This window comes from Leisingera sp. JC1 (assembly GCF_001679925.1).
In the GTDB taxonomy this organism is placed as follows: Bacteria; Pseudomonadota; Alphaproteobacteria; order Rhodobacterales; family Rhodobacteraceae; genus Leisingera.
In genome coordinates, this window is the sequence record NZ_LYUZ01000081.1 from 112,118 (window position 1) to 224,715 (window position 112,598).

At 60.5% G+C, this 112,598-nt stretch carries 109 protein-coding genes and 3 tRNA genes (1 of these 112 cut by a window edge); 50 read left to right on the plus strand and 62 right to left on the minus strand.

Going from position 1 to position 112,598, the window contains the following annotated elements; all coding sequences use genetic code 11:
* On the minus strand, positions 1-537 hold the 5' portion of the coding sequence (gene rplU / locus A9D60_RS08575) for a 50S ribosomal protein L21 (protein ID WP_065267190.1). Its footprint begins 27 nt before the window's first position; only the first 537 of its 564 coding nucleotides appear in the window; its start codon is at positions 535-537; the stop codon falls past the left edge of the window.
* A gap of 201 nt (positions 538-738) precedes the next feature.
* Entirely contained in the window at positions 739-1,590 is an 852-nt protein-coding gene (locus A9D60_RS08580) for a DUF2059 domain-containing protein (protein WP_065267191.1), read from the minus strand.
* 123 nt (positions 1,591-1,713) lie between these two features.
* On the opposite strand from A9D60_RS08580, the gene A9D60_RS08585 reads away from it, so the two are divergent.
* Positions 1,714-1,803 (plus strand) — tRNA-Ser (locus A9D60_RS08585).
* Between the two features lie 182 nt (positions 1,804-1,985).
* On the opposite strand, the gene A9D60_RS08590 is transcribed toward A9D60_RS08585, so the two are convergent.
* From A9D60_RS08590 to A9D60_RS08600, 3 genes are read right to left on the minus strand one after another with little or no spacing between them, the layout of a single operon-like run.
* Positions 1,986-3,047, minus strand: a complete 1,062-nt coding sequence (locus A9D60_RS08590) for a methyltetrahydrofolate cobalamin methyltransferase (RefSeq protein WP_065267192.1) — start codon at positions 3,045-3,047, stop codon at positions 1,986-1,988.
* Positions 3,048-3,056: 9 nt separating this feature from the next.
* Positions 3,057-3,983, minus strand: coding sequence for a 5,10-methylenetetrahydrofolate reductase (locus A9D60_RS08595; RefSeq protein ID WP_065267193.1), 927 nt, complete (start codon positions 3,981-3,983; stop codon positions 3,057-3,059).
* A 24-nt stretch (positions 3,984-4,007) separates the two neighbouring features.
* Positions 4,008-4,304 (minus strand): virulence factor, encoded by a 297-nt coding sequence (locus A9D60_RS08600; RefSeq protein WP_065267194.1) that lies wholly within the window; start codon positions 4,302-4,304, stop codon positions 4,008-4,010.
* Between the two features lie 285 nt (positions 4,305-4,589).
* On the opposite strand from A9D60_RS08600, the gene A9D60_RS08605 reads away from it, so the two are divergent.
* Both A9D60_RS08605 and A9D60_RS08610 read left to right on the plus strand, forming a co-directional pair.
* The gene (locus A9D60_RS08605; protein WP_039182982.1) at positions 4,590-5,702 is read left to right on the plus strand and encodes a Ppx/GppA phosphatase family protein; all 1,113 of its coding nucleotides are present in this window, start codon (positions 4,590-4,592) and stop codon (positions 5,700-5,702) included.
* Between the two features lie 76 nt (positions 5,703-5,778).
* On the plus strand, positions 5,779-6,495 hold the full coding sequence (locus A9D60_RS08610; protein WP_065267361.1) for an RlmE family RNA methyltransferase: 717 nt from the start codon (positions 5,779-5,781) through the stop codon (positions 6,493-6,495).
* 6 nt (positions 6,496-6,501) lie between these two features.
* Here A9D60_RS08610 and A9D60_RS08615 read toward each other — a convergent pair whose 3' ends face one another.
* Positions 6,502-6,690 carry a hypothetical protein gene (locus tag A9D60_RS08615; protein ID WP_065267195.1) on the minus strand — a complete coding sequence of 63 codons (189 nt, stop codon included), beginning with the start codon at positions 6,688-6,690 and terminating at the stop codon, positions 6,502-6,504.
* 129 nt (positions 6,691-6,819) lie between these two features.
* Positions 6,820-7,686: a YihY/virulence factor BrkB family protein gene (locus A9D60_RS08620; RefSeq protein WP_065267196.1), complete on the minus strand. Its 867-nt coding sequence runs from the start codon at positions 7,684-7,686 to the stop codon at positions 6,820-6,822.
* Between the two features lie 134 nt (positions 7,687-7,820).
* Here A9D60_RS08620 and cls point away from each other — a divergent pair, with 134 nt between their 5' ends.
* Entirely contained in the window at positions 7,821-9,236 is a 1,416-nt protein-coding gene (gene cls / locus A9D60_RS08625; protein ID WP_065267197.1) for a cardiolipin synthase, read from the plus strand.
* Here cls and A9D60_RS08630 read toward each other — a convergent pair.
* Entirely contained in the window at positions 9,233-9,682 is a 450-nt protein-coding gene (locus A9D60_RS08630) for a potassium channel family protein (protein WP_065267198.1), read from the minus strand. The genes cls and A9D60_RS08630 overlap by 4 nt on opposite strands.
* 194 nt (positions 9,683-9,876) lie before the next feature.
* Between A9D60_RS08630 and A9D60_RS08635 the strand changes: the two genes are divergently transcribed.
* Genes A9D60_RS08635 through A9D60_RS08645 form a run of 3 tightly spaced genes read left to right on the plus strand, consistent with a single transcriptional unit; the run spans position 9,877 to position 13,986 of the window.
* Positions 9,877-10,533: an ABC transporter ATP-binding protein gene (locus A9D60_RS08635; RefSeq protein ID WP_065267199.1), complete on the plus strand. Its 657-nt coding sequence runs from the start codon at positions 9,877-9,879 to the stop codon at positions 10,531-10,533.
* Complete coding sequence (locus A9D60_RS08640; protein ID WP_065267200.1) at positions 10,530-12,947, plus strand: FtsX-like permease family protein; 2,418 nt, start codon at positions 10,530-10,532, stop codon at positions 12,945-12,947. The genes A9D60_RS08635 and A9D60_RS08640 overlap by 4 nt, the downstream gene beginning before the upstream one ends.
* A complete protein-coding gene (locus tag A9D60_RS08645; protein WP_065267201.1) occupies positions 12,937-13,986 on the plus strand; it encodes a lipocalin-like domain-containing protein in 1,050 nt (349 codons plus the stop codon). The genes A9D60_RS08640 and A9D60_RS08645 overlap by 11 nt, the downstream gene beginning before the upstream one ends.
* Positions 13,987-14,013: 27 nt before the next feature.
* Here A9D60_RS08645 and A9D60_RS08650 read toward each other — a convergent pair whose 3' ends face one another.
* From A9D60_RS08650 to A9D60_RS08670, 5 genes are all read right to left on the minus strand, one after another.
* Positions 14,014-14,445: a universal stress protein gene (locus A9D60_RS08650; RefSeq protein ID WP_065267202.1), complete on the minus strand. Its 432-nt coding sequence runs from the start codon at positions 14,443-14,445 to the stop codon at positions 14,014-14,016.
* Positions 14,442-17,051 carry a TRAP transporter permease gene (locus A9D60_RS08655; protein WP_065267203.1) on the minus strand — a complete coding sequence of 870 codons (2,610 nt, stop codon included), beginning with the start codon at positions 17,049-17,051 and terminating at the stop codon, positions 14,442-14,444. Before A9D60_RS08655 ends, A9D60_RS08650 begins: the two co-directional genes overlap by 4 nt.
* A gap of 113 nt (positions 17,052-17,164) precedes the next feature.
* Positions 17,165-18,130 (minus strand): TAXI family TRAP transporter solute-binding subunit, encoded by a 966-nt coding sequence (locus tag A9D60_RS08660; protein ID WP_065267204.1) that lies wholly within the window; start codon positions 18,128-18,130, stop codon positions 17,165-17,167.
* A gap of 800 nt (positions 18,131-18,930) precedes the next feature.
* The gene (locus tag A9D60_RS08665) at positions 18,931-22,056 is read right to left on the minus strand and encodes an efflux RND transporter permease subunit (RefSeq protein WP_065267205.1); all 3,126 of its coding nucleotides are present in this window, start codon (positions 22,054-22,056) and stop codon (positions 18,931-18,933) included.
* A 3-nt stretch (positions 22,057-22,059) separates the two neighbouring features.
* Positions 22,060-23,211: an efflux RND transporter periplasmic adaptor subunit gene (locus A9D60_RS08670; protein ID WP_065267206.1), complete on the minus strand. Its 1,152-nt coding sequence runs from the start codon at positions 23,209-23,211 to the stop codon at positions 22,060-22,062.
* A gap of 306 nt (positions 23,212-23,517) precedes the next feature.
* On the opposite strand from A9D60_RS08670, the gene ypfJ reads away from it, so the two are divergent.
* The 4 genes from ypfJ (at position 23,518) to A9D60_RS08690 (ending at position 27,364) form a co-directional block, all read left to right on the plus strand.
* Entirely contained in the window at positions 23,518-24,363 is an 846-nt protein-coding gene (gene ypfJ / locus A9D60_RS08675; protein ID WP_065267207.1) for a KPN_02809 family neutral zinc metallopeptidase, read from the plus strand.
* A 137-nt stretch (positions 24,364-24,500) separates the two neighbouring features.
* On the plus strand, positions 24,501-25,607 hold the full coding sequence (mtnA, locus tag A9D60_RS08680) for an S-methyl-5-thioribose-1-phosphate isomerase (RefSeq protein ID WP_065267362.1): 1,107 nt from the start codon (positions 24,501-24,503) through the stop codon (positions 25,605-25,607).
* 16 nt (positions 25,608-25,623) lie between these two features.
* Positions 25,624-26,289: a class II aldolase/adducin family protein gene (locus tag A9D60_RS08685; protein WP_065267208.1), complete on the plus strand. Its 666-nt coding sequence runs from the start codon at positions 25,624-25,626 to the stop codon at positions 26,287-26,289.
* Between the two features lie 28 nt (positions 26,290-26,317).
* On the plus strand, positions 26,318-27,364 hold the full coding sequence (locus A9D60_RS08690; protein WP_065267209.1) for a dipeptidase: 1,047 nt from the start codon (positions 26,318-26,320) through the stop codon (positions 27,362-27,364).
* A 145-nt stretch (positions 27,365-27,509) separates the two neighbouring features.
* On the opposite strand, the gene A9D60_RS08695 is transcribed toward A9D60_RS08690, so the two are convergent.
* Positions 27,510-27,595: transfer RNA gene (locus A9D60_RS08695), tRNA-Leu, on the minus strand.
* A gap of 163 nt (positions 27,596-27,758) precedes the next feature.
* On the opposite strand from A9D60_RS08695, the gene A9D60_RS08700 reads away from it, so the two are divergent.
* Together A9D60_RS08700 and A9D60_RS08705 are read left to right on the plus strand one after the other, a co-directional pair.
* Positions 27,759-28,337 carry a YqaA family protein gene (locus A9D60_RS08700; RefSeq protein ID WP_065267210.1) on the plus strand — a complete coding sequence of 193 codons (579 nt, stop codon included), beginning with the start codon at positions 27,759-27,761 and terminating at the stop codon, positions 28,335-28,337.
* A gap of 2 nt (positions 28,338-28,339) precedes the next feature.
* Complete coding sequence (locus tag A9D60_RS08705; protein ID WP_065267211.1) at positions 28,340-28,807, plus strand: disulfide bond formation protein B; 468 nt, start codon at positions 28,340-28,342, stop codon at positions 28,805-28,807.
* Positions 28,808-28,865: 58 nt separating this feature from the next.
* Here A9D60_RS08705 and A9D60_RS08710 read toward each other — a convergent pair whose 3' ends face one another.
* Positions 28,866-29,291: an Lrp/AsnC family transcriptional regulator gene (locus A9D60_RS08710; RefSeq protein ID WP_065267363.1), complete on the minus strand. Its 426-nt coding sequence runs from the start codon at positions 29,289-29,291 to the stop codon at positions 28,866-28,868.
* Between the two features lie 112 nt (positions 29,292-29,403).
* On the opposite strand from A9D60_RS08710, the gene rocF reads away from it, so the two are divergent.
* From rocF to A9D60_RS08755, 9 genes are all read left to right on the plus strand, one after another.
* Entirely contained in the window at positions 29,404-30,330 is a 927-nt protein-coding gene (gene rocF, locus A9D60_RS08715; protein WP_065267212.1) for an arginase, read from the plus strand.
* Entirely contained in the window at positions 30,327-31,256 is a 930-nt protein-coding gene (gene ctlX / locus A9D60_RS08720; RefSeq protein WP_065267213.1) for a citrulline utilization hydrolase CtlX, read from the plus strand. Before rocF ends, ctlX begins: the two co-directional genes overlap by 4 nt.
* Positions 31,253-32,299 (plus strand): ornithine cyclodeaminase, encoded by a 1,047-nt coding sequence (locus tag A9D60_RS08725; protein WP_065267214.1) that lies wholly within the window; start codon positions 31,253-31,255, stop codon positions 32,297-32,299. The genes ctlX and A9D60_RS08725 overlap by 4 nt, the downstream gene beginning before the upstream one ends.
* 303 nt (positions 32,300-32,602) lie before the next feature.
* A complete protein-coding gene (locus A9D60_RS08730) occupies positions 32,603-32,881 on the plus strand; it encodes a hypothetical protein (protein WP_065267215.1) in 279 nt (92 codons plus the stop codon).
* Between the two features lie 176 nt (positions 32,882-33,057).
* The gene (locus tag A9D60_RS08735) at positions 33,058-33,243 is read left to right on the plus strand and encodes a PLDc N-terminal domain-containing protein (protein ID WP_039183038.1); all 186 of its coding nucleotides are present in this window, start codon (positions 33,058-33,060) and stop codon (positions 33,241-33,243) included.
* A gap of 123 nt (positions 33,244-33,366) precedes the next feature.
* Entirely contained in the window at positions 33,367-33,819 is a 453-nt protein-coding gene (locus A9D60_RS08740; RefSeq protein ID WP_065267216.1) for a hypothetical protein, read from the plus strand.
* Positions 33,806-34,207, plus strand: a complete 402-nt coding sequence (locus A9D60_RS08745) for a phage holin family protein (protein ID WP_065267217.1) — start codon at positions 33,806-33,808, stop codon at positions 34,205-34,207. Before A9D60_RS08740 ends, A9D60_RS08745 begins: the two co-directional genes overlap by 14 nt.
* Positions 34,194-34,955: a hypothetical protein gene (locus tag A9D60_RS08750; protein ID WP_065267218.1), complete on the plus strand. Its 762-nt coding sequence runs from the start codon at positions 34,194-34,196 to the stop codon at positions 34,953-34,955. Before A9D60_RS08745 ends, A9D60_RS08750 begins: the two co-directional genes overlap by 14 nt.
* Positions 34,956-35,008: 53 nt before the next feature.
* A complete protein-coding gene (locus A9D60_RS08755) occupies positions 35,009-35,992 on the plus strand; it encodes an AI-2E family transporter (RefSeq protein ID WP_254656652.1) in 984 nt (327 codons plus the stop codon).
* A 39-nt stretch (positions 35,993-36,031) separates the two neighbouring features.
* Here the strand turns inward: A9D60_RS08755 and A9D60_RS08760 are convergent, their stop codons facing one another.
* On the minus strand, positions 36,032-37,378 hold the full coding sequence (locus A9D60_RS08760) for a mechanosensitive ion channel domain-containing protein (RefSeq protein WP_065267219.1): 1,347 nt from the start codon (positions 37,376-37,378) through the stop codon (positions 36,032-36,034).
* A gap of 554 nt (positions 37,379-37,932) precedes the next feature.
* Here A9D60_RS08760 and A9D60_RS08765 point away from each other — a divergent pair.
* A complete protein-coding gene (locus A9D60_RS08765; protein WP_065267220.1) occupies positions 37,933-38,298 on the plus strand; it encodes a hypothetical protein in 366 nt (121 codons plus the stop codon).
* A 133-nt stretch (positions 38,299-38,431) separates the two neighbouring features.
* Here A9D60_RS08765 and A9D60_RS08770 read toward each other — a convergent pair whose 3' ends face one another.
* The gene (locus A9D60_RS08770; RefSeq protein WP_039183049.1) at positions 38,432-39,016 is read right to left on the minus strand and encodes an HNH endonuclease; all 585 of its coding nucleotides are present in this window, start codon (positions 39,014-39,016) and stop codon (positions 38,432-38,434) included.
* A 230-nt stretch (positions 39,017-39,246) separates the two neighbouring features.
* On the opposite strand from A9D60_RS08770, the gene A9D60_RS08775 reads away from it, so the two are divergent.
* A complete protein-coding gene (locus A9D60_RS08775; RefSeq protein WP_065267365.1) occupies positions 39,247-39,900 on the plus strand; it encodes a pseudouridine synthase in 654 nt (217 codons plus the stop codon).
* 12 nt (positions 39,901-39,912) lie between these two features.
* Positions 39,913-40,335 (plus strand): VOC family protein, encoded by a 423-nt coding sequence (locus A9D60_RS08780; protein WP_065267221.1) that lies wholly within the window; start codon positions 39,913-39,915, stop codon positions 40,333-40,335.
* Positions 40,336-40,373: 38 nt separating this feature from the next.
* Here the strand turns inward: A9D60_RS08780 and A9D60_RS08785 are convergent, their stop codons facing one another.
* Complete coding sequence (locus tag A9D60_RS08785; RefSeq protein WP_065267222.1) at positions 40,374-41,039, minus strand: alpha/beta hydrolase; 666 nt, start codon at positions 41,037-41,039, stop codon at positions 40,374-40,376.
* Positions 41,036-41,782 carry a DNA-3-methyladenine glycosylase family protein gene (locus tag A9D60_RS08790; protein WP_254656653.1) on the minus strand — a complete coding sequence of 249 codons (747 nt, stop codon included), beginning with the start codon at positions 41,780-41,782 and terminating at the stop codon, positions 41,036-41,038. The genes A9D60_RS08785 and A9D60_RS08790 overlap by 4 nt, the downstream gene beginning before the upstream one ends.
* Here A9D60_RS08790 and A9D60_RS08795 point away from each other — a divergent pair, their 5' ends adjacent.
* Positions 41,783-43,000 (plus strand): MFS transporter, encoded by a 1,218-nt coding sequence (locus A9D60_RS08795; RefSeq protein ID WP_065267223.1) that lies wholly within the window; start codon positions 41,783-41,785, stop codon positions 42,998-43,000.
* A 73-nt stretch (positions 43,001-43,073) separates the two neighbouring features.
* Here the strand turns inward: A9D60_RS08795 and A9D60_RS08800 are convergent, their stop codons facing one another.
* The 5 genes from A9D60_RS08800 to A9D60_RS08820 form a co-directional block, all read right to left on the minus strand.
* Positions 43,074-43,850: a squalene/phytoene synthase family protein gene (locus tag A9D60_RS08800; RefSeq protein ID WP_065267224.1), complete on the minus strand. Its 777-nt coding sequence runs from the start codon at positions 43,848-43,850 to the stop codon at positions 43,074-43,076.
* A complete protein-coding gene (gene cimA / locus A9D60_RS08805) occupies positions 43,840-45,474 on the minus strand; it encodes a citramalate synthase (protein WP_065267225.1) in 1,635 nt (544 codons plus the stop codon). The genes A9D60_RS08800 and cimA overlap by 11 nt, the downstream gene beginning before the upstream one ends.
* Positions 45,474-46,856 (minus strand): cysteine--tRNA ligase, encoded by a 1,383-nt coding sequence (gene cysS, locus A9D60_RS08810; RefSeq protein ID WP_065267226.1) that lies wholly within the window; start codon positions 46,854-46,856, stop codon positions 45,474-45,476. The genes cimA and cysS overlap by 1 nt, the downstream gene beginning before the upstream one ends.
* A 302-nt stretch (positions 46,857-47,158) precedes the next feature.
* Complete coding sequence (locus A9D60_RS08815) at positions 47,159-47,737, minus strand: outer membrane protein (protein ID WP_065267227.1); 579 nt, start codon at positions 47,735-47,737, stop codon at positions 47,159-47,161.
* Positions 47,738-47,974: 237 nt separating this feature from the next.
* A complete protein-coding gene (locus A9D60_RS08820) occupies positions 47,975-48,475 on the minus strand; it encodes a hypothetical protein (RefSeq protein ID WP_254656654.1) in 501 nt (166 codons plus the stop codon).
* A gap of 442 nt (positions 48,476-48,917) precedes the next feature.
* Here A9D60_RS08820 and A9D60_RS08825 point away from each other — a divergent pair, with 442 nt between their 5' ends.
* The gene (locus A9D60_RS08825) at positions 48,918-50,468 is read left to right on the plus strand and encodes a trimethylamine methyltransferase family protein (RefSeq protein WP_065267229.1); all 1,551 of its coding nucleotides are present in this window, start codon (positions 48,918-48,920) and stop codon (positions 50,466-50,468) included.
* Positions 50,469-51,095: 627 nt separating this feature from the next.
* On the opposite strand, the gene A9D60_RS08830 is transcribed toward A9D60_RS08825, so the two are convergent.
* A complete protein-coding gene (locus A9D60_RS08830) occupies positions 51,096-52,316 on the minus strand; it encodes an acyl-CoA dehydrogenase (RefSeq protein WP_065267230.1) in 1,221 nt (406 codons plus the stop codon).
* A gap of 99 nt (positions 52,317-52,415) precedes the next feature.
* Here A9D60_RS08830 and A9D60_RS08835 point away from each other — a divergent pair, with 99 nt between their 5' ends.
* Complete coding sequence (locus A9D60_RS08835) at positions 52,416-53,327, plus strand: LysR family transcriptional regulator (RefSeq protein WP_065267231.1); 912 nt, start codon at positions 52,416-52,418, stop codon at positions 53,325-53,327.
* A gap of 75 nt (positions 53,328-53,402) precedes the next feature.
* Here the strand turns inward: A9D60_RS08835 and phoB are convergent, their stop codons facing one another.
* From phoB to A9D60_RS08885, 10 genes are all read right to left on the minus strand, one after another.
* Complete coding sequence (gene phoB, locus A9D60_RS08840) at positions 53,403-54,092, minus strand: phosphate regulon transcriptional regulator PhoB (protein ID WP_039183088.1); 690 nt, start codon at positions 54,090-54,092, stop codon at positions 53,403-53,405.
* A gap of 3 nt (positions 54,093-54,095) precedes the next feature.
* A complete protein-coding gene (gene phoU, locus A9D60_RS08845) occupies positions 54,096-54,806 on the minus strand; it encodes a phosphate signaling complex protein PhoU (protein ID WP_065267232.1) in 711 nt (236 codons plus the stop codon).
* Positions 54,807-54,822: 16 nt separating this feature from the next.
* Positions 54,823-55,620 (minus strand): phosphate ABC transporter ATP-binding protein PstB, encoded by a 798-nt coding sequence (gene pstB / locus A9D60_RS08850; protein ID WP_065267233.1) that lies wholly within the window; start codon positions 55,618-55,620, stop codon positions 54,823-54,825.
* A 15-nt stretch (positions 55,621-55,635) separates the two neighbouring features.
* Positions 55,636-56,994: a phosphate ABC transporter permease PstA gene (gene pstA, locus A9D60_RS08855; RefSeq protein ID WP_065267234.1), complete on the minus strand. Its 1,359-nt coding sequence runs from the start codon at positions 56,992-56,994 to the stop codon at positions 55,636-55,638.
* Positions 56,994-58,466 (minus strand): phosphate ABC transporter permease subunit PstC, encoded by a 1,473-nt coding sequence (gene pstC / locus A9D60_RS08860; protein WP_065267235.1) that lies wholly within the window; start codon positions 58,464-58,466, stop codon positions 56,994-56,996. Before pstC ends, pstA begins: the two co-directional genes overlap by 1 nt.
* Before the next feature lie 111 nt (positions 58,467-58,577).
* Positions 58,578-59,633, minus strand: coding sequence for a substrate-binding domain-containing protein (locus A9D60_RS08865; RefSeq protein WP_065267236.1), 1,056 nt, complete (start codon positions 59,631-59,633; stop codon positions 58,578-58,580).
* Positions 59,634-59,839: 206 nt separating this feature from the next.
* Positions 59,840-60,880 (minus strand): sensor histidine kinase, encoded by a 1,041-nt coding sequence (locus A9D60_RS08870; RefSeq protein ID WP_065267237.1) that lies wholly within the window; start codon positions 60,878-60,880, stop codon positions 59,840-59,842.
* A gap of 101 nt (positions 60,881-60,981) precedes the next feature.
* Positions 60,982-61,503: a gamma carbonic anhydrase family protein gene (locus A9D60_RS08875; RefSeq protein ID WP_065267238.1), complete on the minus strand. Its 522-nt coding sequence runs from the start codon at positions 61,501-61,503 to the stop codon at positions 60,982-60,984.
* The gene (gene gmk / locus A9D60_RS08880; protein ID WP_019296313.1) at positions 61,500-62,141 is read right to left on the minus strand and encodes a guanylate kinase; all 642 of its coding nucleotides are present in this window, start codon (positions 62,139-62,141) and stop codon (positions 61,500-61,502) included. The genes A9D60_RS08875 and gmk overlap by 4 nt, the downstream gene beginning before the upstream one ends.
* Before the next feature lie 16 nt (positions 62,142-62,157).
* Positions 62,158-63,054: a YicC/YloC family endoribonuclease gene (locus A9D60_RS08885; RefSeq protein WP_065267239.1), complete on the minus strand. Its 897-nt coding sequence runs from the start codon at positions 63,052-63,054 to the stop codon at positions 62,158-62,160.
* A 237-nt stretch (positions 63,055-63,291) separates the two neighbouring features.
* Here A9D60_RS08885 and A9D60_RS08890 point away from each other — a divergent pair, with 237 nt between their 5' ends.
* Positions 63,292-64,107 (plus strand): PAS domain-containing protein, encoded by an 816-nt coding sequence (locus A9D60_RS08890; RefSeq protein WP_065267240.1) that lies wholly within the window; start codon positions 63,292-63,294, stop codon positions 64,105-64,107.
* Between the two features lie 124 nt (positions 64,108-64,231).
* Here A9D60_RS08890 and A9D60_RS08895 read toward each other — a convergent pair whose 3' ends face one another.
* A complete protein-coding gene (locus A9D60_RS08895; RefSeq protein WP_065267241.1) occupies positions 64,232-65,602 on the minus strand; it encodes a class II 3-deoxy-7-phosphoheptulonate synthase in 1,371 nt (456 codons plus the stop codon).
* Positions 65,603-65,783: 181 nt separating this feature from the next.
* On the opposite strand from A9D60_RS08895, the gene A9D60_RS08900 reads away from it, so the two are divergent.
* Positions 65,784-66,788 (plus strand): GlxA family transcriptional regulator, encoded by a 1,005-nt coding sequence (locus A9D60_RS08900; RefSeq protein ID WP_065267242.1) that lies wholly within the window; start codon positions 65,784-65,786, stop codon positions 66,786-66,788.
* Between the two features lie 20 nt (positions 66,789-66,808).
* Here A9D60_RS08900 and A9D60_RS08905 read toward each other — a convergent pair whose 3' ends face one another.
* A complete protein-coding gene (locus tag A9D60_RS08905) occupies positions 66,809-67,912 on the minus strand; it encodes a PQQ-dependent sugar dehydrogenase (RefSeq protein WP_065267243.1) in 1,104 nt (367 codons plus the stop codon).
* Between the two features lie 186 nt (positions 67,913-68,098).
* Between A9D60_RS08905 and A9D60_RS08910 the strand changes: the two genes are divergently transcribed.
* The 6 genes from A9D60_RS08910 (at position 68,099) to A9D60_RS08935 (ending at position 73,786) form a co-directional block, all read left to right on the plus strand.
* A complete protein-coding gene (locus A9D60_RS08910; protein WP_065267244.1) occupies positions 68,099-69,292 on the plus strand; it encodes an ABC transporter substrate-binding protein in 1,194 nt (397 codons plus the stop codon).
* 99 nt (positions 69,293-69,391) lie between these two features.
* Complete coding sequence (locus tag A9D60_RS08915; protein WP_065267245.1) at positions 69,392-70,180, plus strand: ABC transporter ATP-binding protein; 789 nt, start codon at positions 69,392-69,394, stop codon at positions 70,178-70,180.
* On the plus strand, positions 70,177-71,007 hold the full coding sequence (locus A9D60_RS08920; protein ID WP_083194134.1) for an ABC transporter ATP-binding protein: 831 nt from the start codon (positions 70,177-70,179) through the stop codon (positions 71,005-71,007). Before A9D60_RS08915 ends, A9D60_RS08920 begins: the two co-directional genes overlap by 4 nt.
* A 3-nt stretch (positions 71,008-71,010) precedes the next feature.
* Positions 71,011-72,021, plus strand: a complete 1,011-nt coding sequence (locus tag A9D60_RS08925) for a branched-chain amino acid ABC transporter permease (protein ID WP_065267246.1) — start codon at positions 71,011-71,013, stop codon at positions 72,019-72,021.
* Positions 72,018-73,340, plus strand: a complete 1,323-nt coding sequence (locus tag A9D60_RS08930) for a branched-chain amino acid ABC transporter permease (protein WP_065267247.1) — start codon at positions 72,018-72,020, stop codon at positions 73,338-73,340. The genes A9D60_RS08925 and A9D60_RS08930 overlap by 4 nt, the downstream gene beginning before the upstream one ends.
* A gap of 182 nt (positions 73,341-73,522) precedes the next feature.
* Positions 73,523-73,786, plus strand: coding sequence for a hypothetical protein (locus A9D60_RS08935; protein WP_083194135.1), 264 nt, complete (start codon positions 73,523-73,525; stop codon positions 73,784-73,786).
* Between the two features lie 30 nt (positions 73,787-73,816).
* Here the strand turns inward: A9D60_RS08935 and A9D60_RS08940 are convergent, their stop codons facing one another.
* Positions 73,817-75,361 (minus strand): helicase HerA-like domain-containing protein, encoded by a 1,545-nt coding sequence (locus tag A9D60_RS08940; RefSeq protein WP_065267248.1) that lies wholly within the window; start codon positions 75,359-75,361, stop codon positions 73,817-73,819.
* Between the two features lie 496 nt (positions 75,362-75,857).
* Between A9D60_RS08940 and A9D60_RS08945 the strand changes: the two genes are divergently transcribed.
* Complete coding sequence (locus tag A9D60_RS08945) at positions 75,858-76,514, plus strand: invasion associated locus B family protein (protein WP_065267249.1); 657 nt, start codon at positions 75,858-75,860, stop codon at positions 76,512-76,514.
* Positions 76,515-76,585: 71 nt separating this feature from the next.
* Here the strand turns inward: A9D60_RS08945 and A9D60_RS08950 are convergent, their stop codons facing one another.
* Genes A9D60_RS08950 through A9D60_RS08965 form a run of 4 tightly spaced genes read right to left on the minus strand, consistent with a single transcriptional unit; the run spans position 76,586 to position 80,847 of the window.
* Positions 76,586-77,794 carry a beta-ketoacyl-[acyl-carrier-protein] synthase family protein gene (locus tag A9D60_RS08950; RefSeq protein ID WP_065267250.1) on the minus strand — a complete coding sequence of 403 codons (1,209 nt, stop codon included), beginning with the start codon at positions 77,792-77,794 and terminating at the stop codon, positions 76,586-76,588.
* 6 nt (positions 77,795-77,800) lie between these two features.
* Positions 77,801-78,058 (minus strand): acyl carrier protein, encoded by a 258-nt coding sequence (locus A9D60_RS08955; protein ID WP_065267251.1) that lies wholly within the window; start codon positions 78,056-78,058, stop codon positions 77,801-77,803.
* Between the two features lie 48 nt (positions 78,059-78,106).
* On the minus strand, positions 78,107-79,180 hold the full coding sequence (lpxD, locus tag A9D60_RS08960) for a UDP-3-O-(3-hydroxymyristoyl)glucosamine N-acyltransferase (RefSeq protein ID WP_065267252.1): 1,074 nt from the start codon (positions 79,178-79,180) through the stop codon (positions 78,107-78,109).
* Between the two features lie 38 nt (positions 79,181-79,218).
* Complete coding sequence (locus A9D60_RS08965; protein ID WP_065267253.1) at positions 79,219-80,847, minus strand: L,D-transpeptidase family protein; 1,629 nt, start codon at positions 80,845-80,847, stop codon at positions 79,219-79,221.
* Positions 80,848-81,194: 347 nt separating this feature from the next.
* Here A9D60_RS08965 and A9D60_RS08970 point away from each other — a divergent pair, with 347 nt between their 5' ends.
* The 3 genes from A9D60_RS08970 to A9D60_RS08980 all read left to right on the plus strand — a co-directional run bounded on the left by A9D60_RS08970 (position 81,195) and on the right by A9D60_RS08980 (position 82,448).
* Entirely contained in the window at positions 81,195-81,764 is a 570-nt protein-coding gene (locus tag A9D60_RS08970; RefSeq protein WP_065267254.1) for a YcbK family protein, read from the plus strand.
* 168 nt (positions 81,765-81,932) lie between these two features.
* Positions 81,933-82,009 (plus strand) — tRNA-Arg (locus A9D60_RS08975).
* Positions 82,010-82,112: 103 nt separating this feature from the next.
* Positions 82,113-82,448 carry a PilZ domain-containing protein gene (locus tag A9D60_RS08980; RefSeq protein WP_083194136.1) on the plus strand — a complete coding sequence of 112 codons (336 nt, stop codon included), beginning with the start codon at positions 82,113-82,115 and terminating at the stop codon, positions 82,446-82,448.
* Positions 82,449-82,462: 14 nt separating this feature from the next.
* Here A9D60_RS08980 and A9D60_RS08985 read toward each other — a convergent pair whose 3' ends face one another.
* A complete protein-coding gene (locus A9D60_RS08985) occupies positions 82,463-83,341 on the minus strand; it encodes a LysR family transcriptional regulator (RefSeq protein ID WP_065267256.1) in 879 nt (292 codons plus the stop codon).
* A gap of 99 nt (positions 83,342-83,440) precedes the next feature.
* Between A9D60_RS08985 and tmpA the strand changes: the two genes are divergently transcribed.
* From tmpA to A9D60_RS09000, 3 genes are read left to right on the plus strand one after another with little or no spacing between them, the layout of a single operon-like run.
* Positions 83,441-84,574 (plus strand): 2-trimethylaminoethylphosphonate dioxygenase, encoded by a 1,134-nt coding sequence (tmpA, locus tag A9D60_RS08990; protein ID WP_065267257.1) that lies wholly within the window; start codon positions 83,441-83,443, stop codon positions 84,572-84,574.
* A gap of 3 nt (positions 84,575-84,577) precedes the next feature.
* Entirely contained in the window at positions 84,578-85,183 is a 606-nt protein-coding gene (gene tmpB / locus A9D60_RS08995) for a (R)-1-hydroxy-2-trimethylaminoethylphosphonate oxygenase (RefSeq protein WP_065267258.1), read from the plus strand.
* The gene (locus tag A9D60_RS09000) at positions 85,180-85,845 is read left to right on the plus strand and encodes an ureidoglycolate lyase (RefSeq protein WP_065267259.1); all 666 of its coding nucleotides are present in this window, start codon (positions 85,180-85,182) and stop codon (positions 85,843-85,845) included. The genes tmpB and A9D60_RS09000 overlap by 4 nt, the downstream gene beginning before the upstream one ends.
* A 65-nt stretch (positions 85,846-85,910) precedes the next feature.
* Here A9D60_RS09000 and A9D60_RS09005 read toward each other — a convergent pair whose 3' ends face one another.
* The 11 genes from A9D60_RS09005 to A9D60_RS09055 all read right to left on the minus strand — a co-directional run bounded on the left by A9D60_RS09005 (position 85,911) and on the right by A9D60_RS09055 (position 94,864).
* A complete protein-coding gene (locus tag A9D60_RS09005) occupies positions 85,911-87,131 on the minus strand; it encodes a cysteine desulfurase (protein WP_065267260.1) in 1,221 nt (406 codons plus the stop codon).
* Complete coding sequence (locus tag A9D60_RS09010; protein WP_065267261.1) at positions 87,124-87,708, minus strand: YIP1 family protein; 585 nt, start codon at positions 87,706-87,708, stop codon at positions 87,124-87,126. The genes A9D60_RS09005 and A9D60_RS09010 overlap by 8 nt, the downstream gene beginning before the upstream one ends.
* Positions 87,705-88,190 (minus strand): YIP1 family protein, encoded by a 486-nt coding sequence (locus A9D60_RS09015; protein ID WP_065267262.1) that lies wholly within the window; start codon positions 88,188-88,190, stop codon positions 87,705-87,707. The genes A9D60_RS09010 and A9D60_RS09015 overlap by 4 nt, the downstream gene beginning before the upstream one ends.
* On the minus strand, positions 88,190-89,470 hold the full coding sequence (locus A9D60_RS09020) for a SufB/SufD family protein (RefSeq protein WP_065267263.1): 1,281 nt from the start codon (positions 89,468-89,470) through the stop codon (positions 88,190-88,192). The genes A9D60_RS09015 and A9D60_RS09020 overlap by 1 nt, the downstream gene beginning before the upstream one ends.
* On the minus strand, positions 89,471-90,226 hold the full coding sequence (sufC, locus tag A9D60_RS09025; RefSeq protein ID WP_039145903.1) for a Fe-S cluster assembly ATPase SufC: 756 nt from the start codon (positions 90,224-90,226) through the stop codon (positions 89,471-89,473). It lies immediately after the preceding gene.
* Positions 90,227-90,342: 116 nt separating this feature from the next.
* Positions 90,343-90,903 (minus strand): hypothetical protein, encoded by a 561-nt coding sequence (locus tag A9D60_RS09030; RefSeq protein ID WP_065267264.1) that lies wholly within the window; start codon positions 90,901-90,903, stop codon positions 90,343-90,345.
* A gap of 145 nt (positions 90,904-91,048) precedes the next feature.
* Positions 91,049-91,363, minus strand: coding sequence for a YbjQ family protein (locus A9D60_RS09035; RefSeq protein ID WP_039123659.1), 315 nt, complete (start codon positions 91,361-91,363; stop codon positions 91,049-91,051).
* Positions 91,360-91,692 carry a component of SufBCD complex gene (locus tag A9D60_RS09040; protein ID WP_065267265.1) on the minus strand — a complete coding sequence of 111 codons (333 nt, stop codon included), beginning with the start codon at positions 91,690-91,692 and terminating at the stop codon, positions 91,360-91,362. The genes A9D60_RS09035 and A9D60_RS09040 overlap by 4 nt, the downstream gene beginning before the upstream one ends.
* A 3-nt stretch (positions 91,693-91,695) precedes the next feature.
* The gene (gene sufB, locus A9D60_RS09045; protein ID WP_039145900.1) at positions 91,696-93,219 is read right to left on the minus strand and encodes a Fe-S cluster assembly protein SufB; all 1,524 of its coding nucleotides are present in this window, start codon (positions 93,217-93,219) and stop codon (positions 91,696-91,698) included.
* Positions 93,220-93,233: 14 nt separating this feature from the next.
* Positions 93,234-94,277, minus strand: a complete 1,044-nt coding sequence (locus A9D60_RS09050) for a cysteine desulfurase family protein (RefSeq protein ID WP_065267369.1) — start codon at positions 94,275-94,277, stop codon at positions 93,234-93,236.
* Positions 94,278-94,405: 128 nt separating this feature from the next.
* Positions 94,406-94,864, minus strand: a complete 459-nt coding sequence (locus tag A9D60_RS09055) for an Rrf2 family transcriptional regulator (RefSeq protein ID WP_039183183.1) — start codon at positions 94,862-94,864, stop codon at positions 94,406-94,408.
* A gap of 186 nt (positions 94,865-95,050) precedes the next feature.
* On the opposite strand from A9D60_RS09055, the gene A9D60_RS09060 reads away from it, so the two are divergent.
* From A9D60_RS09060 to A9D60_RS09070, 3 genes are read left to right on the plus strand one after another with little or no spacing between them, the layout of a single operon-like run.
* Complete coding sequence (locus tag A9D60_RS09060) at positions 95,051-95,704, plus strand: alpha/beta hydrolase (protein ID WP_019296279.1); 654 nt, start codon at positions 95,051-95,053, stop codon at positions 95,702-95,704.
* Positions 95,704-95,946 carry a hypothetical protein gene (locus tag A9D60_RS09065; protein ID WP_065267266.1) on the plus strand — a complete coding sequence of 81 codons (243 nt, stop codon included), beginning with the start codon at positions 95,704-95,706 and terminating at the stop codon, positions 95,944-95,946. Before A9D60_RS09060 ends, A9D60_RS09065 begins: the two co-directional genes overlap by 1 nt.
* Entirely contained in the window at positions 95,943-97,112 is a 1,170-nt protein-coding gene (locus A9D60_RS09070) for an HD domain-containing protein (RefSeq protein WP_065267267.1), read from the plus strand. Before A9D60_RS09065 ends, A9D60_RS09070 begins: the two co-directional genes overlap by 4 nt.
* 31 nt (positions 97,113-97,143) lie before the next feature.
* Here the strand turns inward: A9D60_RS09070 and A9D60_RS09075 are convergent, their stop codons facing one another.
* Positions 97,144-97,926 carry a class II glutamine amidotransferase gene (locus A9D60_RS09075; RefSeq protein ID WP_065267268.1) on the minus strand — a complete coding sequence of 261 codons (783 nt, stop codon included), beginning with the start codon at positions 97,924-97,926 and terminating at the stop codon, positions 97,144-97,146.
* A gap of 255 nt (positions 97,927-98,181) precedes the next feature.
* On the opposite strand from A9D60_RS09075, the gene A9D60_RS09080 reads away from it, so the two are divergent.
* Together A9D60_RS09080 and typA are read left to right on the plus strand one after the other, a co-directional pair.
* Positions 98,182-98,517: a DMT family transporter gene (locus A9D60_RS09080; protein WP_065267269.1), complete on the plus strand. Its 336-nt coding sequence runs from the start codon at positions 98,182-98,184 to the stop codon at positions 98,515-98,517.
* 93 nt (positions 98,518-98,610) lie between these two features.
* Positions 98,611-100,431 carry a translational GTPase TypA gene (gene typA, locus A9D60_RS09085; RefSeq protein WP_065267270.1) on the plus strand — a complete coding sequence of 607 codons (1,821 nt, stop codon included), beginning with the start codon at positions 98,611-98,613 and terminating at the stop codon, positions 100,429-100,431.
* Between the two features lie 39 nt (positions 100,432-100,470).
* On the opposite strand, the gene A9D60_RS09090 is transcribed toward typA, so the two are convergent.
* From A9D60_RS09090 to recA, 4 genes are all read right to left on the minus strand, one after another.
* Positions 100,471-100,932 carry an MOSC domain-containing protein gene (locus tag A9D60_RS09090; protein ID WP_065267370.1) on the minus strand — a complete coding sequence of 154 codons (462 nt, stop codon included), beginning with the start codon at positions 100,930-100,932 and terminating at the stop codon, positions 100,471-100,473.
* A 20-nt stretch (positions 100,933-100,952) separates the two neighbouring features.
* Positions 100,953-101,240: a DUF1330 domain-containing protein gene (locus tag A9D60_RS09095; protein ID WP_065267271.1), complete on the minus strand. Its 288-nt coding sequence runs from the start codon at positions 101,238-101,240 to the stop codon at positions 100,953-100,955.
* A 79-nt stretch (positions 101,241-101,319) separates the two neighbouring features.
* Complete coding sequence (gene alaS / locus A9D60_RS09100) at positions 101,320-103,971, minus strand: alanine--tRNA ligase (RefSeq protein ID WP_065267272.1); 2,652 nt, start codon at positions 103,969-103,971, stop codon at positions 101,320-101,322.
* Between the two features lie 216 nt (positions 103,972-104,187).
* Positions 104,188-105,255, minus strand: coding sequence for a recombinase RecA (recA, locus tag A9D60_RS09105; protein WP_065267273.1), 1,068 nt, complete (start codon positions 105,253-105,255; stop codon positions 104,188-104,190).
* 192 nt (positions 105,256-105,447) lie between these two features.
* Between recA and A9D60_RS09110 the strand changes: the two genes are divergently transcribed.
* On the plus strand, positions 105,448-106,047 hold the full coding sequence (locus A9D60_RS09110) for a gamma-glutamyl kinase (RefSeq protein WP_065267274.1): 600 nt from the start codon (positions 105,448-105,450) through the stop codon (positions 106,045-106,047).
* Positions 106,048-106,080: 33 nt separating this feature from the next.
* Here A9D60_RS09110 and A9D60_RS09115 read toward each other — a convergent pair whose 3' ends face one another.
* The 3 genes from A9D60_RS09115 to guaB all read right to left on the minus strand — a co-directional run bounded on the left by A9D60_RS09115 (position 106,081) and on the right by guaB (position 111,149).
* Positions 106,081-108,396 carry an ATP-binding response regulator gene (locus A9D60_RS09115; protein WP_065267275.1) on the minus strand — a complete coding sequence of 772 codons (2,316 nt, stop codon included), beginning with the start codon at positions 108,394-108,396 and terminating at the stop codon, positions 106,081-106,083.
* A 92-nt stretch (positions 108,397-108,488) separates the two neighbouring features.
* The gene (locus A9D60_RS09120; RefSeq protein ID WP_065267276.1) at positions 108,489-109,664 is read right to left on the minus strand and encodes an RsmB/NOP family class I SAM-dependent RNA methyltransferase; all 1,176 of its coding nucleotides are present in this window, start codon (positions 109,662-109,664) and stop codon (positions 108,489-108,491) included.
* A gap of 36 nt (positions 109,665-109,700) precedes the next feature.
* Complete coding sequence (gene guaB, locus A9D60_RS09125; protein WP_065267277.1) at positions 109,701-111,149, minus strand: IMP dehydrogenase; 1,449 nt, start codon at positions 111,147-111,149, stop codon at positions 109,701-109,703.
* 168 nt (positions 111,150-111,317) lie between these two features.
* Here guaB and A9D60_RS09130 point away from each other — a divergent pair, with 168 nt between their 5' ends.
* A complete protein-coding gene (locus A9D60_RS09130; RefSeq protein WP_441295057.1) occupies positions 111,318-112,502 on the plus strand; it encodes a CaiB/BaiF CoA transferase family protein in 1,185 nt (394 codons plus the stop codon).
* The last annotated feature ends 96 nt before the right edge of the window (positions 112,503-112,598 follow it).

The window sequence follows — 112,598 nt, forward strand, 5'->3', positions numbered from 1 at the left end:
CTCAACCCACTCGGGCTTCACTTTGATCGCCTCGATACCAGCAATGTCGTCTTCGGACAAGGCTGCGATCTGAGCAAAAGTGGTCAGGCCTGCTTCTGCCAGTTTCTTGGCAGCTGCGGGACCAACGCCGGTCAGGGCGGTTAGGTCGTCCGAACCTGCAGCAGCTTCAGCGGCCGGAGCGGCTTTGGCTTTTTCAGCAGCTTTCGGAGCGGCTTTGGTTGCGCCCGATGCCAGGATCTCGGTGATCCGGACCAGGGTCAGCTTCTGACGGTGGCCTTTGGTGCGCTTGGAGGAGTGCTTCCGGCGGCGCTTGACGAAGTGGATCAGCTTCTCGCCTTTGATCTGCTCGATCACTTCTGCCTTGACGGCAGCGCCGTCAACCAGCGGAGCACCGACAACCGGAGCGTCGCCGCCCAGCATCAGAACTTCGTCGAATTGGATGGTGTCGCCGGCATCTGCAGCAAGTTTCTCAACACGGAGCACGTCGCCCGCCTGAACCTTGTACTGCTTGCCGCCAGTCTTGAGGACCGCAAACATGTGCGTCTTTCCTTTTCTAACCGCGTCCTACGGCCCCCTTGCGGGCGTTTCGGCAGATGCCGCCTCGAACAGCGCGCCCTTGAATGGGCGTATGACAAATAAACCCCGGCGCACGGATTCCGGGCCGGGATGCGGGCTTATGGTTCGGATCTTTGAGTGTGTCAACCGTTTTCCACAGGCTTTTCAGCTGCCCTGCGGAAATCAGATGTCCTGTCCCGGTGTCAGCTCCGCCATGCGGTGGGCAAGTTCCTCGAAACGATTGGCAGTGATCTCGTACTGGACGGCATTCAGCAGTTCGTAGACCCGCTGCATCGGCTCCTCTTCCAACGCTTCGACATAGGCCTGCACTTCTGCATCCGAAAACTCCTGATAGGTATAGGCGGATGCTGCTAGGCTGGAAGCCTGCAGGCTGAGGCGCAATTCGCCCTCCTGCTCCTTCATAAGCGCCCGCAACTCGTCTGCGTCCAGTTCCAGGTCGATCACGCCAGCGGCAGCGGCAGCCATCAGGAACCGGAACTGGATCTGCTGCAGCGCCTTCACGCCAGTGCCTGCAGCGTCAATGGCGCTCCCCATACGCTGGTACATCGCCACCCGCTTACTGCCGGCCTTAACCAGATCCGAGATGATGCGGTTGCCCGCCAATTGCTTCACCTCGTCATCCTCAATCAGGTGAGACGAATTCTCCGCCCGAACCAGCCGTTTTCCAAGATCACTGGCATAAAATGAGGCAGCATGGTCCAGCGCCGCATCGTCAAGGGTGTTTTCAAGGATATCCAGCGCCAGGCCGCGCATCTTGTCGGTGTCAAAGACGTCTTCGGACATTTGGGTCCACTGACTGCCAAAGGAACCAGCGTCGACGCCCAGCATATCCGGTGCAGTTGACGCTGACAGCGCTATGCTGTCGAGCGCCACGTCAAACCCGGTGACTTCCAGAAACGCCTCGATCCGTGCCCGGTCGGCGGCGGCGGCAGGCAGAACGGCGGCACAGCAGGCGAGCCACAGCATGACAAGGGAGCGTATCAGGAATGCGGGCGAAAAATGGAACATCTGCATAGTGCAAATCTAGGCAAAAACCTTTGGCTGGCAACGGAAATCCGGCTTTTTTTGAGAAAGGCACAATTCGCCCCTTGCGCCGGTCCGGAATCAACCTTAAACGCTGCCCCACCAGACCCCCGCGGAGAGGTGCCGGAGTGGTCGAACGGGGCGGTCTCGAAAACCGTTGTGGGTGCAAGCCCACCCAGGGTTCGAATCCCTGTCTCTCCGCCACTTTCCCTACAGACCGCTCCCCAAACTGAATGCTTAAGATCCCGCCGGGTCGGCGCGCCGGTCTCCAGCCATGCTCCGCAGGCTTGGACACCCTTTAGAATACGCGCCTAACTTTTTTAATTTGGAAAAGAAAAAGGCCAGGCATTGCTGCCCGGCCTTTGTTTTGATTTGCTGTGCGCAGATCAGGCGCGGCGGCGGCGTCCGCCGGCGCGGCCGCCACGGCCACGGCCCTCTTCGCCCTCGGCTGCCGGGGGCTTGTTGAACTTGATCCACTCGCCGCCATGCGGGTCGTTGTTGGTCAGGAAGTTGGCAGCGCGGATGGCTTCCATTTCCTTGCCGGCGCGCGGCTTGGTGGAGCCGAGGCCGAACATGGTGACAAATGCCTCATCATCCATGCCTTCCGGCAGGATGATACCAGCGGCCTCGACCGCGGCCTTCTTCTCGGCAATCGCCTTTTGGGTCACCGGCAGCGCCACCGGGTTCATGATCGCAGAGGTCATGCCCGCGCCCATTGCCATCGGCAGGAAGGCGTTGTTGATGCCGTGACGGTTCGGCAGGCCGAAGGAGATGTTGGAGGCACCGCAAGTGGTGTTCACGCCCAGTTCTTCGCGCAGACGGCGGACCAGGGCAAACACCTGAAGACCGGCAGTCGCCATTGCGCCAACCGGCATCACCAGCGGGTCAACCACGATGTCATGCGCCGGGATGCCGAAATCGGCAGCGCGCTCAACGATCTTCTTGGCGACGGCGAACCGCACATCTGGGTCTTCCGAGATGCCGGTGTCATCGTTGGAGATCGCCACAACCGGCACGTTGTACTTTTTGACCAGCGGCAGGATCTGCTCCAGGCGCTCTTCTTCGCCAGTGACAGAGTTCAGCAGCGGACGGCCTTCGCAGATTTCCAGGCCGGCTTCGAGCGCGCCGGGAACCGAGGAGTCGATGCAGAGCGGCACGTCGACCAGGCCCTGAACCAGCTCGACGATCTTCTTCATCAGCGGCGGTTCGGTCTCGTTCGGGTTCGGGTTGGAGTTGTAAACCACACCCGCATTGATATCGAGCACGGTTGCACCGGCCAGCACCTGAGCCACAGCGTCTTTTTCAACGGTGGAGAAATCGCCGGCTTCCAGTTCGGCCGCCAGTTTCTTGCGGCCGGTCGGGTTGATGCGCTCACCGATTACGCAGAACGGCTCATCAAAGCCCAGGACCGCGGTTTTTGTTTTTGATTCTACGACTGTACGGGTCATTGTGGATCCTTAGGAGTTAACCGGCTTGGCGGAGTCGCCGCCGTTATTGATGGCCCAGGTGGCATTGGTCTTGATGCCGCCCAGCGGGAAGAAGTGAACCTTCTCGATTGCAAAGTCAGGGTTGGCTGCCTTGTGGGCTGCCAGGCCCGCCAGAACCTCGCCCGGCTCATGCGGCAGCAGCAGCTTGGAAACGTCCTTGGCGCGCTTCTGCAGAACTTTCAGCGACGGGCCGACGCCGCAGGCGATCGCGAATTTGATCATGGTCTGCAGTTTGGCCGGGCCTGCGATACCAATGTGAATCGGCAGGTTCATGCCCCGCTCGCTCAGCTCATTCACCCAGTCGATCACCGGCTGAGCTTCAAAGCAGAATTGGGTCGCCAACGCCATTTGCGCGTCTGTGCGCTTAGAGAATTCCTGTTTCCAGTCCAGCGCCGCATAGGTGTTGGCGCGGCCGCCCTTGGGGTCGATGTCTAGGTTCGGCTCGGGGTGACCGGCAACGTGCAGGTTGGTAAAGCCCGCCTGATCGAACAGGCCAGTCTCCAGCAATTGCATCGAGCTATCGAATTCGCCATGCGGCTTGGCGACGCCGCCAGCCAGGATCAGGCCTTGCTTGACACCTGCTTCGCCCTGGTAGCGGTTGATCCAGTCACCCAAGGTTGCCTTGTCCTTGATGATCCGCGCCGGGAAGTGCGGCATCACATCATAGCCTTCGCCAGCAATACGCTTGGCGGTTTCGACCATGTCCTCAATCGGGGTGCCTTCGATGTGCGCAATGTACACGCGGGTTCCGGCGGGCAGCAGGTCGCGGAAGTCTTCCACCTTTGCAGCCGTGCGGGGCATCACCTCGATGGAGTACCCCTTCAGGAAGGCCTCCATTTCAGGGGTGGCGGATTGGCCTGCGCCAGTGTCGCGTTTCTTAAAGTTCAGCAAAGCCATCACGGCCTCCCAAAGTGGTAGGGGTCACGCCCATCCGTCATTCGCAATCAGTGCCTTCAGGCGGTCCTGATCATACTCAGTTTCCAGGCGTTTGGCTTCGGCTTCCGCAATATCAGCTGCCTCGCCTTCAGCAGAGAAAGGTGCAGCCTTTCGCCATTCAGCCAGATAGGCGTCCGCGTCTTTTGCGTTCACCTTCATGGCTGCGCGGTCAATAGCCTGCTCGAACCGTTCTTCGAGCTGGCGCTTGGCGCCGCGGCGGCCTTTGCCAACGATGACCTGCGCGGGGATATCGCGCCAGTATACGATCGTAACGTCGGGCATGCCTTGCTTTCCTCCTAGCCTGGATAGACCACGTTCTAGTGCGGTGGCGCGCCGCAGGTTGGTCGATTTTCGACAACACGATGGGATTGAGCGACGTTTTGCTGCCGCGACACTAGCTTTGTGCACCAGCGAATGCCACAGCGGCTTTGTGCCAAAATATTCATGTGGATTATGAGATTTCCGGGAAGCGGCGGAAATTGCTTCACTTCTGCCCGTACGGCGCTTGCGCCGCCGCATCTGCGCACCTATTGTCATTCTTAACACGATAATCGGAGGGCGTGAATCATGGCGCCCAGGCGCTCGAAAGGTGCGGGCGCGTTTCCCAAAGCGGTTGAGACCCCTGCACCGGCCCGTCCCGATCCTGATGCGCTCTATGCGGCGCTGGATCTGGGTACAAATAGTTGCCGCATGCTGATCGCCCAGCCCAAGGGCAGCGGTATTCATGTGGTCGATAGTTTCTCCAAGTCGGTGCAGCTCGGCGCCGGGCTGGAGCGGACCGGACGCCTGTCGCGGTCCTCTATGGCGCGCACCATTCAGGCGCTGCGGATCTGTCAGCAGAAACTCAAACGCAACAAGGTCAAGCGGATGCGGCTGGTGGCAACAGAGGCCTGCCGCCGCGCCAAGAACGCGCGGGATTTCATCCGCCAGGTAAAACGTGAAACCGGATTGACGCTGGAAATCATCCAGCCGGAGGAGGAAGCGCGGCTGGCAGTGATCTCCTGCGCGCCGCTGGTGTCCACCAAGACGGAGCAGTTGCTGGTGGTTGATATCGGCGGCGGCTCCACTGAATTGGTGTGGATCGACGTGTCCTCCGTGCCACGGCGCGACCGACCGGCGGCCATCATGCGGCTGCACAACGGATTTCACCCGACCGAAAGCCCCTTTCCTGCCGCCAAGGTAGTGGATTGGATCTCGGTGCCTCTCGGAGTCGCTACGCTTCGCGACCAGTTCAATGACGTGGAGGACGATGCAGCCAGGTTTGCCCTGATGAGTTGGTTCTTCGAGGAAAATCTGGCCGATTTCGCCCCCTACAAAGATGAGCAGGCACGTGCGGGGTTTCAGATAGTCGGCACCTCCGGCACCGTCACCACCGTTGCAGCGTCCCACCTGGGCCTGAAACGTTATGACCGGACCAAGGTCGACGGGCTGCGGATGACCAGTGATCAGATTGACAAAGTGATCCGCGGTTATCTAGAACTCGGCCCTCAGGGCCGCCGCCGCGACCCCCGCATCGGCGAGGACCGGCAGGCTCTTATCATGTCCGGCTCCGCCATCCTGCAAGCGCTGTTGCGCTGCTGGCCCACTGACCGGCTGTCGGTCGCGGACCGCGGCCTGCGCGAAGGCCTGCTTTATGCGCAGATGAGCGCGGATGGCGTTCTGGAAGACGGCCCCTATTAACCGGGGCCGGTAGAATTGGATTTTTCCGGGCCGGGGTTGCCGATACTCCGGACGCCCGGCTCAAATGGTGGCAGTCATGGCAAAGACACCGACAGGAAAGAATACTTCGGGACGCGGGCAGCGGGATCTGAAGGTCAATGTGAAGACGGCACGCGGGCGCAAACTCAGCTCGACCCGCTGGCTGCAGCGGCAGCTGAACGACCCCTATGTCAAACGTGCCCAGGCCGAAGGCTACCGCGGCCGGGCCGCGTATAAGATCATGGAACTGGACGACAAGTTCCGCTTCCTGGTGAACGGTGCGCGGGTAGTTGACCTCGGCTGCGCGCCGGGCGGCTGGGCGCAGGTGGCAGTGAAGCGGATCAACTCCCTGGGCGAGAAACAAGGCAAGGCTGTGGGGCGCATCATCGGTGTCGACCTGCAGGAGGTCGAACCGCTGGCAGGCGCAGAGTTCCACCAGCTCGACTTCATGGACGACGGCGCCGATGAACAGGTCAAGGAATGGCTGGGCGGCAAGGCGGATGTGGTAATGTCCGACATGGCAGCGGCCAGTTCCGGACACAAGCAGACTGACCACCTGCGGATCATCTCTCTGTGCGAAACCGCAGCCTACTTCGCCTTTGACGTGCTGGAAGAAGGCGGCACCTTTGTCGCCAAGGTCCTCGCAGGCGGCGCTGAGGGCGAACTGCAGAAACTGCTTAAGCAGAAGTTCACCAAGGTGATGAACATCAAGCCGCCCTCCTCCCGCTCGGACAGTTCTGAAAAATTTGTTGTGGCCACGGGTTTCCGCGGCTGAACCAAGTCAAACCTGACGGTTGTGGGGCATGGTCAGTGACCGGGCGGCCATTGTGCGAAGCAAGATGGCCTCTTCGCCCTCTTCGTCAGTCAGCCGGGACACCCGCATATCGCGCCCTGCATTGCAGGTCATTCCGCGCTGACGCATGAGTTCAAACAGACGCATGTGACGCAGTTTGTTTTGCAGTTTCGTCATGATGGCCCCTTCTGGATCCGCAGCTTTCCAGCAGTCCTAGCGGCCGATTGCGCTGAGACCGGGGCGCAATTGTGGCCACGTTGCCTTATTGTTGAACAAATGGAAACAGTTGCAGCAGTGCCGCAGTTTTTATGTCCGTCCCATGCTGTTTGCCATATCAATCAGCGCACCGTTGAATTCCGCCCCAAGGATCAGAATGGCTGCATTGAGATACAAAAAGATCATCGCCGCCATCGCACCTGCCAGGCCTGCGTAAGTGGCGGAATATTGTGCAAATGAGCTGACATATATCGCAAAGCCGCTCCCGCAGATCAGCCATAGCAGCAGCGTGAGAATTGCACCTGGCAGGATTCTCCGGAACCGGTGTATCCGCCCTGGCAGCAAAACATGAAACGCCAGCACAGCACCCGTTGGCAGCGCAAGGGCCCAAAGCCCCCTCAGCCCCTGCTCCCAGCCTTGCGGCACAGTAGCAAAAGGCAGCAGTTTGGTAATATGGCGCACATAAAGCGGCATGATCACTTCAAACACCGTGACTGCCAAAATGCCAGCCCCGCCAAGAATAACCAGCGCAATGCACAGCGCCCTGGACCGCCAGAACGGCCGGGTGTCCGCGTCGTGATAGGCTTGGACCATGGCGGTTCGCACCGCGTCGACACCATTTGACGCAAAATAAAGCGCAAACAGACCGCCCAACGTAACCAGTTGAGTATTGGATGTCCGCAGTACTGCCTTAAGTTCCGTCAGGATCGGCCGTGCCACCGCATCCGGCCAGACACTGAACACCTGTTCCGTCATCGCCTCGACCTCGACCTCCTGCGACAGGAGGCCGGCAATGGTGCCAGCCAGTGCAACGGTGAACAGCACAAAGGGAAACAGCGCCAGCATCATCGACATGGCGATATGACTGCTCATCACCCAGCCGTTCTTTCTGTTGAAACGGCCGGCGGCGGATAGCAATGCGGCTGGCCACATGCGGACTGGCGGAAGGATCGGCATAGTCGCAACGTCCCACAACTGCAGGGCAAATGCCAGCGTCAAATCAAGTCCCGGCACGAGCAGCACTGCCCCGGGTATGGCAGCACAGCAGGATCAGTACTAGTCTGACACCTAGGCAGTTTTTGGAGCCATCAATGTTCTGGATCGTTCTAAGCACGGCGGCCCTGGCCGCAACCTGGACGGCGGCCGGAGTGGCAGCACTGAGCGCGGCCCGCACTGCGCGCACTCCGCAAGGGGCCATCGGCTGGGTTGTGTTCCTTCTGTCGGCGCCGGTGCTTGCCCTGCCTGCCTACATGATCTTTGGCCATCACCGTTTCAAAGGATACTGGACGACCCGCCGGGCTGCGGAGCAGGCCGTAATCGCCAAGCGCAACTTCACCAGTGCTCAGACACAGGACGCTTCTGCACTGGCTCTCAATACGGCACCCTTTGAGGTGATCGCGGGCCTGAATGTCTGCAAGGGCAACGGACTAAAGCTGCTGATTAACGGCACCGAAACCTTTAACGCCATCTTCGAAGCGATTGATAACGCGCAAGACTACGTCCTGGTGCAATATTACATCCTGCACGCCGATGGTGCCGGCTTGCAGTTGCAGAAACGGCTGATTGCGGCTGCTCAGCGCGGTGTGACCATCTGGTTCATGACCGACAGCATTGGCAGCCGCAAGCTGCCGCGTGACTACAAACATGCGCTGGAGACTGCTGGCGTCAACGTGATTGACCCGGCGGTCCAGCGCGGCCCCTGGCACCGCTTGCGGATCAATTTCCGCAATCACCGGAAAACCGTGATCGTGGATGGGCGGATTGGCTTCACTGGAGGACACAATGCCGGAGATGAATACATGGGGCTCGATCCGAAGTTCGGGCCTTGGCGGGACACGCATGCCCGGCTGACCGGCCCCGTGGTCCAACAGCTTCAGCTGTCCTTTGCTGAGGATTGGCACTGGAGAACCCAGGAGCCTATCCTGGACCTTCTCAACTGGAAGCCCGAAGTGTCGCTGCAGGATTTGCCGGGGCTGATCGCCTCAACGGGGCCAGGTGATACAACCGGCAATGGCTCCATGCTCTATTTCTCCGCGATCACTGCGGCGCAGTCCCGGATCTGGCTGGCCTCTCCCTACTTCGTACCTGATCAGGATGTTTTCGCAGCTTTGAAACACGCCGGTCTGAGGGGCGTCGATGTCCGGGTGCTTTTGCCGGAAACCATTGATCACCACTTGCCGTGGCTTGCCAGCTTTGCATTTTTTGATGAACTGCGTGAAGCTGGGGTCCGTATCCTGCGCTATCAGGGCGGCTTCATGCACCAGAAGTGCTTTGTCGCCGACAATACAATCGCAGGCATTGGCACCGCAAACCTCGACAACCGATCCTTCAGACTGAATTTCGAAACCATGGCGCTGTTTTTTGATCCGCGCCCCGCGTCTGAAATTGCAAACATGCTGGATGAGGACTTCCTTGCTGCGCGCGAACTGACAGAAAGCCTTAGCCAGCAGAAACTCTGGATCCGCCTGTTGGCACCTGCAGCGCGCCTGCTCGCCCCCGTGCTTTAGCCGCCCCCGTCAGCACGTTGTCCATTAAAGGAAAACAGCCGCCCCATGGCGCTGACAAGGAACGCTGTGCTGATCCCGAATCCGAACAACCCCGTGACCGCAGCCAGGGCTGCAAATATCCGAAGCGCAGGCCCCAGCACCACATCGCCGTAGCCAAGCGTGGTATAGGTTACCAGCGAAAAATAGACCGAGGTATTCCAATCCTCGATCGCACCAACCATTACAAAGGCCGAAGACCAGATCCAAACCTGGGCGGTATGGCTGCCGAGAATGATAAAGATGGCAACCAGCAGCATCAGCCCCAACTGCCAGGGGCGGTAGGGTTTGGAAAACCGTTTAGACATCCTGTTCAGCACCGAGGCGCACCAGACCAGCACCGTGATTTCAAGGATCAAGCAGGCGCTGAGGTAGATTGATCCCCACAGAAGCTGGTTCCACAGCGTCACGCCTAACCTCCCGTTCTGAACTTGCATTGGCAACCCTTGGCTGCACCATAGAAATCCTGCGGGCAAGACGCAATTGCAGCAATTTCTCCAACCCGCTGACCAGACGGAACGGCCTCCCCGCTGGACATCAAGGACGCGAGGGTATTGGGTATCTTGGCAGCATGTGAAGGCCCAAGACGCAGAGACAGACGCATATGGTTCTTACAATCCGCAACGTGACCAAGCGCTTTCCGGGCCAAACAGCTGAGACTGCTGTGCTCCGCGGGGTATCACTGAATCTGGAGGGCGGCCGTAGCCTGGCCCTGACCGGAGAAAGCGGCTCAGGCAAAAGCACCTTGCTGCATTTGGCCGGTGCGCTGGATCAATTTGACAGCGGGGAAATCGAGATTGGCGGAACGTGCCTCTCCGGGCTGAGTGACAGCCAGAGAGCGGCATTGCGCCGCCGGGATGTTTCTCTTGTCTTCCAGCAGTTTAACCTGATCCCCTCACTTAACATCAGCAAGAACATTGCCATACATGCCCGCCTTGGCGGCAGATGGGATGAAGGCTGGGAAAAGCGCCTGACTGACCGCCTGGGCCTGACCGGTCTGGTGCGGCGTTATCCGGAACAGCTTTCCGGCGGGCAGCAGCAGCGTGTGGCAATCGCCCGCGCGCTGGCTGTGCGGCCCAAGCTGCTGCTGGCGGATGAGCCGACCGGCAACCTCGATGAAACCGCCAGTGCTGCCGTGATGGAGCTGATGCTGGAACTTGTCCGGGAAAGCGGCACAGCGCTGTTTCTGGTAACTCATTCCGAAGCAATTGCCCGGATGCTCGACCAGCGCCTGCACCTGCGGCACGGCACGGCGGCATGACGGGCACCGCACTCCTGGCAATTTTGTCGCACTGGCGGCGCCACCCGCTGCAGCTGGCAACCCTGATTGCCGGGCTGGCGCTCGCAGCCGGTTTGTGGTCAGCGGTTCAGGCAATCAACGCGGAGGCGCGTGCGAGTTATGCCCGCGCTGCGGAACAGCTTGGCACAGCAGGGCTTGCCCGGCTTGTTCCAGAGACCGGATCCATCCCCATTGCCCGCTACGGCGAATTGCGGCGCTCTGGGTGGAAACTTGCTCCGGTGCTGGAAGGCGTAGTCAGTTTCGACCGGCAAAGCTTTGATATCATGGGTGTTGACCTGCTCCAGCACCCGCAGGCGCCGGTGCTTGCCGAAGCCGCAGAAGCGGAGTCCTCAACGGCACTGGAAGCGCTGCGGCCACCGGGTCGGATCTTTGCCCACCCGGAGACCGCCGCGCTTTTGTCAGAAGCGCAGCAAATCCATCCGGTGACCAGACTGGCGGCGTTGCCGCGGGGTATTGGCATGGCGGATCTCAGCCTTGCCAGCCAATTGCTCCGCCAGCCAGACAGTCTGAGTTACCTGTTGGTTCTGCCCGAACAAACTCCTGGACTGGTTCCGCTTTCGGAGCTTGCTCCCGACCTGACACTCATCCCTGCCCGCGCCGCGGCCTCTGACACGGCACGGCTGACTGACAGTTTCCATTTGAACCTAACTGCATTCGGCCTGTTGTCCTTTGCTGTCGGTCTCTTCATCGTTCAGGGAACCATCGCGCTGAGCCTGGAACAGCGGCGCGGGATGATCCGGACCTTGCGCAGCCTTGGGGTGCCTATGCGGCTGCTGTCCGGTCTGTTTGCCACCGAGCTGGCCGCCATTGCACTTGTTGCAGGCATTGCAGGGCTTGCGGGCGGTTACGTAGTGGCAGCCGCGTTGCTGCCCGGCGTCAATGCGACCTTGGCCGGGCTTTATGGCGCATCCGTGGATGGCACCCTGTCACTTCGGCCGGGCTGGGTATTGTCAGGGCTGGCAATGACGCTGGGCGGCACTTTTCTGGCCGGTTCGCAATCTCTTTTTGCGCTTTGGCGCTTGCCCATGCTGGCTTCACCCGCGACCCATGCCCGCGGCCAGCAAGCCAGCCGTTCTCACGTGACCAGTGCAATCTGCGGCGCTGCTTGCATTTCCGCAGGTTTGATGGTTTTTTCATTTTTTCAAGGGCTTGTTGCAGGTTTTGCCTTTCTTGCCGCCGTGATGCTGGGCGCTGCTCTCTTGCTGCCGTTGCTGATTTCAGCAGGCCTATCGCTGGGAGCACACATGGCAAAGAGCGCATTGGCTGAGTGGCTTTGGGCCGACACCCGCGCGCAGCTTCCAGGCATGTCCTTGGCACTGATGGCATTGCTGCTGGCCTTGGCTGCAAACATCGGCGTTGGCACCATGGTGTCCAGCTTCCGCCTGACCTTTACGGGCTGGCTGGATCAGCGGCTGTTCGCGGAGGTCTATGTCACCGCCGCCAGCGATGAACAGGGCGCTGAACTGGCGCAATGGCTGGATGAACAGGAAATCACCGCTCTGTCCCGCCGGTATCACGACACCCGTTTCAAAGGCGCCCCCCTGCGGGTTTACGGGTTTGAAGATGACGCATCCTACCGGTCGAACTGGCCGCTGCTGGACGCCGTGCCGGATGTCTGGGATCAAACGGCAAGAGGTGAAGCCCTGCTGGTCAACGAACAGCTTGCACGCCGGCACAAGCTGGCACCCGGTAGCATCCTGGAAATTGAACCTGGATGGCGCCTGCCCATTGCCGGGGTTTACTCGGATTATGGAAACCCAAATGGCCAGGCCATGGTTTCGCTGCAAGCGCTGCTGAAACATGTACCCGGCCTCCCCAACAGAAACTTCGGCTTGAGCACGGGACCGCTAGAAGTTTCCGGCTTGATTAAGTCACTCAGGGAGAAGTTTGATATTCCGCGGGAAAACATCACGGATCAAGCAACAGTCAAGGCGCGTTCACTGGAAGTTTTTGACAGAACCTTTGTCATTACCGCCGCCTTGAATTTGCTGACGCTGGGCGTTGCCGGGTTTGCGCTGCTGACCAGCCTGCTGACGCTGTGGAGCCAGCGCCTGCCGCAGCTGGCACCGGTCTGGGCGATGGGCGTGACCCGCCGGCAGTTGGCAGCAGCCGAGGTTCTGCGCAGCCTTCTGATGGCGGCCTGCACAGCGGTTCTTGCACTGCCGCTGGGACTGGTTCTGGCTTGGGTGCTGCTTTCGGTGATCAACGTGGCAGCCTTTGGCTGGAAGCTGCCGATGTATCTGTTTCCGCTAGACTGGCTGCGGTTGTTTGTGCTGGCACTTCTCGCTGCAGTGATTGCCGCTGCCCTGCCAGCCTGGCGGCTGAGCCGGATTGACCCGGCAGATCTGCTCAAGGTGTTTGCCAATGAACGCTAAGACCTTTCTATTTGCTGCAGGCGCCATCTGGGCGACCGCTGTGCACCCGCAAGGCTTTGCCGGTCTGGGAACAGACGCAGAGGGTTTTGCCATCCCACAGCCCGATGCCCGGCTGGCTTTCCCTGCGGACCACGGCCCGCACCCTGACTTCCGTATTGAATGGTGGTACTTGACGGCCAATCTTGAAGGCGCCGATGGTGCGGATTATGGCATCCAATGGACGCTGTTCCGCTCTGCCCTGGCGCCAGGGGAAGCAGCCGGGTGGCAAAGTCCGCAAATCTGGATGGCCCATGCCGCCGTCACCACAAAGGACAAGCACCTGTTTTCAGAACGGATCGCCCGCGGAGGTGTGGGACAGGCGGGTGTCCGGACCCATCCCCYTACCGCATGGATCGATGATTGGCACATGCGATCCACCGACGAGACGCTTGAAAAGATTTCACTTTCTGCTGCTGCGATGGAGTTCTCCTATGACCTGGACCTGTCCGCTGATGGCCCGCTGGTTCTGCAAGGCAACGCGGGTTACTCAGTCAAGTCGGCCACTGGCCAGGCGAGCCACTATTATTCCCAGCCGCACTATCAGATCTCTGGCACTTTATCTTTGCCGGAAGGGCAGGTTGATGTCACCGGCCATGGCTGGCTGGACCGGGAATGGTCAAGCCAGCCGCTGGCAGCGGACCAAAGCGGCTGGGACTGGTTTTCACTTAGCTTCGATAGCGGCGAGAAGCTGATGGGGTTCATTTTGCGCGGTGACCGTGGCGACTACACCTCCGGCACCTGGATTTCCGCTGACGGCACCGCCGAGCCGCTGGCGCCAGGCGCCTTTCTGGCAGAACCTTTGAATACCAGCGACGTACAAGGCCTCGAAATACCCACGCATTGGAGAGCCTCCGTGCCAGACAAGGGTGTTTCCGTCGAAGTAAAAGCACTGAATCCGCAAAGCTGGATGGGAACTTCGTTCTCTTACTGGGAAGGTCCGGTCAAGATTACAGGAAGCCACTACGGTAAGGGTTACCTTGAGATGACCGGCTACGAATAAGGGCGCCCGGAGGCGCCCTTATCTGGCTTAGCGAACCACAAAGACCGAACAGTCCGAATGGCGGATCACCCGGGCTGCGTTTGGCCCCAGCAGGTAATCCTTCAGATCCGGCTTATGCGCACCGATCACGATCAACCCGCTGCCTGCGGTTTCCGCAACCTTCAAGATCTCCTGATACGCCGTTCCGGTTGCCACCAGATGGCGGACCTTGGCATTACGCTCCTTGCCCAGAACGCTTTCGCACAGCTCGGTCAGCCGTTGCGTGGTGTCCTTGACTGCCTTTTCGTGGTGATGCTCCTCAAAGAATCCCGAGACCCAGCTTTCGCCGAAGTCCGGCAGCACGTTGACAACATCCAGCTGCGCGCCATCCAAATCGGCCAGCCGGGCGGCCTGGGACAGGACCATTTCGTCCAGTGTCTGGTCGTTCAGCTCCAAAGCGCAAAGAACAGGTTTGCTCATGCCGTTACTCCTTCTTCTTCACGCGCGCGACCGCGCTGCAACAGGGCGACCAGCGCCACCAGCAGTAGCGCCGGCAGGAACATCAGTTCCTTAGGCAACTGGCTGGCGGGGGCCTGGATCGCCACGATCTGCACCGGTGCATCAGCGTAGAAATCGAAACTGTCCAGGCTGGGGGCTGCCGGCGTGCCGAACATCGGCTCTTCCAGTTTGACTGCACCGTCCTCCTCCAGCAGCAGCAGGCCATAGGCATCCACTGCCGCCTGCCCTTCGGAGCCATCGGCGGTCATGATCATCGTTGTGCTCTTGATCTCAGACGTGTCGAAATCAGGACCTTCCACGGTGATGCGCAATTCTGCCCCCGGTTCCGCCTCATCCAGGGCTTGCGCCAGCTGGGCTGGAGGAACCTGGGTAAACGGCGGCATCACCCGGTCCATGAAGAAGTCAGGCCGGAACAGCGCAAAGGCGGCAAAGACCAGCAGCACGCTTTCGTAGATCCGGCTTCGGCTGACGAAATAGCCCATCGTGCCGGCAGTGAAGACAAGGATCGCTATTGTAGCTGAGATCGCCACGAGAATGCCCTGGGTCCAACCAACGTCAATCAGAAGCAGATCGGTGTTAAAGATGAACACAAACGGCAGCGCCACGGTCCGCAAGCTGTAGAAGAAGGCTGTGAACCCGGTGCGGATTGCATCCCCCCCCGACACAGCCGCAGCAGCAAAGCTGGCAAGCCCAACAGGCGGTGTCACGTCAGCCATGATCCCGAAATAGAACACAAACAGGTGCACGGCGATCAGCGGAACGATCAGGCCGGACTGGGCTCCCAGCTCCACCACCACACCAGCCATCAGCGAGCTGACAACGATGTAGTTGGCGGTGGTCGGCAGGCCCATGCCCAGCACCAGCGACAAGAGGCCGACCATCACCAGCATCAGGATCAGGTTGCCGCCCGAAACGAACTCGACCAGATCAGCCATCACTTGACCCACACCGGTCAAAGTCACCGTGCCCACGATCACGCCTGCGGTGGCGGTTGCCAGCGCAATACCGATCATGTTGCGGGCGCCGTCAATCAGACCGTTCCACAGGTCATGCACTCCTTCGACGAAGGCGTTTGCCATGTTGCTTTGACCACGGAAGATTGCCTTGAGCGGCTTCTGGGTCAGCAAAATGACAAACAGCAATGCGGTGGCCCAGAAAGCCGACAGGCCAGGCGACTTCTGTTCAATCATCAGGAAGTAGACCAGTACGATAATCGGCAGCAGGTAATGCAGCCCCGCCTTGTAAATCTCGGCGACCACCGGCAGTTCGACCTCCTTGGCGTTGGGGTCATCCGGCACCAGGTCATCAACACCCGAAGCCAGCCACAGCAGCGCTATGTAGGCGGCAACAACCAGTGCCGAAAGGGTCAGACCGGAGGCGCCGGGCATCGCTGCAATGATCCATTTCACAGGGTACTGAACGCCATAGCAGAGCGCTGCGAAGCCCGCGAAGAACAAGGCCATGCCCCCGATGGTACGGCCCATGGAAACCACGCGGTTGCCCAGTGTCGGCATGTTCCGCTTCACGGCCTCAAGGTGCACGATGTAGACCAGCGCGATGTAGGAAATCGCGGCCGGCAGGAAGGCATGGGTGATCACCTCGACATAGGAGATACCCACGTATTCCACCATCAGGAAGGCGGCAGCCCCCATCACCGGCGGCATGATCTGGCCGTTCACGGAAGAGGCGACCTCAACCGACCCAGCCTGCTCAGAGGTGAAACCGACGCGCTTCATCAGCGGGATCGTGAAGGTGCCGGTGGTGACCACGTTGGCGATGGAAGAGCCGGAGATCAGGCCGGTTGCGGCAGAGCCGACAACAGCCGCTTTGGCCGGGCCGCCGCGCAGGTGGCCAAGCGCCCCGAATGCCATCTTGATGAAGTAATTGCCGGCCCCTGCTTTATCCAGCAGCGCGCCGAACAGCACGAAGAGGAAGACAAACTTGGTGGAGACCCCCAAGGCAATGCCGAACACGCCCTCGGAGGTAATCCACATATGGCTCATCGCCTTTTTAAGACTGGCGCCTTTCCAGCGGATAACCTCGGGCACCCATTCGGAGGAGCCGAAGAAGACATAAGCCAGGAAGATCGTCGCAATGATCGCCATCGCCGGACCAAGCGCGCGCCGGGCCGCTTCGAAAAGTAAAAGCAGGCCAGCCAGAGCAAACCACTTGTCCATGTCATCGGCAAGACCGCCGGAATCAACGATTTTCTGATAAAAAATGTAGCCGTACAGCGCGATCGCGGTGCCGGCCAATGCAAAAATCCAATCCTGCACCGGAATGTAATTCCTCGGGCTGGATTTCAACGCGGGATAGGCCGCGTAGGCCAGGAAAATGGCAAAGGCCAAATGGATTTGGCGCGAATTGTTGATCACGCTCCCAGGCAGCAGCAGGTTGGCTACCGGCGAGGCCAGGATGACTTGAAACACGGACCAGATCACGGCGACAATCGCCAGGAACAGCCCCACGCTCCCTACCGGGTTGCGGGCGCCGGCGTCTGAGGACGCGACCAGTTCCTGAAGCTCTTCTTCGCTGAGCGGCCGATTTCCCTGAGCATCGGATGTCATGGATAATCTCCCCTTCGGCCGCCGTTTTCCGGGGCCTGTCTTGTCAAACCCGGGCCTTTGGCCTCAGGCAAAAACGGGGCGCTTGATGCGCCCCGTTCCTGTTGTCTGGCGGATTATTCGATCCAGCCTTTTTCTTTGTAGTACTTCTCTGCGCCCGGATGCAGCGGCGCTGACAGGCCGTCTGCGATCATCTCTTCCGGTTTCAGGTTGGCAAAGGCCGGGTGCAGCTTCTGGAAAGCTTCGAAGTTCTCGAAGACAGAGCTGACCACAGCATAAACCGCATCCTCAGAGACGTCGGCGGAGGTGACGAAGGTCGCGCCAACACCAAAGGTGCTGGTGTCATTGTCGGACCCGCGGTACATGCCGCCGGGAATTGTCGCTGTACGGTAGAAGGAGTTTTCGGCAACCAGTTTTTCAACCGCTTCGCCGTCCACGGTCACTAGCACGGAGTCACAGGCGGTGGTGGCTTCCTGGATGGAGCCGGACGGGTGGCCAACGGTGTAGATCATCGCGTCGATCTGGTTGTCGCACAGAGCCGCGGACTGTTCTGCCGCTTTCAGCTCGGTTGCCAGGGCGAAATCTTCCATGCCCCAGCCCTTGGCTTCCATCAAAATTTCCATGGTGCCGCGCTGGCCGGAGCCCGGATTGCCAATATTGACGCGCTTGCCCTTGAGGTCGTCAAAGCTGGAGATGCCTGCGTCTGCACGCGCCACGACGGTGAAAGGTTCCGGGTGAACCGAGAAAACAGCACGCAGGCCTTCAAACGGGCCTTGTTCCTCAAACTTGTTGCTGCCGTTGTACGCATGGTATTGCCAGTCGGACTGGGCCACGCCGAACTGCAGCTCGCCTTCGCGGATTGTGTTGATGTTGTAGACCGAGCCGCCGGTGGATTCGACGGCGCATTTGAAGCCGTGCTCCTTGCGGCCCTTGTTCACCAGACGGCAGATGGCGCCGCCAGTCGGGTAATACACGCCGGTCACGCCGCCGGTGCCGATGGTGATATATTCCTGAGCAAATGCTGCGGGCGCCGAAAAGGACGCCGCCACCAATGCACCGATAGCCAGCTTGGTGTGTTTCATGATCAAGTCTCTCCCACTTGTCTTATGAATTGCAGCTTGTCCGCGTCCGCCTGGAATACATGTCTGCAGTTGTCCCGCAGCCGTCAGTTCCGGCCCGCCAGGCAAGCTGTGTGCGGATTATTTTGCACGCGCAGAAGGGTTCCACTGGCACCCTCGCAAGTCAAGACTGCTATTTATTGACGCACCCTCTTTGGGACCTTTTTTTCCCGTTATTGACGCCAGTTAGATATTTTTCCCCGCAAACGTACGGCACTTCCGCATGGTCCCGGCGCAAAGTTTTTTCTTGAAGGTAAAGATGAGTTGCGCGCGATTCTCAGTTGCGTCATTCGAACCCGAAGACTTCAACTCAGCTTCGCACTCATTTTCGGTGGTTTTTTAATGCCGAAAATCAACCGGTGACAAACCGCCGCAACATGGCTATTAAACAGCCCATAAAAAAATTTGAGCCACGGTTTAAGAAACGCCGGGGCCGTTACCAGCAATTGACAGGGAGCTTGCAGCAATGCTGCTGAGCCAAGTAATTTTCAGCAATCCGTCGCTGACGGACTTTTGGGCTTTGGAGCGGTGTGTATCGGCTCAGGCCCGTCGGCTTCCACGGGAAATCAGCGCCCCGCTGACTTGCGACGTGGAGCCTGAATTTCGGTGCACCCCCCGAAAGTGGGAGTTGATTCTGGCCGAAGCGCATCAACGCGGATTGAGGGCGCGTCAGGCGGCCTGATCCTCTATTTCCTCAAGCTCTTTGATCCGCTCAAGGGTGGAACAGTTCCCCGGCAACCAAATGCCTGCCGGGGAAGCATGGCTTACTCGGCCGGACTGGTTTTTGGCTGGCCCTTGATACGCTCGCGCATGCCTTGCATCATCGCATAGAGCACCGGCACGACGATGACGCCGACAACGGTTGCTGCAAGCATTCCGCCAAAAACCGCAATGCCGATGGCCTTTTGGCTGGCGGCGCCAGCACCAGACGCAATCAGCAACGGCACCACCCCTAGCAGGAAGGACAATGCCGTCATCATCACTGCCCGGAAGCGCTGCTTGGCTGCTTCTTGCGCGGCTTCGCGGATGCTGAGGCCGGCTGCCCGCTGCTCCATCGCGAACTCCACAATCAGGATGGCGTTCTTTGACGCTAGGCCGATCAGCATGATCATCCCGATCTGCGTGTAGAGGTTGATGTCATTGCCAGCTATCGCCACCGCAGCCACGGCCCCGAACAGGGCGACAATCACCGACAGCAGAATAGCAACCGGCATCGTCCAGCTTTCGTACTGCCCGACCAGAAACAGGTAACCGAACAGGACAGCCATCGCCAGAATCACGGTCACAAGCCCCGCTGAATCCAACTGCTGCTGAGCGGTGCCGGTCCACTCAAAGGCATAACCCGGCGGCAGTGCCGTTGCGGCCTCCTCCTGCATCACCCGGATAGCATCGCCGGTGGACAGCCCAGGTCCGGGAACAGCGGTGACGGTTGCCGAGCGGAAAATGTTGTGCCGCTTCAGCAGTACCGGCCCCAGAACATTCTCGACATCGATCAGGGTCGACAATGGCACCATTTCGCCCGACTGCGCCCGCACGTACAGGCCGCCGATATCTTCGATCTTGTCGCGGTAAGACCCCTCTGCCTGCAGCATCACCTTGTAGACGCGGCCGAACAGGTTGAAGTCGTTGACATAATAGGAACCCAGGTGTGCCTGCATGGTCTGGAACACCTCGGCAATCGGCACATTCAATGTCTTGGCCTTTTCCCGGTCCAAATCGACAAACACCTGCGGAACATTGGCCCGGAAGGTGGTGTAGGACTGGGCAATCTCAGGCCGCTGATTTGCGGAGTAGACCAGCGACCCGACGGACTGCGCCAAATCCTGCGGTGTGCCGCCAGCGGTCTGCTGTACTGCCATTTCAACACCAGCCGACATCCCCAGGCCGGAGATTGGCGGCGGGTTGAAGGCAACGATGCTGGCTGCGGCCTCACCATTGGCGATACCGTAGATCTGACCCAGGATCGCGTTCGGCTGCAACGCTTCGTCCTTCCGCTCATCCCACGGGTCCAAGTTGGCGATGATCATCGCACCATTGGCACTGGCACCGTTCAGCAGGCTGAAGCCGTTGACCAGGACCGTGCCCTTGACGCCCGGAATCTGGCGGATCTGCTCGTCTATCCGGCGTGTCACAGCCTCAGTGCGCCCCAGCGCCGCTGCGTCGGGAAGCTGCACATCAACAAACAGATAGCCGTTGTCTTCCAGCGGCAAGAAACCTTTGGAAGTGGAATTAAAAACCGCACCGGTTCCCAAGGCCACTGCAGCAATGATGGCCAGCCCGATAACCGGCAACCTCAGCAAACGCGTCACGATGCTAAGATACCCGCTGCGCACCCCGCCGATCATGTTCTCGAACATTGCCAACAAGCCTTTGGGAGGGCCGGAACGGGCCTTGAGCACAATAGCGCAGAGCGCCGGTGACAGTGTCAGCGCGTTGACCGAAGAGATCACCACCGCAACAGAGATCGTCACCGCAAACTGTGAGTACAGCTTGCCTGTAATCCCCGGCATGAAGGTAACCGGCACAAATACCGCCAGCAGCACCAGTGTGGTTGCGATAACCGGGCCGGTGATCTGCCCCATCGCCTTGCGGGTCGCATCTGGCGGTGACAGCCCTTCCTCGGCAATGATGCGCTCGACGTTCTCAACCACCACGATGGCATCATCCACCACGATGCCGATCGCCAGCACCAGCGCAAAGAGCGAGATGGTGTTGAGGGACATGCCAAGCGCCAGCAGGAAGGCAAAGGTCCCGATCAGTGAAACCGGGATGGCCACTGCCGGAATGATGGTGGCGCGGAACGACCCCAGAAAGATGAATACAACCGAGATCACCAGTACAAAGGTCATCATCAGAGTGGAGACTACGTCGTTGAGCGACTGTTCCACAAAATCCGTGGTATTGAACGGCACCGAATACGCGACGTCCTCGGGGAAAACCTGCGACAGCCTTTCCATTTCCGCCAGAACAGCCTCGGACACCGCCAGAGCGTTGGCGCCAGGAGCCTGGTAAATCGCCAGAATTGTAGATGGCACGCCGTCGAAGAAACCGGAAGCGCTGTAGTTGGAGGCCCCCAGTTCCACCCGGGCAATATCCGCCAAACGCACGGTGCTGCCGCCTTCGCCGGTGCGGATCACGATGTCCTCGAACTCGCTGACTTCGGTCAGCCTGCCCTTCGACTTGATCGTGTACTGGAACACCTGATCGCCTGGTACCGGCGGTGCACCCACCTGCCCCGCCGAGACCTCGATATTCTGTTCCCGCACCGCATTGATCACATCGCCAGGTGAAATGCCCAGGCCTGCCATCTTGTTGGGGTCCAGCCAGACCCGCATAGCGTATTCGAAGTTTGTCAGGATATCCGCCTTGCCGACGCCATTCACTCGCGCCAGAGCGTCCTTGATGTTGATGGCTGCATAATTCGACAGGAACACACTGTCGTAAGACCCGTTGGGAGAGGTCAGCGCCGCTACCAGCAGCATGTTCGAGGAGCTTTTCTGGGTCACGACACCGTTTGCCGTGACTTCGGCCGGCAGGGCTGCCACAGCCTGCGCTACCCGGTTCTGCACATTGACCGAAGCGATATCGGGATCAGTGCCCACCTCAAATGTCACTGCGAGCGAGTAGCTGCCGTTGTCGGCGGAGGTGGAGGACATATACAGCATCCCGTCCACACCATTGACCTGTGCCTCAATCGGCGCTGCGACGCTCTTCTCAACGGTTTCGGCGTTGGCGCCCGGGTAACTGGCAGTGACATTTACCACTGGCGGCGTGATTTCCGGGAACTGCGCAACCGGCAGTGCGAAATAGCCGATCACCCCCATTACCGTCAGCACCAGGGAGATGACGATCGCAAATTTCGGCCTTGAAATAAATGTGGAGGAGAACATCGGTTATTCTCCTGCCTGTGCTGCCATGACCGGATCCACCTCGACACCGGGCCGGATTTTCTGCAGGCCTTCGACTACAACGGTTTCGCCTTTCGTCAGCCCGTCCAGAACGATGATCCCGGTGCCCTGAACATCACCGGTGGCGATATAACGCTGCTGGACCTGGTTCTGATCGTCGACCACAAGAACAAACGGACCCTGCTGGTCCCGCTGAATTGCTGCCTGGCTGATCACAACGCGCTCAACAGCCTCCTGCGACTGAAGGCCGACTGTTAAAAACGCCCCGTCCAGGATCAGCCGTTCGTCATTTTTGAATTCCGCCCGCACGGTGACAGCGCCTGTCGTCGGATCAACCCGGTTGCCTGCAAAGGCGATCCGTCCCTTCTCCTCCAGTTCTGCCCCATTGGGCAGCACCACGAACACCTCTGGAGCGGTCTCGGTATTGCCGCGGTCAATTCCCTCGGCCTCAAGCTCCTGCAGGATTTCGACGAATTGCTTTTCGTTCAGCGAGAAGGACACATAGACGGGTGCTTCACGCACGATATTCACCAACGGCGATCCGCTAGGGCTGACCACGTCACCGATACTGACCTCCACACGCCCGACACGGCCGGAAAACGGCGCATGGACTTCGGTATAGCTCAGATCCAGTTCCGCTTGCTGAATTGCGGCCGCAGCGGCGCGCACCTGCGCCTCGGCCACCAGTTCATTGGCGCGGGCTGTGTCACGGTCGGCTTCCGGAACCGATCCGCGCTCGAACAATTCCTGTTTCCGGACCAGTTCCAATGATGCCAGTTCCAGATTGGCTTCAGCCTGTGCCAATTCGGCCCGGCGGCTCTCCAGCACAGCCTCATAGGCGCTGCGCTCGATGCGGAACAGAATGTCGCCCTTTTCAACCTCAGCGCCATCCCGGACCAGCACTTCTTCCAGATATCCGCTCACCCGGGCCATGATGTCGGCCTTGTCGATCGCTTCTCCCCGGCCGATGAATGTCGCCGTATCCTTGATCGGTTTGATCACCGCCTCGGAAACCGACACTTTGGGAGCAGCACCTTGCTGCTGCGCCAGTGCTGCACCGGCAAATGCCAGGCTAACAGCTGCAACCACTGCCAGCCCGGTCCGGCCGGTCAGGCCCCTGTTCCAGAAACACGTCATTCTTGAGCCTCTCAATTAAACAAAAATTTCCAACAGCCGCCAAACCGGACTGCCGCCCCGTATCCAAATCGTTACCCTATTGAATACTTTCTCTGCACACGTCTGCAAGCTGCACACGCATCTTAAAGAAACTTCTGTCGCTGCAGACGGTTAAAACCCGCAGCGGCGGTCGGGAACTGCCGCCCGTCGCCATACGTTTAACATAGGAAACCTGCAGCCAGTCGCTTCACGCGGGATTTGATTACCGTACCGAGGCAATTACCTTGTTGCGGCAAGGGTGCCTGGCTTGAAAGCAAGGAGCATGACATGCGGTGGAAAGGGCGGCGGCAAAGCCGGAATATCGAAGACCGGCGGGGCCGCCGGATGTCCGGCAAAGGTGCCGGGATCGGCGGCGCCGGCCTTCTGCTCATTGTTGTCGCCGGGGCCTTTTTCGGCGTCGATCTGACGCCGCTGCTGCAAGGATCCGCACCGCAATCCAGTACCAATGCTCCAGTCACTGCAGCCGATCAAGAGGCTGCTGAGTTTGTCAGCGTCGCCCTCGCTGATACCGAAGTTGTATGGACCTCCATATTCGAACAGCAGCTTGGACGGCGGTATAATCCGGCCATTCTTGTCCTTTACAAGGGAGTTACCCAGTCTCCTTGCGGCGGTGCAAACGGCGCAACTGGACCATTCTATTGCCCACTGGACGAAAAGGTCTATCTCGACACTTCCTTCTTCACCACACTCAGCCAGCGGCTGGGCGCGCGGGGCGATTTCGCAGCCGCCTATGTCGTCGCCCATGAAGTTGCTCACCATGTTCAAAACGAGCTTGGCATCCTTGGCGAGACCCAGCGCGTCAGAGCCCGTGTGAGCGAAGTTGAATCCAACTCGATTTCTGTCCGTACAGAACTGCAGGCGGACTGCTTCTCCGGGATCTGGGCGCGCTACGCGCAGGACGCGCTGGGCACGCTGGACCCCGGCGACGTCGAAGAGGCGATGAATGCCGCAAAGCAGATCGGTGATGACACATTGCAGCGGAATGCCGGCCGAGTGCCCCAGCCGCACACGTTTTCCCACGGCACCAGCGCACAGCGGCAAAAGTGGTTTGCCCGCGGGTTCCAAACAGGTGAAGTAAAGTCCTGTGATACTTTCTCAGCCAGTTCCTTGTGACGCTTTGAGTGTGCAGGCCATTGAATTCCTTTGATGCCGGTGTTTGTCTAGCAACACGCAGCACCGCACGGGACACGCAGGGCTGAATGATTTCAGCCGCTTGCGCGGTGCTGCAGCAAACCAAGGGAGGCAGCAGAATGAAAGTTGACGGGACACACTACCGTTCCCTGTGGTGGAACCACGAACAGGACGCGTTGCAGATCATCGACCAGCGCTGGCTGCCGCAGGAGTTCCGCATTCAGAAGATCGAAACGCTGCAGGACTTTGCCGATGCCATTGTTGAGATGCGGGTCCGCGGTGCTCCCTTGATCGGGGCGACAGCTGCCTATGGCATGGCCCTCGCGATGCGCCTGGACCCGTCCGATGCTTCCATGGATCAGGCCTGGAACTTTCTCAACGCGACCCGCCCGACCGCGATCAACCTGCGCTGGGCCCTAGACCGCTGCCGCGGGCATCTGCGGCCCCTGGATGAGGCAGAGCGGGCCGAAGCTGCGTTGGCTTTGGCACATGCAATTTCGGATGAGGACGTCGAAATCAACCGCTGCATTGGCGCGCACGGGCTGGAACTGATCCGGCAGATCGCCGCCGAAAAACCCGCGGGTGAGCCGGTCCGGCTGCTGACACACTGCAACGCCGGCTGGCTGGCAACTGTCGACTGGGGCACAGCCACCAGCCCGATGTACCAGGCGCATGAGGCAGGCATTCCGATCCACGTCTGGGTCGACGAAACACGACCCCGCAACCAGGGTGCGCTGACCGCCTGGGAACTGGGCAGCCACGGGATCAGCCACAGCTACATCACAGACAATGCCGGCGGTCACCTGATGCAGCACGGTCAGGTTGACCTGGTCATCACCGGCACCGACCGCACCACCCGCCGCGGCGATGTCTGCAACAAGATCGGCACCTATCTGAAGGCACTGGCCGCCCACGATAACGGGGTTCCGTTCTACGTCGCCCTGCCCTCGCCGACCATCGACTGGACGGTCTCTGACGGGGTTGCGGAAATCCCGATCGAGGAACGCAGCGAGAGTGAGGTCACCCATGTTCAGGGCAAGACCGAAGACGGAGCAATCGGCACTGTGCAGGTAACACCGGACGGAACCCCAGGTGGCAACCCGGCCTTTGATGTGACGCCGAACCGGCTGGTAACCGGGCTGATAACTGAGCGCGGCATCTGCAAAGCATCCGAGGAAGGTCTCGCGGGCCTGTTTCCCGAAATGGCCGCAGCAAAATCCGCCTGATGCCCGGGTCGGTCCAATGAAACCACCGCACCGGGACTGCACCGATCTCAGGCAGGCCGTGATTGACGCCTGCCTGGAAATGAATGCCGCAGGGATCAATCAGGGTACCTCCGGCAATATTTCAGTTCGCGCGGGTGATCACATGCTGATCACCCCGTCGGGAGTCCCATACGGGAAAATGGCGCCTGAAGATCTTGTCCTGATGCCGCTGGACGGCAGCGCCGCACCGGAGGGACAGCTGAAGCCCTCGACCGAATGGCCCTTTCATCTGGCAATCCTGAAGGCCAAACCCGGCGTGCATGCCGTGGTCCATGCCCATCCCGTCTATTGCAGCGCGCTGGCGATGAACCGTCAGGCAATCCCTGCCTGCCACTACATGGTCGCGGCCTTTGGCGGCAGCGATGTGCCAGTGGCGGATTACGGGCTGTTTGGCAGCCACCAGTTGTCGGAGAATATCAACCGCGCCTTGCAGGACCGCAGCGCATGCCTGATGGCAAACCATGGGGCGGTAACCACCGGGGACAGCCTTTCGCGAGCCCTGTGGCGAATGGTGGAATTAGAAACACTGTCAAAGGGCTACGTGACAAGCCTAACCATCGGCAAACCACACATCCTGAGCGAAGACGAGATTTCGGAAGTTGTGGCAGCTTTCTCGGATTACGGCCTGAAAGACAGCCGATGACCTTGCAAATACGCAAAATGGAGCCGGTATGGAACATCCGCTGATCTTCGATGGGCATAACGACCTGCTGCTGCAGTTCCAATCCGGCAATGTCACAGAAGATAAGAATGGTTTCCTGGGGTCCGGCGGCCATCACATCGACTTGTCCAAAGCTCAGAAAGGCGGCTATGCAGGCGGCCTGTTTGCGATCTTCGTTCCGGACGAAGCCGACTCAAGCTTCATGGAAGAAATGATTGCCGAGAGCTATGACCTGCCCTTGCCGCCAGCCCTGGACTGGTCGCGATCAGCGCAAATCGCGCTTGCTCAGGCCGCGATACTGAAACGTCTTGAGCGTCAAGGTGCGCTGAAGATCTGCCGCACTGCTGCTGACATCCGCAACTCAATGCAAAGTGGAATCATGGCGGCCGTCATGCATATGGAAGGCGCCGAGGCAATCGACCCGGACTTTCATACGCTCGAGGTCCTGCACTCCGCAGGCCTGCGCTCGCTCGGCTTGGTGTGGAGCCGTCCCACGATCTACGGCAACGGCGTGCCGTTCCGCTTTCCCTCAAGCCCCGACACCGGCCTCGGCTTGACACCAGAAGGCATCCGGTTGGTAAAAAAATGCAATGAACTTAAACTCCTGATCGACCTTTCTCATCTGAACGAAGCGGGTTTCTGGGATGTTGCCAGCCACAGCAGAAAACCTTTGGTCGCAACCCACTCCAATGCGCACGGCCTGTGCCCGCACAGCCGCAACCTGACGGACCGGCAGCTACATGCGATCCGCGACAGCGATGGCTTGGTCGGGCTGAATTTCGCCGTTGCCTTCTTGCGCGAAGACGGTCGTATGGACGCGGACACGCCAGTTGCCAAAATGATCGAACACCTCGTCTACCTTATCGACGAGCTTGGTGAAGACAGAGTCGGACTGGGTTCGGATTTTGACGGCGCAACTGTGCCCGCGGCAATCCGGGATCTTTCAGGTCTGCCAGTGCTGCGCGATGCAATGAAGGCGCACGGTTTCGATGACCAGTTAATGGCCAAGCTCTGCCACGGTAATTGGCTTCGGGTTCTGGAGCAGACCTGGACATAGCATAGCCTTGCATGTCACCAGAGGCACAACTCAGCTGAACGGTGCACGGTTCCAGCTAGTCTGCGGGAGGCGTTTTCAAAGAGGCGCAGAGGATAAAGAAAACAAAGGCCTGCAGCAAGAACACGCTGCAGGCCTTTGTTTTTTTTGGTACCCAAGGCCGGACTCGAACCGGCACGCTGTCACCAGCGGGGGATTTTGAATCCCCTGCGTCTACCATTCCGCCACTTGGGCCACGCCCTGTTCCTAGCCAAGCATTCGGCCAAGGTCCAGAGGCAAACGGCACTCAGCCGCTGAAAATACACCGGGTGGCAAAATCAGCCTCTGCCCAGCTTGACGGAGCGCCGCGCGCATGCCACCTCCCTAGGAAAATGCCGTTGAGGACGCAGGACCCAGCATGCTGAAACCGTTATATGACCGGACAATGGCCTTGGCCGATCATCCCAAGGCGCTGTGGTGCCTGGCGGCGGTTGCCTTTGTTGAAAGCTCGGTTTTTCCGATCCCGCCGGATGTTCTGATGATCCCGATGATCCTGGCCCGCCCATCGCGGGCATGGCTGGTCGCTCTCGTTGCGCTGGTTGCGTCTGTGGCTGGGGGCGTTCTGGGATATGCAATTGGCTCCTTTTTTTATGAAAGCATCGGCCAGCCGGTATTGGAGGCCATGGGCAAGGGCGGTGCCATGGCAGAGTTCAACACCCGTTTCAACGATTTTGGCTTCTGGGCGGTGCTGGGCGCGGGCATCACGCCGTTCCCCTACAAGGTGATTACCATCATGTCGGGCTGGACCGGAATGCCGCTCGGCACTTTCATTGCCACCTCTATCCTAGCACGGGCATTGCGTTTTTTCATCGTAGCAGGTCTTCTGTGGCAGTTCGGTGCCCCGGTTCGCGATTTCATTGAACGCCGCCTGGGGCTGGTTTTCACTGCCTTCGTGGTGATCCTGTTCGGCGGTTTTCTGATGGTGAGGTTCATCTGATAATGCACAGGATTCTAATCGTTCTGGCAGCTGGCGGCTCTGCCGCGCTGCTTCTTGGCGCCCTTGGCTTTCAGTACATTGGCGAAATGGCACCCTGCAAGCTGTGCTACTGGCAACGCTACCCGCACGCAGCAGCCGCGGGCATCGGCCTTCTTGCGCTGATTATCCCGGGAGCTGTACTGCCTTATCTGGGCGCGCTGGCGGCACTGGCTACTGCCGGGGTCGGCGCCTATCATACCGGGGTCGAGCGCGGCTGGTGGGAGGGCCCCAGCACTTGCACGTCCGGCCCCATCGGCGGGCTGTCGCCGGACCAGCTCATGGAACAAATCATGGCTGCGCCGCTGGTACGCTGTGACGAGGTCCCTTGGGAGATGCTGTCGCTCTCCATGGCCAGCTGGAACGCACTCGCGTCCTTTGGCCTCGCGCTGTTGTGGATTTCCGCGGCAAACCACATACGTAAGCAGAGTTAACTTTTTGGTAAGCTGCAATGCGGCCTTCAAGGGATTGGCCACATTGCAAAATCTTGCGTCAGGTGTCCTTCTTGGTTGCCAGCAGCAGATTGGTTTCGCTGCTCACCACGCCCTCGAACGTCCGGATTTTGGCCAGAGCAGCGTCGAGCGTTTCCAGCGTCTCCGTCCCCAGTTCAACAATCAGATCCCAGCGACCGTTGGTGGTGTGAATCGCCCGCACCTCCGGCAGTCCCTGCAGTTGCCGGGTGATCCGGCTGGTGCCACGGCCCTCGATCCCGATCATCATCAGTCCGCGCACCGGGTCCCGCAGCACATCCTCCTTCAGGACAACGGTAAATCCAAGAATATCCCCCCGCGCCTGCAGCCGCTCGATCCGTGCCCGCACTGTGGTCCGCGACAGGTTCAGTTCCAGCGCCAGATCCGAAAGCGACGCCCGCGCGTTATGCCGCAGTGCTGAAACCAGCCGCTCATCCGTTTTGTCCATGTCCCATCCCATTTTGATCAATTGCCCATCATTATGGGCAAAATGATTGCTGGATTCCATCACGTTTCGGAAGTTTCTAGTATCAAACCTGAAATTTTGGGAGATCAAAACAGTGACATCACAACACTGCATCCTGATTGGCGCCCCTGTAGACAGCGGCAAACGCAGGGCTGGCTGCCTTATGGGCCCTGACGCCTACCGCACTGCTGGTATCACCGAAGCCCTGCAAAGCCTGGGCCACACTGTTGAGGACCTCGGCAATCTGGCACCGGACGACCACATGGAAGATACCAATGATGGCGTCATTTATGCCCGCAACGAGACCATTGGCTGGACCTCTCGCCTAGCCAAGGCTGCCGAGAACGCGCTGGAGCGCGGTATGCCTGTCTTCCTCGGCGGCGATCACTCACTGTCGCTGGGCTCTGTTGCCGGAGCCGCCAATCATGCTGCCAAAGCGGGCCGCCCCCTGTTTGTGCTATGGCTTGATGCGCACACGGATTTCCACACGCCGCAGACAACGGACAGCGGTAACTTGCATGGCACACCTGTAGGATATTTCACTGGCCGCAATGGCTTCGATGGCTTTCCTGAGGTGACCAATCCGGTGCCGCAGGAAAACGTCTGCATGATCGGCCTGCGTTCAGTTGATACGCAAGAGCGGCTGGCGCTGGAAGGCAGCAGCATCCTGACTCATGACATGCGCCATATTGACGAAAACGGCATTGCCGGACCGCTGAACCGATTCCTGGAGCGGGTTGCGCAGGCAAACGGCATGCTGCATGTCTCGCTGGACGTTGATTTCCTGGACCCGTCTGTGGCCCCGGCCGTCGGCACCACCGTTCCCGGCGGCGCCACCGTGCGCGAGGCACATCTTGTTTGCGAGATCCTGCATGACTCCGGCCTGATGAGTTCGCTGGATCTGGTTGAATTGAACCCTTTCCTCGACGAGCGCGGACGCACCGCGCATTTGATGGTGGACCTCTGCGCCTCGGCACTTGGCCGACGCGTCTTTGACCGCCCGACACGGAGCTACCAGTGAGCAGCCTGCAAGCCCCCTCAGCGGTAGTGATGGTGCGCCCGCACCACTTCCGCTCCAATCCTGAAACACAGGGTGATAACGCTTTCCAGACGCTTGCGAATACCTCGGCGGAGACCACCGCCGCGCAGGCGCTGGCAGAGTTTGACGGCGCTGTGGAAACCCTGCGCGGTGCTGGCGTTACGGTTCATGTGTTCGACGACACCACCACCGAAACGCCTGACAGCGTGTTCCCGAACAACTGGTTCTCTACCCATGCCGGCGGCCACGTTGCGGTGTACCCGATGTACGCCGAAAACCGGCGCAAGGAACGCCGTTGGGACGTGATTGAGCTCCTTAAGCGCGACTACCGTGTGCAGGACGTGATCGACTATTCCGGCCTGGAACAGGACGGTTTATCGCTGGAGGGCACCGGCGCCATGGTGCTCGACCATATCGGGCGCATTGCCTACACGGTGAAATCCAACCGCGCCGACCCGGTGCTGCTGGAACGGTTCTGCACCCATTTCAACTTTGAACCCATGGTGTTCGAAGCCAAAGATGATGCAGGCCGCGACGTCTACCACACCAATGTTCTGATGGGCATCGGCACCGAATACGCGCTGATTTGCCTGGATATGATCGTTGATCCGGCCCGCCGTGCCGAAGTTGCGGCCCGGCTGGAGGAAACAGGCCGCCGGGTCATAGACCTGACGCCAGCGCAGATCGCCAGTTTTGCGGGCAATGCCTTGGAACTGACAGGCCGCAGGCGTCTTCTGGCACTTTCTGCCAAGGCGCTTGAGGCGCTGCGCCCGGATCAGATTTCGGTCATTGAGCAAAGTGCCGAGCCGCTGCCCCTGACCATCCCAACTATCGAAACCGCAGGCGGGTCGGTGCGCTGCATGCTGGCAGGCATCCACCTCAGCCCCCGTGAAAGGAAAACCGCATGACACAGCCTTCGGATAAGGCCCTGGTGCCTTTTGTCAGCGTCGACAACATGATGCGCCTCATTCATCACGTTGGCATCGAACAGATGCTGCGGGATCTGGCCGACTATGTCGAACAGGATTTCAAGCGCTGGGAGCTGTTCGACAAGACCCCGCGTGTTGCCAGCCATTCGGACGTTGGCGTGATCGAACTGATGCCAACCTCGGATGGCGAGGCCTACGGCTTCAAATACGTGAACGGCCACCCCAAGAACACCTCCGAAGGGCTGCAGACCGTCACCGCTTTCGGCCTTCTGGCGGATGTCTACACCGGCTACCCGGTGCTGCTGACCGAGATGACCATGCTGACTGCCCTGCGCACCGCGGCAACCTCAGCCATGGCGGCCAAGTACTTGGCCCCCAAAGGCGCCACCACCATGGCAATGATCGGCAACGGTGCCCAATCTGAGTTCCAGACCCTGGCTATGAAAGCGATCATCGGCCTGAAATCCGTGCGGCTTTATGACAAGGACGCGGCGGCGACTGCAAAATGCGCCCGCAATCTGCAGGGCCTGGGGATTGAGGTCGTCAGCTGCAAGACACCGGAAGAAGCCATTGAAGGCGCGCAGATCCTCACAACCTGCACCGCCGACAAGCAGTACGCCACCATCCTGACCGACAACATGGTCGGCAGCGGTGTGCATATCAACGCCATCGGCGGCGACTGCCCTGGCAAGACCGAACTGGCCGCGGGCATCCTCAGCCGCTCCGACGTCTTTGTCGAATACCCGCCGCAAACCCGGATCGAAGGCGAAATCCAGCAGATGCCGGAAGATTTTGCTGTGACCGAACTGTGGGAAGTCATTGCAGGCAAGAAACAGGGCCGCACCGGCGACCGCCAGATCACCCTGTTCGACAGCGTCGGCTTCGCGATCGAGGACTTCTCTGCGCTTCGCTACATCCGCGACCGAATTAAGGGCACGGACTACTTTATTGATCTGGACATGCTTGCGGACCCGGATGACCCGCGCGATCTGTTCGGTATGCTGCAGCGCGCAAAGGCCTGATCCTGTTCCTGCGTTTGCCGTTAACGCGGTAAGCGCAGAATTAGCGACGAAAAAGTGCATTCATTGGGGAACCAATCTGCGCCTCGCGCGTCTTGCTCAAGTAGGCAGCCTGCCGCTGCTACTGGACACGTCCCCAATTTGTCCGACAACTCGCCCCCGCCCTCTGCTGGCGGGGGCTTTTTCATTAATTGGAATCTTTTGCATCCARTAGCCGTGGAACCTTTTGCCTGCCTATCCGTTGACCCTGCACAAGGCGCTGATTGATGCGCTGCAAACGGGAAGCAGATGCAAAGGAAAGTAAGCATGACAAAGACAGCCGCAACAAAGCAGTTTTCCAACGCCGACTCCGCATCTGAAGAGCTCTCGGGCGAGCGGCTGGCTGACCGTGCTAAAGAGCAGGCCCAAGAGGCTGTTGAGCAGGCACAGGAAAGCCTGCAAGCAGGTATCAGCTATGGCAAGAGCGAAATCGAACGTCTCACCAGCCAGTCGCAGGACTTCATCAAGAAGAACCCAGGTCTGGCCGTGGCCGGTGCGCTTGGGGCCGGCGTGCTGCTTGGTCTGGCGCTGCGCAGACGGTACTGATCTTCCAACCATTCCAACATGTTACAGAAAGCTGCGCAGATCGCGCAGCTTTTTCTTTTAAGTTTCCCGCATCCAACTGATTGCGCCCCTTTCAAGCCGAAACAACTTGCAACCGGGAACCTTAACCCACCTCCCGGCGTTTACCCTTCAGAAGCAATTTCCCAAGGGAGAACATCATGGAATATGGACTTATTGGTCTGCTTGTTCTGGCAGCAGACATCTATGCGATCATCAAAATTGTCTCCTCCAGCGCCTCTGCCGTGGCAAAAATTCTCTGGGTTCTGCTGATCCTTCTGCTGCCGGTCGTGGGCTTCATTATCTGGCTGATTGCCGGTCCGAAATCTTCTGCCGCCCATATCTGATCAACGCGATGGCATCACACGCTGGCCTGGCTCAAACAATGTCAGGCCGCGGACGCCCCCTGCGCAGGCTCAACCTGCGGAACGCGCTGCAATGCAGCGCACGGATACCCGAGAGGCTTTGAAATGACCAACACTTCCGATTTGGAACAACAGGCACGCAGTCAGGCGGCTGATTTGGGCCGCAAAGCCAAGGCTGCGGTGGCAGGAAAACTCCGTGAAGCGACGGACGCCGCCCAGTCTCAAGCCGCACAGGAGGTAGAGGACACGGCGGATGCAGCAGATGCCGCCGCCAGTGCATTCTCTCCCGGCTCGATGCAGGCCAAGGCTGCAAGCATGGTTGCCGGTCATTTGGAGGATGCAGCCCACCGTGTCCGGACGCTCGACATCGAACAAACTGTTGAGGATGTCAGCGCCTTCGCCCGCCGCAACCCGCTCTTGTTCTTGAGCGCGGCTGCTTTTGCTGGTTTCGCAGCAACCAGGTTTCTGAAGACGCACGACCCCGATCCTGAAATGCCTTCCAGAACTGTCCGCAATCGCGCTCCGGTGCACGAGGGAGGCGGTCATGGCGTATCGTGATTTGCGCGAGTCGCCGCAATTGTTGTTTGAAGCACTCCGTCATTTTGCAGCACTGCTGCGCAGTGAAGCGGAACTGGCCAAGGGTGAACTGAAAGAGAAGGCAGCCAGCGCCGGAACAGGCCTCGCCTGTCTGGCCGCCGCAGCAGTACTGGCTCTGGCCGGTTTGCATGTGCTCGCGGCTGCGCTGGTTGCCTGGATTGCATCCGCTGGTTTGCCACCGGGACTTGCTGCGTTGCTCGTCGGCGGCGCGCTTATGGCAGGCGCCGCAGGCCTTCTCGCCGCGGCCAAAGCGCGTCTGAACGGCAAGGCTCTAATGCCCTCGCGTACCATCCGCAGCGTCCAACTGGACGCCGCCAGCATCAAGGAGGCCACTCATGACCGGAACTGACAAGCTCGAACAGCAAGCCGAAGTAAACAGACGCCGCTTGGCAGTTTCTCTGTCCGGGCTGTCCGGCACCTTGTCGCCGCGCCATGTCACAGACCAGCTAGCAGCAACGGCCCACGGATATGGCGGCCAGCTGGGCCACGAGGCAATGTCTGCTGCCAAACGCAACCCGGCAGCGCTGCTTCTCACCGGCGCTGGCCTTGCACTGATGTTAACAGGCACGGGCAGCCGCCCGAAGGCTCCGGCGGCCAGGCCCGCTGCTGTTCCGCCCGAAGCTGCATTCCAGGGCTTTGATGACCGTGTGGCCGCGGCGGATGCCGCCATGAAACAGGAGATGTCCGGGATGAGCGACGAAAATTTCCGCAGCAGCAAGATGCGTGAGACTTTGAATGCAGGGTTGGATGCTTTGCCCGATGCCGCCCGCAAAAGGGTGCTCAAGGCCCGCACCGCCGCATTGCACGCTCAGGAAAAGGTTGAAGCACAGGCCGCTCGCGCTGTGGCTCAGGGCCGGACTTTTTACAATCGGAACCCGCTGGCCGCAGGTGCTATTGCACTCGGCCTGGGCGCGCTGATCGGTGCGCTCCTGCCGCCGACACGCCGAGAAGACGAGTTGCTGGGTTCCCACCGGGATGCACTGGCCGCCAAGGCGGAAACGGCCCTGCGGGAAGAGATGGATAAACTGTATCACAGGGCCAGCGCCAAACTTGATTCAGATGACAGCGGGCTGCCGCCCCGAACCGCTGCCCGCTAATGGCCATGCCCGGATTTCTGAAAACTGCCCTTAGCGGCCGGGGGGTCCGTGTGATGCTGATGATCCTGACGATCATCAGCATCACTGCTGCCTTGCAACTGGCGCAGCAAATCCTTGCCCCGATGAGCTTTGCGCTTGTGCTGGGAGTGGTGGTGTCCCCGCTGGCCGACAAGCTGGCGCGCGCCGGTGTGCCGCGGCTTGCGATCGCCCTGACGCTGCTCCTGCTGTGTACGCTGTTTGTTGCTATCATCCTTCTCCTGATCGAACCGCTGATCAACGTGCTGATAGACGAACTGCCCCGTATAAAGTCGGTTATGGCCGGCCTGATCGACCGTGCCTCTTCTCTGCTGCGGGGCATCGAAACAATCAGTCAGGAAATCGAAGAAAGCGTGGGCGCTGAAGCGGTGGAACCGCAAACTGCAATCCCCTCAGTCGGCGATGCCCTGTGGCTGGCACCGAGTTTTGTTTCCCAGGTTTTCATCTTCGTGGGCACTCTGTTTTTCTTCACGCTGACCCGCAACGATCTATACCGCCTGACGGGGCCGCTGAAGACCAGGCTGAAGCACGCAGATACCGTTGTCGCACGTTACTTTGCCGCGATCACTCTGGTGAACACCGGCCTGGGCGCTGTTACAGCAGCCGCGTTGATGGCGCTTGGTGTTGAATATGCCCTTCTGTGGGGCCTGGCGGCGGGCCTGCTGAACTACGTGCTGTACCTGGGCCCGTTGCTGATAACGCTGAGCCTGGCCATTGCCGGGATGCTTCAGTTCCATGGCGTCTATGCTGTACTGCCACCGGCTGCGTTCCTGCTAATCAACCTGGCAGAGGCTAACATTGTAACGCCCCTGGTCGTCGGCCAGCGAATGGCGATCAATCCCTTGCTGATCTTCATGTCGATTGTCTTCGGCTTGTGGCTGTGGGGGCCTGTCGGTGCCTTCGCGACATTGCCTCTGCTTCTTTGGCTTGGCGTTCTGCTGGAACCGCAGCCAGAGTCGAAAGGCCGCACGGAAGAGGATCCGCTGCGCGAAGTCATGTAAAACCACGTTCGCGTCCCACGCAGTTCGCGGTCACTGCCATCACTCCACCTGCTGCTGATCATCCAGCAGGTTTTCGCCGCCGTCGAGCCCCTTGCGTTCCCGTTCCGCAGCCTCTGCCACGGCCGGTTCTGGCCTCGCAGGATCCGCGGCCTCTGGCAGATCGGCTGGTTCGGTTTTGGCTGGTCGTCTTGCGTCAACGGACTCATCCGAAGACGGCACTGCCGTCTGCGCGCCATCAAGGCGCACCCGGTAGATCGGCTCAGGAAGACCGAAGCCCGCAGCTTCCAGCGCCAGCTTGGCGGCCCGGATCGCTTCGCCACGCGCCTTGGCGAAATCCACCTTGGTCTGATCCACCCAGCCGGTGAAAGTCAGGATCACGTTGGAATCCCCTACCTCGCTGATCCAAGCGCCGACTTCCGGCTCCTTCAGCACAAACGGCTGCGCCTCCAGCGCGGCTACAGCCGTGGCCAGCGCCGCAGCCAGATCCGCATCCGCGTCGACGCCGAGATTGAAGCCAAACCGGCGCCGGGGATCACGGGTGAAATTCACGATACGGCCCTTGAACACGGTGGCATTCGGAATTCGGATATGGTTTCCCTCGGGCGAGATCAGAATGGTCGCACGCGAGGTGAGACGGGCGACAGTTCCCTGATCGCCCTGGATGTCGACAAAATCGTTGGGCCGGAAAGGCTGCCGAAGGCTGAGCAGGATGGAGGCAATAAAGTTCTCCACTGTATCGCGCACCGCAAAGCCAAGTGCCAGACCGACGACACCAGCGGCGCCCAGGACAGCGCCGATCAGCGCAGTTGCGTTCAGGATGTCCAGCGCCAGCACCAGCCCCGTGAGGATGAACAGGATGCGCGCGACGGCCCGGTATACGTCAGCGATAAAGGCGTTGGGGGCAAGCCGGGACCATATTCCGATCCGCGTGGTCAGCAGCCAGCCCCCCGCCGCGACCACCAGAAATGCCGTCAGCGCCACAAAAAAAATCGGACCATTTGCCAGCAGGTTACGTGTTCTTGCTGCGATCCGTTCCATCGCCGGGGCCAGCCGTTCCTCCAAGGTTCCGCTGATCTCAGTTTCGTTTTCGATCGCAACCACGCCCTCAACCCGGTTGATAATCTGGTTCAGCCGGTCCTGCGCCGCATTGTCGATTACTTGCCCGGTAATCCTGACGACACCCTCGGAGACGGAAACATCCACGGCGGCGAACCCATCAATCTGCGCCAGAAGCTTTTCGATCCGGTTGAGGATCTCACTATCGCGCACAGCCTCCGCGCCAACTTCGATCTGGCCGTCTGTCTGAACGGGACCGTCTGCAGATTGCGCCAGGCCACCCGACGCAGTGAAGGAAAGCACCGCGGCGGCTGTCACCCCCAGAAACATACGCAATAGAACGCGGCTTGCAGTCACGGACCTCTTAACTCCCCCTTTAAGCGTCAACTCGGCTTCCTCCTCAGAGCAATAGCGGCGTTAAAACTACACGGCCTGTTCTTCGACCAATACCCCGGTGGACTCGACTGAGCATTACCTAAAGCAGAACAGCAGGGCTGAGCTCGCAGAGTGATACATCACTGCTCCACTGGGAAGGCCCGCAGAAGGATCCTCACGGGTTTCCGCCTCTGCTCGCTTATCGATTTTTCCGGCGAATTGCAGCGCATCTCACCGGATCCAATTAATCTGAGACAACTCAAACACAAAGGCACAAGGCAAGAAACAAACCGAAAACGACAAATGACCTGCCTGCCAGCGGTCAAAAAATCTCACTTATACATTTGATAAGTAACAGAAAATACCAAATATCAAATCGGAAATCCTTATTCCGCAAACCAGCTCCGACAGAGCAGTAATTTTTTTAGCAACTGCACGCTGGTATGTCACAGTTTAATGCGGCTTTGCTGCCCAGGTGGCATGGCTCCTTCATCACTTAAGGAGACCATATGGGCACTGAACCTAGTAGTGCGGACGCACCTATTCTAATTCTGACCGAAAACACGTTCGAGGCCCTCGACATCAACGACTATTTGATGCGCCGGGGGCTGGACAACATTGTCAGCGAAACCAAAATCGAGCGTTGCGATACATTCCTGGATGACAGCACGCCGCCTCCACGGCTGGTGTTCTTCGCATTCTCCCTCGGTGTTCCTGCGGCCCGGAACTGGGTTCTTGCCGCGCGTGACAAGGGGTGGCGTATCATTCTGGTCAACGGGAAAACCACAGACCCGGATGTGAAGGGGCTGCCAATGCTGACCAGGCCATTCGCGACCGCGCATCTGGACGCAGTCATGGAGCAAATCGGGGATTAGCCACTGCTGACTTCGTTTAGGCACAGGAAAAACAACTGAAAAGGCGACATGGCCTTTTCAGACCATTCCCCAGGCGCGCGCTGCAGATTTCCTTTAGGGTTTTCAGAAGCAGGAGTTCCCCCTGCTCCTCACTTCAGGCGTCCAGCTCGGTATCCCAATACAGGAAGTCCATCCAGCTTTCATGCAGATGGTTCGGCGGAAACTTGCGCCCGGTATTCCGCAACTCCTCTGCTCCGGGCCGACGCGGCGGCTTGCGCAGCGACATACCCGCCCGGTGAAGTGACTTCGACCCTTTCTTGAGGTTGCAGGGACTGCAAGCGGCAACGACATTTTCCCAGCTGGTCACCCCGCCGGCCGCCCGCGGCACCACGTGGTCAAACGTCAGCTCGCCTTTGCTGCCGCAGTACTGGCAGCAGAATTCATCCCTCAGAAACAAATTAAAGCGCGTGAAGGCCACGCGCTTTTGAGGTTTCACGTAATCTTTCAGAACCACAACAGACGGTATTCGGATCTGGGTGCTCGGACTATGCACAACTTCGTCATATTCGGCGACGATGGCCACCCGGTCGAGCCATGCCGCCTTGACCGCGTCCTGCCAGGACCAAAGTGACAGCGGATAATATGAAAGCGGCCGGTAGTCCGCATTCAATACCAATGCCGGGTGCTGTTTCAGCGCCCCGGGAGATCTGACAAACTCTGCTCTGAAATCGCCATCCATTTTTGAACGTCTTCCTCGCCCTGATCTTCCGTTTCCCGGAACCAGAGCGGGGAACCCGCCCCAGCCTAAATTTGACTATATATCGTGGTTGGCACCTGACAAGCCCCAATGATCCACAATATGTCGGGAGCAAGCTGCGCTGATTCCATGACAGGCCGATGACAGTTATCCACAGGCTGCAACAGGGACAGCCTCTTGCCCTGTTGCCCCAGTCCGCCTATTGCGCGGCCATGACCCGCTTGATCCGCTTCAACAAACCCTTCGACGTTCTGCCGCAATTTACCGACCGCGGCAGCCAGGACAGCCCGCGGGCGACGCTCAGCCAGTATATCGATTGCCCCGGCGTCTATGCCGCCGGCCGGCTGGACCGCGACAGCGAAGGACTGATGCTGCTGACGGACAATGGCCGCCTGCAATCCTGGATCACCGATCCCAAGCACAAAATGGACAAGACCTACTGGGTGCAGGTTGAAGGCATACCCAGCGCAGAGGCTCTCAAGCTGCTGGCAGAAGGCGTTGAACTGAAGGACGGAAAAACCCGGCCCGCCAAGGTGCTAGCGATCCCGGAACCGCCCGGTCTCTGGGCGCGCACGCCGCCTGTCCGGGTGCGAAAAACAGTCCCCGACAGCTGGATCGCACTCACCATACGGGAAGGCCGCAACCGGCAAGTTCGGCGGATGACGGCGGCGGTCGGGCACCCGACCCTGCGGCTGATCCGATACAGCATCGGCGCCTGGACGCTGGACGGCTTGGCTCAGGGCACTTGGGAGGATCTGGAACCGCCGCGCGTGCCCGGCCCGCCCAAACCCTCTCAGAAACCGCCGCACAGGCCCAAGGCTGTATCGCCGCGCCCGGCGAAAGGTGACAGGCCCCGCCGCCGCTGATAACCTGCAGCCATGCTGCCCCAAGCCCCTGCACCGCAAGCCATTCTCGAAGCCGCGCTCTATGTGGATGATCTGGATGCCGCCGAGGAGTTCTATGGCCGCATTCTGGGACTGGAATGCATACAGAGAGTCGCGAACCGCCATGTGTTCTTCCGCTGCGGCAGTTCCGTCCTGCTTCTGTTCAATGCGTCAGAGACAGTGAAACCGCCCGGGAATCCGCGATTGCCGGTCCCTCCGCATGGCGCACAGGGTCCAGGGCACGTCTGCTTCGCCCTCAACCGCGAAGACCTGCTGGCAATGCGCGACAGGCTCCGCGCCGCCGGTGTTGACATAGAGGCAGAATTTGACTGGCCGCATGGACCCCGGTCTATTTACTTCCGGGATCCAGCTGGAAACTCAGTCGAGATTTCCGAGCCGAATTTGTGGTCGCATTAGACCGCGGCAAAATCGGAAATTCTTTCAACTGCGAACAGTTACAGGCTCAACTTGTCCCGCATAAAGGCCAAAGCGACGCTCAACCCATCCGGTGCGATGCCGTGGGCGGTGCCCTTTTGGATGTGCGCAAAGACATCCTGGAAACCCGCCTCCTGCAGCGCCTCAGCAGCCTCCGGCAGTGATTGCACCGGCACCACGTCGTCCTGATCGCCATGCACCAGCAGAACCGGCATCTTTGAAACGGTCTCATCCTTCAGCAGTTCAGGCGCCAACAGACGGCCGGAGAAAGCCACAATCCCGGCAACCGCATCTTCGCGCCGCGGTGCCACATGCAGGCTCATCATCGTCCCCTGGCTGAAACCAAACAGCACAACTTGCTCAGGCAGCACGTCCTCGTCAACCATCAGCGCATCGAGGAAGGCGTTCAGATCCTCGACCGCGGCCTGCATTCCGCGCATGCTTTCTTCCTCGGAGGAACCATCAATCCAGGGGATCGGAAACCACTGGAAGCCGAACGGCGCCCCCGCACAGGCCTCGGGCGCATCGGGTGCGACAAACAGCGTGTCCGGCAGATGTTCGCCCAGCGGATCGGCCAGCCCCAGCAGGTCCGCTCCATTGGCGCCATAGCCATGCAGAAACACCACAACAGACCGGGTTTCGCCGGAGAGCGGCTCCTTGCGGCCGGCATTCAGTACACGAGTCATCGGATTCCTTCCCTGTCCTTCGCCACCCGGTAATAGGCCCACAGAATGCGCGCCGCAACCGACCGCCACGGCGACCATGCCTCCGCAATTTGCCGCATCTCCCGTTCCTTGGGACGTGCAGGTAAGTCAAACAGCACCCGTGCTGCTTCTTGCAGCGCTAAATCACCATGGGCAAACACATCCGCTCGGCCCAAAGAGAACATCGCGTAAATCTCCGCGGTCCAGACGCCTATGCCCGGCACCTGCACCAGCGTGGCGATCACCTCGGCATCAGGAGCATTGCGCAACATCTTGAAATCAATGCGCGCTTCCGCCAGCGCACGGGCATAACGGATTTTCTGGCGGCTGAGGCCTGCTGCGCGCAGGTCCTCGTCCGTTGCCCAAAGTATCTTGCGCGGGCCGGTCAGTTTGGCGTCTTTCATCCGCTTCCAGATCGCATTGGCAGACGCCACACTCACCTGCTGGCTGACAATGGCGCTCAGCAATTCGGCAAACCCTTCGGGCTTGCGCCGCAAGGGCAGCGGACCGGTCAGTTCCAGCACCTCGGCGAAACGGCTGTCATGCGCTGCCAGCCATTCAGCGCCCTCAGCAACGCAATCGCCGCATTGAATGATCCGGCCCGCACCCGGCAGAAACTTCGGTAGATCTGACGCCACGTCACCCCCTTTGACCGCGGCAAATGGGCGGCCCTCCAGCGCGGCAAGCGCCTTGCCCCGCCCCCGGTTCACCGCTACGCATCCCATATGAGCATGACCATGACCACCCCTAGCGACGCAGTCGCCAAGAAAAACGTTGCCATCCTGGTGCTGGCCCAGGCGATCCTCGGCGCGCAGATGCCGATGATATTCATCGTTGGCGGGCTTGCGGGCCAGTCACTGGCCTCCAACCCCTGCTTTGCGACGCTACCGATCTCGCTGATCGTGGGCGGCTCGATGCTGGCGGCCACGCCGGTTTCGGCAATTATGCAACGCTGGGGCCGCCGGGCTGGTTTCTTTGTCGGCGCCGCCTTTGGCGCGACAGGCGGGTTGGTTGGCGCCTACGGTCTGTATCTCGGTTCCTTCCCGGTCTTCCTGCTCGGCAGCCTGATGACCGGCGTCTACATGAGCGCGCATGGCTTCTACCGGTTCGCAGCCGCTGACACCGCCTCAGAAGCGTTCCGTCCTAAGGCGATTTCCTATGTGATGGCAGGCGGCCTTGCAGCTGCATTGATCGGCCCGCAGCTGGTCAAGCTGACCAGCCAAGCCTTTGTTATTCCTTTTCTTGGCACCTACCTGACGGTGATTGCTGTTAATGTGTTCGGCGCCGCGCTGTTCCTGCTTCTGGATATTCCCAAACCACCAGCACCCAGCGATGACAGCCCCAAAGGGCGCAGCCGTCTTGAACTGCTGAAGACGCCGGTTATCGCCGTCTCTGTAATCTGTGCAATGGTTTCCTACGCATTGATGAATCTTGTCATGACATCGACCCCGCTGGCTGTGGTAGGGTGCGGTTTCACTCAGGGCAATGCTTCCGATGTGGTGATGTTCCACGTTCTGGCGATGTATGTGCCGTCCTTCTTCACCGGCCATTTGATTGCCCGTTTCGGCGTGGAAAAGATCGTCGCTGCGGGTCTGATCATTCTCGCAGGAGCTGGTGCAGTTGCACTGCAAGGCGTTGAACTGGAGAACTTCTTTATCGCGCTTGTGCTGCTCGGCCTTGGCTGGAATTTCGGCTTCATCGGTGCCACCACAATGCTGGCCGGCGCCCATGACAGCCACGAGAAAGGCCGGATGCAGGGTTTGAATGACCTGCTTGTATTTGGCGGTGTCACCATGGCGTCGCTGGCCTCCGGCGGCCTGATGAACTGCTCCGGCGGCAATCCGGTGGACGGCTGGAACGCGGTCAACATGGCCATGGCGCCCTTCCTGGTTCTGGCGGGCGGCGCGCTGATGTGGCTGGTGATGCGGCCCAAGGAAGCCTGACCGGTTCCGCTTGAACGCCAGGACAAATGTAAAAGGCGCCCAGACGGGCGCCTTTTTGTTTCACCTCAGGTCTTCACCAGCGCCCTGTAACCGCCCGCCGCATCAGCCCTGCCCGGCGCCGGAACTCGCTTTGGCCAAGGGCGCCCTGCGCAACCCTCTCAGGCTCCCGGATTGCCTGCTTCAGAACCGCCTTAGCCTGCCATCCCGCCAGCAGAGCGGTCCCGGCATCTTTCGAAACGCCAGCTCGCCGCTCCCGAGCTTTACTTAGCCTTTCCAATCCCTTACGCGCCAAAGATTGCACACCTTCCAAGGTGCCGTCCAGCAACGGGATCCGTTTCTGCGCTTCCAGTTCAGGGATTGCCCGCAACCAATTTGCGACACCAACGCCATAGCCGAAGTTCCTGACCACAGCCTCATCCGCCTGCCCCAGTGAAGCCGCCGCCATCCACATCAGCGATCCGCTGGTCCGGTCGATATAGCGGTCAAATTCCGCCTCATCTTCAAAGGGATCCTTGTAGATATCCCAGCGGCGTGCCTCGGCCATACCGTCGATACAGGCCGCCAGTTCAGGCGTCAGCAGCTTGGAAAGCGGCGTCGCCACATAGTGGCGGCGCACCGGCTTTCCTTCTGCAATTTCGGCCCCCACATCGCGCCACCATTGCACCCTCATCTCCGCAATCATGCTCTCCTGGCTGGCCCAGGGGGCCCGCGCCAGTTCAATATTGAAGGCATACAGCGCAAACAGCAACGGCCGCGCCCTGACCGGCGCGGCCATGACCGCCAGAAACCGGTTCGCGTCGCTCTTTTGAACCAGTTCCGCGCAGGCCGTCAGGTCGTCGTCAAACCGCATCCGCCTGCCCGGCCCTGCTGTCATGAATCAGCTTCCAGCGGATGGCATCCAGCAGCGCCTCGAACGAAGCGTCGATTATGTTCGCACTGACCCCGACCGTGGACCAGCGGTGCCCCTGGCTGTCTTCGCTGTCGATAATGACCCTGGTTACGGCCTCGGTGCCGCCTTGGGTTATCCGCACCTTGAAGTCAACCAGCCGCATATCCTCCAGCTGCGCGGAATAGCGCCCCAGATCCTTGCTCAGCGCCCGCGCCAGCGCGTTCACCGGGCCGCGATCGCTGCCGGTTTCATCCAGAGACTCGCTGACGGACAAGCGTTTCTCGCCGTCGACCTTCACCACAACCACCGCCTCTGACAGGCTGACCATGCGGTTATACTTGTTCTTGCGCCGTTCAACGGTGACCTTGTAGCGCTTGACCTCAAAGAAATCAGGCAGCTGGCCCAGTTCCTTGCGTGCCAGCAGTTCGAACGACGCCTGCGCGGTGTCATAGGAATAGCCTTCGGCCTCCCGCTCCTTGATCCGTTCCAGGATCCGTGCCAGCGCCGGGTTGCCGTTTTCAACACTCAGGCCGGCATCGGTCAGCCGCTTGCGCAGGTTCGACTGGCCGGCCTGGCTTGACATCGGGATCACCCGCGCATTACCAACCTTGCCCGGCTCGATGTGTTCATAAGTTGAGGGGTCTTTCAGGATCGCGCTGGCATGCAGCCCCGCCTTATGGGCAAAGGCCGAGGCCCCCACATATGCCGCCTGACGCACCGGAACACGGTTCAGGATATCGTCCAGCATCCGGCTTGTCCGGGTCAGTCCCGCAAGCGCTTCCAGGCTCACGCCGGTGTCGAGTTTGCTGGCGTAGGGTTCCTTCAGCAGAAGCGTCGGAATCAGCGCAGTCAGGTTGGCGTTGCCGCAGCGCTCCCCCAAACCATTCAAGGTTCCCTGGATCTGACGCGCCCCGGCATCAACCGCTGCGAGAGAACAAGCCACAGCATTTTCCGTGTCATTATGGGTGTGTATGCCCAGTTTCTCACCCGGAATTCCAGCTGCAACCACCTCGCTGACGATCCGGTGCACTTCCGCAGGCAGCGCGCCGCCATTGGTGTCGCACAGCACCACCCAGCGGGCCCCGGCCTCCAGCGCTGCGCGGCAAGCGGCCAGGGCATACTCCGGATTGTCCTTGTAGCCGTCAAAGAAATGCTCGGCGTCAAACAAAGCTTCCCGCCCCTGTGCCACGATGTGTGCTACCGAGGCCCGGATGTTTTCCAGGTTTTCGTCCAGCGTGATCCCCAGTGCATGGGTCACGTGGTAATCGTGGCTCTTACCGACCAGACAGACCGCCTTGGTGCCCGCGTTCATCACCGCCGCCAGAACATCGTCGTTTTCCGCCGACCGGCCTGCCCGCTTGGTCATGCCAAAGGCTGTCATGGTGGCGCGGGTTTGCGGCGCCTCCGAAAAGAACGCGCTGTCGGTCGGGTTGGCACCCGGCCAGCCGCCCTCGATGTAGTCGATGCCCAAGGCGTCCAGCGCTGTCGCTATTTGCTTCTTTTCTGCAGTGGAAAACTGCACCCCCTGGGTCTGCTGCCCGTCCCGCAGGGTTGTGTCGTAAATATAGAGGCGTTCTTTGGCCATCAAAGCGCCTCCAGCTTGGCGGGGTCAAAACCGGCACCCGGCACCAGTTCGACACCGGCCTTGCTCATGCGCACTTCCAGGCCAGCCGCGACAAAGGCCGCTTTCAGCTGATCAACTTCCGAGAAATCCTTTCTTTCCATGGCCTTCTGCCGCGCTTTAAACAGCTTATCCTCGTAGGCAGACAGGTCAACCGAAGGGGCAGATGCCCAGTCGCCCATCTCCTCCGACAGCAACCCCAGCATCTGCGCCGACGCCAGCAGCCCGGCAGCATCGCCCGCTGCCGCCAGCTTGTGCAGCTCCGCAATTGCGCCTGCGGAATTGAGGTCATCCGCCAGCGCATCCAGGACCGCGGCGGCAGCGCTGGACGCGGGTTCGATGCCCGCGGTCAGCGCCCGCCACTTGCGCAACGTCGCCTCTGCCTCCTTGGCCTTCTTGTCGGTCCAGTCCATCGGCTTGCGGTAATGGGTCTGCAGGAACACCAGCCGGATAACCTCGCCCGGATACCCCTGATCGAGCAGATCGCGGACGGTGAAGAAGTTGCCCAGGGACTTGGACATCTTTTTACCCTCAACCTGCAGCATCTCGTTATGCAGCCAGTACCGTGCAAAGCTGTCATCGCCATTGGCGCAGCAGCTTTGCGCAATTTCATTCTCGTGGTGCGGAAACATCAGGTCGTTGCCGCCGCCGTGAATGTCGAAAGTCTCGCCCAGCAGTTCGTAGGACATCGCCGAGCATTCGATATGCCAGCCCGGCCGGCCGCGGCCCCAGGGGCTGTCCCAGCCCGGCAGATCATCGCTGGAGGGCTTCCACAGCACAAAGTCCATCGGGTTCTTCTTGTAAGGCGCCACTTCAACCCGGGCACCGGCGATCATGTCGTCCACCGACCGGCCCGACAGTTTGCCATAGAGCTCCTTCCAGCTGTCGACGGCAAACAGCACATGGCCCTCAGCGGCATAGGCATGACCCTTGGCGATCAGATCCTCGATCATCGCCACCATCTGCGGAATGTACTGCGTCGCGCGCGGCATGTGGTTCGGCTCCAGCGCGCCAAGCTCACCCATGTCGTCCAGGAACCACTGCGTCGTCTCGGCAGTAATGTCGCCAATCGGCCGTCCGCTCTCCGCAGCGCGGGCATTGATCTTGTCATCCACGTCGGTGAAGTTCCGGGCGTAAGTCACTTTATCCGCGCCATAAACCTCGCGCAGGAGTCGGTAGAGAACATCAAACACCACCACTGGGCGGGCATTGCCCAGATGCGCCCGGTCATAAACCGTGGGACCGCAGACATACATCCGCACGTTTTCGGCGTCGATCGGCTCAAAGACCTCTTTCTTGCGGGTCTTCGTGTTTTGCAGCTTGATCACTCTGTCCATGGTTCCCATGCCCGGTTCCTTTCGCATGCCCAGCCAATAGCGGCAGGCACTACCCAATGCGCGCAGCGCGGGCTTAGCAACTTGTCAGGGAAATGAAAACGACAGAAACCAGCCCGCTGATATGTCAGCAGGTAATGCAGCAGATAATGGTGGTGCAATTCTGGTTCATGCAGGCTGCTTAGCACGCAGCTGCAGTTCCGCCAAGCTTTTTGGATGCCGGAAACAGCAAAGGCCGCCCGCCTGCCTTGGGTACAGTCCGGGCGGCCAGCGGCGCGGCGGAACAAGCGTGCCGCGCCGGCGTTTGTATCAGCTTAGAATTTGAAGGACGCCCGCAGCGACACGGATGTCGCATCGGAGCCAACACCCGAGGTGCCGAACTGGTCAAAATCATGCTCCAGCACTTCACCGCCGATCAGCCACTGGTCGGTCACCTGGTAGGCAAGGCCAACGCCATAGAAGTCGCCGGTTTCGCTGCCCAGCGAGCTATCGGCCTCAGCCACACCGCCGGTCACATAGGCCAAAACCCGGCCGAAGTCATAACCGGCCTTCAACTTGGCACGAGCCACAGAGTCGACGGTTTCGCCGCCTCCCAGATCCAGGTCGGTTGCGTCATAGTCCAGTTCACCGCCCAGCACGAAGCGGCCGAAATCATAATTGTAGCCACCGTGGACACCATATGCGGTATCATCCCCCGAGGCACCGTTGCTGGCATCCGCGTCCAGCTGGCCCACCTGGCCACCCAGATAGAAACCGGTCCAATCGCCGCCCTCATTGACCACAACCGGCGCCGGTGCCGGCGCGGGTTCGACCACCGGCTCAACCAGATTGCCGGCAAATGCCGCACTGCCCATTACGGTTGCGATGGCTGTCATAGCTACGAAACGAGTCATTCAGACTTCTCCTTTTGCAGTCCCGGCGCAAGCTGTGCGCCGTTGACGCTTACAAAAGGTCTTTGCTTGCCAGTTTCCAGTGCCACCCGGCTCACAAGCTTTGACTTGGCGGTGAGCGGCCGAAATCCAGGATCCAGCCGCGCTTTTCCGCCGGAATACGCAAGCGGAAATCCGCCAAGCTATTGAAAGAAAGAAAAGCTTATCCTAGCGCCCGGCCAGGCACACGCTGCCGTGCACCTAAAACCGGAACGCTGCACCAACCGCCAGGGTTTCGCCGCGCGGACTTGCACTGCCGTCCCTTGGCCCCGCGTCATGATGCAGCAGCTCCCCGGTCAACTGAAGCGCTCGGTTCAGGGAAACACGCATGCCGAACCCAAACAGAGTCCCATAGCGCCTGCGGCCGGAGTCTTCGGCTTGAAGCCCACCAACAGTTACAAAGCCGGTGGCGGGCCCGAAGTCGTACCCCGCATGCAAGCGCAACTGATGCGTTTCTTCCGCCTGCAGGGCCCGTGTGAGCGGCCCGGTCTGCCCGGTTGCAACACTGCCCCCAAGGATCAGCCCGTCCGAACCTTCACTGTATCCAAAAGCGAATGAGTGCCCTTCGCCGCCTGGATTGCTGAAAGTAAGCGGGTTGGAGCTATCGAAAGCAGAGCGGCGGCTATCCTCAGCCGAACCGGATTGCCCATGCAAAGCGGCAATGGCGATTACCGCGGCGAACATTCGGCGGAGTTTGGTCATCCTAACCATCGGCATGTGGCTTTGCCTCTTTGCAATGCGCCGTTCAGCGCGTCATCCCCCTAGGACCCCATTTATACGCATTAATGCTTAATATTTCGTTCCAAGACTGCCCGAAACCCTCCTGCGCCAGAAGCGTTAAAAGTGGCGCCCCAACCGTAAAAAACATCGAAATTTATTAACAGTTCACGCATTCGGCCCCCTCACGAAGGACCAGGTGAAAAAAATGTCGCATTTTTCACCAAGGTCGTTATCGTGCTAGAAACTTCGCAAATGCATGCCAGACTGCCGCGAAGATCACAGGAGACCGCATGCAGGAAGAACGCAGCCTTCTTAACCTCGTCTGCCGCACCATTGGCGCGGCTCGGGGACGCGCCGCCAGAGGCCGGCCGTACTGAGTTGAAATAAAACACGTTTCATCTCACTTTCCTGAAAGGCTCCCAAAATGAACGACCAAGCCTCCCCTGCCCGCGCCACCCGCAGCGGCGGGCGCAATGCACGCCGTGCAGCCCGTGCTGCCGCTCTGCCGGACCATCTGCGTCCGGTCCGCCCCGGCATGGAATCCACCGCCCTGAAAATGCTGAACCAGGCGGACATGGAAAAGATCCACGAGGCCGCCCTTACTGCGCTGGAAGAAATCGGTCTTGCTGACGCCCCGCAGAGCGGGATCGATTACCTGACTGCCGCAGGCTGCAAACTGGGCGACGACGGCCGCATCCGCTTCCCCCGCGCCCTGGTGGAAGACACAATCGCCAAGGCAAACCGCTCCGTCACCCTGTTCAGCCGCGACGGCAAAACCGATCTGGAGCTTTCCGGCGGCCGCGTCCACTATGGCACCGCAGGCGCGGCTGTCAGTGTGGTCGATGTGCAGGGCAGAAACTACCGCGACTCCACCGTGCAGGACCTGCATGACGCGGCCCGCATCTGCGATCAGCTGGACAACATCCATTTTGTCCAACGCCCCATGGTCTGCCGCGACATTCCCGATAACCTCGAGATGGACTTGAACTCCATCTACGCCACCTGCGCCGGGACCACCAAGCATGTCGGCGTCTCATTTACTGAACCTGGGTATGTGAAACACGGGCTTGAGCTGCTGCACATGATTGCAGGCGGTGAGGACAAATGGCGCGAGCGCCCGTTTGTTTCCAACTCCAACTGTTTCGTGGTTCCGCCGATGAAGTTTGCCACGGAATCCTGTGAAGTGATGGAGGAATGCATCAAGGGCGGCATGCCTGTGCTTCTTCTGTCCGCAGGCATGGCCGGCGCCACAGCCCCTTCGACCATTGCCGGGGCCATCACCCAGGCGGTTGCCGAATGCCTGGCCGGACTGGTTTATGTAAATGCCGTAAAGCCCGGTGCCCCTGCGATTTTTGGCACCTGGCCCTTTGGCCTCGACTTGCGCACCGGCGCCATGTCCGTTGGCTCCGGAGAACAAGCCCTGCTGACCGCCGGCTGCGCTCAGATGCACAAGTTCTACAACCTGCCCGGCGGTGCCGCAGCCGGGGCATCAGATTCCAAGCTGCCGGACATGCAGGCTGGATGGGAGCAGATGTGTTCCGCCGTCATGGCGGGCCTTTCAGGCCTCAACATGGTTTATGAGGCGGCCGGCATGCACGCCTCTCTTCTTGGCTTCTGCCTTGAATCGCTGATCCTGGACAATGACCTGCTGGGCCAGGCGCAACGCTGTGTCCGCGGCATTGAGGTTAACGACGAAACACTTGCGCTCGACCAGATGCGCGCCACCTGCCTGGGCGGGCCTGGCCATTACCTGGGCACCGATCAGACGCTAGGCCGGATGCAGGTCGACTATGTCTACCCGGATCTGGGCGACCGCACGTCCCCCAAAGAATGGGTCGAGCGCGACAAGCCGGACCTGATCGAAAAAGCAGTCGCCAAAAAGGAAAAGATTCTGTCCGAACGCGCCTCAGCCCGATTTGACGCGGAAACTGACATGGCGATCCGGCAGAACTTCAATATCCATCTGCCTGCGTGACGCGGAACTGGATGACCTTTCAACGGGCCGGGATTTCCGGCCCGTTTTCGTTTACTCGCCGGCCTGAACTGCAGGCAGGATCCGCACAGCTCATTTGTGAAAATTGTCTTAACTTAGGCCTTGAGACCCCCAGCGACCTAGGTTAACTTATTGTAAAGCAACCAAGAAACGCAATTCCACGCGCCGGCCGACACGGCTCGGCCTGCATGAATGCAGCAGCAAATACGCAAAACAATATTGCAGAAACGCAAGTCAGGCCAGTTACCCGTTAAATAGGAGGCCGTTGCTTTGTAAAAATGCAAGGCTCGCCTGTGAATCGGCCCTCCATCTGCGATCTGCATTTTTTGTGGCAATGATGCCTGATCGGCTTCAATCAAGCGACAATTTTGCAAAGCACTGAGAGCGCGTTAACTTTCCTCCCGGCAGCATAGCACTTTCCAGCTAGGAAGTTTGCCGTCCCAAGCGCCTGAGGCGTTAACGACGTACCCGCGCCTCGACACTTTTTCAGGCGAAATTGGCAGCGTGGCTTCCTTTGCAGAATCCCCTGCACGTCTCAAATTTGAAAAAGCGCAATCCCATTTTGCGAAATCGCAGCGCAGAGCACTCCCCCGCGCTGCATCCAGGCAATCAGAAAAACGCCTGCAAACCGGTTTGGGCGCGCCCCAGGATCAGCGCATGCACGTCGTGGGTGCCCTCATAGGTGTTCACGGTCTCCAGGTTCACCATATGGCGGATCACATTGAACTCCAGGCTGATGCCATTGCCGCCGTGCATGTCACGCGCCATCCGCGCAATCTCCAGCGCCTTGCCGCAATTGTTGCGCTTGATGATCGAAATCATCTCCGGTGCGGCATTCGCCTCGTCCATCAGCCGTCCGACACGCAAGGACGCCTGCAGGCCCAGGGTGATTTCGGTTTGCATGTTCGCCAGTTTCAGCTGAAACAACTGGGTATTGGCCAACGGGCGGCCGAACTGTGTGCGGTCCAGGCCGTATTGACGCGCCGCGTGCCAGCAGGCCTCTGCGGCACCCATGGCACCCCAGCTAATGCCATAACGCGCGCGGTTGAGACAGCCGAACGGCCCCTTCAGACCTTCTACATGCGGCAGCAATGCGTCCTCGCCGACTTCGACGCCATCCATCACGATCTCACCGGTGATCGACGCACGCAGGGAGGCTTTGTTTTCGATCTTCGGCGCACTGAGACCCTTCAGGCCCTTGTCCAGCACAAAGCCGCGGATCTTACCGCCATGAGCTTCGGACTTGGCCCAGACCACAAACACATCGGCAATCGGCGCATTGGAGATCCACATCTTGGATCCCTTAAGCCTATATCCACCCTCAATTTTCTCGGCCCGGGTCTTCATACCGGCGGGGTCGGAGCCCGCATCCGGTTCCGTAAGGCCAAAGCAGCCAATCCATTCGCCGGTGGCAAGTTTCGGCAGGTATTTCTGGCGCTGTTCCTCACTGCCATATGCGTAGATGGGATACATCACCAGCGAGCTTTGCACCGACATCATCGAGCGGTAGCCGCTATCGACGCGCTCCACCTCGCGGGCCACCAGACCGTAGGACACATAGCCGCCTCCGAGCCCGCCGTATTCCTCCGGAATAGTGGTGCCAAGGAGGCCCATCTCGCCCATCTCGCGGAAAATCTCCGGGTCGGTTTCCTCGTTTTCATAGGCACTTAGCACACGCGGCTGAAGTTTCTCCTGGGCATAGGCGCGGGCAGAGGCGGAAATCATCCGCTCATCCTCGGTCAGCTGGTCCTCCAGACGCAGGGCGTCTTCCCAGTTAAAACGGCCCAGATCCGGGGCATCCTTGGCGCGCAGGGCGGGTTTGTCGGTCATCTTGTCACCTCAGTGGTTCGCGATTAGGCCAGACCCTAACGGGAGGTGAACGGAAAAAACAGCGAGACTTTGGCAACAAAGCATGACAAACACTCATACATGACTGCGCCACGCAAATTCCTGCCATCGATCTCCTCCCTGCGTGCCCTGGAAGCGCTGGACCGGCTTGGCAGCGCCTCAGCCGCGGCTGATGAACTGGCGCTGACGCAGGGCGCAGTCAGCCGCCAGCTGCAAACGCTTGAGCGGCAGTTGGGGATGGAGCTGGTGCAGCGGGATCAGAAACGGCTAGCCCTGACATCAGAGGCACAGGATTACGCAGCTGAGATCCGCCAGGCATTAAACCAGATCGTGCAATCCACCCTGCGCCTGCAAGCCGCGCCGCTGGCAGGGACGCTTAACCTAGCGATCCTTCCAGCCTTCGGCATGCGCTGGCTGATGCCGCGGCTGCCGGAGTTTGCCCGGCTGCATCCGGATGTGACCATCAACATGGCGACCCGGCTGGAGCCATTCAATTTCGCCACTGAACCCTTTGATGCTGCGATACATTTTGGAGATGCGTCCTGGCCGGGCACCCAGTCATTGCTGCTGAAGCATGAGCAATTGCTGCCGGTCTGCGCACCGCAGCTTCTGGAGGGGCGCAGGGTTGATGCGCCGAAAGACATCCTGAAGCTGCCGCTGCTGCACATCCAAACGCGGACAGCCGCTTGGAAAGACTGGTTTGAACACCAAGGCATAAAGACCAGCGCGGGCTTGAACGGGACGATCTATGATCAATTCGCAACCATCACCCAGGCAGCATTGCACGGGTTGGGGGTCGCGCTGATGCCGGATTACCTGGTGGAACAGGATCTGGCCACCGGCCGCCTGCTTGCGCTGCATCCGGAGCCGGTGGAGACCGCAGGCGCCTATTACCTGGTCTGGCCGGAGCGGAAATCAAACGCGCCGGCGCTGATGAAATTCCGCGGCTGGCTGGCTGGCAAGGCGCAGCCGGAGGATCCGCTGCCGCGGTGAGAATCAAAGAGTGAAAATCAGGGGGTGACATGCGTGCACCCCCTGTACACCCCTTGTGCACCCCCTGGTGCCGTTTCAGCCCAGGGCGTAGCCCGCGCCGCGAACTGTGCGGACGGGATCGTCGCCGCCATGCTGGGTCAGCGCTTTGCGCAAGCGGCCGATATGGACGTCGACGGTGCGGGTGTCGACATAGATGTCGCGGCCCCAAACCCGGTCCAAGAGCTGCTCGCGGCTCCACACCCGGCCCGGCTTCTCGATGAAGGTGGAGAGCAGGCGGAATTCGGTTGGCCCCAGCTTGAGCTGATTGCCGGCCCGGCTGACCTTGTGGGTTTCGGCGTCCAAGACGATGTCGTCGTATTCCAGCCGAACCCCGACCGTGGAGGGCCGGACCCGGCGAAGCTGGCTGCGCACGCGGGCCATCAGCTCCACAACCGAATAGGGTTTCACCACGTAATCATCCGCGCCGGTTTCCAGGCCGCGCACCTTGTCCACCTCCTCTGACCGGGCAGACAGCATGATCACCGGGATGTTGCGGGTTTCGGCGCGGGTCTTGAGGCGGCGGCACACTTCAATGCCGCTGAGGTTGGGCATCATCCAGTCAAGGATGATGATATCCGGCATGTCCTCCTCGACCACCAGCAGCGCTTCCTCGCCGTCCTTGGCCTTGAGCACGCGGAAGCCGTCAGCTTCGAGATTGTAAGCCAGCACTTCCCGCTGCGCCATTTCGTCTTCTACAACCAGAACGGTGGGCTGGTCGGCAGCCATCGGTCAGATCTCCTGCGGTGTGGTCGAGGTGGTGTCGGCTTTCTTGCGGTCTTCTTCCGGCTTTTCGCCGGTGACCAGATAGATCACCTGTTCGGCAATCGCAGTCACATGGTCGCCCATGCGTTCGGTGTTTTTTGCGATGAAATGCAGATGCATGCAGGCCGAAATGTTGCGCGGATCTTCCATCATGTGGGTCAGGAATTCGCGGAACAGAGCGTTGTACATCTGATCCACATCGCGGTCGCGGGCAATAACGTCGGCGGCGAGTTCCGGATCGCGCTGGATGTAGGAGTCCAGCGCATCTTTCAGCATCCGCTCCACCTCACGCGCCATGCGGCGGAGGGCGGCGGCGCCTTCACTGATGTTCGGACCCTGAGCCAGCACGGTGGTACGTTTGGCCATGTTTTTTGCATAGTCGCCAATGCGTTCCAGGTTACCGGCGATCTTCATCACCGACAGCACCAGCCGCAGATCAGAGGCGGTTGGCGACCGCAGGGCGATCAGTCGGGCGGTTTCCTCGTTGATCAGTTCTTCCAGCCCGTCGATGGCCTTGTCGCCCTGGCGCACGGTCAGCGCCAGTTCTTCGTCGCGGGTCTCAAGGGCACGGGCGGCTTCGCGGATGGCGTCCTCGACCAGACCGCCCATTTTCATGATCCGGGCTTGAATTGCCTCCAGATCGCGGTCGAATGCAGATGCAATATGCTGTGCAGTCATTTGTTTTTCCTAGAAATCAGCCGATCCGGCCGGTGATATAGCTTTCGGTGCGCGGATCTTCGGGGTTGGTGAAGATCTGGCCGGTGGGGCCGAATTCCACCAGGTTTCCGAGGTGGAAGAAGGCGGTCTTCTGGCTGACCCGCGCGGCCTGCTGCATCGAGTGGGTGACGATCACCACGGAATACTGGCTGCGCAGCTCGTCGATCAGTTCCTCAACCTGCGCAGTGGCAATCGGGTCCAGCGCCGAACAGGGTTCATCCATCAGCAGCACCTCAGGCTCCGTCGCAACGGCGCGGGCGATGCACAGGCGTTGCTGCTGGCCGCCGGAGAGACCGGTGCCAGGGGCGTCGAGGCGGTCCTTCACCTCATCCCAGATGGCGCCGCGGCGCAGTGATTTTTCCACGATTTCATCCAGTTCCGCCTTGTTCTTGGCGAGACCATGAATGCGCGGGCCATAGGCCACGTTGTCATAAATCGACTTGGGGAACGGGTTCGGCTTCTGGAACACCATGCCAACCTTGGCGCGCAGCTGCACCGGGTCGACGCGCTTGTCGTAGATGTCCTCGCCGTCCAGCAGGATGTCGCCCTTCACGCGGCAGATGTCGATGGTGTCGTTCATCCGGTTCAAGCAGCGCAGGAAGGTCGACTTGCCGCAGCCGGAGGGGCCGATGAAGGCGGTGACGGTCTTGTCCTCGATCTCAACGTTCACGTTTTTGATCGCGTGGCTGTCGCCGTAATAGACGTTCACGTCCTTGGCAGCGATTTTAATGTTCTGGGTTTCCACGGTCTTATCCATCACGGTCATGTCGTTCATTGCACTATGCCCCTTTTACCAGCGGCGTTCAAAGCGGCGGCGCAGGATCACGGCAAGCGTGTTCATGGTCACCAGGAAGAGAAGAAGGATGATGATGCCGCCCCAGGCGCGTTCGTAGAATGCGGGGTCGGCGCGTTTGGCCCATTCGTAGATCTGGGCAGGCATGGCGGAGTTCGGCGCCAGCAGGCCGTCAGACAGGGTTTCCGGCGCATTGGAGGCAATGAAGCCGACCATGCCGATCAGCAGCAGCGGTGCGGTTTCCCCCAGCGCCTGCGCCAGCCCGATGATGGTGCCGGTCAGGATGCCGGGTGCCGCCAGCGGCAGCACGTGGTGGAACACCGCCTGCATCTTGGAGGCGCCGACGCCCAGGGCGGCATCGCGGATCGACGGCGGCACCGATTTCAGAGAGGCGCGGGTGGAGATGATGATGGTCGGCAGGGTCATCAGCGTCAGCACCAGACCGCCCACCAGCGGCGCCGAGGTCGGCAGGTGCATATAGTTGATGAAGACCGCCAGGCCCAGGATGCCGAATACGATCGACGGCACTGCTGCGAGGTTGGAGATGTTCACCTCAATCAGGTCCGTCAGCCAGTTCTGCGGCGCGAATTCCTCAAGGTAGATCGAGGCCGCGACGCCGATAGGCAGCGCCAGTGCAAGCACCACCAGCATCATGAACAGCGAGCCCAGCATGGAGACGCCGATGCCAGCCGCCTCGGGGCGGGCGTCGGAGGCATCGGCACCGGTGATGAAGTCGAGATTGAAGGTCTTTTCCAGCACCCCGGCAGCGGCCAAAGCATCAACAAGATCGAGCTGTTCGGCGGAGATATTCTTGTCGTTTTCGATGCTGTCGCGGGTCACCCGGCCTTTCAGGTAGCCGTCCACCCGACCCGAAGCGAGGAAGCGGAACTCCACCGTCTGGCCGATCTGGTCCGGGTTGGCGATCACGTAGTCTCGCAGTTGGGCGGCGACGTCTTTGGACAGGATGCCGGCCAGTTCCTTGGGTTTGAGGCCGGTCTCAATTCCCAGTTCCTCAATCGCGGTCTCCATCGCACCCTTGATGATCGGGGCGTAGCCGAAGGTGGTGACCTTCTTGATGTCCTCGATGTTCCGGTTGCCCTTCTTGTCGAGCTTGGCTTCCAGCAATTCCACATTCAGCGTGACAAAGGTCTGCTGAAAGGCACCGGTGCCTTTGCCGACGATGGTGGTCACCAGCACCAGCAGCATGATCAGGCCCGCGGTAATCGCGGCGATGCCATAGGCCTTGAACCGGGTTTCGGCAGCGTTGCGTTTGCGGGTGCGCGAAGATTTTTCCAGCAGCGAGCCGCCGTGTTTACGGGGCGCAGCGGCTGCGGGGGTTTGGCTGAGGTCAGTCATTATTCGTACTGCTCCCGGTATTTGCGCACGATGTAGAGCGCCAGGACGTTCAGGCCGAGGGTCAGGACAAACAGGGTCAGGCCCAGGGCAAAGGCAACCAGCGTTTCCGGGCTGGCAAAGTCGGTGTCGCCGGTCAGCTGGCTGACGATACGGGTGGTGATGGTGGTCATCGATTCCAGCGGGTTGGCGGAAAACTTGGCAATCGCCCCTGCCCCCATGACCACGATCATGGTCTCGCCGATGGCGCGGGAGGCGGCCAGCAGCACAGCGCCGACGATGCCCGGCAGCGCGGCCGGCATCACCACCTGGCGCACGGTCTCGGACTTGGTGGCGCCAAGGCCCAGCGAGCCGTCGCGCATGGCCTGCGGCACCGCGTTGATGATGTCATCAGACAAAGAGGAAACGAAGGGGATCAGCATGATACCCATCACAAGGCCAGCGGTCAGAACCGAGGTCGCCCCGGCCATCCACTCGACACCCAGGAGGCCGCCCTTGCCAAAGAGGTTTGCCAGCGCGGGGCCAACGGTCAGCAGCGCAAACAGGCCGTAAACGATAGTGGGAATGCCCGCGAGGATCTCCAGCAGCGGCTTGGCAAAGGCACGCACGGCACCGCTGGCGTATTCCGACAGGTAGATGGCGGCAAACAGGCCAACCGGAACCGCCACCAGCAGGGCGATGAAGGAGATGTAGAGCGTGCCCCACAGGAGCGGAAGGATCGACAGTTCACTGCCGCCGCGGAAGTTGGGTGCCCAGGTGGAGCCGAAGAAGAAGTCGGTCCAGCTGTGCAAGCCAAAGAAGTTTTTGGTTTCAAACAGCATCGACAGCACGATGCCGATGGTGGTCAGGATCGCCAGCGAAGCGGCCAGGACCAAGAGCGCCAGCACCGCGCGCTCCACCACGTTGCGGGCGCGGAAATCCTTGTGGGTGCGGCTGTAGGCCCAGCCAAAGCCGCCAAGCGCCAGCAGCGCGACAACGACGGTCATTGCGGTGCGGCCGGTATTCGAGAGGTTGCGGTAGGCCTGTGCGGCATTCAGCACTTCCGGGCGCACGTCGTCGCCAAGGGCCACGCCCACCTCGCCCATCAGGGCACGGACGTCCTGGCCGCTGTCAGCGACATTGCGGGCCTCACGGGCGGTCAGCAGCCCCTGCTCCACCGCCAGGTCCAGCCCTTCGGCCACGCGGCGCACGTCGCTCATCACCAGGCCAATGGTGGAGCTTTCCGGGACTGCTTCCGCCGGGATCATGCCGGAGACGCGGGTTTCGATAAACATGGGCTGGGCCAGCAGCCAGATCGCAAGCGCACCGATAGCCGGCACAAAGGCGGCAAGAGAAACATGATAGCCATAATATGACGGCAGTGAATGAAGGTCTTTGACATTGCCCGCAGCGGTGGCAATCGCGCGGCGGCGGCCGCCGTAAAAGCCCGCGGCAGAGAGCGCAAGCAGGAGGGCAACAAGCCAGAAAGTGGGCATGAAAAGCTCCGGTTTTGGCGGTGGCGTATCAGCTGCGGCAGCGCTGCCGCGGAAAAAAGTGCCGGGGCGGATGTCTCCGCCCCGGCCAGGATCATTTCGAACGCGGGGCGATTAGGAGTTGCCGCCCATCACGGCTTCGCTGGAAACAGCTTCCTGGGTGTCGGACAGTTCCGGGTCAGCCACCAGGCCATATTCGGCCAGCGGGCCGTCGGGACCTGCGACTTCGTCCGCGACGAAGAACTCAGCATATTCTTTCAGGCCCGGGATCACGCCGATGTGGGCTTTCTTCACGTAGAAGAACAGCGGGCGGGAGACCGGATATTCGCCGGTTGCGATGCTCTCGGTGGAAGGAACGATACCGGACATGGTTGCAACCTGCAGCTTGTCGGTGTTGTTCTCGTAGAAAGCCAGGCCAAAGACGCCGATGCCGTCCTTATTGCTTTCGATACGGGCCAGGGTCTCGGTGTAGTCGCCGTCGATGTCGACCGACTTGCCGTCGGTGCGCAGAGCGATACAGGCTTTCTCGGCCGCTTTCTTCTTGGCTTTGTCGCTGTCGCCTTCGGCGTGGGCCAGCAGGTGCTCAAATGCGCCGGTGGCTTCGCAGCCGGCCAGGATCACCTTGTCTTCGAACACTTCGCGGGTGCCGTGCTTGGTGCCCGGAACGAAGGCCTGAATGTCGACCGCCGGGAAGTCGGCGTTCACATCAGCCCAGGTCTGGTTCGGGTTATCGACCAGCTCACCGTCAACCATCACCTTGTCGGACAGGGCCAGGAACCAGTCGGTCGGGGTGAATTCGAAGGAGTTGGCGCTGCTGTCGGAGGCAAACACGATGCCGTCATAACCGATGCGCACTTCGATGATGTCGGTCACGCCGTTTTCTGCACAAGCGGCGATTTCCTTGTCCTTGATTTTGCGCGACGCGTTGGCAACGTCGATGGTGTTCTCGCCGACGCCTTCACAGAAGCGCTTGAGGCCAGCGGAGGAGCCGCCGGATTCCACAACCGGGGTCGGGAAGTCGAAGTTTTCGCCAAAGGCTTCTGCCACGATGGAGGCGTAGGGCAGAACGGTGGACGAACCGGCAACCTGCACCTGATCGCGCGCAGCAGCAGCGGTTGCGGAAACGGCGGCGATTGCCAGGGTGGATGCGGTCAGTTTCACAAAGGACATTTGTGTCTCCAAGAGTTTGATAGGTCGATCACCCCCTCGATGATCTTGCCGCCTCTCCTATGGGGTGGTGATGAGGCTTTTGTGACAGGTGTGTAACAGCTGTATGACAAAGCCGGTTTTTGACGAAAAATTTCCGTCACAAACGAAAAACTGCCGGTCATGGGACCGGCAGCGTTCTTTAACGGTCTGATTGATGGCGCAGCTGCCTACTCTGGAAGAATGACGGTGAAAACAGACCCTTGCCCCAGGTCGCTTTCAACACGCAGCCGCCCGCGGTGGCGGTTGACGATGTGTTTGACGATTGCCAGACCCAAACCGGTGCCACCCAGTTCACGGGACCGGTGGCTGTCAGCGCGGTAAAAGCGCTCCGTCAGCCGCGGCAGGTGGACGGGATCGATTCCCGGGCCGTTGTCGATCACCTGGACACGCGCGGCAGGCGCGCGCACCGAGGGATCGCGCTCAGTATGCGTCAGCACGACCCGCACCTGATCACCGCCGTATTTCACAGCGTTCTCCACCAGGTTGGTAAACACCTGCTGCAACTGATCCGGGTCGCCGGTGACACAGACCGGGTCCTCCGGCGCTTCCAGCGTCATTGCGGCGCCGCGCGCCTCAGCCACCGGCGCAAGTGTCTTGAGGGTGGAGGCCAGATGCGCAGTCAGATCCACCTGCTCCTTGGGACGGACCCGTTCTTCGCTTTCCACACGGTTGAGCGACAGGAGGTCCCCGACCAGACGGTTCATCCGGCTGGCCTCGCCCTCCATGATCGTGAGAAACCGGTCGCGCGCAGCGGCATCGTCCTTGGCCGGGCCGCGCAGGGTTTCGATGAAGCCGATCAGCGCCGTCAGCGGCGTGCGCAGCTCATGGCTGACGTTGCCGACGAAATCGCGGCGCATCTGGCTGGCCTGCTCGCGTTCCGTGATGTCGTCGAAACAGGCCAGAACCGCACCGCCGCCCACCGCACCGATGCCGGGCACATAGCGCAGAGTAACCGTGTAAGTGGTGTCCTGCGCGCCATCATTGGACAGGTGCCGGGCGGTGCGTGCGTCCTTGTCGTGCAAGCACGCCTCGATCGCGGTGGCAACGCTGGGCTGGCGCAGGATGGTGGCGAAGTGGCGGCCCTTGATGCCCTGCCCCAGAAGCGCTTCTGCACCGCTGTTCACGGCGATGAAGCGTTCGGTCTGGTCCACCATCACGGCCGGCAGCGGAATGGCCGCCAGAAATCCTTCTATCAGATCGGTCGTCATCTGTTCCCCGCTGTTGAGAGTCCGGCCTGCCTACTGCTGCAGTGTAAACCTGTTGTGGCAGCAACCGTTCAAGCAGCGCAAAACCGCCCGGGTTGCGGCGGTTACAGCGGTTTCAGCTCCGCCCGGAAGCGGCGCATATTGTCCTGGTAGAGCAGCGCGCTTTGGGTGAGTTTTTCGGCCAGCGCTGCATCCACCTCCCGCACCACTTTGCCGGGGCTTCCCATCACCAGGGAGTTGTCGGGGATCTCCTTGTTCTCGGTGATCAAGGCCCCTGCCCCGATCAGGCAGTTTTTGCCGATCTTCGCGCCGTTCAGGATGGTGGCGCCCATGCCGACCAGGGTGTTCTCGCCGATGGTGCAGCCATGCAGCATCGCCTTGTGGCCGATGGTGCAGTTTTTGCCGATGGTCAGAGGGTAGCCCGCATCAATATGCATGACCACGTTTTCCTGCACGTTGGTGCCTTCGCAGATGCGGACCTCCTCGTGGTCGGCACGGATGGTGACGCCGAACCAGACCGAAGCCCCCGCCTCCATCACCACCTTGCCGATCAGGTTGGCATCGGGGGCGACCCAGGTGTCCTCATCTATTTGCGGCTGGTGCGAACCAAGAGCGTAAAGGGTCATGACTGTTCCTCGAACTGGGTTTGCAGGGCGCGGACGTGATCCTGCAGCTTGGGCTGCTGGATACGGCGCATGCGCTCGGCCTCGACGATGGTTTTCAGCTTGGCTTCGGTCTCGTCCAGATCGTCGTTGACCAGCACATAGTCATAATAGCCCCAGTGGCTGATCTCATCCCAGCTTTTCATCATCCGCTTGGAGATTACCTCGTCGCTGTCCTGCGCCCGGGTTTCCAGACGGCGGCGCAGTTCGGTGATCGAGGGCGGCAGAATGAAGATCGACAGAGCGTGTTTGCCCAGGTCGGAGTTGCGGATCTGGATCTCCCCCTGCCAGTCGACGTCGAACAGCACGTCCTGACCGGCCTCGATGGTGTCCTTTACCGGGCCTGCAGGCGAGCCGTAGAAGTTGCCGAAGACGTGGGCGTGCTCCAGCATGCCGCCCTCGGCAACCTTCTGCTTAAACTCATCCTCGGACATGAAATAGTATTCACGGCCGTGCTCCTCCCCCGGGCGCGGGGCGCGGGTGGTGGCGGAGACCGAGAAGGCAAGCCCTGGGTCCCAGGCCATCAGGCGGCGGGCCAAGGTGGATTTGCCTGCGCCCGAAGGCGATGAGAGGATGATCAAAAGGCCGCGGCGGTCCGCCATCTGGGCACTCCTTTTCTTATTCTATGTTCTGCACCTGCTCGCGCATCTGGTCGATGACGGTTTTCATCTCAAGCCCCACCGCCGTCAAGCCGGCATGCTGCGCCTTGGAGCAGAGCGTGTTGGCCTCGCGGTTGAACTCCTGCATCAGGAAATCGAGCTTGCGCCCCACGGCACCGCCCTTGACCAGCAGATCGCGGGCAGCGGCCACATGAGCGCCAAGGCGGTCCAGTTCCTCGGTCACGTCAGCCTTGACCGCGATCAGCGCCAGTTCCTGCGCGACACGGTCCGGGTCGGCGCCATCTGCATTGTCCATCACCCGCGCCAGATTGGCCGTCAGCGTTTCAGCCATCTTGGCCTTACGCTCCTCGGCGCGCTCCGCGGCTTGTGCGGTCAATGCAGCAACCTGCTCCAGCTGAGTGTTAAGGATTACGGCAAGCGCGGCGCCTTCGGCCTCGCGCATTTGCAAGAATTCCGCCACAAGGCTTTCCAATTCCTTGCCAAGCGCAGCCACCAGAGGCGCCGGATCGTCATCGCCCGCGGATTGTTCCAGCACGCCTTTGAAGGATAAAAGCTCCGCTGCGGAGGCCGGCCGGACCTCCACCCGGTTCTGCTTGGCAAGCGACTGCGCCTCCCCCAGCGCCTTGACCACAGACTTCAGAACCGAGGCGTTCACCTGCAGCTGCCCGGCGCTGTCCTCAGTCCGGGTGATCCGGAGTGTCAGCGACACATTGCCCCGCGCCAGCGCCTTGGACAGGGCGGAACGGGTCATGTTTTCAAGCCCTTCCAGCCAGTCCGGCACCCGCAGGCGGATATCCAGCCCCTTGGCATTGACCGACCTGAGCTCCCAGCTCCAGCTGTGCTGATCGGAGCTGCCCTGTGCCGAGGCAAAGGCGGTCATACTGCGGATGGTCATTGAAAGCCCCCTGAACACTGGTGATTAATCTGCTCTACTGTCTTGAAACTACAGGGTGCAAGCGCAATTGCAAAAACGGGCGCATGCGAAGGCGTTAACCATTGCTTTAAGATTTAGTCCAAATTTGAATTAGATTGTGTCATCTTAACTTCAGGGTAACCATACCGGCCCTAAGTCTTAAGGCAGCAAGGAGCTGCGCGGGACCACAGGATGTCCGGAGTTGCAGGGGAAAACGAGATGATTTTTGGCAGCCGCAGTGGGGATGGCCTGTCTGACGGACAGGCAAACGTAGTATCCATGAACCGTTTCCGCAAAGGCGGGGCACTGTCGCCGCTGCGCCAGGCGGAGGCTTATTGGACGGCGCTGCGCCGCGGCGACGATGTGCCCAGCCGCTCGCAGATAGACCCCCGCGGGCTGGAGAATATCCTGAGCAACACCTTCATTCTTGAACGGATCGCGCCAGGCATCGCCCGTTTCCGTCTGGCAGGTTCCCAGGTCAATGAGATGGCGGGCATGGAAGTGCGGGGCATGCCGGTGACCGCGTTTTTCACTGCAGACGCTCGCAAGCAGCTGAGCAATGCAATGGAGCACATGTTCGACACGCCTGCAGTGGTTGAGCTGGAATTGCAGATCCTGGCGCCGCGTCTCAGCACCCCGCGCGAGGCCCGCATGCTGCTCCTGCCGCTGCGCAGCGACCTGGGCGATATCAGCCGGGTGCTGGGGGTTCTGGTGGCGGATGAGGTAACGTCAGTCACATCCCAGCGGTTCTCGATCACCTCGATTGAGATGCGTGCCGTTGGCAAAGCCGATACCTCCGCCGAGTTCAAAGCCAAGCCGCGTGCCGAGGCCAAGGATGCCCCTGCGGACGTGAACCAGCCCAATCCGGGCTTTGCTGAGACCCAGGCCCGGTTCAAGCCGGAACGCTCGCTGCTGGATGAGGCCAAGGCAATGCTGGAGCGCAGCCGGGCCGGCAAGACAGAGGAGCCGGCCGATCCCGCCCCAGCCAAGCGCAAAGCCGCACCGCATTTGCGCCTGGTGGTTAGCCGCGACTGACCCAGACCCGGCACTGAGAGAATTCAAGGTTCAAGTACAAGGTCATAGCTGCTTGAATTGACTGCGCCCCAGTGGAGAACCTCCGGGGCGCTTTTTTGTTCGTCGATGGCTACAGCAGGTGCTGTCAGCCGGCCTGGCGGGCGCTTTGCGCTGCGCGCAGGGCAGACAGTTCTTCCGCCACCAGGAAGGCCAGTTCCAGCGACTGGCTGGCGTTGAGGCGCGGATCGCAGGCGGTGTGGTAGCGGTCCGACAGGTCCTCTTCGGTCACAGCGCGCACACCGCCGGTGCACTCGGTCACGTCCTGGCCGGTCATCTCGAAATGCACGCCGCCGGGGATGGTGCCTTCGGCCTTGTGAACACCGAAGAAGTCACGCACTTCGCGCAGAACGCTGTCGAAGGGACGGGTCTTGTAGCCAGTGGAGGACTTGATGGTGTTGCCGTGCATCGGGTCGCAGACCCAAGTGACATTGGCACCCTCTTCCTTCACTGCCCTGACCAGGCGCGGCAGGTGCTCGCCCGCCTTGCCTGCGCCGAAGCGGGCGATCAGGGTCAGCTTGCCTTCTTCGTTCTCGGGGTTCAGGCGGGACATCAGCACCTTCAGGTCCTCAGCCGTGGTGGTCGGGCCGCATTTCAGGCCGATCGGGTTCAGCACGCCGCTGCAGAATTCCACGTGGGCGCCGTCAGGCTGCCGGGTGCGGTCGCCGATCCAGATCATGTGGCCGGAGCCGGCCAGCCATTTTCCGGAAGTGGAATCGAGTCGGGTCAGCGCCTCTTCGTATTCCAGCAGCAGACCCTCGTGGCTGGTGTAGAAGTCAACGGTAGAGAACTCATGGGTGGTGTCGGCAGTGATGCCGGCAGCTGCCATAAAGTCGATGGTGTCCTGAATACGGTTTGCAATCTCGCTGTATTTCTGGACTTCCTGCTCATCAGTGAAGCCGAGAGTCCAGGAATGCACCCGGCTCATGTCTGCAAAGCCGCCGGTGGAGAAGGCGCGCAGCAGGTTCAGGGTCGCAGCCGCCTGGGTGTAGGCCTGCAGCATCTTCTGCGGGTTCGGGATGCGGGCCGCGGCGGTGAAATCCAGTTCATTGATGATGTCGCCGCGGTAGCTGGGCAACTCCACGCCATCGATGGTCTCGGTCGGCGCGCTGCGCGGCTTGGCGAACTGGCCCGCCATGCGGCCCACCTTCACCACCGGCACCTTGGCGCCATAGGTCAACACCATGGCCATCTGCAGCATTACCTTGAAGGTGTCGCGGATCGCATCTGCGCTGAACTGGTCAAAGCTTTCGGCGCAATCGCCGCCCTGCAGCAGGAACGCCTCGCCGCGCCCGGCCGCACCAAGGTGCTGTTTCAGACGGCGCGCTTCACCGGCAAACACCAGCGGCGGATACTTGGAGAGCTGAGCCTCGACAGCGTTCAGCGCTGCGGCATCGGTGTAGTCCGGCATCTGCACCCGCGGCTTGTTGCGCCAGTCCGATTTTTGCCATTCGCTCATGACTTTATCTCCGCATCAGAGGTCTTTAGAATATGTTGTGTGCTCTATACAAAATCCGCCGGGGGGAGGCCAGTTTAGAATTGCGGAGACTTGACCCCGCGTCCAAGCTGTGAGCACGGTTTTCCGACCTGCCGCGGAGCGTGCTCCCGCGGCCCGACTTGTTTCTTGAAGGACGCCCGCCATGCAGACGCCACGCAAGCCTGCTGTTTCAGGAGTAGCCATCGGCCAGCCGAAGAGGTTTGTCTTTGTGCTTCTCGACAAATTCACCCTGCTTTGCTTTTCGGCCGCGATGGAGTCGCTGAGGATCGCAAACCGGATGGCTGGCAAGGAATTGTACAGCTGGTCTGTGGTCGGTGAAGGCGGGGAGACGGTAACGTGTTCCGCGGGAACTGTCTTTCAGCTCGATTCGGACCTGGATGAGCTGCAGCGCGACGATACCATCATGCTGTGCGGCGGTATCGATGTTCAGGACGCCTCCACCAAGAAGATCCTGTCCTGGCTGCGCCGTGAGGCACGTAAGGGGCTGATGGTCGGCGGGTTGTGCACAGCGTCCTACACGCTGGCCAAGGCAGGGCTTCTGGACGGCAAACGCGCGACCATTCATTGGGAAAACGCGGACAGCTTCAACGAGGAATTCGACGAGGTCGAGCTAGCGAAATCGGTCTTTGTGATCGACGGGAACCGGTTGTCGACAGCTGGCGGCACCTCCTCCATCGACCTGATGCTCAAGCTGATTGCCAATGACCACGGCGAGGATCTGGCCAATGCAGTGGCGGACCAGCTGATCTATTCCTCGATCCGCACCGACCAGGATACCCAGCGGCTGTCGATCCCGACCCGGATCGGCGTGCGGCACCCGAAGCTGTCGATGGTGATCCAGATGATGGAAGCCAATATCGAAGAGCCGATCAGCCCGTCGATCCTGGCGCAGGATGTGGGCATGTCCACCCGCCAGCTGGAACGGCTGTTCCGCCGCTACCTGAACCGCTCGCCCAAGCGCTATTACATGGAGCTGCGGCTGCAGAAGGCGCGCAACCTGCTGATGCAGACGGATATGAGCGTAATCAACGTAGCGCTGGCCTGCGGCTTTGCCTCGCCGTCGCATTTCTCAAAATGCTACCGGGCGCATTACGACACCACCCCCTACCGCGAGCGGGGCAGCAAGGCGGCAGCGTATAAGGCCTGAACCCCGGCCCCGGCGGGCGGTTATCTGGAAACCCTGAAGACCGCCCCTTCGCTCTCTGATGCAAACCAGATGCTGCCATCGGGCGCTTCCTGCACATCGCGGATGCGCCCGGTTTTACTGCTGCGCAATTGCTCCAGCTCCCTCAGCGGGGAGCCTGACAGCCGGGAGATGTAGCCGAACTTGAGCGAGCCGAMAAAGATTTGGCCCCGCCACTGCGGCCATATCCGGCCGGAATAGATCATCATGCCCGAAGGCGCGATAGACGGATCCCAGTACCATTCCGGCTGTTCCATCCCGGGTTTGGCTGTGCCTTCACCGATTTTTGCCCCGGAGTAGTGGCGGCCGTAAGAGATCACCGGCCAGCCGTAGTTTGCCCCCTTGCGGACGCGGTTCACCTCATCGCCGCCTTTGGCGCCATGTTCCGCCACCCAGAGATTGCCCTGCAAATCCAAAGCCACACCCTGCGGGTTGCGGTGCCCGTAAGACCAGATTTCCGGCTGCGCAGCTTCGGTTCCTGTGAACGGATTGCCCGCGGGCACCGTGCCGTCGCGGTTGATCCGAACCATTGACCCCTGATGCAGCCTCAGGTTCTGGGCGCTGGGCCGGTCTCCGCGTTCCCCCAATGAAATGAACAAAGTGCCATCCCGCGCCTCTACTACACGGGAACCGAAGTGGCGGCCGCCAGTGGCGCCGGGCGCAGCTTCGAACAGGATGCGCAAATCTCTCAAAGCGCTGTTATCGGCGCTGAGACGGCCCGCGGCCAACGCGGTTCCCGCACCGCGCCCCTGCTGCTTGGCAAAGGTCAGGAAAACCTCCCGGCTGGCTTGGAAATCCCGCGGCACCATCACATCCAGCAGGCCGCCCTGCCCCTCTGCCGCCACGGCAGGCGTGCCGCTGATGCGATTCTTTTTCCCGTCCAGAACATGGAAAAGCGCGCCGTCCCGCTCCGTCACCAGAAAGCCGCCGTCCGGCAGAAACGCAATGGCCCAAGGCACATCAAACCCGCCGGCCATCTTCGTGACGCTCAAGCGGCCAAGGCTGCTGTCCATTGTATCTGCCTGAACAGTCTTGGAAAACGGCACCAGCAGAAGCACAGCCGACAAAATGAGTAACCGGCGCAACATTTTTGCTTCCCCTTTCGTTACTTTAAACTTAAAGTAAATGCAGCTCCGCAGAACATAAACTGATAATAGCGGAGAAAAACGGGACGGACTCTTTGTTATCTCACGCCTCAACGGGACTTTTCTTTTCCAGATGGCTTGCCTAGGGTCCGATGTGAACATTTTTGTTCCAACAATGGGAGTTCTCAAATGAAGAAACTGCTGATGGCCACCGCGGCCGCTGCGCTGACTGCTGGCACCGCTTATGCCGGCGGCCACGCCAAGGAAGTGAAACTGGGCGTGCTGTTCGGCTTCACCGGCCCGATTGAATCGCTGGCCCCGGCCATGGGCGACGGCGCCGAGCTGGCCATGGAAGAAGTCACCAAGTCCGGCAAGCTGCTGGACAGCGCAACCGTGACCTCCGTGCGCGCTGACACCGGCTGCATCGACAACGGCCTGGCCGTGGCAAACGGCGAGAAGCTGGTTGCCGAAGGCGTGAACGGCATCATCGGCGGCGACTGCTCCGGCGTAACCGGCGCGATCCTGCAGAACGTGGCGATCCCGAACGGCATGGTGATGATTTCACCGTCCGCAACCTCGCCCGGCCTGTCGACCATGGAAGACAACGGCCTGTTCTTCCGCACCTCGCCGTCGGACGCACGCGAAGGCCAGGTGATGGCCGAGATCCTGAAAGAGCGCGGCATCAACTCGATCGCCCTGACCTACACCAACAACGACTACGGCAAGGGCCTGGCGGACGCGATCCAGTCCTCGTTCGAGGAAGTTGGCGGCGAAGTCACCATCGTGACCGCGCATGAAGACGGCAAAGGCGACTACTCCGCTGAAGTCGGTGCGCTGGCCTCTGCCGGCGGCGACATCCTGGTGGTTGCTGGCTACCTGGACCAGGGCGGCCTGGGCATCATCCAGGGTTCGCTGGATTCCGGTGCGTTTGACACCTTCGGCCTGCCCGGCGGCATGATCGGCGACAGCCTGCCCGCAAACGTTGGCGCGGACCTCGACGGCTCCTTCGGCCAGATCGCTGGTTCCGACAGCAAAGGCGCGGAAATCTTTGCCGAAATGGCAAAAGAGCGCGGCTTTGACGGCACCTCGGCCTATGCGTCTGAATCCTATGATGCCGCGGCGCTGTTCCTGCTGGCGATGCAGGCTGCCAACTCCACCAACCCGGCGGATTACGTCGGCAAGATCCTGGACGTGGCAAACGCCCCGGGCGAGCCGATCAACCCGGGTGAACTGGGCAAGGCGCTGGAAATCCTCGCCGCCGGCGGTGAGATCGACTATCAGGGCGCAACCGGCGTTGAGCTGATCGGCCCGGGTGAGAGCGCAGGCTCCTACCGCGAGATCGAAGTGAAGGACGGCAAGAACGAAACCCTTCGCTTCCGCTGATAAGCACCTGAAAAGCAACCAAGATAGGCCAGCCCGGGTTTTGCCCGGGCTGTTCTGAATTAAAAGCGCCGCCTTAACGGCGCTAGGGGATGAAATGACATGATCGTCGTCGAGGACTTGCATAAGCACTTCGGCGGGTTCCACGCGGTTGACGGCGCCTCGCTGGAAATCGCCAAGGGGTCCATAACCGGTTTGATCGGCCCGAACGGGGCGGGAAAGACCACACTTTTCAACGTTATCGCAGGCGTGCTTGAACCGACCTCAGGCCGGGTCACCATGGACGGTGAGGACATCACCGGCCTGCCGCCGCATGAGCTGTTCCACAAGGGGCTGCTGCGCACCTTCCAGATCGCGCATGAGTTCTCCTCGATGACCTGCCGGGAAAATCTGATGATGGTGCCCGGCGCGCAATCGGGGGAGAGCCTTTGGAACACCTGGTTCGGCCGCAAGCGGATTGCTGACGAAGAGCGCGCGCTGCGGGCCAAGGCTGACGAGGTACTTGAGTTCCTGACCATCAGCCACATCGCGGACCTGAAGGCGGGCCAGGTGTCCGGCGGCCAGAAGAAGCTGCTGGAACTGGGCCGCACCATGATGGTGGACGCCAAGATCGTCTTCCTAGACGAGGTTGGCGCCGGTGTGAACCGCACCCTGCTTTACACCATCGCCGACGCGATCAAACGCCTCAATGAGGAGCGCGGTTACACCTTCGTTGTGATCGAGCACGACATGGAATTCATTGGCCGCCTGTGCGACCCGGTGATCTGCATGGCCGAGGGCAAGAAGCTGGCCGAAGGCACCCTGGACGAGATCAAGGCAAACGAGCATGTGATCGAGGCCTATCTAGGTACCGGTCTGAAAAACAAGGACAAACTGGAGGCGGGCGCATGAGCGACAACCCCTACCAGGACGATCACGGCAACAAGGACGCCTCGATCACCAACACGAAGGGCATCGGCACGATGCAACCCGCTCATCTGAAAAGCGGCCCAACACACAAGGTCGACGGCGGCCCGTTCCTGATCGGGGACACCATGACCGGCGGGTACGGCAAGGGTCCGGACATCCTGCATGACTGCACCATCGCCGTCGACAAGGGCGAGATCGCGGTCATCGTCGGCCCCAACGGCGCGGGCAAGTCGACCGCGATGAAGGCGGTGTTCGGGATGCTGAACGTGCGCTCCGGCGCGGTGCGGCTGGACGGCGAGGACATCACCCAGCTCACCCCGCAGGACCGGGTGGTCAAGGGCATGGGGTTTGTGCCGCAGACCAGCAATATCTTCACCTCGATGACGGTGGAGGAGAACCTGGAGATGGGCGCCTTCATCCGCACCGATGATTTCCGGGACACGATGGAGCAGGTCTATGATTTGTTCCCGATCCTGCGCGACAAGCGCAACCAGCCCGCGGGCGAGCTGTCCGGCGGCCAGCGCCAGCAGGTGGCGGTGGGCCGGGCGCTGATGACCAAGCCCAAGGTGCTGATGCTGGACGAGCCCACTGCGGGCGTCTCCCCCATCGTGATGGATGAGCTGTTCGACCGCATCATCGAGGTTGCCCGCACCGGGCTGCCGATCCTGATGGTGGAGCAGAACGCCAAGCAAGCGCTTGAGATCGCAGACAAAGGCTATGTTCTGGTGCAGGGGCGCAATGCCTATACCGGCACCGGCAAGGAGCTGCTGGCCGATCCCGAAGTGCGCAAATCTTTCCTGGGGGGCTAATTGATGGATCTTCTCAACGCCCTCGTGGCGCTTACCAATTATGTTATTGTCCCCGGGCTGTCCTATGGCAGCCAGCTGGCGCTTGGCGCACTGGGGGTGACACTGATCTACGGGATCCTGCGGTTCTCGAACTTTGCCCATGGCGACACCATGGCCTTCGGTGCCATGGTCACCATCCTGCTAACCTGGCTGTTTCAGTCCGCCGGCCTCAGCGCAGGGCCGCTGCCGACCGCGCTGCTGGCGCTGCCGTTCGGCATTCTGGGCACCATTGCGCTGATGCTGCTTACCGACCGGACCGTTTACCGGTTCTACCGCCAGCAAAAGGCGAAGCCGGTGATCTTTGTCATGGTCTCGCTCGGTGTGATGTTCATCATGAACGGCCTGGTGCGTTTCATCATCGGGCCGGGCGATCAGCGCTTTACCGATGGCGAACGCTTTGTGATCTCGGCACGGACCTTCAAGAAGCTCACCGGGCTGGATGAAGGCCTGGCGATCAAGACCACCGAGGCACTGACCGTGGTCACCGCGGTGATCGTTGTTGCGGTGCTGTTCTGGTTCCTGAACAAGACCCGCACCGGCAAGTCGATGCGCGCCTACTCGGACAACGAGGATCTGGCGCTGCTGTCCGGCATCAACCCGGAACGGGTGGTGATGTACACGTGGATGATCGTGGCAGCGCTGGCGACCATTGCAGGGGTTCTCTACGGCCTCGACAAATCTTTCAAACCCTTCACTTATTTCCAGCTGCTGCTGCCGATCTTTGCCTCCGCCATCGTGGGCGGCCTCGGCAACCCGATCGGGGCCATTGCGGGCGGGTTCATTATCGCCTTCTCCGAAGTGACGATCACCTATGCCTGGAAAAAGGTCCTGACTTACGGCCTTCCGGAGAGCCTGGCGCCTGACGGGCTGGTTCAGCTCCTCAGCACCGACTACAAGTTCGCGGTTTCCTTCGCGATCCTGATTGTCGTCCTCCTGTTCAAGCCCACCGGCCTTTTCAAAGGGAAAGCGGTATGACCGAGACCATGAAACATACCCTTCTTTTCGTCTTTGTCGGCGTGATGATCCTGCTGGAAGGCATGACCGACTTCCTGTTCTTCTCCGGCTCCTGGAACTCGGCGCTGGTGATCCTGAACATGGGGCTGATCTCGGCCATCATGGCAATCGGGGTGAACATCCAGTGGGGCTTTGCCGGGCTGTTCAACGTCGGCATCATGGGCTTTACCGCGCTTGGCGGTCTGGCCGTGGTGCTGGTGTCGACACCGGTGATCCCCGCGGCCTGGTCCTCTGGCGGTGTCAGCATCGTGATGGCATTGGTGATGGGCGCGCTGACCGTGGTGTCTGCGGTGATGATCACCAAGTTCATGCCCGCAGGCAAACTGCGTATGCTGGTGCTGTCGGCGGTCATGATCGTGGGCTTCATCGTCTACCGGGCAATCTTTGACCCGGCGGTGGGTTCGGTCGAGGCGATCAACCCCGCACTTCAGGGCAATATCGGCGGCCTGGGCCTGCCGGTGCTGCTGGCCTGGCCCGCAGGAGGCCTGCTGGCCGCGGGTGCGGCCTGGCTGATCGGCAAGACCGCATTGGGGCTGCGTTCGGATTACCTGGCAATTGCCACCCTGGGGATTGCCGAGATCATCATCGCAGTTCTGAAGAACGAGGACTGGCTGTCACGCGGCGTGAAGAACGTGGTCGGCCTGCCCCGCCCGCTGCCCTATGAAGTGGACCTGCAAGCCGATCCGACCTTTGTGGAGCGCGCGGCCAGCTGGGGCATGGACCCGGTCACCGCCTCGACCGTCTACGTCAAAGCCGGCTATGCGCTGATGTTCACGGTGGTGCTGCTGGCGCTGTTGTGGATGGCGCAGATGGCGCTGAAAAGCCCCTGGGGCCGGATGATGCGCGCGATCCGCGATAACGAGACCGCGGCAGAGGCGATGGGCAAGGACGTGACCCGCCGCCATCTGCAGATCTTTGTGCTGGGGTCTGCCATCTGCGGCATTGCCGGGGCGATGATGACCACGCTCGACAGCCAGATGACACCGGGCACCTACAACCCGCTGCGCTTCACCTTCCTCATTTGGGTAATGGTGATTGTCGGCGGGTCCGGCAACAACTTCGGTGCAGTGCTGGGCGGTATGCTGATCTGGTTCTTCTGGATCAAGGTGGAGCCGATGGGCATCCTGCTGATGGAGCTGGTAACCGCAGGCATGGCCGAGGGCAGCGCGCTGAAGGCGCATCTCTTGGAAAGCGCCTCGCACATGCGGCTGTTCACCATGGGGCTGATACTGCTCCTGGTGCTCAGGTTCAGCCCGCGCGGCCTGATCCCTGAAAAGTAAAATGGCACGGGCCCTGACCAGCACGTTCTGGTCAGGGCCCGGCCCTTCTTTGACGCAGTTCGGCGCAGCTGAACCGGTCCATTTCCCCCGCAGCATTCAACGCCCCAGCTTTGCCTTAGAACCGCGAAAGTGGTGCCTTAATCATTTGTTTTTGTGCGGATAGTACTACTGAGCAGAGTTTAATGAGGCCGGAAGCCATGCACATCGTTTTGAAATCTTTTGCCGCCTTCGGCACAATTGCGGCTTTGTCTGGCTGCGTTTCCCCCGAGCAGTTCGAAACCACTCCGGTGCAGCTCCAGACCAGCAAGGGCGTGGTGACTTGCCAGCTCTACACCAAGGACCGGGTGCTGTGGGACCGTTCGATCGACCGCCCCGCCTCGATGCCGGTCCAGGAAGCCGATGAAATCTGCAAGCGCGAAGGCTACAGGCAAATGAAAGAGGGCTGACTGCAGCCCTCTGTGCACCTCCTGCTCCTCTCAGCGGCCCTTGAACAGGCTGCCGAGAATGCCACGGACAATCCGGCGGCCGGTGGTTCCCTTCAGCTCCTTGATGACCGCCTCTGACATCGCAGAGGTAAAACTGTCCTTCTGCTTGTAAGAGCGTGACGAGGACCGGCTGACCCGCGATCCGGAGTAGCGGCGCGCGGCATTGAACTCCCGCGCCATCGGTTCTGGAGCGGCTTCAGCAGTTTCCTCGGCGGCTTCAGCCGCCTGGGCCGCGGCCAGCGCCCGCTGTGCCAGGATTTCAAAAGCCGATCTGCGGTCCATAGGGGTGTCGTATTTACCGGCCATGTCAGAAGACTTGAGCATCTTCTTGCGTTCATCCGCCGTGATCGGCCCCAGTTGCGTGCTCGGCGGACGGATCAAAGTGCGCTCGACCACACCTGGAACCCCCTTCTTCTGCAGCATTGAGGTGACCGCCTCGCCCACCCCGACTTCGCGGATGGCATCTTCGGTCGAAAACCGCGGGTTTTCCCGGTAGGTCTCGGCGGCCAGCCGCAGGTTCTTGCGGTCCTTGGCGGTGAATGCGCGCAACGCGTGCTGGATGCGGTTGCCAAGCTGCCCCAGAATGTCCTCAGGCACGTCTGCGGGGTTCTGGGTGATGAAATAGATTCCGACCCCTTTGGAGCGGATCAGCCGCGCGACCTGCTCCACCTTGTCGATCAGCGCGTTGGGGGCGTCGTCGAACAGCAGATGCGCCTCGTCGAAAAAGAACACCAGCCTGGGCTTGTCCGGGTCACCCACTTCCGGCAGTTCCTCGAACAGCTCGCTCAGGAGCCACAGCAGGAATGTGGAGTAAAGGCCCGGCGCCGCCATCAGCTTGTCCGCGGCCAGGATATTGACCATCCCCTTGCCTGCCGCATCACAGCGCATCAGGTCGCTGAGCGCCAGCGCCGGTTCACCGAACAGGCCTGCACCTCCCTGATTTTCCAGCACCAGCAAACGGCGCTGAATGGCGCCGATTGAGGAGGTGGAGACGTTGCCGTAGCGAAGCGACAACTGACTGCGGTTTTCGCCGATCCAGACCAGAAGCGCCTGCAGATCTTTCAAATCGAGAAGCGGCAGCCCTTCTTCGTCGGCAAGCCTGAATGCAATGTTCAGGATGCCCTCCTGCGCCTCGCTCAGCTCCAGCAAGCGTGCCAGCAGCAGCGGACCCATCTCCGCAACTGTTGTGCGCACCGGATGCCCTTGCTCACCGTAGAGATCCCAGAAAGTGACGGGACAAGCGTGGTAGCCGTAGCCTTCGAACCCGATCTTGGCGGCGCGCTCCAGGAAAGCTTCGTGCAGCTTGTGATCCGGGGATCCAGCCAGCGCCAGCCCGGACAGATCACCCTTCACATCTGAAAGGATCACCGGGACGCCGGCATTGGAAAACCCTTCCGCGAGGATTTGCAGTGTCACAGTCTTGCCGGTTCCGGTTGCACCCGCGATCAGGCCGTGACGGTTGGCGTATTTCAGATCCAGCCCCTGCTGTTCGCCGTACCCTTCTCCACCGCCGCCGAGAAATATTCTGTCTGACATGCCTGCCCCGCCTGCTCTTTTTCCTGTGGATAACAATACAAAGTTAACTTTTGGATGCGATAGTCAATCTTGCCCGCCCCTGCAAAAGCGGTTGCCGTGGCGGACATTTCCTCCCTGTCAGACTGGCCGTGCCTCGTGCACGGCCTTCTTTTTGAGCAATGTTTGCCTGTAAAACGGGCATATTCGACTGCCCGCTCAGCCCTAAGACTTCAATTTTCATGAAATCCGGCCCGTCAGGATTTTTTTTGAACTTGGATGTTGACCGATGGCCAGCCCTTTCGTAACGTCCTACGCAATAACTAAGTCGGCCAGTCCGACGGGGAGATGCAAACACGAAAAAGGGAACCAACCGGTTCCCTTTTTTGCATTTTTTCAGAGACTTCCGCAGTTGAGCTGTTGTGCGCGGAATTCCCCGCTAATCCCGAGTAATAGGCCTGACACCGTCCGGGCGGCGTGATAAACGCGTTGCCAGCGTCTTTAGAAAAATGAGGCATTCATGTTGAAGTCCCTGACCCCGATCACGCTTGCCGCGGTGCTGGCTATGTCCGCGCCGCTGGCGGCGCAGGAAACCACCGCAGAGGAGACTGACACCACAGAACAGGCCGCCGGGGCGGAAACCGCAGAGCAGGCGGAACAATCTGAATCGACCGCGGACCAACTGCTGGATCTTGGCGAACCGGTTGCTGACGGCCCAAAGCTGGGGGACCGCTATTCCAAGGAAAAGCACGGCGACTGGGATCTGGCCTGCATCCGCACCGAGCAGGAAAACGATCCTTGCTCACTGCTTCAGGTACTGGCCGGACCGCAAGGCAACCCGATGGCTGAGGTGTCGCTGTTCCGTATCGAGCAGCAAGGCGGCCAGGCGGTTGCCGGTGCCACCGTAATCGTTCCGCTGGAAACCCTGCTGCCGGCAGCGCTGACCATCTCCATCGATGGCGCGCCGGCCAAGCGCTACAACTATTCCTTCTGCAACCCGCTGGGCTGTGTCGCACAGATCGGCCTGACCCAAGGTGACATCGACGCCTTCAAGAAGGGCAAAGAAGCCGTATTGTCGCTGCGCCCTGCACCTGCGCCGGACCAGGTTGTGTCGATGAAACTTTCTCTGAGCGGCTTCACCGCGGGCTATGACGTCGTGGACGTCGTCAAGCAATAAGCCCCCTAGCCGAACGGCAATGAAATGAAAACGCCGCGTGCCCAAGGGCCGCGGCGTTTTCTGTGCAACCATCAAACCTTGCGCAGCGCCAGCACAGCGTTCAGCCCGCCAAAGGCAAAGGCGTTGGACAGGGCCACCGCAACATTGGCTTCGCGCGCCACATTCGGAACCACATCAAGCGCGCATTCCGGATCCGGCTCCTCATAGCCGATGGTCGGCGCAATCACCCCGTCGCGCAGAGCCATGATGCAGGCCAGGAGCTCCACCGCGCCGGTGCCGCCGATCAAGTGGCCGTGCATGGACTTGGTGGAGGATATCATCAGGCTGTCAGCGTGCGGGCCGAACACATCTGCCACGGCAGCGCATTCCGTCTTGTCATTGGCCGCCGTGCCGGTGCCATGGGCGTTGATGTATCCAACCTCTGAGGCGTCGATACGGGCATCCTGCAGCGCGCCGGCAATGGCCCGAGCAGCCCCCTGCTTGCTGGGCATCACGATGTCCGCCGCATCCGAGGACATGGCAAAGCCGATGACTTCACACAGGATTTCGGCACCGCGCGCCCTGGCGTGCTCATATTCCTCGAAGACAAAGATTCCGGCGCCTTCGCCCTGCACCATGCCGTTGCGGTTGGCGCTGAACGGGCGGCATGCGTCCTTGGACATCACCCGCAGGCCCTCCCAGGCTTTCACTCCGCCAAAGCACAGCATGGATTCCGACCCGCCGGTGATCATTGCCGGGCTCATTCCGGAACGCACCATTTGAAACGCCTGTGCCATCGCATGATTGGAAGACGCGCAGGCCGTGGATACGGTGAAGCTCGGCCCCTTAAGGTTAAACTGCATCGACACATGGCCGGCCGCTGCGTTGTTCATCAGCTTGGGCACGACAAACGGATGCACCCGGTTCTTGCCGTCCTCGTAGACGCTGCGGTAATTCTCATCCAGCGTCTGCATGCCGCCGCCGGAATTCCCCAGAACCACACCGGCTTTGGCCGACAACTCGCCATGGAACTCCAGCCCCGATTGTTCAATCGCTTCCTTGGCGGCGGTCAGCGTGAACTGGGTGAACCGGTCATAGAGGCTCATTTGCTGGCGGTTGAAACGGCCCTCAGCCTCGAACCCTCGGACCTGTCCGCCGATCCTGATGGCCAGCCGTTCCACATCGCGAAAGTCCAGCTGGCCAATGCCGCAACGGCCCTCCCGCATGGCAGCCAGCGTGGCGGGCACCGAATGGCCCAGGGCATTGATGGTTCCGGCCCCGGTAATGACGACGCGTTTCATGAAGCTTTACGCTTTTTCCAGGACCAGCTTGTCGATCCCGGCAACAATTGCCGCGACATTGGAAATGTCAAAGTCGCTTTTCTCCGGCTCATTGGCGTTGAAAGGAATCGAAATGTCGAACTCCTCCTCAATCGCAAAGATGCTCTCGACCACGCCCAGGCTGTCGATCCCCAGATCCTGAAGCGTGCTGTCGAGGGTCACATCCGACGGTTCCAGAACCGCCTGTTCGGCAATTATTGCAATGACCTTATCCTGCGTGCTCATGTAAAGATCCCCGATTTTCTGCCTGAGGCTGATGTAGGTATTAGACGGTTACTTGAAAACAGCCTTTTTTAACAATTCGATGTCACGCATCAAACGCGGCAGGCGGCGCTGCGCCTTATACATCTCGGTGTTGGTCTCCATCTTGACCGCGGGATAGCCCATGATGACACGGCCTGCCGGCACATTGGACAGGATTTTGGTGCCGCCGCCGGCAATCACCCCGTCGCCGATGAAAATATTGTCGACCACACCGCACTGGCCGCCCAGCACAACGTTGTTGCCGATGTCCACCGAGCCGGAGATCCCGGTCTGGCCGCACAGCAGGCAGTCATTGCCGACACGAGTGTTGTGGCCCACGTGCACGAGGTTATCGAGCTTGCTGCCATCGCCAATCACGGTGTCGCGGATGGTGCCGTTGTCGATGGTGCAATTGGAGCCGATCTCCACATCATCGCCGATTGTGACTGCGCCCAGCGAATGGATTCGGACCCAGGATTGCGCCTTGGCCTCGCCCTGGTCGCCCAGGGTCTTGCGCACGTTTTCCGCGCCGGACACTTCGGGCGTGACATAGGAAAAACCATCGCCGCCCACCCGTGCGCCAGGCTGTGCGCGGAAACGGGCTCCAATGGTTGCTCGGGCAGAGATGGAAACCATTTCGCGCAGGTATGCATCATCACCGATAACGGCATCCGCCCCGACATAGCAGTGCGGACCAATGACAGACCGTGCGCCGATCCTGGCGCCTGCCCCGATCACGGCCAGCGGCCCGACAGAGACATCTTCGCCCAAAACAGCTGCAGGATCGATGACGGCAGAGGGGTGGATGCCCGGCGGGAACCCCTGGCCGCGGTCCAGCATTGCAGTCACACCGGACATGGCCATGCGCGGACGCGGGGCAAAGATCGCCGCTTTCAGTCCGAACGACTGCCAGTCCGCACCGTCCCAAAGAATGGCAGCCTGCGCCAGCCCTTCCTTCAGGCCGCCGGCATACTTCGGCGCCATTGCCATGGCCAGCTGGCCTGCCTGCGCGTCCTGAGGCTCCGCCGCCTCTGCAACCTGCAGGTCGAGGTCGCCCTCGGCATCAGCGCCCAGAGACTCGGCGATCTGGCGGATTGTGAACATGTCAGGCCCTCTCAGAATATCCTGTATGGGCCTGACATTTACCCCTGAACGCTGGGCAGCACCACCCCTGCCCGTTCCAGTGCAGCCCAGACCTTGGCGTCACGGCCATAGACATCCCGGCGGAATTCAGCGCGGCCTTTGCCGGACACGACAGCGGTCCGGTAAATGATGTGCACCGGCACTTTCGTTTCCAGCTCGACCTTGGTTTCCTTGCCGGAATTCAGAATGCGGTGAAAGAAATCCTTGGGGTTTTCGGTCTGTTTAGCCAGCAGCGCATAAGCAAATTCGAACGGCTGGGCCAGACGGATACAGCCGTGCGAAAAGGCGCGAACCTCACGGGCAAACAGGCTCTTTTGCGGGGTGTCGTGCAGATAGATGTTGTACTTGTTCGGAAACATGAACTTGACCAGCCCCAGCGCGTTACGGCTGCTGGGGGGCTGGCGCATGGAGAACGGGAAATTCCGCGCCGTGTATTGCGAGAAATCTGCCGAGCCGCGGTTCACCACCCGGCCGCGGCTGTCGGTGATCTGGATATGGCCAACAGCATTCGGGTTATTCTGCAGCTTCGGCAGGTATTCCTTGGTGATGATCGAGCGCGGCACATACCAGCTCGGATTGATCACCATATGCTCCATCTCGTCCGAGAACTCCGGGCTGCGGCGGTCGTGAGTGTTTTTGCCGATCACCGAGCGGGTCTCAAAGGTCACATCGCCGTTGTCGACGATCTTGGCGGTGAAATCGGTCTGGTTGACAAGAATATGGCGTTCGCCGCGCTCCGGCGTCAGCCAGCGCTCGCGCTCCATCGCAATGATGACAGACTTGAGACGCGCGCTTACCGGCTTGTTGATCTCATCAATGGTACCCGGACCAGCCACCCCATCGGTTTCCAGGCCATGATCGGACTGGAAGCTTTGCACGGCCTTCTCAAGAGCCGCATCATAGGTCCGCGCGGCGCTGCGCGGCAGGTAGCCCATCAGCATCAGCCGGTTGCGAAGCGCAATTACAGCCGGACCCTGATCGCCTCTCTCCAATTTCTTGGCGTTCACTGCCGGGCCCCAGCCGCCTGCAGCCATAACCTGCTCCAGCCGCAGTTTTTCCCGCATCAGCCCGCGGTACTGCTGCGATGCCGGAACCAGGCTGCGCAAATAGGCATATGGCTGGGCTTCGCGGATCCCCGCCAGGAAGTTCGCCCCGTCCACAGTATGTTTTTTGCGCACCATGCCGTCATCGATCTGCGACGGAACCAGCAGTCCGGTCTGCAGATCGGTGGCATATTGCACCAGGGCACGGCTCAGCGCGGCCTCGACATTGCCGATATCACGCGTCGTGCGCACACCGCGCATCTGCTCAATCAGCGCGCTGACCTCGGCAGAACGGTCCGGCAGGCCATGGGCCTGGGTGTCGCCCAAGGCCGCCAAAAGGGCATTGCGGCGCTGGCGCGACGCCTCATCCTGACCGGTCCAGATCGCCTGGTATCCGTTTTTGCGGTAAAATTCAGCGACAGCGTCGCTGCCGTAAGCCGCCTCGGCGACCGCTTGGCGGAAAGCCGCCGAAACCTCAGCCTGTGCTGAACCGGAAACAGCCCCGGCGGCCAAACCGCCCAGTGCCAGGGCAAACAGCCCTGCCTTGATCCCTGGCAAGAAGCTTCCTGCAGTCGCACGAGTCATAATTTCCGGTCCTTGCGCCGATTTTTGTCAATTCTGGCAGTGCCTAACTGAAATTCTGGTAAATGCCAGCCGCTGTTGTCCATTCACAATTGCGAAAAGTCAGCTTTGATGCAGCAATGCCGCGTCTATGAAACCCGGCTGCAACAGTCGCGGGGAAAAGTTCCCTCGCCCTCCCCTTATGCGCAAAAATTCGCCGAAAAACGGGCTATCCGTTACAGCGCGGCAAAGAAATGTTGGATCAGGATTCTCTGTGTGCCATACATGCCGCACGTTAACTGAGATCGTTAACGAGCCCGTAACATCGGGCAATAGGCAGGACTAAAAGCGTACGGGACGGCGCAGTGACAATGGCAAAAACCACGGGCACGGGGATTTCCCGGCGTTCTCTCTTGGGTGTATTTGCTGCAACCGCAGTGGCAGCAGCCCCGACTTTCTCCAATGCAGCAGGTTTCCTTCGCGGCGGCGGAGACATCCGGCGCATCCGCATGTATTCGGGCCGCACCGGCGAGCGCTTGGACATGGTGTATTGGATCGATGGCGATTACATCAAAGATGCGGTCAAGGAAATCAATCACTTCATGCGGGATTGGCGCACCGATGAAGTCAAGAACATGGATCTGCGGACCATTGACATCATGGCGGCCTCCCACAACCTGCTGGATGTGAACGAGCCCTACATGCTGCTGTCCGGCTATCGCAGCCCCAAGACCAACGCCATGCTGCGCAGCCGCTCGCGCGGGGTCGCGAAAAACTCGCTTCACATGCGCGGCCAGGCCGCCGATCTTCGCCTGGCTTCCCGGTCGGTATCCCAGATGGCGCAAGCAGCCGAGGCGTGCCACGCCGGTGGTGTTGGTAAATACCACCGTTCGAATTTTGTGCATATGGATTGCGGCGTTGTCCGCACCTGGCGCGGCTGAGCACGCCTGACTTTGCAAGAATGCAAGCCTGCACTCCGGGTGCAGGCTTTTCTGTTTTCAGAACTTCTGGCCGAAGCCGCAATCTCCGGGCGAAGTCAGGAAATTGGAAACAGGCAGTTTTTCCCGTTGCAGAGGCAATCAAGCACGGGTATACCCCGGCTTAACAACGCACCTGTAGCTCAGCTGGATAGAGCGCTGCCCTCCGAAGGCAGAGGCCAGAGGTTCGAATCCTCTCAGGTGCGCCATCTTCACATTGAAACCTCAAAGCGTTTTAAGCTCTTAAAGCTATTTAAAGAGCCTGCCGCTAACTACTCTGCCTGTACTTCAATATGCGGCCAGAGAGGCAGAATGGCACAGACCAACTCTATTTTCCGGACAGCGAAACCAACAGAGCCCCGGCTTCGTCTGAACTTGCCCTGTACAATAAATTTGTCCGGATCTGTGCGGGAGGCCATAGTTTACAACATCAGCTACAGCGGTTTTGCCGTCCGCCTGCCTGATGAGGGGCAGAACAGTTTTAGCCTGGCAGAACTGCAATCTGTCTCCATCGAAGACATCGCCGAATTTGAGGTTCGAACCCGCTGGCGGAAGGACGCGAGAATTGGCTTCGCGTTCCTCAGCAAGCGCGGCGCACGGCCAATATTGGATGCATATTTCACCAAGAACGGCGAGTTCCCGACCTGAAAGCCCGCCCTCGCTTACCCCAGATCAGCACTTAGGGCCTTGGTCAGCGCCTTCAGGACGTCACTTTGCCGCTTTGTTTTCCCTAGTCCCGGCGGCCAGGTCAGCCAATAGCCGTCTATCGTGGCCAATTCGGCGGCTGGCAGACAGATCAATTGCCCGGTCAGCAGCAAATTGGCTGCCAGAGCCCTGGATCCCAGTACTACCCCCATTCCAAGCCGGGCGGCCCGGAGGGCATGCGCCATGGAATCCACCGAAACCGGCCCGGCCTCCGGCGCCGGCTCTCCGGTCACACGTGCCCACTCGCTCCATCCCGGCCGTTCTCCGCGCAACTCAATCGCCGGCAACAAGCGCCAGTCCGCAGCTTGGCCAGGGGCTGCCATTGGCTGAAGAACCTCATTGGCCAGCAGGACTCCGTCGCGCCCCTGCCAGCTGCCGCGCCCGTAGCGGATATGCAGCGCACCATCCGCCGCTTCGAAATCCAACCGCTTCGGCACGGTTTCCGTCACAACCCGCAGTTCAGGATGACTTTCAGAAAACGCCGTAAGTCCCGGCATTAAAAACATTTCCAGATGTGATGGCTGGGCAGCGATCCGCAGTTCCCGAACACTGTGGCCGAACAGGTTTTCAGTGCCCTGCTCCAATGCGCGAAGGGAATCGTGGACCAGCGGCAGGTAGCTTTCGCCATCGACTGTCAGTGAAACGCCGCGGGCTGAGCGGATGAACAATTGCCGCCCTAGCCAGGCTTCCAGATTACGGATTCGCTGGCTGACAGCAGCCTGAGTTGCTCCGAATTCCTCTGCCGCTGCAGTAAAACTGCCATGACGGCCGGCGGCCTCGAAAACCTTTAGCCAATCAAGCGGCGGCAGGCCTTGCTTGGTCACTTTCTTGGGCATTAGAAAACCTAACTCTCAAACCCTAATTTCCGTCGTTCTCTTGATGGCTCAGCGGCGATAGCAAGGCAAGCAAGAACCAGGCCAACCGGAGACACCCTCATGCCCCGTTCCGTAACTGCTGACGCATCCGGCAGCTTTCTGACCCTGACATTCGAAGACGGCAGCGAAAGCCGCTTTCATGCGATCTGGCTGCGCGACAACGCGCTGGACCCGGAAACACGCGCCCCTGGCAACGGCCAGCGGCTGATCACCATCGGCGACATTCCGGTGGACACCAAAATCAGCACCGCGCTGGTGGAACACGGATCTTTGACCGTCACATTCGCCCCGGAAGGCAAAACCGTGACTTTCCCGGTAAGCTGGTTGAAGGCTCACGCCTATGACATTGACAGGCCATCGGATTTCGGCCGCATGGCCCCAGGCATCGAAACCTGGAACAGCAGCCTGCCTGCCCCTGTGTTCGACTGGGAAGACGTGCAGTCCGACCCCAAAGTCAAACGGGACTGGCTGGAGGCGATTGCACGTTTGGGGTTCGCCAAATTGATAAACGGCCCAGTGAAAGAAGGCGCTTTGATTGAAAACGCTGAAATGTTCGGTTTCGTCCGCGAAACGAATTACGGCAAGTATTTCGAAGTGCGCACCGAGGTGAATCCGACCAACCTCGCGTATACAGGCCTGGGCTTGCAGGCGCATACCGATAACCCCTACCGCGACCCGGTGCCCAGCTTGCAGATCCTGTACTGTCTGGAGAACTCGGCCGAGGGCGGCGAGAGCATTGTGGTGGACGGCTTCCGCGCAGCCGAACGCCTGAAAGCAGAAAACCCCGCAGGCTTTGCCCTGCTGGCAGGCTACCCGGCCCGGTTTGAGTACAAGGGGTCTGACGGCGTGCACCTGCGCTCCCGCCGCCCGATGATTGAACTGTCACCCGATGGCGAGATGGTCGGCATGCGCTTCAACAACCGCTCCTCTGCGCCGTTTGTCGACATTCCGTTTGACCAGATGGAAGCCTACTACGCCGCTTACCGCCGGCTGGGTGAGTTCATTGACGATCCGGACATGGGCGTATCCTTTAAGCTGGAGCCGGGGGAAAGCTTCATCGTTGATAACACCCGCGTGATGCATGCCCGCCTGGGGTATTCCGGTTCCGGCTCTCGCTGGCTGCAGGGCTGCTACGCCGACAAGGATGGTCTGCTGTCGACCCTGAACGTGCTGAACGCGCAACTGGAGGGCTGAGAGATGAGCAAGCCAGACGTCAGCCAGCTGAACCGGGACAATATCGTAGACTTCATCGGCGGTATCTTCGACCGCCGCGGCGATGAGGAATACCTGGGCGAGCCGGTCACCATGGCCGAGCACATGCTGCAAGGCGCCACCATCGCCGAGCAGAACGGCCAGCCGGAAGAGATCATCGTTGGGGCACTCCTCCACGATATCGGCCATTTCACCAGCGAGTTCGGCACTTTCTCCATGGATGACACGGAGGACCGTTACCATGAGGAAGCCGGAGCCGAGGTTCTGGAGCAGTTCTTCCCGTCGGTCATCACCGATTGCGTCCGTTACCATGTGGCCGCCAAGCGTTATCTTTGCGCCACCAAGCCTGAATATTTCAACCGTTTATCAGAGGCGTCTGTCCATTCCCTGAACCTGCAGGGCGGACCGATGAATGCGGAGGAAGTTGCCGAGTTCGAGCAGAACCCGAACCTCAAGCAGATCATCGCGGTGCGCTATCTGGACGAGGCTGGAAAACGGGACGACATGGACACTCCGGATTACTGGCACTTTGCGCCGATGGTCCAACGGATGGTGGACAAGCACATGGGAACGGGAGGTTCCGCAAAATGAGCGCGCCCGAGTATATCTTCGAGGCCAGCACCAAGCCCTCACTGCCCTGGCATGAGGTTCCGCTGATCCGGGCCACCGAGGAAAGCGTCAAGGGCTATGGCTGCCTGGTGGACGATCCGGAAAATTTCGAGATCGAAATCGTGCAATGGCCCGCCCAGGGCTGGCGGCCGATTGACGAAGGCACCGGCGACGAGGCCGGCTGGGTCGAGGGCACCTTCCGCGGGGATTGGCGCGGAGATGTACTCTATGGCGAGAACGAAGCGGTTAACGGCAACTACGTGCTGGGCTGGTCCACCGACCCGCAGCAGGCCCAGGTGGAAGCGCTGACCGCGCCGCAGGATCAGGTGCTTTTGTGGCACATGAATTATCATCCCGATGGCGGCCAGCTGTTCTATCCGCTGGACAACAAACCCTTCATCATCCCCGTGGCCCTGCCGGGGGATGATCTGAAGCCGGAAAAGGTCGTGGCGTTCTGGTGTGACGGGTCCAAAGGGCTCTATATCCACCCGAATATCTGGCACGAAGGGATCTTTCCGGTGGAGGACAGCCAGCGCTTTCTCGACCGGCAGGGCAAAGTGCATGCCCGGGTCAGCTGCGATGTGGGCAAGGAGTTCGGCGTTTACCTGTCCTGCCCACTGCGCGAAGACAAGATCCAGGGCTAAAGCACTGCTTCCAAACACAAAACGGCGCCTTCAAGGGCGTCGTTTTCATTTACTAATAGCTGGGATCAGGCAAACAGTTCATGCGCCAATTCCAGCGCATCGACCAGCGTGTCGACCTCTTCCTTGGTGTTATAGAGGCCAAAGGACGCGCGGCATGTGGCGGAGACCCCCAGATGGTCCATCAGCGGCCCGGCGCAGTGATGGCCGGCGCGCACCGCGACACCCTTCTTGTCGAGGATGGTTGAAATGTCGTGCGCATGCGCCGCACCTTCCATGGTGAAGCTGAAAATCGCAGCTTTCCCAGGTGCTTGCCCCTGCACATTTATCCAGTTCAACCCGGTCAGCCGCTGCATCGCATAATCGCGCAGGCCACCCTCGTGCTTGGCAATGTTGTCCATGCCAAGCGCCATCATGTATTCCAGCGCAACACCCAGGCCGATGGTCTGCACGATACCCGGCGTGCCCGCCTCGAACTTCATCGGCGGATCGTTGTAGATGATCTGCTCCTTGGAGACTTCCTTGATCATGTCACCGCCGCCAATGAAGGGGCGCATCTCTGCCATGCGTTCCGGCTTTATGTAGATCGCACCGGACCCGGAGGGACCATAGAGCTTGTGACCGGTGATCGCATAGAAATCGCAGCCGATGTCCTGCACGTCGACCGGCATATGCACCGCGCCTTGCGAACCATCCACCAGCACCGGCACGCCCTTGGCATGGGCGCCCTGGGTGATCGCCTTTACATCCACAACCGTGCCCAGCACGTTGGAGCACTGGGTGACGGCCACCAGCTTGGTCTTGGGGCCAATCGCATCAATGACCTTCTGCGGGTCCAGGCTTCCGTCAGCTGCGGTATCCACCCATTTCAGCACCACGCCCTGACGTTCGCGCAGGAAGTGCCAGGGCACGATATTCGCGTGGTGCTCCATCACCGACAGGACGATCTCGTCGCCTGCTTCAAACCGCGGCATCGCCCAGCCATAGGCAACCAGATTGATGCCCTCGGTGGTGCCGGAGTTCAGCACGATGGCGTTCTCGTCGCCTGCATTCAGGAACCGCGCAATGATGCCGCGAACGGCCTCGTATTTCTCAGTCGCCAGGTTAGAAAGAAAGTGCAAGCCACGGTGAACATTGGAGTATTCCTCGGCATAAGCTTTGGTGATGGCATCGATCACCACCTGCGGCTTCTGGGCTGACGCGCCATTGTCGAGATAGGTCAGCGGCTTGCCGTTCACCTCCCGCGACAGGATCGGGAAGTCAGCACGGATTTTGTCCAGGTCATACATTTTCGGGAAGTCCCAGATTGGCTGGGCCGATCAGACCCACGATAAAGAGAAGTGCAAAGACCAGGATCATGCTGGCCATCAAAACCACCCCCAGCGAGCGCCACACGGAACCAAACCGGTGCGCCGCGTTGACGAAATGCAGGAGGATGAAAAACACAACGATGTTGGCCGCAATATTCAGCAGAGCGGCCAGCGACGGCATCACCAGAAACACAACCACGATGGCACCGTTCAGTGCCGCCTGCAGCAGCTGCAGCCAAGTGACAAGTGCCAGCAGTGCAGGCAGATTGCCCTGCCCGCCCAGCCAGCGGCCGGTTGAAGACAGCATCGCAATAAAGCAGAGCTGCAGGATCAGCACCATGGCAAAATATACGCCCGGCGTGAAACGCGGCAGCAGGACTTCTGGCGGAAGCGGGAACAGGATTTTCTGAACCGTATAGACGCAGGTGTTCAGAACCACCGACAGCAGGAAGGCGGTCCACAATGCCTCCCGCGGCCAGTCCCGCGCCAGGATCTGATGCGCAGCATCCCGCGGTGACTTGAGCGTCAGGAGGGCAAAGGAGGCCAGAGCATTCATGACTTGGCCCAATAGCCCTGGATCATGCCGGACACCCAGAACCAGAAAAACACGGCGCACCACAGGATGCCCACCAGGGTCAGGGCCGGGCCTGCGCCGATGAAACCAGCCACTAGGCCGTTCAGCAGCATCAGCGGGCTGGCGGCCAGGAAAGCCCAGAACAAGGCCAGCCGGGACCGGTAAGCATCGCCCTTCCCGCCCATTGCGCGGGCGATCCAATGGGCCACCAGCGCCAGAACATACAGCAGCAGCGGCGCGATAAAGACCAGCGCCAGCAGCGATCCGCCCAGCAGCATGTTCAGCTCCTGGCCGGTCAGATGTGCCTCCCGCGCCAGTTTCGGCATTTGCGCGACAAAGGTCAGCACGCAGCCTGCAAGGAGAAACACCAGCAGACGGTCCTCGCGCGCGCCCATGCTCAGAAGCCGCGCAAACACCTTGCGCGGCCCCTTGTAGGTTGCCGGGATATCCGTTGTGACGGACATCAGCGGCGCCGGGCCAGCCAGCCTTCGAGGCGGGAGACGATATCGGCGGCAATGTCCCCGTCCTCGATCTCATCCACCGCTTCAGCCAGGAAGGCCAGCGTCATCAGGTCGGTCGCCTCCGCATGCGGGACACCGCGGGAGCGCAGGTAGAACAGGCCTTCCTCGTCGATCGCACCGGAGGTGGAGCCGTGCGAGCAGGCCACGTCGTCGGCGTAAATCTCCAGCTCCGGCTTGGCCAGGAACTGGCTGTCGTCGTCCAGCAGCAGAGACTGGGAAATCTGATACCCGTCAGTCTTTTGCGCGCCTTCCTTCACCAGGATCTTGCCCTGGAACACACCGGTGGCACCGTTGCGCAGCACCTTCTTGAACACCTGACGGCTTTCGCAGTTCACGGCGTCATGGGTGATGAAGACGGTGTCGTCGTGGTGGAAGTCGCCGTCGCCCACGCAGGCGCCTGCGATATGGGCTACCGCGTCGTCGCCGGTCAGCTCAATCACCGCCTCGTTGCGGGTAAGAACGCCATTCACAGTCAGGGTGAAAGACTTGAACACCGACTCGGTGCCGAGGCGGGTAAACAGATGGGTCGCTGCACGGCGCTCATGGTCGCGGCCCTGGGCCCGCACCAGATGCATCGTGCCGCCATCGGCGATGTCGATCTCCATGCATTTGTTGAAGCGCGACGCCGCCGGGCCGTTTTCAAGGATCGTCACCTCCGCCCCGCTTTCCACGCGGATCACATGGTGCAGGATCGCATCGGAGTTGTCGTCCGAATGCACGTAGGTGAAGTTCAAGGGCTTGGAGACTTTGCCGGTCACCCGGATCGCCACGCCATCACTGGCAAAGGCGGTATTCAGCGCCGCAAGCGGACGTTCGACCGGGGTCTGGCCGCGCGCCTCAAGAACGCCGTACAGGTCCTTGGCCCAATGGATATCCTTGCAGCAGATATCCTCGATCCGGTCGATGGTCAGACCTTCCAGTTCCAAATCGTCAGAGGCTTCGGCGTCAAATACGCCGTCGACGAACACGATGTTCAGCCGCTCAAAGGCGTTGAACATCGGTGTCTCGTCAGCGTGGAACACAGCCGCCTTGGGCGCCTCTGCCTGCACCAGCGTGTCCGGCTTGGTGTATTTCCAGTATTCATCGCGGCGCGACGGCAGGCCCATGGTCTGGACCCGCGACAACGCTGCCTGACGGGCTGCCTTGAGGCAGCCGCTTTCAGGCAGGGTCAGCGCCATCAGCCGCGCCTCGGTTGCGCTTTGCTTGACTTCGGGCAGGGCCATTTACGCCTCCTCTGCCAGGATGCCGGCGTAACCGTTGTTCTCGACTTCCAGCGCCAGCTCGGGGCCGCCGGTCTTGACGATACGGCCACCCGCCAGAATGTGCACCACGTCCGGTTTGATATGGTCCAGCAGGCGCTGGTAGTGGGTAATCACCAGGAAGCCGCGGCCCTCGTCACGCAGTGCGTTCACGCCTTCGGCCACCAGCTTCATCGCATCCACATCAAGGCCGGAGTCAGTCTCATCCAGGATGCACAGCTTCGGCTCCAGCATCGCCATCTGCAGGATCTCGTTGCGCTTCTTCTCACCGCCGGAGAAGCCGACGTTGACCGGGCGCTTCAGCATTTCGGCGTCGATCTTGAGGGTCTTGGCCTTGGCGCGGACTTCCTTCAGGAAGTCGGAGGCCGACAGCTCTTCTTCGCCGCGCGCCTTGCGCTGTGCATTCACCGCGGTGCGCAGGAAGGTCATGTTGCCGACGCCGGGGATTTCCACCGGGTACTGGAACGCCAGGAACATGCCGGCGGCGGCGCGCTCTTCCGGCTCCATCTCCAGGATGTCTTCGCCTTCCAGCTCAGCCGAGCCTTCAGTCACTTCATAGCCGTCACGGCCCGACAGAACATAGGACAGTGTGGATTTGCCCGAACCGTTCGGCCCCATGATGGCATGCACCTTGCCGGCTTCGACCTTCAGATCGACGCCTTTCAGGATCTGCTTTTCCTCGTCTTCCAGTTTGACGTGCAGGTTCTTGATTTCGAGCATTTTTTCCTCGTGTTCCTATAATGGGTATCGCAGTCAATGAGACCGCGACAGCATGAAAGGACGCGCAAAGCTGCGCGCGAATTTCGGTGATCTTGATGTGTGGATGGTCCGCCGCGTTAGTCGCGGTAAACCACCTTGGGCGTCACATTCACGGGCGCGCCATACTCTATGGCGCGCGCACTGATACGGATGTATTTGGGGCCGACAAACAGAGAGTTCGGCGCGGCTTCGACCTGCTGTTGCCTGACCCAGTCGCCGGAAATCGCCATAGACATTGTTTGGGGATACCAAAACGCAAGATTGTGGATACCCACGGTCATGACAAGGATCCCAAGCACCTGCGCCAATTTGTTCTTCAGGGTGAATTTGTCCTGAAACACCCCAATCAGCCAGCTCGCCACCAAAGCGAGTGACAGATCGACAAACGTGAGAACCATCGCGCTTTCGTCGCTGTACCCATACAGCCTCATTCGCGTGGATGTCGCGACAAACAGCAGCACCATCCCAAGAAAAACCCCGTATGCGAATGCAACGAGACGCCACCACTTGCTGACATTGACTTTTTCTTCCTCGGGAGGGTTGGCAAGCACCAACCGGCGTTTCTCGGCTGCTTCTTTGTGTGCTGCAGAAATGCGATCGAGGCGGTCCTGAAAGGACGGCTGGGGCGTGGTTTCCATAAAAATTGTCCGTATTCAAATCGAAGAAAAATAAATTTCCGGACAATTTTACCGGGTATTGAGCATGAGATGCAAACAGGAAGTGTCCGCGCTGCGGGCACGACCGGATCTCAGCCAATGTCCTGTTTTGCATCTCCATCTTGGTTTACCCCAGCACCACTGCGGTGCCGCTGGCCGAGACCATCAGCATGGACTGCCCGACCACTTCGTAATCCAGATCAACGCCAACGACGGCGTTTGCGCCCTTGGCCCGGGCACGGTCTTCCAGCTCTGCCAGCGCGGTTTCGCGCGCATCCTGCAGCTTGCTTTCATAAGCACCGGAGCGGCCGCCGACGATGTCGGTGATGGAGGCAAAGACATCGCGCACCACGTTGGCCCCCATGATCGCCTCCCCCACCACAATGCCCTTGTATTCGGCAATCTGGTAGCCTTCGACGGAGTTTGTGGTTGTGACGATCATTTATTGTTTGCCTTTCTGAATTCGCCGAGCTGCCTTTCAGTTTCAAGCTTTCGCAAATACCTGAACTCGTCGGCCTCCCTTTCAGCCTTCTTGGCAACCCATCTTTGGATCGCAAAACCAAAAGCCGCACCAATTGAACAACTCACGAAGATGGAGATGACAAAGCCAGCAGTTGAGTACATCCAAAGACTGGAACTGCTTAGCTGTACTGCAACAGAGATGGTGCACAAAATAATCGCAAGAAACGCTCCGCACCGCAGTCCCCAATCGGTTCGCGGGTAACGCAGATCGTTCAGCGTTGAGTGCGCATCCATCTCGTTGCCGGCCATAATTTACCCCACAGACCCTTCCAGCGAGATCGCAACCAGCTGCTGGGCTTCCATGGCGAATTCCATCGGCAGCGCTTGCAGCACGTCCTTGCAGAAGCCGTTCACCACCAGAGCAACCGCCTCTTCCTCGTCCATGCCGCGCTGGCGGCAGTAGAACAGCTGGTCGTCATCCACCTTGGAGGTCGTCGCCTCATGTTCCACGCGCGACGAGTTGTTCTTGACCTCGATATAGGGAACCGTGTGGGCGCCGCATTTGTCACCGATCAGCAAGCTGTCGCACTGGGTGTAGTTGCGCGAGTTCTTGGCCTTGGGGTGCATCGACACCAGACCGCGGTAGGTGTTCTGGGCCTTGCCCGCCGAGATGCCTTTGGACACGATGCGCGATTTGGTGTTCTTGCCCAGGTGCACCATCTTGGTGCCGGTGTCGGCCTGCTGCATGTTGTTTGCAATGGCGATCGAGTAGAACTCGCCCTGGCTTTCATTGCCGCGCAGGATGCAGGACGGATACTTCCAGGTCACGGCAGAGCCGGTTTCCACCTGGGTCCACATCACCTTGGCGCGGTCGCCGCGGCAGTCGGCCCGCTTGGTCACGAAGTTGTAGATGCCGCCCTTGCCGTTCTCATCGCCCGGATACCAGTTCTGGACGGTGGAGTATTTCACCTCGGCGTCTTCCTCGATGATAATTTCCACGACTGCGGCGTGCAGTTGCGCGGTGTCGCGCTGCGGTGCGGTGCAGCCTTCGAGGTAGGAGACATAAGAGCCCTTGTCGGCGATGATCAGGGTGCGCTCGAACTGGCCAGTGTTTTCAGCATTGATGCGGAAATAGGTGGACAGCTCCATCGGGCAGCGCACGCCCGGCGGCACATAGACAAAGGAACCGTCCGAAAACACGGCAGAGTTCAGCGTCGCATAGAAGTTGTCGGAGACCGGAACGACAGAGCCGAGGTATTTCTTCACCAGTTCGGGATGCTCGCGAATCGCTTCGGAGATCGAGCAGAAGATCACACCCGCTTCCTTCAGCTCCTTCTGGAAGGTGGTGCCGACGGAAACGGAGTCGAACACCGCGTCCACAGCCACCTTGCGGCCTTCTTCCGGGGTCTCGCCTGCGCCTTCGACGCCTGCCAGAATCATCTGTTCTTTCAGCGGGATACCCAGCTTTTCGTAGGTCGCCAGCAGCTTGGGGTCGACCTCATCAAGCGATTTGGGCTTGGTTTCCATCGATTTCGGGCGGGCATAGTAATACTGGTCCTGGAAGTCGATTTCCGGGTAGCTGACCATCGCCCAGTTCGGCTCGTCCATCTGTTCCCAGCGTTCAAAGGCCTGCAGGCGCCATTCGGTCATCCATTCAGGCTCTTCGTTCTTTTCCGAGATCAGCTTGACGATATCGGGGTTCACGCCCTTGGGCGCGTATTCCATCTCGATATCGGTTTCCCAGCCGTATTTATACGCACCGCCGACCTCGCGCACCGCATCCACGGTTTCCTGGTCAACACCTTCCTTGACTTGGGTCTGGTCCAAAGCGGCCATTGTCATCTCCTCACTCACGCCGCGCGGGCGCGATGTTTCTTTTCTTTTTGCAGCCACGCCTCGGCAAAGCGCAGCACGTCTTCTTCCGTTGTTTCCGGCCCCAGCGACACCCGAACGGCACCTTGGGCTGTGGCCTCGTCATATCCCATCGCGGTCAGCACCGCGCTGGCGCGCACCTTACCGCTGGAGCAGGCACTGCCGGCGCTGATCGCAAAACCTGCAAGGTCCATCTGCATGACCTGGGTTTCGCCCTTCCAGCCCGGCGATGCAAAACACAGGGTGTTCGGCAGCCGCTTCTGATCCTTCCCGACAAAAATAGTATGGCTTACGCCAGACACAAGCGCCTTTTCTAGAATATTTCTAAGTTCTGCAACCCTGTCCCAGACACCATTTGCCAAATCTTTTGCAGCCGCTTCAGCTGCGGCGCCGAAGCCCGCGATTCCAATGACATTTTCAGTGCCGGAGCGGCGCCCCATTTCCTGGCCGCCACCCTTGATCCGGGCTTGCAGATCGGTGCCGCGTTTCATCACCAGAGCACCGATACCCTTTGGCCCGCCCAGCTTGTGTGCCGAAATCAGCGCCATTTGCACACCCAGCCAGTTGAACGCCACCGGCAGTTTGCCAAATGCTTGGGTAGCATCTGTTACCGCCAGCCCCTCCGGCAAGGTTTGGACAATGCCGGTTTCGGAGTTGGCGAGTTGCAGTGTGGATTGCGCGGGGTCGCTGATTTGAACACCCCCCTCGCCCGAGACCTGCAAGTCCTCGACAGTCCAGGCGCGCACAGCATCATGCTCCACCGGCGCGCCATGCAGGCTGCGTCCGGCCAGCGCCAGCGCCGCACCTTCGGTAGAACCAGAGGTAAAAACGACATCCGCCCCGTCCGCGCCGAAGGCCGCAGCCACCTGCGCGCGTGCCTTCTCAACCAGCGCCTTTGCGGCACGGCCCTCGGCATGCACCGACGACGGGTTGCCGCAGACCTCCATCGCCGCAATCATTGCAGCCTTTGCCTCAGGCCGCAGCAGAGCTGTGGCATTATGGTCCAGGTAAACACGCTTCATAGAGTCATCTTTTTGCGGCAGCTGCCGCGTCATAAGCCGCCTTGCAGCAATTGGCAAAGATTCCGCGCCGATTTTGTGCGGAATACACCCCAGCTGGACAGGCCGATGCGTGCTGTCTGCGTGCCACCTCAGTCATCCACAACGGCAAACAGGCTTGGCACCGCGGGGCATGGCGCCAGATCGTTCTTGATCACATCCGACAAGCGGGTCTGATGCAGGAACACGTAAACATGCGCGCTCAATCCCTCCCACAGGCGGTTGGTCAGCGACTGCGCGCGGCTGCCGGACAACGCGCCGGATGCCCCTGCGCCTTTGTGCATGGCGTCAACTGTTTCATCCACTGCCGACAGCACATCCACCACCCGGATCTCAGACGGAGGCATCGCCAGCCGGTAACCGCCGCCCGGGCCGCGCACCGACTCAACCAGCCCGGCGCGGCGCAGCTTGACAAAAAGCTGCTCCAGATACGGCAGCGAGATATCCTGGCGCTTGGAAATGTCGCCAAGCGGCACCAGATCGCCCTGCGGCTGCAGCGCGATATCCGCCAGCGCAACCATCGCATAGCGCCCTTTGGTGGAAAGCTTCATAATTTATCCCTCGAAACCAGGGCGCGAGTGCGAAAACATTGACCTTCCCTCCGACTGTGCGTATCTCAGCCTGACGGTGTATGGCGAGGCCAGCGCCCTTGATTAGAACTGTTCTAAGATGCCTGACCGAACCCGTCAAGTATTCTGCCGGCAGACCCGACAACGAGAGTAGGATTTTAACCGCCCATGCCCGAGGTCATCTTTCCTGGACCCGAAGGCCGCCTCGAAGGCCGCTATCACCCGCAAAAAGAAAAAGACGCCCCGATCGCCATTGTGCTGCATCCGCATCCGCAATTCGGCGGCACGATGAACAACAAGGTGGTCTACAACCTCCACTACGCGTTCTACAACATGGGCTTCACGGTTCTGCGGTTCAATTTCCGCGGCGTCGGCCGCAGCCAGGGCGAATACGACCAGGGCGTGGGCGAGCTGTCCGATGCTGCCTCGGCGCTGGATTACCTGCAGTCGATGAACTCCAATTCCAAGCATTGCTGGGTTGCGGGCTTCTCCTTCGGTGCCTGGATCGGCATGCAGCTGTTGATGCGCCGCCCGGAAATTACCGGTTTCATCTCTGTTGCGCCGCCAGCCAACATGTATGATTTCTCCTTCCTGGCGCCCTGCCCGTCCTCGGGCCTGATCATCAACGGCACCGCCGACCGTGTGGCACCGCCTGCGGACACCGCCAGCCTGGTTGGCAAGCTGCATGAGCAGAAGGGCATCACCATCACCCACACTGAGGTGGAAGGCGCGGATCACTTCTTCCAGGAACCGCATATGGACACGATGATCGGCACTGTTTCCGATTACGTGAAGCGCCGCTTGACGGAGAACACCCGCTGATGGGCACTATCGAAACGCTGGCCCAAAAACTGGCGGTCGATACGCTCAAGGTGCAGGACGCCAGTGGTGAAGAGCGGTTTTACGTGGAGGTGGGCCAAGTTCTTGGCGCCGCCTCCCAGTCGCTTGAAGAGGCATTTCTGACCGAAATCCGCGTGCGCCTGGCCGAACGCAAGGCGCGCGACTTCCTCAACAAGAAAGTTGCCGACCTGCAGGCCCAGCTTGGCGCGAAGGGTGAGGCGTGAGCGCCCGTCTGGAAGCGCAGTTTGCCTTTCTGCTCGAAGCCGACAAGCTGCGCGGTGTTGAGCGCCAGAACCTGATTACTGATTGCAGCCGCTGCGAAAACTCCGCTGAGCACAGCTGGCACCTGGCGCTTTATGCGCTGGTACTTGCCCCCTTTGCTGCCCCGGAAGTGGATGTGTTCCGCGCCATCCGGATGCTTTTGCTGCACGATCTGGTCGAGATCGACGCAGGCGACCACCCGATTACCAATGAAGTCGACTGGGAGGCGGTTGCTAAGGCTGAGCAGGTTGCGGCCCAACGGCTGTTCGGGCTGCTGCCATCAGATCAAGGCGCTGAGTTCCTGTCCCTGTGGCACGAATTCGAAGCCGCTGAGTCTCCAGACGCGCAGTTCGCCAAGCGGGTGGATCACTGCCAGCCGATCTTTCAGACACTTTATGGCGCTACTCCACTGGACTGGCATATTGATGTGGTACGGCAGAACCTGTTCGGGGGCCGCGCGGCTGCGCTGGAGCAGCATCTGCCGGAGGCATTCCACCACGCACTGTCGCTGCTGGGTGAAGACACAAGGTACGATTGCAGCCGCCTGAATGCCCGCCTGCCCTTCCTCAATGAGGCCGACAAGCTGAAGCTGGTCACCCGTGCCTCAAAACTTGGCGACGGCTCGCGGCACGAAAACTCGGCTGAGCACAGTTGGCATATCATGCTCTATGCCTGGGTGCTGTCAGAACACAGCTCTGAAACAGTGGAAGTGAACCGGGTGCTGCAAATGCTGCTGCTGCACGATCTGGTGGAAATTGACGCTGGCGATGCACCGATCCACGGAGTGATCGATCCCGCAGCGCTTGCTGCGCTGGCCGCCGCGGAACTGGCTGCTGCCGACCGCCTATTCGGCATGCTGCCCGCCGAGCAAGGACAGCCCATGCGTGCGGTCTGGGAAGAGTTCGAGGCCGCAGAAAGCCCGGATGCCGTATTTGCCAAATCCGTCGACCGGGTTCAGCCGGTGCTCTTGAACCTGCTGAACGGAGGCGGCAGCTGGGTCGACTACGACGTGAGCCTGCCGCAGCTCGACGCTCGCGTCGGTGGCAAGGTCAGCCGCGGCGCGCCAGATGTCTGGACCTATGTCCGTGCGCAAATTGAACCCTGGTTCCGCGAGGCCGGACGGCTGTAAGCGGTTGCGCGGTCCCCGAAGGGGCCGCGCTTCATTCCGTAAACGGTTGAAACGGCTGAGTTTCCGCACCCTTCGGCGTCAGCGTTAAAAACTCGCCCGGCTTCAGTTCGTTCCAGGCCTCTCCAGTGTCTTCCAGCGGCTCCGAGACCACTGCCCAGCCCCGCATGCTCTGGCTCCAGCGGTAGTATACGGACGGTGCAATGCTGTCCGAGGAGTAACGTGCTGTAAAAAGTGTCTGCCCATCCGACATCGCGGCCGACAGCCGCATGTGCGGAGTTGTCCCGCGCGCCCGTGACAAGCCTTCCATCCGGGCAACCGCACGCTCCAGCGCCCCTTTGGGGTCCGTATCCAGCCCTTCCCGCAGGGCCAGCAGGAACAGCACCTCGCTGTCAGTCGCACCTCTGCGGTGCTCATACAGCTCATCCGGGATGCACATATCAGCGTGACGGCGGAATTTCTCGAAGCCGCCAACCTGCCCGTTGTGCATGAAGCTCCACTTGCCGGCCGTGAAAGGATGGCAGTTATTGCGGCTGGTAGCCGACCCGGTGGAAGCCCGCACATGCGCCAGAAACAGCCCGGACTGCACCTGATGCACCAGCGCCCGCAGATTGCAGTCCGACCAGGCCGGGTACACATCTCGGTACAGCCCCGGTTCAGCCCGCTGGCCGTACCAGGCGATCCCGAACCCGTCGCCATTGGTGGCAGTCTTGCATTCCACCGCCTTTTGGCTTTGTGCAATCAGCGAATGCGCTGGTGTTGAAATGATGTCCTCCAAGAAGACGTCGGCACCCGTGTAGGCAGCCCAGCGGCACATATGGCAATCCCCATTCCATATCCGGGAATCAGATCAGTGTTTCAATCCGACCCGCATTATCGGGACAACCTCCTAAGAATTCTCCAATTCACAGTCCAGTGTGCCTGCGCACAATGACGTGTTCATTCACCGGCGCTTGCGGAATCTGGCCAGACCGTGCCGCATCGGGACTTCCCCGGCCTGCATAGATCGGATAGGCGGGAAGTCAGACCTGCGGCTTTATCCGCGGCAAGCGCTTGCTTAAGGGAGGCTGAAATGCCGGTTCACTACGTCTACCTGATCATTGCGGTGGCAGCAGAGACCATCGGCACCACAGCGCTGCAGGCCAGCCAGCAGTTCAGCAAACTTGGCCCTTCTCTGATCGTGCTCGTCGCCTATGCCTTTTCATTCTACATGATGGGGCTCACGCTCAAATTCATGCCCGTGGGCATCGTCTACGCCATCTGGTCCGGGCTTGGCATCCTGCTGATTGCCGTCATTGCATTCATTGTCTTCGGGCAAAAACTGGACCTGCCCGCTGTTATCGGCATGGTGCTGATCATGTCCGGAATCGTCATAATCCACCTGTTTTCCAAGTCCTCGGGCCACTGATCGGCATTTGAGGCGGCCCGCGGCGGTTTTCCTCTGGCCTTTGTGCGGGGTTCGGGCTATGCGCGGCCCAACTTCCTTACAAAGGCGAACGTCATGGATATGCGCAACATTGCGATCATTGCTCACGTTGACCACGGCAAGACCACCCTGGTTGACGAGCTGCTGAAACAGTCCGGCGCCTTCCGCGAAAACCAGGCTGTGGCGGAACGCGCCATGGACAGCAACGATCTGGAGCGCGAGCGCGGCATCACCATTTTTGCCAAACCGACCTCGGTGGAATGGCACGGCACCCGCATCAACATCGTCGACACCCCCGGCCACGCCGATTTCGGCGGCGAGGTTGAGCGGATCCTGTCGATGGTCGACGGCGTGGTGCTGCTGGTAGATGCGGCCGAAGGCCCGATGCCGCAGACCAAGTTCGTGACCTCCAAGGCGCTGGCCTTGGGCCTGCGTCCGATTGTGGTTCTGAACAAGGTCGACAAACCGGATGCCGAGCCCGACCGTGCATTGGACGAATGCTTTGACCTCTTTGCATCGCTGGACGCCACTGAGGACCAGCTGGACTTCCCGCACATGTATGCCTCCGGCCGCAACGGCTGGGCCGACAATGAGCTGGATGGCCCCCGCAAGGACCTGAGCGCGCTGTTCAACCTGATCGTTAATCACGTGCCAGAGCCCAAGCAGGTGAAGAAGCAGAACGACGATTTCCGTATGCTGGCAACCACGCTGGGCAGCGACCCGTTTGTTGGCCGCCTGCTGACCGGCCGGGTTGAGACCGGCACGCTCAAGGTCGGCGCCACCGTGCAGGCAATCTCCCGCATCGGCCAGAAGATCGAACAGTTCCGCGTGACCAAGATCCAGGCTTTCCGCGGTCTGGCACAACAGGACATCGAAGAAGCCCAGGCAGGCGACATCGTCTCCATCGCCGGCATGTCTAAGGCCACCGTGGCCGACACCATCTGCGCCCTGGCCGTGGATGAGCCGCTCGATGCGCAGCCGATCGACCCGCCGACCATCACCGTGACTTTCGGCATCAACGACAGCCCGCTGGCCGGCCGTGACGGCAAAAAAGTGCAGTCCCGCGTCATCCGCGACCGCCTGATGAAAGAGGCAGAATCCAACGTCGCTATCAAGATCGCTGACACCCCAGGCGGCGAAGCCTTCGAGGTCTCCGGCCGCGGTGAATTGCAGATGGGCGTTCTGATCGAAAACATGCGCCGCGAGGGCTTTGAGCTGTCGATCTCCCGCCCGCAGGTGATCATGAAGGAAGTCGACGGCGTCCGCATGGAGCCGATCGAAGAAGCCACCATCGACGTGGATGACGAATACTCCGGCGCGGTGATCGAGAAGCTGACCGGCGCCCGCAAGGGTGAGCTGGTCGAGATGAAGCCTGCAGGCGCAGGCAAGACCCGCATCATCGCCCACGTGCCCTCGCGCGGGCTGATCGGCTACCACGGCGAGTTCCTGACCGACACCCGCGGCACCGGCGTGCTGAACCGTGTGTTCCATGGCTGGGCGCCGCACAAGGGATCAATCCCGGGCCGCCGTGCAGGCGTTCTGATCTCGATGGAGAACGGCCAGTCCGTGGCATACGCGCTGTGGAACCTGGAAGAGCGCGGCAAGATGATGATCGGCGCCCAGGCCGACGTCTACACCGGCATGATCATCGGCGAGCACTCCCGCGACAACGATCTGGAAGTGAACCCGCTGAAGGGCAAGAAGCTGACCAACGTGCGCGCATCCGGCTCCGATGAGGCCGTGCGCCTGACCACCCCGATGTCGCTGTCGCTGGAAGAGGCCATTGCCTACATCAACGACGACGAACTGGTTGAGGTGACACCGAACAAGGTACGCCTGCGTAAACGCTACCTGGACCCGCATGAACGCAAGCGGATGTCCAAGGCCAGCGCCTGACGAACCGAAAACGGCGGCAGAGACATCTGCCGCCGTTTTTCATTCTGCGTCCTGCAGGAAAGTGACGCTATCGCCCAAGGCCACCCGGCCCGGCTGCAGCACCTCGGCATACCAGCCGCCATGCCCGCGCATCGCATTGTATCCCCCGTGCCCCAGCACCTCCTCCATCCGCGAACATGGCGGACAGGGGCCGGTGATGCGAACCACAGCAGTGCCAGCCCTTAGCGTGGCCTTGCGCAAAGCAGCAAGATTGATACCCGAAACAACAAGGTTTCGCCGCAGCTGTTCCGGCTGCACCTTCTCCAGTCCCGCCAAGGCGGCGATGACCGGGAGATGTTCTGCCTGGATCAAAGTGACAGCGCGTTTGCCCTTCTTGGCATGGTCACCACCGAGACCGGCCAAGGTGATGTCCGCCGAGCCGGGAGTGAGCACATCCTCGCGCCGCCCAGGGCGCACACCGATCCACGCCACCCGGCCCGCGGCCGCGTGGCGTTTCAGCATTTCCGCAAACGCGGTGACCACTACTCGGAGGTTTCCACCACCATCAGCTCGCGCTCAGAGGCGCCGCGCGCGTGGCTCAGGGCTTCCTGGTATTCTGGGCTGTGGTAACAATCCACCGCGGCTTCGACGCTGGGGAATTTCGCAACCACGTTGCGCGGGCGCTCTTTGCCTTCCAGCTGCACGAACCGGCCGCCGCGGGCAATGAAGGTACCGCCATGCGCGGCGATGGCCGGGCCTGCCAGTTCGGCATATTTGCCATAGGCATCGGCGTCGGTAACGGTCACATGTGCAATCCAAAGTGCGGACATCGGAGCCTCCCAGTTTCATGATCTTTCCGGCAGCTTAGGCAGATTGCCGGAAAGACCAAGTCTTTTTTTGACCAAATGGTCAGCCAGCCAGCAGTGCTTCCGCTGCCTTGATGGCTTCGTCGGCTCCGGAGAAATCCTTGCCGCCGCCCTGGGCCATATCCGGACGGCCGCCCCCGCCCTTTCCGCCCACAGCAGGCACTGCCGCTTTCAGCACGTCCACAGCCGAGATGTCGCCGGTCAGATCGTCGGTGACACCAGCAGCCACGGCCACCTTGCCGTCGTCCTCCGCGATCAGCAGGATCACACCGGAGCCGATGTTCTGCTTGTGCTTGTCGATCAGGCCGCGCAGGTCCTTGCCGGACACGCCCTGCAGCGCCTGGGCCAGGAACTTCTTGCCATTGACGTTCTTGGCTTCGGCACCGCCGCCGGAGCCGCCGCCCATGGCAATCTGCTGCTTGAGGTTGGAAATCTCGTTCTGCAGCGCCTTGCGTTCGTCCATCATCGCCTTCAGGCGGTCCAGAACCTCCGCGGGCTGCGCCTTCAGCGCGCCGGCGACCTCTGCCATGCGGCCAGCTTCACGCTCCAGATGCTCCACCGCCGCGGCACCAGTCAGCGCCTCGATCCGGCGCACGCCGGCAGAGGACGCGCTGTCGCCCAGGATGACGAAGGTGCCGATGTCACCGGTCTGCTTCACATGGGTGCCGCCGCACAGTTCGATAGAATAGGTATCACCGTCGTGGCCCTTGCCGGTCGGCGCTCGACCCATGGAGACAACGCGGACCTCTTCGCCGTATTTCTCTCCGAACAGCGCCTGGGCGCCCAGTTCGCGCGCGTCATCCGGGGTCATGATCCGGGTCGAGACCGGCGTGTTCTGACGAATGAAACCATTCACTTCCGAGCCGACCTTAGCCAGTTCATCCCCGCTCATCGCCTTGTTGTGGCTGAAGTCGAACCGCAGCCGGTCTTCAGCATTCAGCGAGCCCTTCTGGGCCACATGTTCCCCCAGCGCGTTGCGAAGTGCCTCGTGCAGAAGGTGGGTGGCCGAATGGTTGGCGCGGATCTTGCTGCGGCGCGCGTGATCCACTTCCATCGCCGCGCCCTTGCCAACGGCGATCTCGCCCTCGGTCACTTCGGCGATGTGCAGGAACAGGCCCTCAACCTTTTTGGTATCGGTGATGCGGGCCGCGCCACCCTCAACAGTCAGCACACCGGTATCGCCCACCTGGCCGCCGCTTTCGCCGTAGAACGGCGTCTGGTTCAGAATGACCTGCACCGTGTCGCCCTTGGCCGCGGATTGCACCTGTGAACCGTCCTTGACGATGGCAACGATCTGGCCCTCGGCCTTTTCGGTTTCATAACCCAGGAAGTCAGTGGCGCCGGCCGCGTCGACAATGTCGAAATAGACCTTCACATCCGCAGCTTCGCCCAGACCGATGCCGCCCGCGCGGGATTTCTCTTTCTGCTCTTTCATCGCAGCGTCGAACCCATCGGTGTCGACTTCGATCTCCTTGGCCCGCAGGGCGTCCTGAGTCAGGTCGAGCGGAAAGCCGTAGGTGTCATACAGCTTGAACGCGGTTTCACCCGGCAGCACGTCGCCCTTGCCCAGATCGGCAGAGGCTTCGTCCAGCAGCTTCAGACCGCGGTCCAGGGTCTTGAGGAAGCGGGTTTCTTCCTGCTCGAAGGTTTCTTCGATCAGCGCCTGGCCCTGGCCGAGCTCCGGATAGGCCGCCCCCATCTTCTGCACCAGCGACGGCACCAGCTTGTGCATCACCGGATCGGTGGCACCCAGCAGCGAGGCATGGCGCATCGCGCGGCGCATGATCCGGCGCAGCACATAACCGCGGCCTTCGTTCGACGGCAGCACGCCTTCGGCAATCAGGAAGGAGCAGGAGCGCAAGTGGTCGGCGATCACCCGGTGATGCACATTCTGGTCGCCGAAGGGATCAGTGTTGGTGACATTGGCCGATGCTTCGATCAACGACTTGAACAGATCGGTCTCATAGTTGTCATGGGTGCCCTGCAGCAGCGCCGCGATCCGCTCCAGCCCCATGCCGGTGTCGATGGACTGCATCTCCAGATCCACCATCGAACCATCCGCGAACTTCTCGTTCTGCATGAAGACGAGGTTCCAGATCTCGATGAAGCGGTCGCCGTCTTCCTCCGGAGAGCCCGGAGGCCCCCCCCAGATGTGGTCGCCGTGGTCATAAAAGATCTCGGTACAGGGGCCGCAGGGGCCGGTATCCCCCATCTGCCAGAAGTTGTCAGATGTCGCGATGCGGATGATCCGGTCTTCCGGCACGCCCATCTTCTTCCAGATTTCAAAGGCTTCGTCGTCAGTATGGTAGACGGTGGTGTAAAGCCGGTCTTTCGGAATATCGAATTCCTTGGTGATCAGCTCCCAGGCGAAGGGGATCGCTTCATGCTTGAAGTAGTCGCCGAAGGAGAAGTTGCCGAGCATCTCGAAGAACGTGTGGTGGCGTGCGGTATAGCCAACGTTGTCGAGGTCGTTGTGCTTGCCGCCTGCACGCACGCATTTCTGCGAGGTCGTCGCGCGCTTGTAGTCGCGGGTTTCCACCCCGGTAAAGCAGTTCTTGAACTGAACCATGCCCGAGTTGGTGAACATCAGGGTCGGGTCATTGCGCGGCACCAGCGGGCTGGATTCGACAACTTCATGCCCCTGCTTGGCAAAGTAGTTCAGAAAGGTTGAGCGGATATCGTTGAGCGTCGGCATATGCGGGATCTCTTGCGGGCTTTTCTAAGCGTTCCGGGCAGGTTTAACCCCGCACCATTGCTCTGTCCACAGCGGGAAGCGGCGTCGCCCCGCGAAAAAGGGCGCAGCTCGCGCTGCGCCCTCACCATTTTGGGTTTTGATCAGATTTTCCGGCGCTTAGAGCATTCCGCATACCCAGGGAACGCAAAACCGGTTCCCACTTTTGCGCGGCATGCTTCAGGCCTCTAGGATATCGTCCGCGCCGTCCGTTTCCGGACGCTCGAATTCCAGCCCATGAGAGGCGCGGATCTTATCCTCAATGTCAAAGGCGATCGCCGGGTTGTCCTTCAGGAAGGTCTTGGCGTTCTCCCGCCCCTGCCCGATCCGCTCGTCCCCGTAGGAGAACCATGCACCGGATTTGTTGACGACACCGGCCGCCACGCCAAGATCCAGCAGTTCACCCATCTTGGAGATGCCTTCGCCATACATGATGTCGAATTCCACCTGTTTGAAAGGCGGCGCCACCTTGTTCTTCACCACCTTGACGCGGGTTGCGTTGCCGACCACCTCGTCACGGTCCTTGATCGAGCCGATGCGGCGGATGTCCAGACGGACGGAGGAGTAGAACTTCAGCGCGTTGCCGCCGGTAGTGGTTTCGGGCGAGCCGAACATCACGCCGATCTTCATGCGGATCTGGTTGATGAAGATCACCATGCATTTGGAGCGGCTGATGGAGCCGGTCAGCTTTCGCATTGCCTGGCTCATCAGACGGGCCTGCACGCCGACGTTGCTGTCGCCCATGTCGCCCTCAAGCTCCGACTTCGGGGTCAGTGCCGCCACCGAGTCGACAATCACCATGTTGACCGCGCCGGAGCGCACCAGCGTGTCAGTGATTTCCAGCGCCTGTTCGCCGGTGTCGGGCTGCGAAATCAGCAGTTCATCCAGATCGACACCCAGCTTGGCCGCATACTGCGGATCCAGCGCATGTTCCGCATCGACAAAGGCGCAAACGCCGCCCTTTTTCTGCTGTTCCGCAATGCAGTGCAGGGTCAGCGTGGTTTTGCCCGAGCTTTCCGGGCCATAGATTTCGATGATCCGCCCCATCGGCAGGCCGCCGATCCCCAGCGCGATGTCGAGCCCCAGAGAGCCGGTCGAGCTTGCCTCGATCTCGTGCATGGCATTGCCATCGCCGAGCTTCATGATCGAACCCTTGCCGAACTGCCGCTCAATCTGGGCAAGCGCGCTGTCGAGCGCCTTTTGCTTGTCACCGCTTACTTTATTTTTCATGGTCAAAAGATCCGCCATAGTCCCTTGTCCTTTTCTATGTGTCACACACCGGGGCGCGCGGCAATCACTGCTTTGTTCACCTCTTGTTCCTTATGAGATCAAAAAGAGAACATTGCAACAAGTTTCTGGTGTACCCACTTCGGGACCGGGATGTTAAAGATTGGTTTATGGTTAATCGGCAGCAAGATTTTTTACCGGGCAGTTGACGGAATGATGATATTTTTCAAGGAACGGCTGGCGCTTCTGTCTGTTCCCAAAACCGGCACCACCGCGTTTCAGGCGGCCCTGCGCGACCGCGCCGACCTGGTTATTTCCGATCCGCCGGAGCTGAAACATGCACCGCTCTACCGCTACAACCGCTGGATCCGGCCAATGTTCGAGAAGGTCTGCGGTGCTGAACTGGAGGTTGCGGCTGTCGTGCGTGAACCCGTCAGCTGGCTGGGCAGCTGGTACCGGTACCGTCAACGCCCGGCGCTGGACGGCAAGCCCAACTCGACCAAGGGGGTCAGTTTCGACGACTTCCTGCGCGCTCATTGCAAAGGCAAGCCGCCCGCCTTTGCCAATGTCGGCAGCCAGGCCAAATTCCTGGAGGCCCAGCCCAATGGCTGCAAAGTGACCCAACTGTTCCGCTATGAGGATCAGGACGCGCTTAAAGGTTTTCTTGAATACCGTCTGAACACCGGAATCCACCTGGAACGCAAAAACGTCAGCCCTCAGGCGCCTTTAGATCTCAGCCCTGAGGCTGAGGCGCATCTGCGGCGCAAACGCTCGGCTGAGTTTGAATTCTACAGCAGCATTCCAGGCCGCTGAAACACAACCTGCCGGAACCGGCAGGTTGTCAGGTCAATGCAGCTGCGCGTGCACTGTCTCGGTCAACTGGTTGAGAGAGAAGGGTTTTGGCAGGAAGACAGAGTTCGGCACGTCCGGCTCTGCTTCGCCAAAGGCACCTTCCGCATAGCCGGATACGAACACAACTCGGGTATCCGGGCGCTCCTTCAGCGCCTCACGTACCCAGCTGGGACCGTCCATGCCCGGCATCACCACATCTGTCACGAATACATCTACCGTAAGTCCGGGATCTTCAAGCGTGCGCAGGGCGTCTTCAGCAGATTCGGCCTCCAGCACCGTGTAGCCGCGCATCCTGAGCGCGCGGGACGCGAAGGCACGCACAGGCGCCTCGTCCTCGACCAGCAAAACAACGCCTTCGCCGTGCTGAGCGGCGGCAGCCTTATCGGCCCCGGCTTCCGGTTTCTCCGCGGCCAGTTGCTCAGCCTGCTGCTTGTAGACCGGAAAGAACAGGGTGAACTGCGTTCCGTGGCCTTTCACCGAATCGACAAAGATATAGCCGCCGGTCTGCTTGATAATACCGTAGGCCGTGGAAAGCCCCAGGCCGGTCCCCTCACCCGTGCGCTTGGTGGTATAGAACGGTTCAAACACCTTCTGCAGCTTGTCCGGCGCAATCCCGACACCTTCGTCAGAGACCTTTACCGTCACCCAATCGCCAGCAGGTACCGTCGCCCGGTTCCGCTCCAGCGGCTTCTCAAGCGAGACAACCTCTGTCTCGACCCGGATTTCACCGCCCTGAGGCATCGCATCGCGGGCGTTCACCACCAGGTTCATCAGCACTTGTTCAAGCTGCCGCTTGTCGGCCCGGATCGATTTCATCACCGGATCGTGGCTAAGTGTCAGGGTGACCTTCTCCCCTACCAGGCGGTTCAGCAGATGGGTCAGGTCGGACAGCGTATCCCGGACATCCAGGGTTTCCGGCTGCAAGGTCTGCTTACGGGAAAACGCCAGCAGCTGGCTCACCAACGACGCCGCACGGTTTGCGTTTTCATGGATCTGAATCAGATCGCCATAGTCCTGATCGCCCTGATCGTGGCGCAGCAGCAGCAGGTCGCAATGGCCGGAAATCGCCGTCAGCAAGTTGTTGAAATCATGCGCAACACCGCCTGCCAGCTGGCCGATCGCCTGCATTTTCTGGCTTTGGACGAATTGCGCCTCCAGCGTCTTCAGCTCTGTGGCGTCATTCAGAACCGCAATCAGCAGCGGCGTCCCGTCTTCCACCACGCGGGTCAGCGTGACCTGGACAAAGACCTCCTTGTCCGAGCGCGACAGCCGCAGGAATTCCGACTTGTTCGGGGCCAGCCCGTCGGCAGTGTCGCGCAGCCAATCCGACATCGGACGGCCGAGGCCCTCCATAAGCTGACCCAGTTTCAGGCTGGCGCAGCTGTCGACCCCAAGAAGCCGGAGCGCCATCCGGTTGCTGCTCAGGATCTCTCCTGTAGGCGCCACTTTGAGGAAAGGCACCGGCAGCGCCTCGAACCCGGCCTGGGCGGATTCAAAACTGCCTTCATCCACCTCCATCAGAAACAGCTCGCTGCGGCCCTGGGTCCGGTTCTGCTCGCTCACGAGCACCTGCACCGGACCCTTTTTAGTGCTCAGCGTGTTGATCTGGCCCGGCAGCACAGGAAGGGCCGGAAACAGGCGGTCCGTGGACTTCACCCGTTCGCCGATCAGGCTGCGCGCGGCCTCGTTCATAAACAGCACCGTGCCAGTGCGGCCTACGGTAATCATCGGAATAGGCAGCGCATCCGCGCCGCGGCCATTGCCGCCCCGGTCCAGAATATCCTCGACCCGCCACAGGAAACTGCCGCCGCTCATCTGGTGCACGGCCAGACGCACATGGCCGCGCCGGGTGACAATATCCTCGCGTGCCGCACCGTCGACACGGGCGCGGCTTTGCAGCCGGTACAACACCGCAGAGGGGTTGGCGAGAATTGACCGCAGCGAGCCCGCCAGCGTTTCACGGCCGGCATCTTCAAACCGTTTCACCGCAGCGCCATTACAGGCGTGGATCATCCCGTCACCGTCGGTGACAAAGCTGGGGGTTGCATCCTTTTCGATAAAGCCCGTCAGCAGTTCCGCCGCCATCGCCCGTGCATTCAGCCGCGTCCGCGTCTGCACCACCAGCAGCGCTGCAACCGCTGCCAGCGTCAGCCCCACCATGACAAAGCCTCGGCCCATCCAGTGCGGCAGCGGCAGGATCCATGGCGCTGCCATCAGCATCACCGCAAGCAGCAGTGTTGCGGCCAGCCGGGCGTGTTCAGGTGCGTAAACGCGCAGTTCCGGGACGGAGGATTCTAGGCGACCGGACATTGCGGCTCCATGGTCAGTGCGTATTGCCGCCATAACGCGGCGGTTTAGGTTAAAACCACGTTAAGAAACACAAAGGTTCTTCGGCCGAAACCCTAACAACCGCGTTTTGCGCGCGTCAACACGGCAACATAGAAGCCATCAGTGCCGCCCTGTACCTGCCATCCATTCTGATCCGCCAGATGCCAGTCCGGGTTTTCCTCGGTAAACCGTTGAACCTGCGCGCTGTTTTCGCCCTCAAGCATGGAGCAGGTCGCATAGACCAGTACCCCATCCGGCGTCACCAGCCCGGCAGCCTTGCGCAGGATTTCTCCCTGGATGCGTTGCAGATCCGCCAGCCCTTCGGCGGTCAGACGCCATTTACCTTCGGGCGCCCGCCGCCAGGAACCCGAGCCGGAACAAGGCACGTCGCAAAGAACCAGATCAAACGGCCCGTTGCGGGCGAGATCGCCGGTCGAAAGAAGCGTGACTTCCGCTTTGGCACGCGCGGCACGCTCCGGCAAATCTTTCATCCGCCGCGGATCGGCGTCATGCGCGAAACTCTGGAGGCCGGCCCGGGCCGCCATGGCCAGAGACTTGCCGCCGCCGCCAGCGCAATAGTCCAGAACCTTCATGCCATCCTTCAGCGGCAGGCGGTCCGTCACAGCCTGGCTGGCCGCATCCTGAAGCTCGACAAGACCATCCTGATAGGGCTTGGAATTGCGCAATTTCCGCGCGCCTTCGGTCACCTCCAGCGCGGTTGCTGCTGCAGGGTGCGGCTCAGCAATGATGCCTTCACCAGCCAAAGCCTCCATAGCCTGTTCAACAGTTCCGCGCGCGGTGTTCACCCGCAAATGAACCGGCGCCCGGCTGCGCAGAGCCAGCGCTGCAGCCTCAGCCTCTGCACCAAGGCTCGAACTGAACTCCGGCCACAGCCAATCGGGAATATCCAGTGCCTCCGCTCCGGCTGGCGCGCTCGGCAGGTCCCGTTCGGTGTCGGACAGTGGAGAAGGCGCATGGCCTTGGCCAGTAAAAAACTCATCGGGGTTCAGCCCCGCATCGCGCAACGCGCCCAGGATCAGCCCGCGGCCGCTGCGGCTGCCGCCAAGGGCAGCATGCGAGCGCAGGCAGCGTACCGCATCAAACACATGATCGCGCACTGCCGCCCGGTCCTTGGACCCGGCAAAGCGGCTGCGCCGTCCCCAGGAGGTCAGCGCCTTCTCGGCAGGCTCTCCTGCCAGCACCTGATCCAGGATTTCAATGGCCGCCTGCAGGCGGGCGGCAGGGGTCACGCCCCTGCCCCATACTTACAAACGGCCATCATATTCTCAGCCCACCCGGTAGTTCGGCGCTTCGCGGGTGATCTGAACGTCGTGCACGTGGCTTTCCTTCAGCCCGGCACCGGTAATGCGGACAAAATTGCAGTTCTTGCGCATCTCATCGACAGTCGCACAGCCGGTATAGCCCATCGCCGCGCGCAGGCCGCCCACCAGCTGGTGGATCACTGCGTTTGCGCCGCCCTTATAAGGCACCTGGCCTTCGATTCCTTCCGGCACCAGCTTGTCGCTGGCGGCATCCTTCTGGAAGTAGCGGTCGGCAGAGCCGCGCGCCATGGCGCCCATCGATCCCATGCCGCGGTAGGATTTGAAGGAACGGCCCTGATAGAGGATCACCTCACCGGGGGATTCATCGGTGCCGGCAATCATCGAGCCGACCATGGCGCAGGATGCACCCGCTGCAATCGCCTTGGCAAAGTCGCCAGAGAACTTAATGCCGCCATCCGCGATGACCGGCACATCGCCTGCCGCTGCGGCGCAATCCATAATCGCGGTCAGCTGCGGCACACCAACGCCCGCCACCATGCGGGTGGTGCAGATGGAGCCCGGACCGATGCCGACCTTGACCGCATCGGCGCCTGCGTCGATCAGCGCACGAGTTGCCTCACCGGTGGCCACGTTGCCGGCAATCACCTGAATGTTGCTGTACTGTGCCTTGATCCGCTTCACCGCGTCGATCACGCCGGCGGAGTGGCCGTGCGCGGTGTCCACCACCACAACATCCACACCTGCGTCGATCAGCGCCTCGGACCGCTCATAGCCGCTGTCACCGACAGAGCTGGCAGCCGCAACGCGCAGACGGCCCAGCTCGTCCTTGCAGGCAGTGGGGTTCAGAACTGCCTGTTCGGTGTCCTTGAGGGTCAGTAGGCCAGTCAGCTTGCCGTTCTTGTCGGAGACCAGCAGCTTCTCGATCCGGCGCGCCTTCATCAGCGACTTGGCCTCTTCCAGATCGGCCGGCTCCTGCAGCATTGCCAAGTTATTCGAAGTCATCATGACCGAAACCGGCGTGCTGGCATCATTGGCAAAGCGCATGTCGCGGTTGGTGACGATGCCAACAACACGGCCAGAACCATCGACCACCGGGAAACCGGTGACGCGGTAGCGTTCCTGCAACGCCTGGGCGTCGGCCAGGGTCTGATCCGGGGTCAGGGTGATGGGGTTGTAGACGATGCCGGACACGAACCGCTTGACCCGGCGCACTTCGCGGGCCTGCTCCTCGGTGTTCAGGTTCTTGTGGATCACGCCCATGCCGCCGGCCTGCGCCATGGCAATCGCCATCCGCGCCTCAGTCACGGTATCCATTGCCGAGCTCAGCAGCGGAATATTCAGGGCGATCGACTGGGTCACCCGTGTGCGCGTATCCGCGGTGTTGGGCAGAACGCTCGACGCGCCTGGCACCAGTAGAACATCATCAAAGGTGAGAGCCTCACGAATCTGCATTGGTCGTCCTCATGCATAACCCCGTTTGGCGGTGACCCTATGGCACAGAACCTTGCGGGTGGAAAGAGGCCGGCACCAAGAATTCCTGCACCGCAGCAATTCTTTGGCGCGCGGCTGATCTGGGTCAATGCGCAGGGCGCTGCCGAAGCTATCACTAAAGCTGCAGAAATGACTCAGGATTTTACCATGCCCGGCCCCTTGGAAAACATAACCATCCTGGACCTGACCCATGTTCTGGCAGGCCCCTATTGCTCGATGATCCTGTCAGACCTCGGCGCCAAGGTGATTAAAGTCGAACGGCCCGGGACCGGCGACGACACCCGCACCTTCCCGCCCTTCAAACACGGCAGCAGCGCCTATTTCGCCTCCATCAACCACGGCAAGCAAAGCATCGCGCTGGATCTGAAGGCACCGGAGGACCGTGAAATTTTCGAGCGCCTTTTGGGCCAGGCAGACGTTCTATTGGAAAACTACCGCCCTGGCGTGATGCAACGGCTGGGCTACGGCTGGGAGGACCTCCACGCCCGGTTCCCGCACCTGACCTACGGTGCGGTTTCGGGTTTTGGCCACACCGGCCCCGACGCGTTGAAACCGGCCTATGACATGGTGGTTCAGGCCCGCGGCGGCGTGATGTCGATCACCGGGGAGAAAAACCGCGAGCCGGTCCGGGTCGGTGCCTCCATCGGCGACATCGTTGCGGGCATGTTCCTCGGCCACGGCATTCTCGCAGCCCTATTGGACGTGCAGAAAACAGGCAAGGGCCGGTTCATCGACGTCGCCATGCTGGACAGCCAGCTGGCCCTGCTCGAACACGCCATCGCCATCACTTCCGTCACCGGCGAAGCACCACAGCCCTCCGGCGCGCGGCATCCGTCGATCACCCCGTTTGAGACCTTCCATGCTTCGGACGGGCTGTTCGTGATTGCAGCCGGCAACGACGCGCTGTTTGCCCGGCTCTGCGATACCCTGCAGCTGCCGCTGGCCGCGGACCCGCGCTTTGCTACCAACCCGGCACGCTGCGAAAACGCGCGCCTATTGAAGCGGCTGATCGAAGCGGTGACACTGGATCAGCCAAAGGCCCACTGGATCGCCTTGCTGAGCGAAGCCGGCGTTCCCACCGGCCCGATCCAGACCGTGGATCAGGTACTGCGGGACCCGCAGATCCTGGCCCGCAACATGGTTGTTGATGTGCTGGATGAAGACGGCCGCCCGGAAAATATGTCCGCTGGCAACCCGATCAAGATGTCCGGCCTGCCCGACCCGGCCACGCGCAGCCCTGCCCCGCGGCTTGATGGTAACCGGGCAGAGATTCTGGCGTGGCTTGAAGAAGTTGAAGGACAAGCGGAAGGTTGACTGAAAGTCCCCCGGAAAACGCATTTGAAACTCATCAATTCGTCAAAAATGGCGTCAGCAGACGGGAAAATGCCGCCCATTGCCTTTCGCTTGCCG

Bases quoted from the DNA above. Each gene is read 5' to 3' on its own strand.
- A9D60_RS08580 (WP_065267191.1), bottom strand. From the start codon at position 1,590: ATGCAGATGTTCCATTTTTCGCCCGCATTCCTGATACGCTCCCTTGTC.
- A9D60_RS08590 (WP_065267192.1), bottom strand. From the start codon at position 3,047: ATGACCCGTACAGTCGTAGAATCAAAAACAAAAACCGCGGTCCTGGGC.
- A9D60_RS08595 (WP_065267193.1), bottom strand. From the start codon at position 3,983: ATGGCTTTGCTGAACTTTAAGAAACGCGACACTGGCGCAGGCCAATCC.
- A9D60_RS08600 (WP_065267194.1), bottom strand. From the start codon at position 4,304: ATGCCCGACGTTACGATCGTATACTGGCGCGATATCCCCGCGCAGGTC.
- A9D60_RS08605 (WP_039182982.1), top strand. From the start codon at position 4,590: ATGGCGCCCAGGCGCTCGAAAGGTGCGGGCGCGTTTCCCAAAGCGGTT.
- A9D60_RS08610 (WP_065267361.1), top strand. From the start codon at position 5,779: ATGGCAAAGACACCGACAGGAAAGAATACTTCGGGACGCGGGCAGCGG.
- A9D60_RS08615 (WP_065267195.1), bottom strand. From the start codon at position 6,690: ATGACGAAACTGCAAAACAAACTGCGTCACATGCGTCTGTTTGAACTC.
- A9D60_RS08620 (WP_065267196.1), bottom strand. From the start codon at position 7,686: ATGCCGATCCTTCCGCCAGTCCGCATGTGGCCAGCCGCATTGCTATCC.
- cls (WP_065267197.1), top strand. From the start codon at position 7,821: ATGTTCTGGATCGTTCTAAGCACGGCGGCCCTGGCCGCAACCTGGACG.
- A9D60_RS08635 (WP_065267199.1), top strand. From the start codon at position 9,877: ATGGTTCTTACAATCCGCAACGTGACCAAGCGCTTTCCGGGCCAAACA.
- A9D60_RS08640 (WP_065267200.1), top strand. From the start codon at position 10,530: ATGACGGGCACCGCACTCCTGGCAATTTTGTCGCACTGGCGGCGCCAC.
- A9D60_RS08650 (WP_065267202.1), bottom strand. From the start codon at position 14,445: ATGAGCAAACCTGTTCTTTGCGCTTTGGAGCTGAACGACCAGACACTG.
- A9D60_RS08655 (WP_065267203.1), bottom strand. From the start codon at position 17,051: ATGACATCCGATGCTCAGGGAAATCGGCCGCTCAGCGAAGAAGAGCTT.
- A9D60_RS08660 (WP_065267204.1), bottom strand. From the start codon at position 18,130: ATGAAACACACCAAGCTGGCTATCGGTGCATTGGTGGCGGCGTCCTTT.
- A9D60_RS08665 (WP_065267205.1), bottom strand. From the start codon at position 22,056: ATGTTCTCCTCCACATTTATTTCAAGGCCGAAATTTGCGATCGTCATC.
- A9D60_RS08670 (WP_065267206.1), bottom strand. From the start codon at position 23,211: ATGACGTGTTTCTGGAACAGGGGCCTGACCGGCCGGACCGGGCTGGCA.
- ypfJ (WP_065267207.1), top strand. From the start codon at position 23,518: ATGCGGTGGAAAGGGCGGCGGCAAAGCCGGAATATCGAAGACCGGCGG.
- mtnA (WP_065267362.1), top strand. From the start codon at position 24,501: ATGAAAGTTGACGGGACACACTACCGTTCCCTGTGGTGGAACCACGAA.
- A9D60_RS08685 (WP_065267208.1), top strand. From the start codon at position 25,624: ATGAAACCACCGCACCGGGACTGCACCGATCTCAGGCAGGCCGTGATT.
- A9D60_RS08690 (WP_065267209.1), top strand. From the start codon at position 26,318: ATGGAACATCCGCTGATCTTCGATGGGCATAACGACCTGCTGCTGCAG.
- A9D60_RS08700 (WP_065267210.1), top strand. From the start codon at position 27,759: ATGCTGAAACCGTTATATGACCGGACAATGGCCTTGGCCGATCATCCC.
- A9D60_RS08705 (WP_065267211.1), top strand. From the start codon at position 28,340: ATGCACAGGATTCTAATCGTTCTGGCAGCTGGCGGCTCTGCCGCGCTG.
- A9D60_RS08710 (WP_065267363.1), bottom strand. From the start codon at position 29,291: ATGGACAAAACGGATGAGCGGCTGGTTTCAGCACTGCGGCATAACGCG.
- A9D60_RS08725 (WP_065267214.1), top strand. From the start codon at position 31,253: ATGACACAGCCTTCGGATAAGGCCCTGGTGCCTTTTGTCAGCGTCGAC.
- A9D60_RS08730 (WP_065267215.1), top strand. From the start codon at position 32,603: ATGACAAAGACAGCCGCAACAAAGCAGTTTTCCAACGCCGACTCCGCA.
- A9D60_RS08735 (WP_039183038.1), top strand. From the start codon at position 33,058: ATGGAATATGGACTTATTGGTCTGCTTGTTCTGGCAGCAGACATCTAT.
- A9D60_RS08740 (WP_065267216.1), top strand. From the start codon at position 33,367: ATGACCAACACTTCCGATTTGGAACAACAGGCACGCAGTCAGGCGGCT.
- A9D60_RS08745 (WP_065267217.1), top strand. From the start codon at position 33,806: ATGGCGTATCGTGATTTGCGCGAGTCGCCGCAATTGTTGTTTGAAGCA.
- A9D60_RS08750 (WP_065267218.1), top strand. From the start codon at position 34,194: ATGACCGGAACTGACAAGCTCGAACAGCAAGCCGAAGTAAACAGACGC.
- A9D60_RS08755 (WP_254656652.1), top strand. From the start codon at position 35,009: ATGCTGATGATCCTGACGATCATCAGCATCACTGCTGCCTTGCAACTG.
- A9D60_RS08760 (WP_065267219.1), bottom strand. From the start codon at position 37,378: ATGTTTCTGGGGGTGACAGCCGCCGCGGTGCTTTCCTTCACTGCGTCG.
- A9D60_RS08765 (WP_065267220.1), top strand. From the start codon at position 37,933: ATGGGCACTGAACCTAGTAGTGCGGACGCACCTATTCTAATTCTGACC.
- A9D60_RS08770 (WP_039183049.1), bottom strand. From the start codon at position 39,016: ATGGATGGCGATTTCAGAGCAGAGTTTGTCAGATCTCCCGGGGCGCTG.
- A9D60_RS08775 (WP_065267365.1), top strand. From the start codon at position 39,247: ATGACCCGCTTGATCCGCTTCAACAAACCCTTCGACGTTCTGCCGCAA.
- A9D60_RS08780 (WP_065267221.1), top strand. From the start codon at position 39,913: ATGCTGCCCCAAGCCCCTGCACCGCAAGCCATTCTCGAAGCCGCGCTC.
- A9D60_RS08785 (WP_065267222.1), bottom strand. From the start codon at position 41,039: ATGACTCGTGTACTGAATGCCGGCCGCAAGGAGCCGCTCTCCGGCGAA.
- A9D60_RS08790 (WP_254656653.1), bottom strand. From the start codon at position 41,782: ATGGGATGCGTAGCGGTGAACCGGGGGCGGGGCAAGGCGCTTGCCGCG.
- A9D60_RS08795 (WP_065267223.1), top strand. From the start codon at position 41,783: ATGAGCATGACCATGACCACCCCTAGCGACGCAGTCGCCAAGAAAAAC.
- A9D60_RS08800 (WP_065267224.1), bottom strand. From the start codon at position 43,850: ATGCGGTTTGACGACGACCTGACGGCCTGCGCGGAACTGGTTCAAAAG.
- cimA (WP_065267225.1), bottom strand. From the start codon at position 45,474: ATGGCCAAAGAACGCCTCTATATTTACGACACAACCCTGCGGGACGGG.
- cysS (WP_065267226.1), bottom strand. From the start codon at position 46,856: ATGGGAACCATGGACAGAGTGATCAAGCTGCAAAACACGAAGACCCGC.
- A9D60_RS08815 (WP_065267227.1), bottom strand. From the start codon at position 47,737: ATGACTCGTTTCGTAGCTATGACAGCCATCGCAACCGTAATGGGCAGT.
- A9D60_RS08820 (WP_254656654.1), bottom strand. From the start codon at position 48,475: ATGACCAAACTCCGCCGAATGTTCGCCGCGGTAATCGCCATTGCCGCT.
- A9D60_RS08825 (WP_065267229.1), top strand. From the start codon at position 48,918: ATGAACGACCAAGCCTCCCCTGCCCGCGCCACCCGCAGCGGCGGGCGC.
- A9D60_RS08830 (WP_065267230.1), bottom strand. From the start codon at position 52,316: ATGACCGACAAACCCGCCCTGCGCGCCAAGGATGCCCCGGATCTGGGC.
- A9D60_RS08835 (WP_065267231.1), top strand. From the start codon at position 52,416: ATGACTGCGCCACGCAAATTCCTGCCATCGATCTCCTCCCTGCGTGCC.
- phoB (WP_039183088.1), bottom strand. From the start codon at position 54,092: ATGGCTGCCGACCAGCCCACCGTTCTGGTTGTAGAAGACGAAATGGCG.
- phoU (WP_065267232.1), bottom strand. From the start codon at position 54,806: ATGACTGCACAGCATATTGCATCTGCATTCGACCGCGATCTGGAGGCA.
- pstB (WP_065267233.1), bottom strand. From the start codon at position 55,620: ATGAACGACATGACCGTGATGGATAAGACCGTGGAAACCCAGAACATT.
- pstA (WP_065267234.1), bottom strand. From the start codon at position 56,994: ATGACTGACCTCAGCCAAACCCCCGCAGCCGCTGCGCCCCGTAAACAC.
- pstC (WP_065267235.1), bottom strand. From the start codon at position 58,466: ATGCCCACTTTCTGGCTTGTTGCCCTCCTGCTTGCGCTCTCTGCCGCG.
- A9D60_RS08865 (WP_065267236.1), bottom strand. From the start codon at position 59,633: ATGTCCTTTGTGAAACTGACCGCATCCACCCTGGCAATCGCCGCCGTT.
- A9D60_RS08870 (WP_065267237.1), bottom strand. From the start codon at position 60,880: ATGACGACCGATCTGATAGAAGGATTTCTGGCGGCCATTCCGCTGCCG.
- A9D60_RS08875 (WP_065267238.1), bottom strand. From the start codon at position 61,503: ATGACCCTTTACGCTCTTGGTTCGCACCAGCCGCAAATAGATGAGGAC.
- gmk (WP_019296313.1), bottom strand. From the start codon at position 62,141: ATGGCGGACCGCCGCGGCCTTTTGATCATCCTCTCATCGCCTTCGGGC.
- A9D60_RS08885 (WP_065267239.1), bottom strand. From the start codon at position 63,054: ATGACCATCCGCAGTATGACCGCCTTTGCCTCGGCACAGGGCAGCTCC.
- A9D60_RS08890 (WP_065267240.1), top strand. From the start codon at position 63,292: ATGATTTTTGGCAGCCGCAGTGGGGATGGCCTGTCTGACGGACAGGCA.
- A9D60_RS08895 (WP_065267241.1), bottom strand. From the start codon at position 65,602: ATGAGCGAATGGCAAAAATCGGACTGGCGCAACAAGCCGCGGGTGCAG.
- A9D60_RS08900 (WP_065267242.1), top strand. From the start codon at position 65,784: ATGCAGACGCCACGCAAGCCTGCTGTTTCAGGAGTAGCCATCGGCCAG.
- A9D60_RS08910 (WP_065267244.1), top strand. From the start codon at position 68,099: ATGAAGAAACTGCTGATGGCCACCGCGGCCGCTGCGCTGACTGCTGGC.
- A9D60_RS08915 (WP_065267245.1), top strand. From the start codon at position 69,392: ATGATCGTCGTCGAGGACTTGCATAAGCACTTCGGCGGGTTCCACGCG.
- A9D60_RS08920 (WP_083194134.1), top strand. From the start codon at position 70,177: ATGAGCGACAACCCCTACCAGGACGATCACGGCAACAAGGACGCCTCG.
- A9D60_RS08925 (WP_065267246.1), top strand. From the start codon at position 71,011: ATGGATCTTCTCAACGCCCTCGTGGCGCTTACCAATTATGTTATTGTC.
- A9D60_RS08930 (WP_065267247.1), top strand. From the start codon at position 72,018: ATGACCGAGACCATGAAACATACCCTTCTTTTCGTCTTTGTCGGCGTG.
- A9D60_RS08935 (WP_083194135.1), top strand. From the start codon at position 73,523: ATGAGGCCGGAAGCCATGCACATCGTTTTGAAATCTTTTGCCGCCTTC.
- A9D60_RS08940 (WP_065267248.1), bottom strand. From the start codon at position 75,361: ATGTCAGACAGAATATTTCTCGGCGGCGGTGGAGAAGGGTACGGCGAA.
- A9D60_RS08945 (WP_065267249.1), top strand. From the start codon at position 75,858: ATGTTGAAGTCCCTGACCCCGATCACGCTTGCCGCGGTGCTGGCTATG.
- A9D60_RS08950 (WP_065267250.1), bottom strand. From the start codon at position 77,794: ATGAAACGCGTCGTCATTACCGGGGCCGGAACCATCAATGCCCTGGGC.
- A9D60_RS08955 (WP_065267251.1), bottom strand. From the start codon at position 78,058: ATGAGCACGCAGGATAAGGTCATTGCAATAATTGCCGAACAGGCGGTT.
- lpxD (WP_065267252.1), bottom strand. From the start codon at position 79,180: ATGTTCACAATCCGCCAGATCGCCGAGTCTCTGGGCGCTGATGCCGAG.
- A9D60_RS08965 (WP_065267253.1), bottom strand. From the start codon at position 80,847: ATGACTCGTGCGACTGCAGGAAGCTTCTTGCCAGGGATCAAGGCAGGG.
- A9D60_RS08970 (WP_065267254.1), top strand. From the start codon at position 81,195: ATGGCAAAAACCACGGGCACGGGGATTTCCCGGCGTTCTCTCTTGGGT.
- A9D60_RS08980 (WP_083194136.1), top strand. From the start codon at position 82,113: ATGGCACAGACCAACTCTATTTTCCGGACAGCGAAACCAACAGAGCCC.
- A9D60_RS08985 (WP_065267256.1), bottom strand. From the start codon at position 83,341: ATGCCCAAGAAAGTGACCAAGCAAGGCCTGCCGCCGCTTGATTGGCTA.
- tmpA (WP_065267257.1), top strand. From the start codon at position 83,441: ATGCCCCGTTCCGTAACTGCTGACGCATCCGGCAGCTTTCTGACCCTG.
- tmpB (WP_065267258.1), top strand. From the start codon at position 84,578: ATGAGCAAGCCAGACGTCAGCCAGCTGAACCGGGACAATATCGTAGAC.
- A9D60_RS09000 (WP_065267259.1), top strand. From the start codon at position 85,180: ATGAGCGCGCCCGAGTATATCTTCGAGGCCAGCACCAAGCCCTCACTG.
- A9D60_RS09005 (WP_065267260.1), bottom strand. From the start codon at position 87,131: ATGTATGACCTGGACAAAATCCGTGCTGACTTCCCGATCCTGTCGCGG.
- A9D60_RS09010 (WP_065267261.1), bottom strand. From the start codon at position 87,708: ATGAATGCTCTGGCCTCCTTTGCCCTCCTGACGCTCAAGTCACCGCGG.
- A9D60_RS09015 (WP_065267262.1), bottom strand. From the start codon at position 88,190: ATGTCCGTCACAACGGATATCCCGGCAACCTACAAGGGGCCGCGCAAG.
- A9D60_RS09020 (WP_065267263.1), bottom strand. From the start codon at position 89,470: ATGGCCCTGCCCGAAGTCAAGCAAAGCGCAACCGAGGCGCGGCTGATG.
- sufC (WP_039145903.1), bottom strand. From the start codon at position 90,226: ATGCTCGAAATCAAGAACCTGCACGTCAAACTGGAAGACGAGGAAAAG.
- A9D60_RS09030 (WP_065267264.1), bottom strand. From the start codon at position 90,903: ATGGAAACCACGCCCCAGCCGTCCTTTCAGGACCGCCTCGATCGCATT.
- A9D60_RS09035 (WP_039123659.1), bottom strand. From the start codon at position 91,363: ATGATCGTCACAACCACAAACTCCGTCGAAGGCTACCAGATTGCCGAA.
- A9D60_RS09040 (WP_065267265.1), bottom strand. From the start codon at position 91,692: ATGGCCGGCAACGAGATGGATGCGCACTCAACGCTGAACGATCTGCGT.
- sufB (WP_039145900.1), bottom strand. From the start codon at position 93,219: ATGGCCGCTTTGGACCAGACCCAAGTCAAGGAAGGTGTTGACCAGGAA.
- A9D60_RS09050 (WP_065267369.1), bottom strand. From the start codon at position 94,277: ATGAAGCGTGTTTACCTGGACCATAATGCCACAGCTCTGCTGCGGCCT.
- A9D60_RS09055 (WP_039183183.1), bottom strand. From the start codon at position 94,864: ATGAAGCTTTCCACCAAAGGGCGCTATGCGATGGTTGCGCTGGCGGAT.
- A9D60_RS09060 (WP_019296279.1), top strand. From the start codon at position 95,051: ATGCCCGAGGTCATCTTTCCTGGACCCGAAGGCCGCCTCGAAGGCCGC.
- A9D60_RS09065 (WP_065267266.1), top strand. From the start codon at position 95,704: ATGGGCACTATCGAAACGCTGGCCCAAAAACTGGCGGTCGATACGCTC.
- A9D60_RS09075 (WP_065267268.1), bottom strand. From the start codon at position 97,926: ATGTGCCGCTGGGCTGCCTACACGGGTGCCGACGTCTTCTTGGAGGAC.
- A9D60_RS09080 (WP_065267269.1), top strand. From the start codon at position 98,182: ATGCCGGTTCACTACGTCTACCTGATCATTGCGGTGGCAGCAGAGACC.
- typA (WP_065267270.1), top strand. From the start codon at position 98,611: ATGGATATGCGCAACATTGCGATCATTGCTCACGTTGACCACGGCAAG.
- A9D60_RS09090 (WP_065267370.1), bottom strand. From the start codon at position 100,932: ATGCTGAAACGCCACGCGGCCGCGGGCCGGGTGGCGTGGATCGGTGTG.
- A9D60_RS09095 (WP_065267271.1), bottom strand. From the start codon at position 101,240: ATGTCCGCACTTTGGATTGCACATGTGACCGTTACCGACGCCGATGCC.
- alaS (WP_065267272.1), bottom strand. From the start codon at position 103,971: ATGCCGACGCTCAACGATATCCGCTCAACCTTTCTGAACTACTTTGCC.
- recA (WP_065267273.1), bottom strand. From the start codon at position 105,255: ATGGCGGATCTTTTGACCATGAAAAATAAAGTAAGCGGTGACAAGCAA.
- A9D60_RS09110 (WP_065267274.1), top strand. From the start codon at position 105,448: ATGATGATATTTTTCAAGGAACGGCTGGCGCTTCTGTCTGTTCCCAAA.
- A9D60_RS09115 (WP_065267275.1), bottom strand. From the start codon at position 108,396: ATGTCCGGTCGCCTAGAATCCTCCGTCCCGGAACTGCGCGTTTACGCA.
- guaB (WP_065267277.1), bottom strand. From the start codon at position 111,149: ATGCAGATTCGTGAGGCTCTCACCTTTGATGATGTTCTACTGGTGCCA.
- A9D60_RS09130 (WP_441295057.1), top strand. From the start codon at position 111,318: ATGACTCAGGATTTTACCATGCCCGGCCCCTTGGAAAACATAACCATC.